The organism is Acidovorax sp. GW823-FHT05D11 (genome assembly GCF_058795695.1).
The window spans coordinates 3,770,344-3,883,142 of sequence record NZ_CM179502.1 but is presented as its reverse complement, the minus strand read 5'-3'; the positions used below and the strand labels follow the sequence as shown (position 1 = coordinate 3,883,142).

The window sequence follows — 112,799 nt, the reverse complement described above, 5'->3', positions numbered from 1 at the left end:
TCACGCTGTGGGAGCGCAAGCTCCTGGGCTTCATGCAGGTGCGCCATGGCCCCAACCGGGTCGGCCCGCTCGGGTTGCTGCAACCCATCGCGGACGCCTTGAAGCTGCTGACCAAGGAAATCATCCAGCCTACTGCCGCCAGCAAAGGGCTCTTCGTGCTGGGGCCGGTCATGGCGATCATGCCCGCGCTGGCTGCCTGGGTGGCGATTCCGTTCGGCCCGGACGTGGCATTGGCCAATGTCAACGCCGGCCTGCTGCTGGTGATGGCCATCACCTCCATCGAGGTGTACGGCGTGATCATTGCCGGCTGGGCATCGAACTCCAAGTACGCCTTCCTGGGCGCACTGCGGGCGTCCGCGCAGATGGTGAGCTACGAAATCGCCATGGGTTTTTGCTTCCTGGTGGTGATCATGGTTTCGGGCAGCATGAACCTGACCGAGATCGTGATGTCCCAGTCCCGCGGCATGGCCTCCAACATGGGCCTGGGCTTCCTGTCCTGGAACTGGTTGCCATTGCTGCCCATCTTCCTGGTCTACCTGATCTCGGGTGTGGCTGAGACGAACCGCCATCCGTTCGACGTGGTGGAAGGCGAAGCCGAAATCGTGGCGGGCCACATGGTGGAGTACTCCGGCATGGGTTTCGCGATCTTCTTTCTGGCGGAATACGCGAGCATGTGGCTGGTGTCCATCCTGGCCGCCCTCATGTTCCTGGGCGGCTGGCTGCCTCCGGTGGATTTCCTCTCGTTCATTCCTGGCTGGATCTGGCTCGGGATCAAGACATTCCTCGTGGTGTCCATGTTCATCTGGATCCGGGCGACATTCCCCCGTTTCCGTTATGACCAGATCATGCGTCTGGGTTGGAAGATCTTCATTCCGGTCACCCTGGTGTGGCTGCTGATCGTCGGCGGGTGGTTGCTCTCGCCTTGGAATATCTGGAAATAAGCGGGGACACAAATGACTGCTGTTGCTGCTGCTGCACCTTTCTCGTTCAAGGATTTCTTCAAGAGCTTCATGCTCGTGGAACTGCTCAAGGGCATGGCCCTCACGGGGCGCTACGCCTTTCGCCGCAAGGTGACCGTGCAGTTCCCAGAAGAGAAGACCCCCTTGTCGCCACGTTTTCGTGGCCTGCACGCCTTGCGCCGTTATGAGAATGGCGAAGAGCGCTGCATCGCCTGCAAGCTGTGCGAGGCCGTGTGCCCCGCCATGGCCATCACCATTGAGTCGGACGTGCGCGACGATGGCTCCCGCCGCACCACGCGCTACGACATCGACCTGACCAAGTGCATCTTCTGCGGCTTCTGCGAAGAAAGCTGCCCGGTGGACTCGATCGTCGAGACGCACATTTTTGAGTACCACGGCGAAAAGCGTGGCGATCTGTATTTCACGAAGGACATGCTCCTGGCCGTGGGCGACCGGTACGAAGGTGAAATCGCGGCAGCCAAGGCTGCGGACGCCAAGTACCGCTGAGCGGTGCTGGGTTCAGCCTCTTTGCCAGACTTTCTATAAAGACCCGATTCATGGACGCCAAGACAGGTTTCTTCTACCTCTTCTCGGTCGTGCTGCTGTTCGCAGCCTTCCGGGTGATCACCGCGCGCAATCCCGTGCATGCGGTGCTCTACCTCATCCTCGCGTTCTCGCAGGCCGCCGCCGTCTGGCTGCTGCTCAAGGCCGAGTTCCTGGCCATTGCACTCGTGCTGGTGTACCTGGGCGCGGTGATGGTGCTTTTCCTCTTCGTCGTGATGATGCTGGACATCCACATCGACACGGTGCGCAAGGGGTTCTGGAAGCACTTTCCCCTGGCCGCCACGGTGGGCGCACTGATCGCGCTCGAAATGGCCGCGGTGCTGATGGGGGGCTTCCGGGGCATGGATGAGCCCAAGGCTGTCGCCACGGCGGTGAATGCGGCGGGCCAGGTCGTCCAGTATTCCAACACCAAGGCGCTGGGCAAGCTGCTCTACACCGAGTATCTCTATCCCGTGGAAATCGCGGCCGTGATCCTGCTGGTGGCGATGATTGCCGCCATTGCCCTGACGCTGCGCCAGCGCAAGGACAGCAAGGCGATCAATCCGTCCATACAGATCCGCGTGCGCGCCAGCGACCGCCTCGAAGTGGTCAAGGTTGCCGCCACCCAGAAGGCTGAGGCGCCAGCGCCTGCAGAGGCTGTCGCCGAGGAGAAAAAAGCATGACGCTGACATTGGGCCATTTTCTCTCGCTGGGCGCGATGCTGTTCGCGCTGGCCGTGATCGGCATCTTCCTCAATCGCAAGAACCTGATTGTGCTGCTGATGGCGATCGAGTTGATGCTGCTGGCGGTCAACATGAACTTCGTGGCGTTCTCCCACTACCTGGGCGACATGCATGGACAGGTGTTTGTGTTCTTCATCCTGACCGTGGCAGCGGCCGAATCGGCGATCGGCCTGGCCATCCTGGTGCTGCTGTTCCGCAACAAGTCCAGCATCAACGCGGAAGACCTCAACACCCTCAAGGGTTGATGAGCCACCTGTATTCCCAAGGTTCTCAAGAATGAGTCAAACCCTCTCTGCTTCAACGCTCCTGGCCGTGCCGCTGGCTCCGCTGGCGGGCGCCTTGCTGGCCGGCATCTTCGGTACGACCTTTGGTGGTAACTGGATTGGCCGCCGCCTGAGCCACACCCTGACCATCCTGGGCGTGCTCGTGGCCTTCGTCCTGTCGGCCATGACGCTCAAGAGTGTTGCGCTGGATGGCGCCCGTTTCAACGAAACGCTGTACACCTGGATGGTGGTCGGCGGCCTCAAGATGGAAGTCGGCTTCCTGATCGACAGCCTCACGGCCATGATGATGGTGGTGGTGACCTTCGTGTCGCTGATGGTGCACATCTACACGATCGGCTACATGGAAGAGGACGACGGCTACAACCGCTTCTTCGCGTACATCTCCCTGTTCACGTTCTCCATGCTCATGCTGGTCATGAGCAACAACCTGCTGCAGCTGTTCTTCGGCTGGGAAGCCGTGGGCCTGGTGTCCTACCTGCTGATCGGTTTCTGGTTCAACAAGCCCAGCGCGATCTTCGCCAACATGAAGGCCTTCCTGGTCAACCGCGTGGGGGACTTCGGCTTCATCCTGGGCATCGGCCTCATCGCGGCCTACGCAGGCACGCTGAACTACGGCGAAGTGTTTGCCAAGTCGGGTGAGCTCGGCGGCCTGGCTTTCCCCGGCACCGACTGGATGCTGATCACCGTGATCTGCATCTGCCTGTTCATCGGTGCGATGGGCAAGTCCGCCCAGTTCCCGCTGCACGTCTGGCTGCCCGACTCGATGGAAGGCCCGACCCCCATCTCGGCACTGATCCACGCGGCCACCATGGTGACGGCCGGCATCTTCATGGTGGCGCGCATGTCGCCCCTGTTCGAGCTGTCGGATACCGCCCTGAACTTCATCCTGGTGATCGGGGCCATCACGGCGCTGTTCATGGGTTTCCTGGGCATCATCCAGAACGACATCAAGCGCGTGGTGGCCTACTCCACGCTGTCGCAGCTCGGGTACATGACCGTGGCGCTGGGTGCGTCGGCCTATTCGGTCGCCGTGTTCCACCTGATGACCCACGCGTTCTTCAAGGCGCTGCTGTTCCTCGGTGCCGGCTCGGTCATCATGGGCATGCACCACAACCAGGACATCCGCTGGATGGGCGGCGTGCGCAAGTACATGCCCATCACCTGGATCACCTCGCTGCTGGGTTCGCTCGCGCTGATCGGCACCCCGCTGTTCGCGGGCTTCTATTCCAAGGACAGCATCATCGAGGCGGTCCATTTCAGCCATCTGCCTGCGGCCGGTTTTGCGCACTTCGCCGTGCTGGCGGGTGTATTCATCACGGCGTTCTATTCGTTCCGCATGTACTTCCTGGTTTTCCATGGCAAGGAGCGTTACGACCAGAATCCTGATGCGCACCATGATGACCACCATGGCCATGACGATCACCATCACGAGCCCCACGAATCGCCCTGGGTGGTGACCGTGCCTCTGGTGCTGCTGGCCATTCCGTCGGTGGTGGTGGGTTTCATGTTCATCCAGCCCATGCTGTTCGGCGACTTCTTTAAGAACGTGATCTTTGTCGATGCGGTCAAGCATCCGGCCATGGCGAAACTGGCTGAAATTTTCCACGGTCCGGTGGCCATGGCGGTGCACGGACTGCAGACCGCGCCGTTCTGGCTGGCGCTCGCTGGCGTGGTTGCTTCGTACTACATGTACATGGTCAACCCCGCGCTGCCGGCCGGCATCAAGGCCCGCGTGCAGCCCCTGTACATGCTGCTGGAAAACAAGTACTACCTCGACTGGATCAACGAGAACATCCTGGCCCGCGGCGCGCGTGCCCTGGGCGTCGGCCTGTGGAAGGGTGGCGATCAGGCCATCATCGACGGGGCCCTCGTGAATGGCTCCTGGAAGCTGGTGCGCGGGGTTTCCGGCATCGTCCGCTGGATGCAGTCGGGCTTCATCTTCCACTATGCGCTGGTGATGATTCTGGGTGTCTTCGCATTGATGACCTGGTTTGTCTGGGGCGATGCTTTCTTGCAGCTCATCAAATAAGGAAAACAACAAATGGGTCTGTTGAGTCTTGCAATCTGGACACCGATTGCCTTCGGTGTGCTGCTGCTGGCCATTGGGCGGGATGAGCATGCCCGCGCGGTGCGGTGGCTGGCGCTGGTCGGGGCCGTGATCGGCTTCCTGGTGACTTTGCCCCTGTACGATGGCTTCAAGCTGGGCACGGCGGCGATGCAGTTTGTCGAGAAGGCCGCCTGGATCGAGCGCTTCAATGTCCACTACCACCTGGGCGTGGATGGCATTTCGTTCTGGTTCGTGCCGCTGACGGCTTTCATCACCGTCATCGTGGTGGTGGCTTCCTGGGAATCCATCACCGAGCGCGTGAACCAGTACATGGGCGCGTTCCTGATCCTGTCAGGCCTCATGGTCGGAGTGTTCACGGCGCTGGACGGCATGCTGTTCTACGTGTTCTTCGAAGCCACGCTGATCCCCATGTACCTGATCATCGGGATCTGGGGCGGCCCCAACAAGATCTACGCGGCGTTCAAGTTCTTCCTGTACACGCTGCTTGGCTCGCTGCTGATGCTGATCGCGCTGATCTTCCTGTACAACCAGTCGGGTGGCAGCTTCGACATCGCGACGTGGCACCAGCTGCCATTGAGCGGCCGCGCGCAGACGCTGCTGTTCTTCGCCTTCTTCGCGGCCTTCGCCGTGAAGGTGCCCATGTGGCCAGTGCATACCTGGCTGCCCGATGTGCACGTGGAAGCCCCCACCGGCGGCTCGGCCGTGCTGGCCGCCATCATGCTCAAGCTCGGTGCCTACGGTTTCCTGCGGTTTTCGATGCCCATCGCTCCCGACGCTTCGCGCGAATGGGCGTGGCTGATGATCGCGCTGTCGCTGATCGCGGTGATCTATGTGGGCCTGGTGGCCATGGTCCAGAAGGACATGAAGAAGCTGGTGGCCTACTCGTCGGTGGCGCACATGGGCTTCGTGACCCTGGGTTTTTTCATCTTCAACGACCTGGGCGTCTCCGGCGGCCTGGTGCAGATGATTGCCCACGGCTTCGTCTCGGGTGCCATGTTCCTGTCCATCGGCGTGCTGTACGACCGCGTGCACTCGCGTGAAATCGCGGCCTACGGCGGCGTGGTCAACACCATGCCCAACTTCACGGCCTTCGCGCTGCTGTTCGCCATGGCTAACTGCGGCCTTCCGGGCACCGCCGGTTTCGTCGGCGAATGGATGGTGATCCTGGGGGCCGTCAAGGCCAACTTCTGGATCGGCATGGCAGCCGCCACGGCGTTGATTTTTGGCGCCGCCTACACGCTGTGGATGTTCAAGCGGGTGTACCTGGGACCTGTCGGCAACGACAACGTCAAGGGCCTCACCGATATCGACAGCCGCGAGTTCCTGGTGCTTGCACTGCTGGGCATCGCCGTGCTGGCCATGGGCTTGTACCCGCGCCCCTTCACCGATGTGATGGACACCTCGGTGGCCGAACTGCTCAAGCATGTCGCGCTGTCCAAGCTGAACTGACCAGACTGAACTGAGAGATTCGAGATGATTGACAACATCAGCTGGCTCGCGATTTACCCCGAAATCGTGCTATTGACCATGGCCTGCGTGATCGCGCTGGTCGATCTGGGCGTGCACAGCGCACGCCGCACGGGCACCTATGTGCTGACCCTGCTCACGCTGGCCGTGGTGGCGGCATTGCAGGCCATGTACGCCAGCAGCGGCAACACCTTCTACGGCTTTGGCAACATGGTGGTCAGCGACGCCATGGGCAACTGGCTCAAGTGCTTCGCCACCGTGGCGATGATGATCACGCTGGTCTACGGCCGTCCCTATGCGGCGGACCGCGGCATGATGCGCGGCGGCGAGATGTTCACGCTGTCGATGTTTGCGCTGCTGGGCATGTTCATCATGATCTCGGGCAACAACTTCCTGGTGATCTACCTGGGCCTGGAACTCCTGACCCTGTCGAGCTACGCCCTGGTGGCCTTGCGCCGCGACAACGCCACGGCGACGGAAGCGGCGATGAAGTACTTCGTGCTCGGCGCCATGGCCAGCGGTTTCCTGCTGTACGGCCTGTCCATGATCTACGGTGCCACGGGTTCGCTCGACATCGGCCAGGTGTTCAAGGCGGTCAATTCGGGCCAGATCCGCCATCAGGTGCTGGTCTTCGGCCTGGTGTTCGTGGTGGCTGGCCTGGCCTTCAAGCTGGGCGTGGTGCCGTTTCACATGTGGATTCCCGACGTGTACCAGGGTGCCCCCACGGCCGTCACGCTCATGATCGGTGGTGCGCCCAAGCTGGCAGCCTTCGCGATCACGATCCGCCTGCTGGTGGACGGCCTGCTGCCCCTGGCCATCGACTGGCAGCAGATGCTCGCGGTGCTGGCCATCGGCTCGCTGCTCGTGGGCAACCTGGCCGCCATCGCGCAGACCAACCTCAAGCGCATGCTGGCCTACTCCACGATCTCGCAGATGGGCTTCGTGCTGCTGGGCCTGATGTCGGGTGTGGTGAATGGCAATGTGGATGCCACGGCCGTCGAGAACGCCTACAGCGCCTCCATGTTCTATGTGGTGACCTATGTGCTCACCACGCTGGCCGCGTTCGGCGTGATCCTGCTGCTGGCGCGCGAGGGCTTCGAGAGCGAAGAAATCTCGGACTTTGCGGGCCTGAACCAGCGCAGCCCCCTGTATGCGGGCGTGATGGCGGTCTGCCTGTTCTCCATGGCCGGCATTCCCCCGCTGGTGGGTTTCTACGCCAAGCTGGCGGTGCTGCAGGCGCTGGTGGCCTCCGGCCAGGGCCTGTACATCGCGATGGCGGTGTTCGCCGTGATGATGTCGCTGATTGGCGCCTTCTACTACCTGCGGGTGGTGAAGGTCATGTACTTCGACGCTCCGCTGACGGCTTCGAACGTATCGGCGCCCGTGGACGTGCGCGTGGTACTGACGCTCAACGGTGCACTTCTTCTGGTGCTGGGCCTTCTGCCCGGCGGTCTGATGGCGCTGTGCGCGGACGCTGTCGTGCGCGCGCTGGCGACCTAAGCGCCTCGCCGCTCTCGTTCGTTCCTGTGTCTCTTACCGGGTCCGTCTGGCTGGTCATCGTGGCGGCCTTCATCGCCGCCAACCTGCCGTTTGTGAACCACCGCTGGCTGGTGGTGGGGCCCGTTGCCGGGCAGCGCAAGCCGCTCGTAGGCCGGCTGGCAGAACTCATCCTGCTGTATCTCCTGGTCGGCGGCCTCGCGCTCTTGCTGGAGCGCCGCGCAGGGCAGATCGCGCCGCAAGGCTGGGAGTTCTATGCCATCACCGGGACGCTGTTTCTCACGCTGGCCTTTCCAGGTTTTGTCTACCGGTACCTGCTGCGCCGCCACGGGTGACGGCCGGCGCGTTCAGGTGTTGCCATGAAGGTGCTTGATCTCCAATGCCGGCTTGGCCATGTCTTTGAAGGCTGGTTCGGATCGGAGGATGATTTCCAGGGCCAGAAGCAGCGCGGGCTGGTGCAATGCCCCCTGTGCGCGGACGCCCACATTGAAAAGCGCCTGAGCGCTCCGCGCTTGAATCTGGGCGCGCGAGATCCAGCCGTCGCCACACCCACCGTGACAACGCCGTCTCCCGTGCCCGGAGCCGGAGGGGCGCCGGCCGATGCCGGCGTGCTTGCGCCCGCGCTGCAGGCCGCCTGGCTGGAACTGGCCCGCAAGATCGTCGCCAGCACCGAGGATGTGGGAGGGCGTTTTGCCCAGGAAGCCCGCCGCATGCACCATGGCGAGGTGCAGGAGCGTGCGATTCGCGGTCAGGCCACCCCCGACGAGGCCCTGGAGTTGCTGGAGGAGGGCATTGCCGTCCTGCCCCTGGCATTGCCCGCGGCGTCCAAGGAAACCCTTCAATAGCCTTCCCGGCGCTGCCTGGCCGCCAATATGTTGTGGCCATTTTGGTCGCAAACGCTTGATGCGCAAGCGCAATAAGCTATTGTATTTATAGCGATTTCCCGAAGCCTGTGAAGCTCCGCCCGTGCCCCCGGGGCGCCCGGTGCTACACCGTGAACTGCAATGCCGCCAGGCGGGCATAGACGCCGCCTTGCGCCAGCAGGGCCGTGTGGGTGCCCTGCTCGACGATGCGCCCATGGTCCAATACCACGATGCGGTCCGCGTTCTGCACGGTGGCCAGCCGGTGGGCAATGACCAGCGTGGTGCGGCGGCCTGTGTGGCGCTGCATGGCGGTGTCCAGGGCCGCCTGGACCATGCGCTCGCTCTCGGCGTCCAGCGCGCTGGTGGCCTCGTCCAGCAGCAGCAGTGGCGGGTTCTTGAGCATGGCCCTGGCGATGGCAATGCGCTGGCGCTGGCCGCCTGACAGGCGCACGCCCCGCTCTCCCAGGAAGGTGGCATACCCTTGCGGCAGCGCGGTGATGAAGTCGTGCGCGAACGCGGCGCGCGTGGCGGCCACCACCTCCTCGTCCGTCGCGTCGGGGCGCCCATAGCGGATGTTGTCCATCGCGGAGGCCGAGAAAATCACCGCGTCCTGTGGCACGGTGCCCGTGTGCGAGCGCAGGGCCTTGAGCCGCAGCGTGCGGATGTCCACGCCATTGAGACGGATGCGCCCCTGCGGGACGCCGTCGGCATCGGAGTCCACGTCGTAAAAGCGCTGCAGCAGCTGGAACACGGTGGTCTTGCCCGCGCCGCTGGCGCCCACCAGCGCCACCGTTTCGCCGGGCGCCAGGCGCAGGGAAAAGTCGTGCAGGGCGGGTTGATCGGGGCGCGAGGGGTAGTGGAACTGCACCTGCTCGAACTCCACCTCCAGGCCGCGTTCGGAGAGCGGAAGTTCCTGGGGCTCGTCCGGGTCCGCCACGGGGGAGCGGCTCCCCAGCAGCTCCATCAGCCGCTCCGTGGCGCCCGCGGCGCGCAGCAGGTCGCCGTAGACCTCGCCCAGCACTGCCACGGCGCCGGCCAGCAGGATCACGTACACCACGGTCTGCCCCAGATGGCCGGCGGTCATCTTGCCCGCCAGCACGGCCTCCGTGCCGCGGTACAGCCCCCACAGCAGCAGCGCGGCGTTGGCAATGATGATGAAGGCCACCAGAAGGGCCCGGGCACGGGTGCGGTTGATGGCAACCTGGAACGCATTTTCGGTGGCCTGCATGAAGCGGGCGGACTCGCGGGGCTCGGCCGCGTAGCTCTGCACCACCGGCACGGCGTTGAGCACTTCCGCCGCGATGGCGCTCGAGTCCGCCACCCGGTCCTGGCTGTCGCGCGACAGGCGCCGCACCCTGCGCCCGATCCACATGGTGGGCAGCACCACCAGCACCACGGCCAGCAGCACGACCGACATGACATAGAGATTGGTCCACACCAGCATGGCCAGCGCGCCCACGCCCATGACGGCATTGCGCAGGCCCATGGACAAGGACGAACCGACCACGGTCTGGACGAGCGTCGTGTCGGTGGTCAGGCGCGACAGCACTTCCCCGGTCTGCGTGGTTTCAAAAAACTGGGGGCTTTGGCGCAGCACATGGCTGTACACGGCGTCGCGCAGGTCCGCGGTCACGCGCTCGCCCAGCCAGCTCACCATATAGAAGCGCGCGGCGGAGAACACCCCCAGCGCCACGGCCACGGCGAACAGGGCCTCGAAATGGTTGCGCAGCGCCATGGTCTGGGCCCCCTTGTCCGCGCTGACAAGGCCGCCGTCCACCAGGTTGCGCAAGGCCAGTGGAAACGCCAGGGTGGCGAGGGCCGCGAGCACCAGGAACACCACCGCCAACGCGATGCGGGCCCGGTACGGCCGCAAAAATGGAAGCAGGCCTGTCAGAGAGCGGGGCGCCCCGCGGGCGGGTTGGGAAGGGGTGGAAGCCATGGATGCAGTGTAGGTTCCCATCCCCGGTCCCCGCACGCGGCGGGGCAATCTCCCAGGCCACGGGAATGTTTGCCAGAAGCGCGCCGGGCGGCGGCGGGCTGCCCATCCGCAGCCCTGCGGGGCCCCCGACGCTGCAGGTTGTAAGTAAAAAGTCAGTGTCTTGCCGGACCGCGCCTGCCGGACAGAACCCTCGCCATGGGGCCTGCCGAGACGGCCAGGGCGGCAAAAAGCGCGATGGCGGAAGGGCGGGTGCCTCGCCCTGGACGGAGGCGGCGCGCATGCGCTTGCCTGGTGCGCCAGAAGGCATAGGCGTTTATACATAGGCATTAGTCCCAGTATCTACCGCAGGGTAGGGGGGCATACGATGCACTGCGACAAAAACGCACGCATGAAGTCCTTGCCGCAAGGCTTCTTCCCCCAGCACCCAACGGAGCGACCCAGGCGCAATGAGCGACGTCATTCTTGAAACCCACAGCCTGACCAAAGAGTTCAAGGGCTTCACCGCCGTCAGCGATGTGAACCTGGCCGTGCGCCGGGGTTCCATCCATGCGCTGATCGGTCCCAATGGCGCAGGCAAGACCACATGCTTCAACCTGCTGACAAAATTCCTCACGCCCACGTCGGGCACCATCCGCTTCAACGGGCACGACATCACCCGTGAGCAGCCCGCGCAGATCGCCCGGCGCGGCGTCATCCGCTCGTTCCAGATCTCGGCCGTGTTCCCGCACCTCACGCTGATGGAGAACGTGCGCCTGGGCCTGCAGCGCAAGCTGGGCACCTCATTTCACTTCTGGCGCAGCGAGCGCACCCTGCACCAGCTGGACGACCGGGCCATGCAGCTGCTGACCGAGGTGGGCCTGGAGGACCTGGCCGACGAGGTCACCGTGAACCTGCCGTACGGCCGCAAGCGCGCGCTGGAGATCGCCACCACGCTGGCCATGGAGCCCGAACTCATGCTGCTGGACGAACCCACGCAGGGCATGGGCCACGAGGACGTGGACCGCGTCACCCAGCTCATCAAGAAAGTCTCGGCCGGCCGCACCATCCTGATGGTGGAACACAACATGAAGGTGGTCTCCACCATCGCCGACCGCATCACGGTGCTGCAGCGCGGCGCCGTGCTGGCCGAAGGCCCGTATGCCGAGGTGTCCAACAACCCGCAAGTGATGGAAGCCTACATGGGCACCACCGATGGCCAACTGCAGGGAGCACATTGAGATGGCGACCACCGCATCCAAGACCCCTGCCCTTGAAATCAGCAACCTCGAGGCCTGGTACGGCGAGTCGCACGTGCTGCATGGCGTGGACATCGTCGTGCAACCCGGCGAGGTGGTCACGCTGCTGGGGCGCAACGGCGCGGGCCGCACCACCACCATGCGCGCGATCATGGGGCTGACCGGCGCGCGCAAGGGCTCGGTCAAGATCAACGGCGTCGAGACGATCCACATGCCCACGCACCGCATCGCCCACCTGGGCGTGGGCTACTGCCCGGAAGAGCGCGGCATCTTCTCCAGCCTGTCGTGCGAGGAAAACCTGCTGCTGCCGCCGGCGCTGAAGACCGGCACCCCCGGCATGTCGGTGCAGGAGATCTACGCCATGTTTCCCAACCTGGCCGAACGCAGGAACAGCCAGGGCACGCGCCTGTCGGGCGGCGAGCAGCAGATGCTGGCCGTGGCCCGCATCCTGCGCACGGGGGCCAACCTGCTGCTGCTGGACGAGATTTCCGAAGGCCTGGCGCCTGTCATCGTGCAGGCGCTGGCCCGCATGATCACCATGCTGCGCGAAAAGGGCTACACGGTGGTCATGGTGGAGCAGAACTTCCGCTTCGCCGCGCCGCTGGCCGACCGCTTCTACGTCATGGAGCACGGCCGCATCGTCGAGAAGTTCGGTGCGTCCGAGCTTGAGGCAAAGATGCCCGTGCTCACCGAACTGCTGGGCGTCTGAGCTGTCCAGGTGACCTCTTTCCCGTTTTCTTCCACCACACCCACAGGAGACAATCCATGAAGAACAAACTCAAAGTGCTGGCATTGATGCTGGGCGCAGCGGGCCTGGCCACCTCGGCCGCGCACGCGCAGGACAAGGTCAAGATCGGCTTCATCACCGACATGTCCAGCCTGTACGCCGACGTGGAGGGCAAGAACGGGGCTGTGGCCATCCAGATGGCCATCGACGACTTCGGCGGCAAGGTGCTGGGCATGCCCATCGAGCTGCTCACCGCGGATCACCAGAACAAGGCCGACATCGCGGCGTCCAAGGCGCGCGAGTGGATCGACACCCAGGGCCTGACCATGCTGTTTGGCGGCACCAATTCCGGCACGGCCCTCGCGTCCGCCAAGGTGGCTGCCGAGAAGAAGCGCGTGTACATCAACAACGGCGCTGCATCCTCGGCACTGACCAACGAGCAATGCAGTCCCTACACGGTGCACTACGCCTACGACACCGTGGCGCTGGCCAAGGGCACGGGTTCGGCCATCGTGGACACCGGGGGCAAGTCGTGGTACTTCCTCACCGCCGACTATGCATTCGGCCATGCGCTGGAGGCCGACACCAGCACGGTGGTCAAGGCCAAGGGCGGCACCGTGGTGGGCACCGTGCGCCATCCGCTCAACGCGTCGGACTTCTCGTCGTTCCTGCTGCAGGCGCAGAACTCCAAGGCGCAGATCCTGGGCCTGGCCAATGCCGGTGGCGACACCATCAACGCCATCAAGGCCGCCAAGGAATTCGGCATCGGCAAGAGCATGAAGCTCGCGGGCCTGCTGATCTTCATCAGCGACGTGCACAGCCTGGGGCTGCGCAACACCGAAGGCCTGCAGTTCACCACCAGCTGGTACTGGGACCTGAACGACGACACGCGCAAGTTCGCCGCACGCTTCTTTGAAAAGACCAAGCGCATGCCCGGCGAGATCCAGGCCGCCGACTACTCAGCCACCATGAACTACCTCAAGGCCGTGGAAGCAGCCAAGAGCATCGATGCCGACAAGGTCATGACGACCTGGCGCGGCATGAAGATGAACGACTTCTTCGCGTCTGGCCAGCTGCGTCCCGATGGCCGCTACGTGCACGACATGTACCTCATGGAAGTGAAGAAGCCCGCCGAATCCACCAAGCCATGGGACTACTACAAGCTCATCAAGAAGCTGCCGGGCGACACAGTGTTCACCACCAAGGCAGAGAGCAAGTGCGCGCTCTGGAAGTAAACCGCTGAGAAAGAAAGAAGGCCCTGGGTGCGCGTGCGCGCGCCCAGGGCCGGTCCGGTGGCCCGCAGGGGCCTGCCCGACACCCCCTTTCCTCCCGACCTGAACCGTTCACCCCCACCTGCAGCTGCCTCCCATGGAAATCTTTGGTGTCTCATTGCCGGGCCTGTTGAGCCAGCTCCTCCTGGGGCTGGTCAACGGCTCGTTCTATGCCATTCTCAGCCTGGGGCTGGCCGTGATCTTCGGCCTGCTCAACGTCATCAACTTCGCCCACGGGGCGCTGTTCATGACGGGAGCCCTGATGACCTGGATGGCGATGAATTACTTCGGCATCAACTACTGGTGGATGCTGGTGCTGGCACCGCTGGCGGTGGGGTTGTTCGGGGTGCTGATCGAGCGCCTGCTGCTGCGCTGGATCTACAAGCTCGATCACCTGTACGGCCTGCTGCTCACGCTGGGCCTCACGCTGCTGATCGAGGGGGTGTTCCGCTCGATCTATGGCGTCTCCGGACTGGGGTATGACACGCCCGAACTGCTGGAGGGCGCGACCAACCTGGGTTTCATGATCATGCCCAACTACCGCGCCTGGGTGGTGGTGGCCTCGGTGGTCGTGTGTCTGGCCACCTGGTACGTGATCGAGAAGACCAAGCTCGGCGCGTACCTGCGCGCCGGCACCGAGAACCCGCGCCTGGTGGAGGCCTTCGGCATCAACGTGCCGGTGATGGTGACGCTGACCTATGCCTTCGGTGCCGCGCTGGCCGCGTTTGCCGGCGTGCTGGCGGCGCCGGTCTATCAGGTCACGCCGTTGATGGGGCAGAACCTCATCATCGTGGTCTTCGCCGTGGTGGTGATTGGCGGCATGGGCTCCATCATGGGCTCCATCCTCACCGGGCTGGGCCTGGGTGTCATCGAGGGCTTCACCAAGGTGTTCTACCCCGAAGCGTCCTCCACCGTGGTGTTCGTCATCATGGTCATCGTTCTCCTCATCCGCCCCGCCGGCCTGTTCGGCAAAGAAAAATAAGGGGCCGTCCGCATGAATACCAAGAACCTTGCCTCCATCGGCTACGGCCTGCTGCTGCTGGCCCTGATCGCCGCGCCCTTCCTTGGCGCCTATCCCGTCTTCGTGATGAAGCTGATGTGCTTCGCGCTGTTCGCTTCCGCGTTCAACCTGCTGCTGGGCTACACCGGCCTGCTGTCATTCGGGCACGCCGCGTTTCTGGGCGGAGCAGCCTATGTGGCCGGCCACGCCATCAAGGTCTGGGGCCTCACGCCCGAGATCGGCCTGCTGCTGGGCACGGCCGGTGGCGCGCTGCTGGGCCTGCTGTTCGGCTGGCTGGCCATCCGCCGCCAGGGCATCTACTTCTCGATGATCACGCTGGCACTGGCGCAGATGCTGTTCTTCGCCTGCCTGCAGGCGCCCTTCACCGGGGGCGAGGACGGCCTGCAGGGCGTGCCGCGCGGCAAGCTGTTTGGCATCATCAGCCTGCAGAGCGACCTGGTCATGTACTACGTGGCGCTGGTGATCGTGGTGCTGGCGTTCCTCGTCATCGTGCGCACCATCCATTCGCCGTTCGGCCAGGTGCTCAAGGGCATCAAGGAGAACGAGCCTCGCGCCATCTCGCTGGGCTACGACACGCACCGCTTCAAGCTGCTGGCCTTCGTGCTGTCGGCGGCGCTGGCAGGCCTGGCCGGTTCGCTCAAGACGCTGGTGCTGGGTTTCGCCACGCTGTCCGACGTGCACTGGACGGCTTCGGGCCAGGTCATCCTGATGACGCTCGTGGGGGGGCTGGGCACCCTGTCGGGCCCGCTGATCGGCTCGGCCGTGGTGGTGTTGCTGGAGAACAAGATCGGCGAATTCGGCAACCTGCTCGCTGCGCTGACCAGCGTGGAGTGGTTCAAGACCCTGGGCGAATCCGTCACCATGGTCACAGGGCTGATCTTCGTCGTCTGCGTGCTCGCCTTCCGCCGCGGCATCATGGGCGAGATCATCGCGTGGCTGGCGCAGCGCCGCTCGGGCAACTCCGCCAAGCACTGAGGCGATACGGCCGCCTCTGGCGGCCCTCCCATCCCCAGCCGCTGCCGCCTTCACAGGCGCAGCGGTTTTGCATATCCGGTCATCTCCAGGTAGCCCCGGCCCACGGGCAGGCCTGCGTGGTCCACCAGCTCGGACAAGCCTTCCCAGTAGATCGCGCCCGTCGATCCGCTGCTGTCCAGCTCCTGGTTGTCCAGCACGGTGCGCACTTCAAACGCGCCAGCGGGTGTTTGCACCCGCCATTGCACCGGATAGCGCGCGCCGCTGCGCGGGCTGCTCCACCACCGCTGCGGCGTGAACACCACGGACCGCGCGTCGAATGCCTGCACGGGCTGCCCTGGCGCGCGCAGCGATCCCCCCGCCCACAGCGCCGAGCCATCGGCACGCCGCAGGCGGAACGCGGTGAGCGCGCTGCCATCGTGCAGGTTCATCCCGATCCAGTCCCAGCCCTGGGCTTTGGGGTGCAGCAGGGCCTCGCTCCATTCGTGGTCCATCCAGGCGCGGCCGGTGCCGGGTGTGACATCCAGGCGGCGGCCCCCCACCGTCAGGTGGCCGCTGACCGCCAGCTGCGGCTGGCTGTAGTAGTAGCTGGCCTGCGCCGCGTCAGGCCCCTTGCGCGACAGGCCTTGCTGGCCCTGCAGCAGCACGGGCTGGGTGCTGTCGAACTGCAGCTCCATGCCGAATTCGCTGCCTGCGATCCGGGCCGTGTAGCGGCTGAGCGCCAGGTGGGGCTTGCCGTGCGCCATGTCGCTGCGCTCCAGCGTCCAGTCCTGCAGCCGGATGCGGGTATCGGCCTCGCTGGCCTGCGCCACGCCAAAACCCGTGCGTGCGATGCGCTGGTCGTGCACCAGACGCTGGCCCTGCACGTCCGTGACGGCGGCATGCGCGAACAGCAGCTGCTTGGCGGCAAACGCGGACTGCAGTGGCTGCGTGGCGTCCACGCGTGACCGAAAGAACGTGAGCTGAAATCCCCAGGGCTGGCCCCGCGCCTGCACATGCCCCGTGATGTACCACCACTCGGTGCGCAGCTCCGGGTGGCTGCCATGGTCACGCGGAAAGGCCAGCGTGCGGGCCGGCAGGGCGGATGCCGGACCGGGCAGCCAGCCCGCCGCCCCTCCCGCCAGCGCCATGCCCAGCGGCAGCTGCCTGGCCAGCCACTGGCGGCGCGTGGCAGCGGGGCCGGTGGATGGCCCGGCAGGGCCCGGGGACAGGGCGGTGGAGGGCATGGTGCAGTGCGTGGCTGGCATCAGCCGATCAGGCCATCTACCTTCTGCTGCGCTGCCGAGCAATCGCCGAACGTGCGGTCCACCCATTCGGTGTCGAAATACGTGGGTAAATACCGCTCGCCCGCATCACACAGCAGCGACAGGATGGAGCCGCGCTCGCCCCGCTCGCGCATCTCGCTGGCCAGCGTGAGCATGGCCACAAAGTTGGTGCCGGTGGAGGGCCCCACGCGCCGCCCCAGTAGCTGAGACAGTGCGCGCATGGCGGCAATGGATTCGCAGTCCGTCACATCGACCATGCGGTCCACCAGCGTGCGGATGAAGCTCGGCTCCACCCGTGGGCGCCCAATGCCTTCAATGCGGGATCCTGGCGCCGTCAGCTGCGCATCGCCCGTGCGGTGGTAGGCACTGAACACCGAACCCGCCGGGTCGGCCACGCACACCTGCGTGGCATGGCGCTGGTAGCGCACATAGCGGCCAATGGTGGCGCTGGTGCCGCCCGTGCCCGCACCCACCACAATCCAGCGCGGTACCGAGTGCGGCTCGCGCGCCATCTGCGTGAACATGCTCTCGGCAATGTTGTTGTTGCCGCGCCAGTCTGTCGCGCGCTCGGCATAGGTGAACTGGTCCATGTAGTGGCCGCCCGTCTCCTCGGCAATCGCATGGGCCGCCTCATACACCGCTCCCGCGCTGTCCACAAAATGGCAACGCCCGCCATGGAACTCGATCTGCGCGACCTTCTCGGGCGAGGTGCTGCGCGGCATCACCGCCACAAACGGCAGCCCCAGCAGCCGCGCAAAGTAGGCTTCGCTCACCGCAGTGGAGCCGCTGGACGACTCGACGATGGTCGAGCCTTCATGCACCCAGCCGTTGCACAGTGCATACAAGAAAAGCGACCGCGCCAGCCGGTGCTTCAGGCTGCCCGTGGGGTGGGTGGATTCGTCCTTGAGGTACAGGTCAATGCCATGCGCGGCAAACGCGGGCAGCCGCAGCGGGATCAGGTGCGTGTCGGCGCTGCGCTGGTAGTCGGCTTCGATGCGGGCGATGGCTTCGTGGAGCCAGCGGGAAGGAGGGGAGAGAGTCTGCATGCGAGCATTGTCGCAGCGCCTCCAGCCTGGGCCGCAGAGATGGTCACAGACCGTAGAAAACCTGATTTGCTTCGATGCGTTGGGCTTGGTCCGCCGGGTATCGGCGCTCGGCCAGCAGCCGCTGCAGCGCAGCACGACCCAGGTCTCGGTGGGGGGTGTAGAAGGCGCTGACGGCCAGCTCATCCAGTGCACGCCATGTGTACACCTGTGTATCCACAAAAAGAATGTCCGCAGGTTGCGGAATCTGTGATGCCTGCAGGGCAAACACGGTGGCCAGTGCATGTTCGGCCCGTTCGCGGTGATAGCGGGCCAGTTCGCAAAGGGGCTCAGCCCTCTGCGGGCGGGCCGCGTAGGCAGCCAGATAAGCATCGCGCACGGTGGCGGGTGGGGCCTGGTTGCGCTCATGCAGCACGGCGATCTGGAACAGGGCATACCAGCGCTCTTCGTCCCATCCCCCCATGTCGACCCGGCGCTGGTACCACAGCAGGCTGGGCTCGATCTTCCCGGCATCGCGGCAGCTCTGGGCCAGATAGAACACATTGCGCGTGTTCGTGGGGTCGTCCCGCACGGCCTGTTCCAGCAGCGCCATGTCACGCAGATAGGTCTCGGGGTCGCGCGCGCGGGCGCCATCGTGAGACACATGGATGACCGGTCCCCGCAGCGTCTGCCAGGGGCCGTGCTGCGCGGCGGTCAGGTACTCGTGCAGCACACCCTCCCAGCGCCAGCCGATGCGGGTGGCCACCAGGCTGTTGCGCTGATATTCCCAGCCGTCCATGTGGCAGGTCAGGGTGTATCCATCGGCCGTGAGTTCGGGCCAGGTGAACTGCGGCGGTACACGCAGCTGCTCATCGGCATCGATGAACAGCAGATAGGCCCCATGGGGGCGCGCCAGCTCGAGCGCCTCGTTGCGGTTGTGCGCGAAGTTCTTCCAGGGCCGTTCGTGCAGCGTGCCAGGCACGTCCTGCATGAACGCGCGGATGAGGTCCTGCGTGCCGTCGGTGGAGCCCGTGTCCACAATGACCCAGTGGTCCACCCAGGGCTTGACCGAGCCGAGGCACCGGGCGATGACCGGGGCCTCGTTCTTCACGATCATGTTCAGGCAGATGCGGGGGCTGCTCACCAAGAAGCTGTGCCTTTTGCACTCGCTGGGTTCAAGGGACTCGGCGCGTCCTACTGGCAGATAGCCGATGCTTCCGCGGAGAGGTCATTGAAAACCGAGTACTGGCAGGTCCATTGATTGGGTGCGGAAGGGTATCCCCCTTCGAAATAGCTGCCACCGCGCCCCGCGGTGATGCGGCAGCCGCCGCTGACCACGGTCTTGCCCGCCGCGCAAGTGGCGGTCAACTGGACGTCCGCTGGATCGTCGGGGGGAGTGTGATTCACCAGCAGCCAGCTCCCGAGGGCGGTCGTGGTGGTGAGCGTCACTGTTCCAGCACCCGACGCTCCCGTCGCGCCCGTGGCTCCGGTTGCACCCGTTGCGCCGATCGCCCCGGTGGGACCCGCCACGCCTTGAACCCCCTGGATGCCTTGCGGCCCCTGAGGTCCGGCAACGACGCTGTCAGCGCCCGTGGCACCCGTGGCTCCGGTGGCGCCTGTCGGTCCCGTGGTGCCGGTGGCACCTGTGGCGCCTGTCGGGCCGGTGGCCCCCGTCACGCCGGTGGATCCCGTGGGTCCTGCTGCTCCCGTCACACCGGTCGCACCGGCAGCACCCGTGACCCCCGTGGGCCCTGTCACTCCGATCGCTCCGGTGGGTCCCGTGGGGCCGGTGGCGCCAGTCGCCCCGGTACCGATGCCCCCTGCACAGGGCCCCAGGCGGCCGGTGGGCCCGTCAAAGCAGGTGAGATTGTTGTTGGGTGTTGCGCCGAGCAGGCCAGGGGCCCGCACTTCGCCGCTGTCCTGCACGCGGAAGCGTTCCTGGGTGCCCGTGGAGTTCTTGATCACGAACCCGCCGCCGCTGGGGACGGTGGCGGAGATGTCGGCGGCCAGGGCCGTGGGGCTGTGCACGGCGTAGACGGCGCCCAGGGCAACGATCAGAGGCAGGGAGTGGAAGCGGTATTTCATTGTGTGGTGTTCCTGGCCTCAGTCAATCAAATGTACTGCGCTGTGCGGCTGCGGCGGTGCCGCCAGAAGGCCGCCATGCCCATCAGCAGTGCCAGCAGCATCAGGCCGTACTCGCTCAGCGTGGGGATGCTGGTGGCAACCGCTGCGCCGCCGATCTGCACGTTGCCTGCCACGGAGGCGAAGCTCTGGTTCACCGTGGCGCCGGGGGCCAGGTTGATGACTGCCGTGCCGCCGCCCGAGGAGACCAGCTGGATGTTCTGCCCTGGTGCGCCCTGCAGCGTCAGGGTGCCGAGCACGGTGATGTTGGTGCCTGCGGGGATGACAAAGGTGCGGCCTGTGGCGCTGGACAGGGTCAGGTTCTGGAAGACCATGGTGCCTGACAGCTGGCTGGTGTTGCCGGTGCAGCCGTCCGTGAGGGCCACCGTGCCATTTCCGGCGTTGAAGGTGCCGGTGCTGCTCAGGTCACCGCCTACCGCGAGCACGCCGGAGCCTCCGTTGAAGGTGCCGGTGCCTGCCACATTGAGGTTGCTGGTGGTCGAGAACTGGCCCGCGATGATGTTCAGCGAGCCCTCCACCTCCACGGAGAGGCACCCCATGTCCATGGAGCCACCCGGCACGTCGAACGAACCTCCGGAGGGAATGACGAGTTGTGCCCAGGCGGGTGCGGCCAGGCCACAGCAAAGCATGGCCACGGCGGCCAGTTGGCGGACTATCGATTTCACGGATCTCCCTCTGCGTCTGCACCCTTGAACCAAGAGCTCGGCGCATCTGATGTTGGCGGGACTGGCTGCGATCCGGCACTGGACCGGGGCTGGCGAATCCCGAGGCGCTTGTTTGATGGTGGATGATCATCAATATTTGCAATGATTGCAAACAATATTTAACAGTCGTCTATGGCCGCTGACGGCGGCTACCAGTCTTCCTTTACCGCCAGAACGGCATCCCTTCCCGCCGCGGCGCGTCCAGCGAGCCACGCCGTGAGGGTGCCGGATGCGGCCACGGCCATGCACAGGGCGCCCAGCCGTCCCACCGGAACCGCCAGGTCCATGGTCCAGTGAAAGCTCTGCGGGTTGACCACGTGCACCAGGACCACCGACACGGCCAGGCCCAGCAGCAGGCCCGCCGTCGCGCCCACACCCGTCCAGGCGGCGCCTTCGCCGGCCACCACGGCCAGGATCTGGCGGCGCGTGAGGCCCAGGTGCGCGAGCAGGCCGAACTCCTTGCGGCGCGCCAGGATCTGGGCGCTGAAGCTGGCGGCCACGCCAAAGAGCCCGATGCCGATCGCCACCGCCTGCAGCCAGTAGGTGACCGCGAAGCTGCGGTCGAAGATGCGCAGCGAGCGCGCGCGGATCGTGCCGGAGGAGACGAACTCCACCAGCGCCGCCGGCTGCAAGTCAGCCAGGGGCGCGGCGTCCGCCGCACCCGCCCTCCGGGGTTCGCCGGCATGCGCCGCGGCCATGGCCTGGATGGACTCCTGCAGGGCCTGCAGATCGGCCCCTTCACGGGGCCACAGTGCCAGATCGCTGGTGCGGGCATCACCGGTCAGGCGCAGCCAGACCGCACGGTCCATCACCACCGCGCCCGATTGCCGGGCATAGTCGCGCCAGACGCCTGCTATATAAAAGATAGCTTCCTGCGTTTTATCACCAAGGATGGGAGGGCTGAAAGCCCTGGAGAGGGCTGGCCATTCCATGCCCGGGCGCATGCCATACAGGTCCACCACCGCCTCGCTCACGTACACCCCGGTATACCCCGCGGGCACGGGCAGCGCATCGCCCACCAGGGGCAGCTGGCGCGCGGGATCATTGCCCAGCGGGCGGCTGATGACCATGAGCGCGGGACGGGCGGCATCGAGCTGCAGCGGACTGGCCCGCAGGGGTTGAACGCGCTCCAGCCCGGGCAGCTGGGCGACCGCCTCCGCAAAGCCGGCGGGCAGCAGCGCGGCGTCGCTGCCCGGGGCGTTGATGGCCGGGCGCACATACAGGGGCGAGGGCAGCACCGCGTCCAGCCACTGCGTGACCGAGCCGCGAAAGCTCGACACCATCACCGTCAGCGCGACCGCCAGGCTCAGGCTGGCCACCACGCCCCCCACGGCGATGGCCGCCGTGCCGCGCATGCGCCGCGTGCGCTCCACCGCCAGCAGTGGCAGGGCATGGCGTGCGGCCAGCGGCTGCAGGCGGCGCAGCAGCCAGGCCATGCCCCAGGGCAGCAGTGCAATGCCGCCGACGAGCAGCAGGCCGATGGCCGCATAGGCCGCCAGCGGTATGCCAAAAACAGGTGGCGCCATGGCCAGCAGCGCACCCGTTGCGGTCAAGATGAGTCCCATCGCGCTATTGGCGGATTGCCGGGATGCCGTGCCCAGGCCCTTGAGCGTCTGCGCGGGTGGCAGCGCCTGCGCGGCACGCGCGGGCCACCAGCCGCCCACCAGCGCGGCCACCACGCCCAGGGCGCCATAGGCCAGGGCCGCCGGGGCGCTCCATTGCAGCGCGGGCTGCACGCCCGCGAAGTAGCCGCCGCCCAGGTCGCCGCCCAGCAGCCGCAGCGCGGCGGCGGCCAGGGCCGAGCCCAGTGCGATGCCGGCGGCGCTGCCCACCAGCCCCAGCGTGGCCGACTCGGCCAGGACCAGCCACAGGCGCTGGCGCGGCGTTGCGCCCAGCACGGCCAGCAGCGCGAACTGCGGCGCGCGCTGCGCCACGCTGAGCGCCAGCACCGAGAACACCAGGAACGCCCCCGTGAACAGCGCCACCAGCGCCAGCACGGTGAGGTTCACCCGGTAGGCGCGCGAGAGGTTGCCGATGCGCTGGGCCGCGTCGCCTGGCTGGGCGAACACCACATCGGCGGGCCAGCCCGGCAGGGCGCGCACGGCCTGCTCCCAGGCGCTGCGGTCCGTGCCGGGCTGCAGCTGGATGTCGATGCGGCTCAACTGCCCCGTGCGGCCAAACAGGTCCTGCGCGGCGCCGATGTCCATCACCGCCAGGGGGGCGCCGCCGGCCGCCACCGTACCGGCCACGTGCACCGTCCACTGCCGCAGGCCGGCCTGCAGCAACAGCCGCGGCGCAGGGCCGGTGGGGATTGCTGGCAGCCCCAGCGCCTGGAGCGCGGCGGCGTTGAGGAACACCGTGGCGGGGGCGAAGACCGCGAAGCGATCGGCGCCCGGCCACGGCCGGGGCATCAGCGCGGGCGCCATCGTGGGCACCAGCAGCGCATCGGCGCCCAGCACCCGCAGCGGCGTGCCGGGCGGCGGGGGCGCTGGCGGCGCTTCGGCATCCTGCCGCACGGCGGCCCGTGCCACCGCCGCCAGCTCCAGCAGCGGACTGGCCCGCGCCACCTGAGGATGGGTGGCGAGCTGTCCGTACAACGCCTCGGGCAGGCTGCCCTGCATGGCGCGCAGCTCCAGGTCGGGCTGGCCGTTGACCGCCCGCACCGCCTGCGAGAACTCGTCCAGCGCGGACGCATTGATCACATGCACCGCAAAGGCCAGCGCCACGCCCAGCATCACCGCGGTCACGGCCGCGGCGCTGCGCCAGGGATGGTGGCGCAGATCCTGCCAGGAGAAGGTGCGAAGCAGTGCGAGCATGGCGGGATTGTGCGGCCTGGCCTTGCGCGAACGCATTGAAAAGGATCCGGGAACACCGCGCCCTTAAGCTGGCCCACAGCCAGCGCATGCGACCATGCCGCCATGGCACCCGCCCCGTGGTGCCGTTCAGGGAGGCGATGGAATGGCATGCTGTGATGGAACCCTTCTCCCGGCGTCCCGCCTGGCGCGGCACATCCTCGCCTCGGGAGTGTTGTGGATGGCGCTGGCGGGACATGCCGCCCCGCCGCCGACGCCAGCCCCGCCGCCAGGCTTCGACTGGTCGGGACCCGCGGACACCATGGCCGCTGCCGCGCTGGGCCCGTTGCGCGGCGCCGCCGAAGTGGGGGTATGGCACGGTGGCCAGGCCCGTTTCGGCACGGCCCGCAACCGTGTGGCAGAGGCACCTGCCCAGGCGCTGTTCGAGGTGGGCTCGATCAGCAAGGTGTTCACCGGCCTGCTGCTGGCGCAGGCGGTGGAGCGCGGCGACATGGCGCTGGACGACACGCTGGGCGGGCTGCTCAATGGCACGCCCGCCGTGGCGCCCACCTTGCCCGCCCCGGTGGCCGCCATCACCCTGCGCCAGCTGGTCACGCACACCTCCTGCCTGCCACGCCTGCCGGCGGACTTCCGCCGCGATTCGGACGCCGCCAACCCCTATCTGCGCTACGACCGCCCCCGCCTGTGGCAGGCCTTGGCCGATGCACGCCTGGCGCAGTCGCCGCCGTGCGCGGGCGTGTACAGCAACCTTGGCTTTGCGGTGCTGGGCGAGGTGCTGGCGCAGCGCTATGGCCAGCCCTGGGCCACGCTCGTGCACGAGCGCATCACCGGCCCGCTGGGCATGCAGGACACGGTGCAGTCGCTGGGCGGCAAGGCGCCGCGCCTGGCTGCGCCACATGAAGGCGAGACGCCGGTGTCGGTGTGGGAGTTCGATGCCTTTGCCGGTGCGGGGGCCCTGCGCTCCACGGCGGCCGACATGCTGGTGTTCAGCCGCGCGCTGCTGGCCGGCGCGCGGGGGCCTCTGGGCCCGGCGGCCGAGCGCCTGTTCACGCCGCTGGCGGACCACGACGGCGGCCAGATCGGCTACGCCATCATGCTGCGCGAGCGCGACGGGCTGCGCACCTGGCTGCATGGCGGCGGCACGGGGGGCTTTCGCAGCGTATGGCTGCTGGCACCCGACCGGGGCGAGGCGGTGATCGCCCTAGTGGCCAACGCACGGGCCGCGCAGCAGGATGTGATGACGCCGCTGCTGGCGCTGCGCTACCCCGTGCCGCCCGGCCAGCCCGCCACCGACGCGGCCGCGTTGGCGCCGTACGAAGGGGTCTACCGCGCGTCGCCTGCGGTGGCCCTGAGCCTGGCCCTTGTGGATGGCCAGTTGCAGCTGCGGCCCACTGGCGGTGTGTTCGAGCCGCTGCAGGTGCTGGGGCCCGACGCCTTCACGCAGCCCGCATCGGGCCGGCAGCTGCGCTTCGAGCGCGACAAGGAAGGGCGGCCCGCGGTGCTGCGCTACACGCGTTTTGGCGCGCGCTTGACGGCCCTGCGTGCGGAGGAACCGCTGGTTGGCCTTGCGCCGCCACAGTCGGACGAGGTGCTGGCCCCGTACCTGGGCCGCTACCGCCTGCGCGGCGGCAATGTGCTGGATGTGCAGGCCACGGGTGGCCGCCTGCAGGTGCGCCTGGGCTCCCAACCGCGCTACACGGTGTACCCGCTTCCCGGCCAGCAGGACCGGTTTGCGTACGACGCGGTGCGGGCGGAACTGGAGTTCGAGCGTTATTCCAGCGGCGAGGTGCGTGCCGTGGTGCTGCACCAGAACGGGCGCTTCCGCGCGCCCCGCCTCGAACCGTGATGCGGGTGTTACGGGTCAGCCGCTCGCGCTGATGCCGTCGCTGCGCAGCCGCAGCACCCGGTCGGCGCGGGCGGCAGCGGCATCCGAATGCGTGACCAGTACCAGCGACGCGCCGTGCCCGCGCGTCTGCGCGAGCAGCAGGTCCATCACGCGGGCGGCGGTGGTGGGGTCGAGGTTGCCGGTGGGTTCGTCGGCCAGCAGCAGGGCGGGGCGATGGACCAGCGCGCGGGCGATGGCCACGCGCTGCAGCTGCCCGCCGCTCAGTTGTTGCGGCAGGCGCGCGCCCAGTGCGCCCATGTCGACGGCGTCCAGCATCTGCTGAACACGCGCCGGGTCGTTGCGGCCCAGCAGCATCAGCGGCAGGGCCACGTTCTGCGCCACGTCCAGGTGCGGCAGCACGTGGAAGGCCTGGAAGACAAAGCCCACGTGGGCGCGGCGCCACAGGGCGCGCCCCGTGTCGTCGAGCTCGCCCAGGTCGGTGGTGCCGTGGGTGATGCGGCCGGTGTCCCAGCTGTCCAGCCCGGCCAGGCAGTTGAGCAGGGTGGACTTGCCCACGCCCGAGTCGCCCACGATGGCCACGAATTCGCCGGGCGCCACGGTGAACTGCACTTGGGCGAAGACCGGCGTGTCGCCGTAGCGCTTGCCCAGCTGTTCGGCGCGCAGCAGCGTCATGGCGTGGCCTGCTCGCGCTGCGCGAGCCGCCGCAGCACGGCCTGCACGAGCCGGGCCGTGGCGTCGGGCTGGTCGCACGCAATGGTGTGGCGCCCCGGCATGCCGCGCAGCCAGGTGATCTGGCGCTTGGCGAGCTGGCGCGTGGCGGCAATGCCGCGCTCGCGCAGGTGGGCCAGGTTCAGGGGCGTGCCGGGTGCGCGGGTGGCCTGGAAGTCCAGCTCTTCCCACGCCTGGCGGTAGCCCACGCAGCGCATGGATGGCAGGTCCGGATGCAGGTCGCCGCGCGCGCGCAGGGCCCGCACTTCATCGAGGAAACCTCCAGCGAGCATGGCGTCAAAGCGCTGGGCAATCCGGGCGTGGAGCCAGGCGCGGTCCTCCGGTTCCAAAGAAAAGAGGGCTGTAGCGCTTGCTGGATCTGCGCCTGCAGCTCTCTTTTTTGTAGTGTGAAAGCTCGACAGGGGCTGGCCGGAGACATGCCACACCTCCAGCGCGCGCTGGATGCGCTGGCTGTCGGCAGGCGCCAGGCGGGCGGCGGTCACGGGGTCGACCGCCGCCAGTTCCGCATGCAGCGCGGGCCAGCCCAGTTCGGTGGCCCGCGCTTCGATCCGCGCGCGCACGGCGGGGTCGGCGGCGGGCATGTCGTCGATGCCGTCGAACAGCGCCTTGAAGTACAGCATGGTGCCGCCCACCAGCAGGGGCAGCGCGCCGCGCGCGCGGATCTCGCCGATGAGCCGCGCCGCGTCCTGCACGAACTCGGCCGCGCTGTAGGCCTGCAGCGGGTCGCGGATGTCGACGAGGTGGTGCGGCGCGGCGGCGCGTTCCTCGGGGGCGGGCTTGGCGGTGCCGATGTCCATGCCCCGGTAGACCAGGGCGGAGTCGACGCTGATGATCTCCACCGGCACGCCCTGGCTGCCCAGCACGGCGGCCAGCGCGAGCGCGCCCGCCGTTTTGCCGGAAGCCGTGGGACCTGCCAGGGCGATGGCGGGCAGCAGGGGCTCGGGCAGGGTCACGCACGGGCTCCGAACTTCTGCACCAGCGTCCACGAGATGAGCGCCAGCGCGGCCGACCAGAACCAGATGCCGTTGACCAGGGGCCACACGGTGCCGTCCAGGCGCGCGCCCAGCCAGCCGCCGATGGCAAAGGCGGCCAGCATCATCATGAAACCATTGAGCGCCGACGCCACGCCCGCCGCCTGCGGAAACGGGCCGACAGCGCCGCTTTGCCCGCAGGGCTGGTGGATGCCGTGGCCCAGCATGAAGAGATAGAAGGGCAAGGTCAGCGCCCAGGGCTGGTGCCAGCCCACGTGCGCCACCAGCGCCATCAGCGTGCCGCCGCTGATGCTCAGTGCCCCCGCGATGGCCACCGTGCGCTGCAGGCCGAAGCGGGCCAGCAGGCTGCGGCACAGGAAGGTGCCGCCAAAGTAGGCCAGGCAGGCAGACGCCATGGTCCAGCCGTACTGCGTGCGGGTGAGGCCCAGCACGTCGATGTAGACGAACGAAGAGGCTGCCAGGAAGGTGAACAGGCCGCCGTAGGTGGCCGTGGTCTGCAGCGAGAACGCCCAGAAGGTGGGGTGGCGCAGCACCTGCATCCAGGTGCCCAGCAGCACGCGCGGCTGCAGTGCCTGCGGGTTGCGCCGCGCCAGGGTCTCGGGCATGCGCAGCGCCACCAGGGCCAGCGTGACGACGGCATACACCGTGAGCGCCAGCAGCGCCGCGCGCCAGCCCAGCCATTCGCTGAGCAGCCCGCCCATGGGCGCGCAGATGCAGGCCACGATGCCCAGCCCCGTGAGCGCCTTGGACATGGCGCGCGCGCCGTCGAGCGGCGTGTACAGGTCGCGCACGATGGCCCGCGCGCACATCACCACCGCGCCCATCGCGGCGCCCTGGGCGATGCGCCACACAATGAGCAGCGCCATGGTGGGTGCAAATGCGCTGCCCAGCGATGCCAGGGTGTAGATGCCGAGCCCCGCCAGCAGGATGGGCCTGCGTCCGAAGCGGTCCGACAGCGGCCCCCATACCATCTGCGAGCAGCCAAACGCCAGCAGCAGGCCGCTGAGCGTGAGCTGCGCGGCCGCCATGGGTGCGCCCAGGCTGCGCGTGAGGGCGGGCAGGGCGGGCAGGTACAGGTCGGTGGTGACGGGCTGGATGGAGAGCAGCAGCGCGAGCACCAGGATGGCCAGGCCGGGCTGGATGGAGGCGGAAGCAGCCGTGGGCACGGCGGTGGCGGAGGGGGCAGACATATCTGTCTGAGGGTACCAGATGGGGCACGGGCGCCTTGCCGGGCGGGGCTTGTGAGAGATGGTGAGAGTTGGTGTGTGACGCGCGTCGCGCGGGTGACAGGGCGCGGGGCCGGTGGCGCAGCACCATGGTGGTGCGGCTGGCCGGATCCAGGCCGCCGCACAACAACACACAACACAACAAGCCAGGAGACATCCCATGCACAAGATCACAACCCGCCGAGGGTCCCAGGGCTGGCGCCCCGCCATGACTACCCGGCTGCGCAGTGCGCTGGCGCTGGCCGCCCTGGGCACCGCCCTGGCCGCCCAGGCACAGGCCCCGGCCCTGCCCGCGCCAGAGAGCGTGACGCTGGACAAGCTGGGCTACATGACCACCTTCCCGCCCGAGGGCGCGCAGCGTGTGGACCTGAGCAATTCCTTCAAGTACCCCCAAATGCGCTGGGCGCTGCAGCACCTGCGCGAGCTGCAGCCCACGCACAACATCCGCCGGGGTGGGGCGGCTGCATCGGCCCTGCCTGCAGACCCCAAGCCCCTGGGCGGCGTGGTGTTTGATGACGACAAGGGGCAGCCCATCACGGTGGACCAGTGGCTCACCCGCACCTACACCGATGCGCTGGTGGTGGTGCACAAGGGCCGCGTGGTGTACGAGCGCTACGACAACCAGATGAAGCCGTACACGCCGCACCTGCTGTTCTCGGTCACCAAGTCGTTCACCGGCCTCATGGCCGCGCAACTGGCGCACGAGGGCAAGATCGACCCCAGCGCGCTGGTCACCAAATATGTGCCGGAGCTGGCCGACTCGGCCTGGGGCGACATGAAGGTGCGCGAGGTGATGGACATGACGGGTGCCGTGCGTTTCCGCGAGGTCTACACCGACCCCACGACCGAAATTTTTGGCTACAGCTGGTCCAGCGGCATGCTGCCACGCCCGCCGGGCTACCAGGGGCCGACCACTGTGTATGACTTCCTGAAGACGCTCAAGAAGGAAGGCGAACACGGCGCGGGTTTTGTGTACCGCACCGTGCATTCCGAGGTGCTGGGCTGGATTGTTTCGCGCGCCACCGGCAAGCACTGGGCCGAACTGATGAGCGAGAACATCTGGCAGAAACTGGGCATGGAAGAAGACGCCCACGTGATGGTGGACAGCGTGGGCACGCCGCTGCAGGGCGCAGGGCTCAATGCCACGGCGCGCGACCTGGCGCGGTTTGGCGAAATGCTGCGCCTGGGCGGCAGCTACAACGGCCAGAAGATTTTTGACAAGGCCGTGATCGACGATACCGCCAAAGGCGGCGACCGCGAGAAGTTCAAGATGGGCGGCATGGCGTTTCGCCCCGGCTACAGCTACCGCAACCAGTGGTGGGTGCTGCACAACGCCGATGGCGCCTGGGAGGCCGCGGGCATCCACGGCCAGTTCATCCATGTGAACCCGGCTGCCGAGATGGTGGTGGTCAAGCTCTCGTCGCACCCGGTGGCGGGCGCGGGCTTCACCCACCCGCTCACCCTCAAGGCCTGGGCGGCACTGGCGCAGGCGGTGCGGCGCTGAGGGCGTGCCCTCCAGGCCAAATTACTTCAGCTTGAAGAGAGCCACCATGGCCTCGCGGTAGAGGCCCTGGCCCACGGCGTTGGTGGTGTGGTGCGATCCACCCTCCACCAGCACAAACCGCTTGGGCTCGGCCGCCGCCTCGTACAGCTTGCGGCCCAGGCTGGGCAGGATGAGGCTGTCTTCGCTGCCATGCACCACGAGCAGGGGCGAGCCGATTTCGGAGACCTTGCGCACGGATTCGAAACGCTGGGTGATGAGGGCCGACACCGGCAACCACCCCCATTTGAAGGTGCTGACCACCTCGGGGATGCTCGTGAACGTGCCTTCGACGATGGTGCCCTGCTCGTCGGGGACCTGGCGGGCCAGGTCGATGGCGATGGCCCCGCCCAGCGAGTGCCCGAAGATGTAGCGCGGCGTGCCCGGCGCCTGGCGGGCGAGCCAGTCCCAGGCGGCGCGGGCGTCCTCGCCGGCCGTGACCTCGGAAGGCAGCGCGGCGCTGCTCTGGCCGAACCCCCGGTAGTCAATGGCGAGCACCGAGAACCCCAATTCCTGCATGCGGCGCATGCGGCCGGACGAGCCCGCCACGTTCCAGCGCGCCCCGTGCAGGTACAGCATCACGGGGGCGTCCGCGCGCGCATGGGCCAGCCACAGGCCGTGCAGCCGGCCAGGCTGGCCGGTGGCCTCGGACTGGAAATCGATCCACACGTCCTGCATGTCCTCGGTGGACTGGGGGCCGCCCCAGCTGCGGTCGCTGGGCTGGAAGATCCACTCGCGCTGCTTGGCGTCGAGGGTGGCGCAGCCCGCCGAGACGGCGATGGCCAGCGCCAGGGAGATCAGAAGGGGGGTGCGTTTCATGGAAAGGAGAGAGTCGCCATCGTGCCGGAAAGTTCTCGCACGGAAAGCAGGGTTTGTGCCCATCTTCCCGCAGAGCCCGCCAACTGCCCGGCAACTGCCCTTCTTTTCACCGCTTCTGAAACGTTTCCCGAAGAAAGGTCAGACCACGCCCTGCGCCAGCATGGCGTCGGCCACCTTGACGAAGCCCGCGATATTGGCGCCGTCCACGTAGCTCACGCTGCCGTCGCTGCGCTTGCCATAGTGCAGGCACGCGGCATGGATGCCCTGCATGATCTGCAGCAGCCGCGCATCGACCTCTTCGCGGGGCCACGACAGGCGGGCGGCGTTCTGGCTCATTTCCAGGCCCGAGGTCGCCACGCCGCCGGCGTTGCTGGCCTTGCCGGGGGCGTAGAGCACGCCTGCCGCCTCGAAGGCCTTGGCGGCATCGATGGTGGAAGGCATGTTGGCGCCTTCCGCCACGCAGACCACGCCGTTCCTGATCAGGGTGGCGGCGTCCTGGGCGTCCAGCTCGTTCTGCGTGGCGCAGGGCAGAGCCACGTCTACGGGCACGTGCCAGGGGCGCACACCGGCCTCGAAGCGGGAGCCCGTGCGAGCTGCGTAGTCGCTCACGCGGCCATACAGATGGTTCTTCACCTCCATCAGCTCGGCCAGCTTCTGCGGGGTGAAACCGTCCTCGTCCACGATGGTGCCGCTCGAATCCGACACGGTGACCACCTTGGCGCCCAGCTGCAGGGCCTTTTCGACCGCGTACTGCGCCACGTTGCCCGATCCCGAGACCGAGACGCGCATGCCGTCGAGCGAGCGGCCCCGGGATTTGAGCATCTCCTGCGCGAAATACACGGTGCCATAGCCCGTGGCCTCGGGGCGGATCAGCGATCCGCCGAACGACAGGCCCTTGCCGGTGAACACGCAGTCCGCCCGGTTGCTGAGCTTCTTCATCATGCCCGCCATGAAGCCCACCTCGCGGCCGCCCACGCCGATGTCGCCTGCCGGCACGTCGGTGTCGGCACCCACGTGGCGGAACAGCTCGGAGACGAAGGCTTGGCAAAAACGCATGACTTCACCGGGGCTCTTGCCCTTGGGGTCGAAGTCGGAGCCGCCCTTGCCGCCGCCCATGGGCAGCGTGGTCAGCGCGTTCTTGAAGGTCTGCTCGAACGCCAGGAACTTGAGCACCGACAGGTTCACCGAGGGGTGAAAGCGCAGGCCGCCCTTGTAGGGGCCGATCGCCATGCTGTGCTGGATGCGGTAGCCGCGGTTGACCTGCACGGTGCCATGGTCGTCCACCCACGACACGCGGAACATCACGATGCGCTCGGGCTCGACGAGCCGCTCCAGCAGGCCATGCTCGGCATAGCGGGGGTGCTGGGCGATGAACGGCCACAGGCTTTCCATGACTTCAGTGACGGCCTGCAGGAATTCGGGCTGACCCGGATTGCGGTGGGCCACGTGGGAAAGGAAGCTGCCTGCGGACTCGTATTTCATGTTCAAAAAGCTTTCTGCGTCAAAAAGCAGGCAATGGCGCGCTGCAACATCGAATTATGTTCAAAAGTTATACGTTTATGCGCATGCCTATGCACAATGGTGGGGAATGTGGCGGGTGAGTTGCCATATGTTGGTGCGGCGGGGGGCTGGCGTGGGCTGTCACCGGCGCGCAAAACGGGAGTCATCGCCTTGTCACAGGCGGCGGCCACAGTTCGGCGGTTCTAAACACAACGAGGAGAAGAGCATGCACATTCCTGGTGCGAAGTTGGGTGCGCTGGCCTTGCTGGCCACGCTGGCGGCCTGCGGCGGCAACGATGACAACCCCTATCCCACGCTGAATGGCGACAAGCCGCTCGTGATCGGCCACCGGGGGGCCGCCGGTTACCTGCCCGACCACACGCTCGAGGGCTACAAGCGGGCCATCGACATGGGCGCCGACTTCATCGAACCCGACCTGGTGGCCACCAAGGACGGCGTGCTCGTGGCGCGCCACGAACCCAACATCACCGGCACCACCGATGTGTCCACCCGCGCCGAGTTCGCGGGCCGCAAGACCAAGAAGATGGTGGACGGCGTGGAGGAAGAGGGCTGGTTCGTGTCGGATTTCACCCTGGCCGAGATCAAGACCCTGCGCGCCGTCCAGCCCCTGTCGGACCGCGACCAGTCGCACAACGGCAAGTACCAGATCCCCACCCTGGAAGAAGTGCTGGACCTCGCCAAGAACGAAGGCGCCAAGGCCGGCCGCACCGTGGGCGTGTACCCCGAGACCAAGCACCCCACCTTCCATGCCAAGCTGGGCCTGCCGCTGGAAGACCGCCTGCTCGCCACGCTGGCCAAGTACGGCTACACCGCCAAGAGCTCGCCGGTCATCGTGCAGTCGTTCGAGGTGTCCAACCTCAAGTACCTGCGCACCAAGACGCAGATCCGCCTGGTGCAGCTGGTGGACGCGAACGACGTGAACCCCGACGGCAGCATGGACCTGACCGCCCCCTACGACAAGCCCTACGACTTTGCGGTGGCCGGCGACGCGCGCACCTTCGCCAGCCTGCTCACCCCCGCGGGCCTCAAGGAGGTCAAGACCTATGCCGACGGCATCGGCCCCTGGAAGCCGTACCTCATCCCCTCCAAGCAGGTGGACGCCAACAAGGACGGCAAGGCCGATGACCTCAATGGCGACGGCAAGATCGACGAACGCGACCGCGTGATGATGGCGCCCACCGATGTGGTGAAGAATGCCCACGCCGCGGGCCTGATGGTGCACCCCTACACCTTCCGCAGCGAGGCCAAGCGCCTGGCCTCGGACTTCAAGGGCGACCCCAAGGCCGAGTACAAGCTGTTCTACAACCTGGGTGTGGACGGCGTGTTCAGCGACTTCCCGGACACCGCCAAGGCAGCGCGCGACAACTGATGGGTTGTGACCGTGCTGGCTGACGGTGGTCCTCACAAAAAAGCGCCGTAAGGCGCTTTTTCAATTCTGCATGGTTGCGAATTAATTGATATGGGGTACTGTCTTCTCGAAAATGAAAATGACCTCTTCCTTGTTCTTGATGATCAGTCGAATTTCGAATGCAAGATTATAAATATTTTTGATTTTTGAGAACATCTCCATCATGCCATCCATTGTCCAGGCATGAAAGTGAATGCTGTAGTTGGAGGTGTTCAGTTCTCTGGAAATCTCGCTTTCGAATTGAGCCAGCGAATCTCCTGATCGGCGTGGGAAAAGTCCTTTGTCCATGCCGTTGGCTGCAAAGATCTTCGCGAATTCTGCATAGGCGAGTTCTCTCGACCAGCTTGGCCCTTCTTCATAGTCTCTATGAATGTGCTCAAAGGGCGTCTGGTTTCTTATGCTGTCAAAGCTGTGGCGCATCTCCGGCAAGCTTAGATACAGAATTCCACTGTGTTTCAAGATTCTCAGCATGTTCTTGAAGCCCTTGACTGGATCTTCAAAATGCTCAAGAACGTGATTTGCAATAACAAAATCTTGCGAATAATCTCCCAATTTCGAAAGACACTCGCCATCATCCACGATGTCGGGCCGAACTACGGCGTTTAAATCAACGCCGAAATCGCTCATTGAAAGGCCAGCCACTTTGTGGTTGGCATCGAGATCGTCGATGTTGTATTTGTCGACGTAAGTGACCTGGGCTGTTGGCGGGACGGGAAGTGGCGAGGCAAAAGCACCTATTTCAATTCCATGGCCGGAAATAAAATTGTCAGCTACCGTCTTTCGCACCTCCGTCATGGAACCACAGAGCGAACTTTTCGCTGTTGTAGTCGGAATTTTGCTTTTCTCACGAAGATCGAATTCGATTTGCATGAGCTTGTTTTGAATGCTCTGTGTTCCGAGCAGTCTGCGGATGAAAGTAATGACTGAGTGCAGCAAGATTTAAGGTCCGTATTCGAATGCCCAGAAAATGCGTTGCCCGACTGTCAACGCCGGGGCGTGCTATTGCAGATTCAATTTTTTGAAAATATGGAAGATGTTGATCGGAGGTGAGGGAAGATTGGGTTTGCTTGCGGTAATTCTGTGCTATTTACGTTTTTTTTGAAGAAGCTCCGTGTACATCCGCATTATTCGTGTCGCGCTGGGTGGATCGCTGGTGCATGTGGTTTTGACTCGGTAGTGCGTAGCTCATAAGGCTGAATCCTGAGCTTTCCGTGATTGGGTTCCCGTAGCTGTAGTGTTGCCGAAACACGCGCTGCTGGGCTGATGCTTTGTATCCGGCATCTCCCAAACCCTTCTGTCGGCTAAAGTACCGCCTTTATAAATCAACAGCTTGCGGCCCTGAACCGAGAAAAAATCTTGCCTATGAATGCACCGCCTACCACCCTGCCACTGCGCTCCATCCGGCCTGGCGACTGGATTGCAGTGCTGATCCTGCTCGCCTTGAGTGTCCTTCAACTTTACTACTGTGACTTGACCTTTCACGGACCGGACCAGATTCGAGACATGGACACGGTGCGCCAGTGGTTGCACCAGGGCCAATGGCCCCAAAGCAGTACCCCGTTCAACGGGCGCCTGTACTTTCCGCCGGGGTTCTACTATCTGCTGGGATTGCCCCTGCTGGTCATTGATAGCGAAATCAGCATCTTCGTCGCTTTTGGCCTGTTTTATGTGGCTTGTATCGGGTACGCATGGTACACACTGAGCCGGAGCCTGGGAGAACGCATCGCGCTGGCCTATTTGGTGTTGTGCATGCCGATTTTCGGGAGCGTCTACACCCACAGTGCCTGGAATCCCGCGCTGGTGATGGGTCTCTCCAGCTTGGTGCTGACACTGTGGGTGCAGGCACTGCAACAGCCTCGTCAGGGATGGTTTGCGTTGGTGCTGGCAATGTTTGTGCTATTGCAGATACATCCCTCGGCCGCACCGCTGGGTGTTGCACTGGGTCTGTATGCGCTGGTCCACCCGGCGGTGCTCAGGCACCGCGCCACCTGGGCCTCCATTGCCATCGTGGCGGCACTCAGCGCCCTGTGGGCGGCCTGGGCTCAGCCCTGGAACATCCCACGCGTCGTTGCCGCTCCGCCCCCACCCACCCCGGGTGGCTGGTCCGCGTTGCCCGGCAGAATTCTCGATGCAGGCAAGTGGTGGGACGCACTGGCCATGCCCTACCACATGGTCGCGGGCATCAGCCCCGCTATTCCGGCGGTCACGGCCGCTGCGGCCGCGCTGCTGGGGGTCATGCTCGTCGGCGTGGCACTGGGGCTGGTGCACGCCATGCGCGCGCGCGCCATGCGCTGGGTGGCATTCGCGCTGGTGCTGTGGTGGGTCATGGCGATCGCGCTCTTGTCCCATGGAGCCTTCTGGCATCTGGATGTGATCCAGCCCTGGCTGGCCCTGGTTGCAGCCTATGGCTGGGCACGCACCAGCGAGCAATGGAACTGTTCTCCTTCGCCATGGCGGTGGTGTGCCGCTGGGGTCGGTGCCCTGGCCCTGGGTGGGCAGGTGGGGCTGTACCGGCAGTTCGAGGCACAGGGCCGGATTGACGTGTCAGCCAACGCATCGTTCTTTCCACGCATACAGGGCGTGGAACGCCTGATTCCCTCTTTCAGCTACCGGTATCTGCATGCTATGCAAACCTATTTGCAGACCGAAGGCATCTGCCAAAACCAATTGCGCGGCCTGTACTGGATGCTGGCGCGCGATATGACCAATCGCCAGTTCGATGCGCGTTGCCGCGACTCCGCCGGATACGCATCCGCCCTGCAATACCTGATCGAACCCACCCACCCCATCATCCCCTGGGCGCTAACGGAGGGACTGACTCCTGTGGCCAAGCTGCCCGGTGCCTCGGTGTATGCCTTGGCGCCATTGCCACTGCACATCAATGGCCGCGAGGGAGGAAATGTCTTTTCTGACGAAAAGGCAGACTACATGACATTTTTACCTGCCCGCCACGATCAGGGCATCAAGGTGCAGATCAGTGCGCAAGGCCCTACGGTGCTCCGTGTTTCGCTGCGTTGTACCGACGAAACAACTTTGCGCCTGCCGGACAGCTGGACGCTGGCACACGCCACATCGATGGCGCCGCCGCGCGCAAATCAAGTCAAGTACTTGGGCAGCAATTACTACACGTTTGAGTGGACTCTGCAGCCAGCCCAGGCCCACACTCCGATGACGCTGGCCACCCCACCGATCGTGACCCACTGCGATGTGTCGGCCGCGGCGCGTGCTTTGCCATAGCGCGCCGCCGTGCACATGGTGAGGAATTGAGGTATTGGAGAAACCTTTGTCGCGGCCCATGATGGGGCTGCAGCGCCAAGGCTGCTGCTCGATGTGCTTACCTAGCGCCCGCGCAGAAACAGCGCGTCCAGTTCCTTCATGCTCAGCTGCCGCCAGGTGGGCCGCCCGTGGTTGCACTGGTCCGACCGGTCCGTGGTTTCCATCTGCCGCAGCAGGGCGTTCATCTCGTCGATGGTGAGCCTGCGGTTGGCGCGCACGGCGCCGTGGCAGGCCATGGTGCCCAGGATCTCGTTGCGTGCGCGCTGCACCACGGTGGTGGCGTCGTGCGCGGCCAGTTCGGCCAGCACGCTGCGGGCCAGTTCCACCGGGTCGCCCTGGGCCAGGGTGGTGGGCACGGCGCGCACGGCCAGCGTCTTGGGCGAGAAGGGCACCACTTCCATGCCCAGCATGGCCAGCACCTCGGCGGATGCCTCGGCCGTGGCCACTTCCTCGGGCGTGGCGGCGAAGGTGGCCGGGATCAGCAGCGGCTGGCTGGCGATGCGGGCGTCGCCATCCACCTGGGCCTTGAGGCGCTCGTAGACGATGCGCTCGTGGGCGGCGTGCATGTCCACGATGACCATGCCCTGGGCGTTCTCGGCCAGGATGTACACGCCATGCAGCTGGGCCACCGCGCGGCCCAGGGGCCAGGTGGTCTCGCTGCCGGCGGGGCCGCGGGCGGCCGCTGGCGGCACGGAAGGGGCGCCGGGCACCGCGCCGCCGGCGGGGGCGGCCGCGGGGCCGTTGCCGTGCGAGGCATCGGCCGTGCCCGGCAGGGGCTGCGATGGCGTCGCAATGGGCAACACAGCGGCTGGCGCGTCATGGCCCATGGGCCCGGTCTCCCTCCTGGGGGCCCACAGCGCCTGCAGGTCGGCCACGTGGTGGCCACGCTCTTCAAATTTGATAGCTGACTGCGCTTGCCAGTGAAGGGCTGGAGGCTGATTGGGCCTGAAGTCCTCGGTGGGGCCCTGCGCCGTGGCGCCCGCGTCTGGCGCGGCTGCCCCCGCAGCAGCCGCAGCGACGGCCGCGAGCGCGGCGGCGCGCGGTGCGGCCAGCGCGTTTTCCACGGCATGGCGCACGGCCTGGTGCACCTCGCGGCTGTCCCGAAAGCGCACCTCGATCTTGGTGGGGTGCACGTTCACGTCCACGCGGGCCGGGTCGATCTCGACATACAGCGCATAGATGGGCTGCTTGTGGCCGTGCAGCACGTCTTCGTACGCGCTGCGGGCGGCATGGGTGAGTACCTTGTCGCGCACGAAGCGGCCGTTCACGTAGCAGTACTGGTGGTCGGGGCGCGAGCGGGCGGCGTCGGGCAGGCCCGCGCGGCCGGTGACGGTGACGGGGCCCACGCGGTGCTGCACGGCCACGGATTGCGTGACGAAGTCCTCGCCCAGCACGTCGGACAGGCGGCGGGCCAGCGCGTCCTGGGCATCCCCCTGTCCGGGCACGAAGGTGGCGCGCCACTGCTCCACCAGCTTGCCTTCGTGCCAGATGGCAAAGCCCACATCCGGCCGCGCGAGCGCGTGGCGCCGCACCGATTCGATGCAGTGCGCGAGTTCGGTGGCGTCGGTCTTCAGGAACTTGCGGCGCGCGGGGGTGGAGAAGAACAGCTCCTTCACCTCCACCGTGGTGCCGGTGCTGCGCGCGGCCGGGCGCAGCTCGCCGCTGCGCGCGTCCAGCAGGAAGGCATTGGGTTGCGCCGCCGGGCGCGAGAGCAGGGCCATCTCCGACACGGAGGCAATGGCGGCCAGCGCCTCGCCCCGAAAGCCCATGGTGGCCACGGTCTCCAGGTCGTTCAGGCTGGTGATCTTGCTGGTGGCATGGCGGCGCAGCGCCACGGGCAATTCTGCGTGTGGAATGCCCCCGCCGTCGTCTTCCACGGTGATCAGGCGCACGCCGCCAGCCGACAGGCGCACGGTGATCTGCGTGGCGCCCGCGTCCAGCGCGTTGTCCACCAGTTCGCGCACCACGGAAGCGGGGCGCTCGACCACCTCGCCGGCGGCGATCTGGCTGATGAGCTCATCGGGCAGGTCGCGGATGGGGCGCCGGGCCGTGGCGATGGGGGTGGTGGCGGGCTGCGCCGCCGCGAGGAGGGGAGTGGTGTCGTTCACCCGTGGGATTTTAGGGCGGGGGCCGCGCAGGGGTATCGGGCCGGGGCGGGGCCTGATGGGGATAATGCGCCCACCTTTTTGCTGCCCGGTGTCCGGACCCGCCCTTCCATGGAACTTGTCACTTTTCTCATCGACTTCATCCTGCACGTGGACAAGTACCTGGAGGCCTTCGTACAGGCCTACGGCATGTGGGTGTACGCCCTGCTGTTCGCCATCGTGTTCGTCGAGACAGGGCTGGTGGTGATGCCGTTCCTGCCGGGCGATTCGCTGCTGTTCATCGTGGGCGCGCTGTGCGGCGCGGGGATGATGAGCTTTCCGCTGGCCTGCGCGGTGCTGCTGGCGGCGGCCATCCTGGGCGACCAGTGCAACTACTCGCTGGGCCGCTACTTCGGGCCCAAGGTGTTCCAGTGGGAAAACTCGCGCTGGTTCAACCGCCGTGCGTTCAACCAGGCTCATGACTTTTACGAGCGCTATGGCGGCATCACCATCGTGATCGCGCGCTTCATGCCCTTCATCCGCACCTTCGCGCCGTTCGTGGCGGGTGTGGCGGAGATGGGCCGCGCCAAGTTCACCGCGTTCAACGTGGGGGGCGCGCTCCTGTGGGTCCTGGGCATCTGCTCGGCGGGGTATTTCTTTGGCAACTTTGCCTGGGTCAAGGAGAACCTGGACAAGATCATCTGGGCCATGATCTTCATCCCCGGCCTGATCGCCATCTTTGGTGCCTGGCGCGCCGGGCGGCAGGCCAGGACCGCACCTTGACCTTGAATCAACGGGTGCTATGAAAAAAAAAGCTGCCAGCGCTTGTGTGACAAGCGCTGGCAGCTTTTTTTATGCAGAACTCACCGGCAGCCCGGTTCGGCCGCAGGGGAGGTTGCCCGGCGGCCGGGGGGATCAGCGGCGATAAGGCCGGCGCTGATCGCGGTCCTCGCCGATCTCATGGCCGATCAGGGCGCCGGCGGCGGCACCGCCAATCGTGCCTGCGGGGCCCCCGAAGACGGCATTGCCGGCGACACCACCGACCACGGCGCCCACGCCGGTGCCCACCTGTGCGCTGGTGGGGTTCGAAGCGCAACCACCCAGTGCCAGGGCTGCGGTACAGGTGGTCGCAAGAAGGATGTGACGGATTTTCATGGCAAGAGTCCTTTGTGAATGGAATCAGGCCTGGGAGTCCGGCTGCGGCTGCAGACGGGCTGGACCTGTGGCTTCACTATCCGTCGCCCGGCGGGCCCCCCGCGTAGGCAGCCGTGGGATGCCGCTGTAGGACATGCGACCTCATGGGAAACGCCCGCCGCGTTGCCAAGTGCCGGCGGTTCCCGTGGTGCGCGGGCATCACGTTCCCCCTGGGGCGGGTTTACGTGGCATCGTCGGTGGTTGCCAACCGGCGGGCGGCAGCAGATCATTTCTAATGCAATCCATTCGTATAAGGACAGACACCATGGACCCTCAAACATCCCGCACGGGCCCGCAGCTGACGGTGGCGCAACAGATCGGCCTGATCGTGGGGGTGGCCGTCCTGGCGCTCGTGCTCATCCTGGCGTTGAGCCTGGTGCGCGTGCAGCACCTGGGCAGGACGGTGGACGGCCTGGCCAATGAGCAGGTCGAACGCCTGCAGCTGGCCCTGCGCTGGCGCAGCAACATCGCGGTCAACTCCACGCGGGTGTTCTCGGTGGTGCAGTCCGAAGGCGACGACCTGCAGAACTTCTTCAAGGACCTGATCGCCGCCACCACGGCCGACACGTCCAAGGTTCAAAAGCGCTACAGCGAGCTGGAAACCAGCCCCGAAGGCCTGCGCATCCAGGAGGAGCTGGCGGCGGTGCGCACGCCGTACCTCGCCACGCGCGACAAGGCCCTGGCGCTCAAGAAGGCAGGCGACATGGCACAGGCCAAGTCGTTTGCCATGTCCACCTTCGTGCCGGTGGTCAACCAGTACAACGCGGTCGCGGACAAGATGGTGGAATACCAGATCCAGCGGTCGGCCGACCAGGCCGCCGAGGCCGCGGGCCTGATCGGCTCCTACCGCGCCGCCGTGCTGGCGGCGGGCATCGCGGGGCTGGCGCTGCTGGTGCTGCTGTCCTGGGTGGTGGTGCGGCGCATCCGCCGCTCGCTGGGCGAGGTGGCCGCGGTGGCCCGGCGCATCGGCGAGGGCGACCTGTCACGGCCCATCCACGCGCAGGGGCGCGGCGAGGTGGCGCAGATGATGCAGGCCATGGAAACCATGCAGGCATCGCTGGTGCGCATCGTGGGCGACGTGCGCCACAGCAGCGACTCCATCGCCACCGGCTCCAGCGAGATCGCCTCGGGCAATGCCGACCTGAGCCAGCGCACCGAGGAGCAGGCCAGCAACCTCGAGCAGACAGCCGCGTCCATGGAGCAGATCACCAGCACCGTGAAGAACAACTCCGACACCGCGCAGCGCGCCGCCGTGCTGGCGGGCGCGGCATCGGCCGCGGCGGTGAAGGGGGGCGAGGTGGTGGGCCAGGTGGTGGCTACCATGCAGGACATCTCGGCCGCGTCGCGCAAGATCACCGACATCATCGCGGTGATCGACGGCATCGCGTTCCAGACCAACATCCTGGCGCTCAACGCGGCGGTGGAGGCGGCGCGCGCGGGCGAGCAGGGGCGTGGCTTCGCCGTGGTGGCCAGCGAGGTGCGCAGCCTGGCGCAGCGCTCGGCCTCCGCGGCCAAGGAGATCAAGGCGCTCATCAGCGACAGCGTGCAGAAGGTGGAAAACGGCACCCAGCTGGTGGGGGATGCCGGCCACAGCATGGAAGACATCGTCGCGCAGGTCCAGCGGGTGAGCGACCTGATTGGCGAGATCTCCAGCGCCACGGGCGAGCAGACCATCGGCATCAGCCAGGTCGGCGAGGCGGTGACGCAGCTCGACCAGGTCACGCAGCAGAACGCCGCGCTGGTGGAGCAGAGCGCCGCCGCCGCCGACAGCCTCAAGCACCAGGCGGCGCGGCTTGCGGAGGTCGTGAGCGTGTTCCGCCTGGAGCGGTGAGGCGAACCCCCTCTGAGTCGATTCGTGCCTCGGCCCTCAGCCCTCAGCCCCTCTCTCGCCTCGCCGTGCGAGCCGGGAGGGGGATGCTGCCAGCGCATGCAGGCGAAGCGCCGCATGCGCGGCCTGGCGGCCCTTGCGCGGGGCGCACTCGCGCTGGCTGCGCCAGCTGCATTCGTCGCCGGTGGCGCACGGCCCGATGAATAGTGGCTACGCCAAAACAGGGAGCTGAAAAAAACTCAGCGCGCACCCGCCAGCAGGCACAGGGTGACCAGCAGGGACGCGTGCTCCACCGCCTTGAGCGAATGCAGCGCGCGCGGCGCCAAGTGCACGAAGTCGCCGGGATGCAGCTGCTGGATGCCGTCCTCGCTGACGAACTCGACCACGCCCTCGATGCACTGCACCGTGGCCTCGCCGGGGGTCTGGTGTTCCTTCATGGATTTGCCCACGGGGAGCACGACGCGCATGACTTCGAGCTGGCCGGCCTTCAGGATGGCGGTGGTGATGGCCTCGGGCAGGCGGTCGCCCAGGGGGCGCACGCTGACGATCTGGCCGGATTGGGCGTGGGGCAGTGCCATGGCGTTTCTCCTTCCGTCCTCCCCGGTGCGTGCCGGTGTGCAGGAAGCACATGCCTGCACGCCGGGGCGTGGGTGATGAAGGCTACTTTGCCTGCACTTGGCGGTCCGCGCAAGGCTAGACGGAACGGCTGCGCGCCAGTGGCGGATTCTTGGCGAAGTAGCGCGTGATGCCGCGCATCAGCGCGTCGGCCAGCTGCTCCTGGTAGGCGCTGCTGCGCAGGCGCTTTTCCTCGTCGGGGTTGCTGATGAAGGCGGTTTCCACCAGCACGCTGGGGATGTCGGGGGCCTTGAGCACCGCGAAGCCCGCCTGCTCCACGCGCGGCTTGTGCAGCTTGGCCATGCCGCCGATCTCGCCCAGCAGCACGGAGCCGAGCTTGAGGCTGTCGTTGATCTGCGCGGTGGTGCTCATGTCGAGCAGCGCGCGCTGCACGTGCTGGTCCTTGGACTGCACGTTGATGCCCCCCACCAGGTCGGCCTGGTTCTCCTTGTTGGCCAGCCAGCGCGCGGCGGTGCTGGAGGCGCCGCCCTGGCTCAGCGCGAACACGCTGGCGCCGCGCGCGGCCGGCGTGGTGAAGGCATCGGCGTGGATGCTCACGAACAGGTCGGCCTGCACGCGCCGGGCCTTCTGCACGCGCGTGCCCAGGGGCACGAAGTAGTCGCCGTCGCGCGTGAGGAAGGCGCGCATGGGATTGCCACCCACGGTGGTGGCGTTGATGCGGTCGCGCAGCAGGTGGGCCACGCGCAGCACCACGTCCTTCTCGCGCGTGCCCGAGGGGCCGATGGCGCCCGGGTCCTCGCCGCCGTGGCCGGGGTCGAGCGCGACGATGATGATGCGGTCGGTGTGCGTGGACGTGGCCCGGTTGCCCGGCAGGCGCGTGGTTTCGGCCGGGGTGGCCGCCACCGGGGGCGCCGCCACGGGCGGGTGCTCTGCCGGGACGGGGCGGGTGGTGCGCTGCGCGATGAGGTCGCCGAGCGGGTCGTGCTCGGCGGGCGGCGTGGGCGCTTTGGGGGTGGCGGCGGCCGTGGTCACGGGGGCATCGCGCAGGCGCTCCGCGATGAGGGCCTCCAGCGGGTCCACCGGCGCGGCGGGGTAAAGGTCGAACACCAGGCGGTGCCGGTACGCCGCCACGGGGGGCAGCGTGAACACCTGCGGCATGGCGGGCTGCTTGAGGTCCACCACCAGGCGCACCACCCCGGGCGCGTTCTGCCCCACGCGGATGCCCGCGATGTTGGGGTCGTCCGGCTTGACCTTGGCGACCAGTTCGCGCAGCTCGGGGCTGAGGTCGATGCCCTCGATGTCCACCGCCAGGCGCGGCGGCGTGGTCACGAAGAACTGCTTGGCCACCAGCGCGCCGTCGGACTCGATGGTCACGCGCGAGTATTCGGGCGCGGGCCAGACGCGCACGGCCAGGATGGTGGCACCGCGCGCGATCTGCTGCGTGCCCAGCAGCAGCACGAGGCTGCCCGCCTGCAGCACGGCCCGGCGCGAAGCCACGCCCCGGGCTGCGGCCGGGGGCGTGCCGCTGGCGCTGCCGGGGCTCATCGCGGGCCTCCCGTGCGGGGCGCGCGGGGGCAGGCCGGGGTCGGTGCGGCCGATGGGCGGCTCATGGGTTCAGCAGCCCTTGCAGCATGTGGCGGCCGTTGGCGGTTTGGGCGTGCACCGTGATCTTCCTTTCGGTGTCGTCAATTGCTTCAATGTGTATAGCAAGGTCCGCAGGCGGCGTAAGCGCTGCAGCCTTTTCCGGCCATTCTGCCACCTTGAGCCCCGGGTTGGCAAAAATGTCCCTGAAGCCCGCGTCCTCCCATTCGCGCGGATCGTCGAAGCGATAGAAATCAAAGTGCCAGATCGCCAGGCCCGGGGCCTCGTGTGGCTCCACCACGGCGTAGGTGGGGCTCTTGATCCGGCTCTGCACGCCCAGGGCGCGCAGCAGGTGGCGCACCAGCGTGGTCTTGCCCGCGCCCAGGTCGCCGTGCAGCGTGACGAAGGCGTTGGACAGCCCCGGCTGCGCGGCCAGGCGCTGCGCGAAGGCGGCGGTGTCATCCTCGCTGTGCCAGGTGAAGGGGTGGGCGGGTTCGGCCGGGGCGGCCGTGCCGCTTCCTACAATCTGGCCGGTATGTGGTGCAACAGTCAACTCGTTCCTCAAATGCAGGAGTGGGCCCGCGAACTGGGATTTTCCCAAATCGGCGTGGCGGGGGTGGACTTGTCCGCCGCAGAGCCCGGCCTTTCGGCCTGGCTGGCGCAGGGCTTCCATGGTGACATGCATTACATGGCATCGCACGGCATGAGGCGCGCGCGCCCGGCCGAACTGGTGCCCGGCACCGTGAGCGTGATCACGGCACGCATGGATTATTTGCCGCGCGATACGGGCACGGGTGCGTCCGGCGGCTGGCAGGCTTTCGAACTGGGGCGCCTGGCCCGCCCGCAGGAAGGGATCGTCTCGGTCTATGCCCGGGGGCGCGACTACCACAAGGTGCTGCGCGCCCGCCTGCAAAAACTCAGCGACCGCATCGCCGAGGCCATCGGCCCCTTCGGCCACCGCGTATTCACCGATTCCGCGCCGGTGCTGGAGGCCGAGCTGGCCTCGCGCAGCGGCCAGGGCTGGCGCGGCAAGCACACCCTGGTGCTCAACCGCGAGGCCGGCTCGATGTTCTTCCTGGGCGAGATCTACGTGGACATGGCGTTGCCTGAAAGCGCCCCGGTCACCGCGCACTGCGGCAGCTGCAGCGCCTGCATCGACATCTGCCCCACGCAGGCCATCATCGCGCCGCACCGGCTCGATGCGCGGCGCTGCATCTCGTACCTGACCATCGAGCACGCGGGGCCCATCCCGCTGGAACTGCGGCCGCTCATGGGCAACCGCATCTACGGCTGCGACGACTGCCAGCTCATCTGCCCCTGGAACAAGTTCGCGCAGGCCAGCCGGCTGCCCGACTTCGACGAGCGCAAGGGCCTCGCGGGCCAGCAGCTGGCGCACCTGTTCGCATGGGACGAGGCCACCTTCCTGCGCATGACCGAGGGCGGCCCCATCCGCCGCATTGGCCACGAGCGCTGGCTGCGCAACGTGGCCGTGGCGCTGGGCAATGCGCTGCGGGCCACGGGCGATGGCGCGGTGCGTGCGGCGCTGCAGTCCCGTGCCCAGGAGCCCAGTGAACTCGTGCGCGAACATGTGGCCTGGGCGCTGGATTTTGAATGAAAGTGGGCTCTAGCGCTTGATGGGTAATCGCTGGCAGCTATCAAAAAATGAGTATTCAGGCCGAGGCTCTGTGTGGCTTTACCGCGCCAGCAGCCCGGCGTCCCTGAGCGTTTCCACCAGCCCTTGCGCAAACCGCTCGTAGCCGGCCGCATTGGCGTGGATCTGGTCGGACCGCAGGCGGGCGTCGGACAGCACGCCGGACCAGCCTTTGCTGTGCAGTGGAATCTTCAGCTCGGTCGCCACTTCTTCGTACAGCGCGTGATCGCCCAGCCGGCCGGTGGAGGCCGCCAAGAGAGACAGCTCGGGCACGGCCACCAGCAGCACCTGGGCGCCAGTGGACTGCGCGTCGGCGCAGATCTGGCGGATGTTGGCGCGGGTGGCGCTGGCGCTCTGGCGGCGCAGAAAGTCGTTGCCGCCGATGCCCACGATCACCAGCGCGGGCTGGTGCGATTGCAGCAGCGCCGGCAGGCGTTCGAGCCCCTGGGCCGAGGTGTCGCCCGACACGCCGGCGTTGACCACTTTCCAGCCCGTCAGGCGCGCCAGCACGGCAGGGTAGGCGGTGTCGGCCGATGCGCCCACGCCGGAGGTCAGCGAATCACCCAGCGCCAGCACCGTGGCGCCGGTGGGCACCGCCTGCGCGCGCGGGGCCTTGCGCCCGCAGCCCGCCAGCGGCACAAGCGCCACGGCCGCCACGCCCGCCATCAACGCGCGGCGGCGTGCTTGGACCAGGGCGGCGGAACGCAGGGCAGGGTGTGGATCGGTCATCGCAGAAATCCCAGGGCAAACGGCAGGCTGACCATGCCCAGCAGGGTCGATAGCGTGACCAGCCCCGCCACGTACGGTCCGTTGTAGCCCATGCGCGCCGCCAGCACATAGCAGGTGGAGGCGGTGGGCAGCGCGGAGAAGGCGAGCAGCATGGTGGTCTGCACCGGGTTCAGCCCAAAGAGGCGCGCCATGCCGAACGCGAGCAGCGGCTGCAGCAGGTGCCGGATGGACAGCACCGCCACGCTCAGCGCCTTGCCGCGCGTGAGCAGGCCAAACTGCAGGCCCGCGCCCGCGGCCATCAGCCCCAGCGCCAGCGATGCCGCGCTGATGCGGCCCACCGTGGGCGCGGCCCAGTCGGGAATCCTGAAGCCCAGCAGGTTGGCCACCAGCCCCGATACCGTGGCGACGATCAGCGGGTTGCGCACCAGCTCCCGCGCGAAGCTGTGCTGGCCGTGCCGCGCCATCGGCCACACGGCCGCCACGTTGAACAGCGGCACGCACACGCCGATCAGCACGGCGATCATGAGCAGGCCCTCGGAGCCCGCCAGGCGCTCGGCAATGGCCAGGCCAATGAACGAGTTGAAGCGGAACGCGACCTGGGCACTGGCGGCATGGTCGCGCGCGTCGATGCGCCGGCCCAGCCAGGGCCAGTGCGGCAGGCTGTAGGCCAGCGCGATCCCGATCAGGCCGGAGATCAGCCCGGCGGCGATCAGCCCCGATGCGGCGCCGATGTCCACGGGGCTCTTGACGATGGACTGGAACAGCAGCACGGGGAACAGCAGGTAGTACACCAGGCTCTCCACCGGCTGCCATACCGAGCGGTTCAGGGCGGTGTAGCGGCAGATGAGGTAGCCGCACAGGATGAGGGAGAAGTCGGGAAGCAGGAGCTGGGCGTAATTCACGCACGGAGAATACTTGATCCGTGTCGTGTTCTGCGGGTTAGCCCTTATGTGGAATCCGCAGGCTGCCAGGACACCGGTTGCGCATACCATCCAGGCTGTCTGTCACCCATGAAGGAGAACTCAATGCATCGTCGTCAATGGCTCGCGCTGACCGTACTGGCTGCCGCCGCAGGGTCCGCTGCCGCCCAGGGCTACCCCAACAAGGTCATCAAGCTGCAGGTGCCCTTCGCGCCCGGCGGTACCACCGACATCATTGCGCGCGTGATCGCCGACCCGCTGGGCAAGGCCCTGGGCCAATCCGTGATCGTGGAAAACAAGGCCGGTGGCGGCGGCATCGTGGGCGCGGCCGAAACCGCCCGTTCGGCGCCGGATGGCTACACGCTGGGCGTGGCCACCGTGTCCACCACGGCGGCCAATCCCGCCATCAATCCCAAGACGCCGTACAACCCGCTGACGGACTTCACGCCCATCATCAACATCGCGGCCACGCCCAACATCATTGCGGTGCACCCCAGCTTCCCCGCCAAGGACTACAAGGCGTTCGTGGCCGAGATCAAGAAGTCGCCCGGCAAGTATTCGTACTCCTCGTCCGGCACGGGCGGCATCGGCCACCTGCAGATGGAGCTGTACAAGAACCTCTCGGGCACCTTCGTGACGCACATCCCCTACCGTGGCGCGGGCCCCGCCCTGAATGACACCGTGGCCGGCCAGGTGCCCATGATTTTCGACAACCTGCCCTCGGCGCTGCCCTTCATCAAGGAAAACCGCCTGGTGCCCATCGTGGTCGCCGCGCCGCAGCGCGTTGCCGCCCTGCCCAACGTGCCCACGTTCAAGGAAATGGGCCTGGAGCCCGTGAACCGCATGGCGTACTACGGCATCGTGGGCCCCAAGGGCCTGTCCAAGGAGGTGGTGGACAAGGTCAACGCCGCCGTGCGCAAGGCGCTGGAAGATCCGGCCGTGAAGAAGCGCATCGAAGACACCGGCTCCATCGTGCTGGGCAACACGCCCGAGCAGTTCGCCGAGCAGATCAAGGCGGAATTCGCCGTGTACAAGGACGTGGTGGTCAAGCAGAAACTGGCGCTCGAATAATTCCGTGCGCACTCCAGAAGCCGCCCGCGCCCGGGCGGCTTTTTTACGTGCTATCGTTTTTGGATGCTTGCCCCCAGCCTGAACGCGATCGATGCCTTTGTGGATGCCCTGTGGCTGGAGGACGGCCTTTCGCGCAACACGCTGGCGGCCTACCGCCGCGACCTGACGCTATACGCGCAGTGGCTGGCCGCGCAGCAACCCGCCCTGGCGCTGGACGGCACGGCCGAACACCACCTGCAGGGCTACTTCGCGGCGCGCCACGCCGAGACCCGCGCCACGTCGGCCAACCGGCGCCTCACCGTGCTCAGGCGCTACTTTCACTGGGCGCTGCGCGAGCGGCGGATCGCCGCCGACCCCACGGTGCGGCTCACCGCCGCGCGCCAGCCCCTGCGCGTGCCCAAGACCTTGTCGCAGGCGCAGGTGGAGGCCCTGCTCGCGGCGCCGGACCTGGGCAACCCCCTGGGACTGCGCGACCGCACCATGCTGGAGCTGATGTACGCCAGCGGCCTGCGCGTGACCGAACTGGTCACGCTCAAGACCTTCCAGCTGGGCCTGAACGAAGGCGTGCTGCGGGTGATGGGCAAGGGCAGCAAGGAGCGGCTGGTGCCGTTTGGCGAAGAGGCGCGGCAGTGGCTGGAACGCTACCTGCGGGAATCGCGGGGCGAGATCCTTGCGGGCCAGCAGACCGACGACCTGTTCGTGACCCAGCGCGGCAGCGGCATGACCCGCGTGATGTTCTGGGTCATCGTCAAGAAGTGGGCGGCCGTCGCCGGCATCACCGCGCCGCTCTCGCCGCACACGCTGCGGCACGCGTTCGCCACGCACCTGCTCAACCATGGCGCCGACCTGCGCGTGGTGCAGCTGCTGCTGGGGCATGCGGACATTTCCACGACCACCATCTACACCCACGTGGCGCGGGAGCGGCTCAAGTCGTTGCACGCGCAGCACCATCCACGCGGCTAGCGCAGCAGGCAGACAGGCCGCGTGACCGACCACCTCGATACCAACCAGGAGACATGCATGAAAAAAATGATTGCCGGCGCGCTGCTGCTGGGCGCCGCCACCCTGTCCATGGCGCAGGCCTGGCCCGCGGCCAAGCCCATCCGGCTCATCGTGGGCTACCCGCCAGGGGGCGGCATCGACTTTGCCGCGCGCACCGTGCAGGTGCCGCTGCAGGAAGCGCTCAAGCAGCAGATCGTGGTGGACTACAAGCCGGGCGCGGGCGGCATGCTGGCCGCCACGGAGCTCACGCGCGCGGCGCCGGACGGCTACACCATCCTGCTGGCCAATACCGGCCCTTTCGCCATCGCGCCCTACCTGCAGCGCAAGATGCCCTATGACCCGCTCAAGCAGTTCAGCTACATCGGCCAGATCAGCCAGGGCAGCTACATCGCGGTGACCCGGCTGGACCACCCGGCCAAGGACCTCAAGGAATGGGTGGCCTGGGCCAAGGCCAACGCCGGCAAGGTGAACTTCGCCTCGGGCGGCGCGGGCACGTCCACCCACCTCAATGGCGAGCTCATGAACCAGGCCACCGGGCTGGACGTGACGCACGTGCCATACAAGGGCAGTGCGCCTGCGGTGCAGGATCTGATCGGCGGCCAGACGCAACTGCTCATCGACGCGGGTACGGTGCTGCTGCCCCAGATCAAGGGCGGCAAGCTCAAGGCGCTGGCCGTGACCGGCCCCCGGCGCGATCCACAGCTGCTCGATGTGCCCACGGTCGGTGAGCTGGGCTTCGCGGCGATGGAGTCCGTGGGCTTCCAGGGCCTGGTGGGGCCGGCCGGCATGCCCAGGGACACCGTGGACAGGCTGGCCGCCGAACTGGCGAAGGTGCTGGCGCAGGCCGACGTGAAAGCCAAGTTCGCGTCCACGGGGTCCGAAGTGCATTCGCTGGGCCCTGTGGAGTTCTTCAGCTTCGTGAAGGGCGAGAACGAGAAATGGGCCAAGCTCATCCGCGAGCGCAAGCTCGAACTCGATTGATGGATTCTCCTGCCGCCCGAGGGCGCGGTCTTTTCAGCACCTGAAGGCAAGGCGGGCAGGCTCCAGCCGCTGGCGGTGGGGGCGCCTGCACGGCCCGATCTGCCGTCGCCGGTTGGCATCCAGTCCCCGCGCAGGCGCCTTCCGCCATCCTGGTCCTGGGGGACATCCGCCGCAAGCTGGATGCCGCCGGCAACGCGCGCACCCTCCGCATGGCGGGCATCCGGGGACACAATTGACCGGCATGACAACGCAGCGGGCCCTGGATGACCAGGGCCCGGGTGTGCGAATGCCGGGCCAAGGGGCCCCGCGACGGCGTGCCTCAGTCTTCGTTGAGGCTCTCGGCCCAGGTCAGGGCCTGCAGGTGGGCCCAGTTGACCTGGCGGTTGGACAGGTGCAGCGCGTCGGCCGCCTTGGCAAAGGCCACCTCATCGCCGCTCTCGCAGGCCTTGGTCAGCTCCAGGAAGGGCGCGAACACGCCGCTGCCGCGCAGCAGCGCGTCCATCACCGGTTCGGGCAGGGCCACGGATTCCAGCGCCTTATCGAGCGGCACGCCCAGCATGGTGTCGAGCAGGGAGAACACGCCCACCACGAAGGCGTTGTCGCATTCCTCGGGCGGCAGCAGTTCGGCGGCCAGCAGCTCCATCAGGCGGCCGCGCACCACGGCGGTCTGGCCCACCGCCGGCGGCACGCCGCCCGCGCGTGAGGTGGTCATCAGGAGGGCCGCCCAGCGGAACAGCTTCTTGAGGCCGAGGATCATCACCGCGTGGCGGAACGAGGTGATCTCGCACGAGAGCCCGAAGCCCGAGGAGTTGATGAAGCGCAGCAGGTTGAAGGACAGCGTGGGGTCCTTCTTGAGCAGGTCCTCGATCTCGGCGGTGGTGGCCTGCTTGCGCACCAGGTTGAGGAGCTGGATGATGGTGGCCTGCGAAGGGCGGATCGTCGTGGCCTTCACGAGCGACGGCTGGGCGAACCAGAAGCCCTGGAACAGCTTGACGCCCAGGCCCCGCATCAGTTCGTACTGTTCGGCGGTCTCCACTTTTTCGGCCACCAGCGTGGCCTTGCTGTGGGTGGTGGAAAACTTGACCAGCGGCCCCGCCAGTTCGGGCTTGAAGGCCATCATGTCCAGCTTGATGAAAGCGGCCAGCGGCAGCCAGCTGGTGTAGGCGCGGCGCAGCGCCTGCTGGTCGAAGGCCAGCCGAAAGCCGCGGGTGCGCAGGGCCTCCAGGGTGGGCACCCGGCCTTCGATTTCCTCGGGGGTGGCCGTGTCGTGCAGCGGCGGTACTTCCAGCACCACCTTTTCGGGGTGGATCAGTTCCAGGTGGCCGCCGGAAAGGCTGTCGTGGGTGCAGTTGATGAACACCGTCTTCTTGCCGACCAGGGCTTCGGTGCCGGCGTACGACAGGGCGTTGAAGAGCAGCGCGGCATCGCTGGCCGCCGTGTGGGAGTCCGAGGCCGTGGACCGGTCGAACAGCTCGTAGCCATAGACGGCGCGGGATTCGTCCACGATGGCCTGTCGCGCAATGATGGCAATGTTCTCATCCACGGGTTCAACCGCGGGGGAATCAGCTTGCGGGGCGTCTTGTTCAGGTGTGCTCGACATGGGGTCCGCTGTGGTGAAGGGCTGGGGTCTGCACTGATTCTAGACCGGCATGCCACTTCGCGAACTGGCCGCGCGGATTTAGATGGCGGCCAAGGCGGCTGCGGCCAGCGTGCCCCGTGCGGCCCCGCAGGCCGCGCGGCGGGGGCGTGGGACGCGCAACCGGGGCTCAGTCCGCAAGCTGGTCCGCCCAGGCCAGGGCCTGCAGGTGCGCGAAGTTGATCTGCTGGCTGGTGAGGTGCAGCAAGCCGGCCGTGCGGTCGAATACCACGTCGTCGCTGGATTCGCAGGCTTCGGCCAGCGTGAGCAGGTCTCCGAGGAAGCCTTCGCGCCGCAGCAGCGCCGCCGCCACGGGCTCGGGCACGTTGAGCAGCCCCAGCGCGGATTCCATGGGCATGGACAGCATCACGTCGAGCAGCGAGAAGATGCCCACCACGAAGGCCTGGTCGGCTTCCTCGGGGGGCAGGGTTTCCAGGGCCAGCAGCTCCATCAGGCGGCCGCGCACCACGGCGGTCTGGCCGACGGAGGAGGGGGTGCCACTGGTGCGCGACGCGGTGAGCAGCAGCGCCGCCCAGCGGAACAGTTTCTTGAGGCCCATGAGCATCACGGCCTGGCGGAAGGAGGTGATCTCGCGCGACAGGCCGAATCCCGCGGAGTTGATCAGGCGCATCAGGTTGAAGGCCAGGCCCGCGTCCTTCTTGAGCACTTCCTCGATGTCGTCCGTGCTGGCCTGCTTGCGCACCTGGTTGATGAGCTCGATGATGCTCGCCTGCGAGGGCGTGAGCAGCTTGGCCTCGACCAGGGCTGGGCGCGCGAACCAGTAGCCCTGGAACATCTGCACGCCCTGGCTGGACACCATGTCGTACTGCTGGGCGGTTTCCACCTTCTCGGCGATCAGCTCGGCCTGGCAGTGGCGGCCTGCGTAGCTGATGAGCACGGCCAGCTGGTCGGGCGCCAGCACCGACAGGTCGAGCTTGATGTAGTCGGCCAGCGGCAGCCAGGGGGCATAGGCCGACTGCAGCACCGTGTGGTTGAACGCCAGGTGGAAGCCGCGCTCGCGCAGTTCGGCCAGAATGGGCATGCGCGTGGCGACCTCTTCGGCGGCGGTGTGGCCCAGGGGCGGAATCTCCAGCACCACCTTGTCGGGGTCCACCAGTTCGAGGTGGCCGCCGGAGAGGCTCTCGTGCGTGCAGTTGACGAAGATGAGCTTCTTGCCCACCAGCTCTTCGGTGCCCGCGTGCGAGAGTGCGGTGAAGACCAGGATGACGTCGGTGGCGGCCGTGTGCGCCGCGCCGCTGCGCGAGCGGTTGAACAGCTCGTAGCCGACCACCACCTGCTGCGCGTTGACGATGGCCTGCCGCGCGATCATCGCGACCGAGGACTGGGTGCCGGGGGGCGGGGCGAGGGAGGCCCCAGGGGCGGAGAGTGAAGTCATGGTCAGAGGTTCGGGTGAGTGTGTTGCCGCTTCAGCGGCCGCAGGCGCCGCGGATTGTAGGAGCCATCGCATGTCGGCGCATGGTGGTGGATCAGACCTGTTGCAGCCACCGCAGCTCGGCGTCGGTAAATCCGGCGCTGCGGCGCGCTTTTTCATTGAACGGGGGCTTCAGGCGGGGGGCCTCGTATTGCCTGACCAGGGCGCCATAGTGGGTTTCAGGGTCCACGCCCCGGCGCTCGCACAGCCAGCGGTACCAGTGGTTGCCGATGGCCACGTGGCCGACCTCCTCGCGCAGGATGGTGTCGAGAATCTCCACAGCGGCCAGCGCATCGGGCGTGCCCACCTGGCGCAGCTTGGCCTGGATCTGCGGCGTGGCGTCCAGGCCGCGCGCCTCCAGCGTGCGTGGCACCAGCGCCATGCGCGCCAGGATGTCGTGCCGCGTCTTCTCGCACATCGTCCACAGGCCTTGGTGGGCCGGGAAGTCGCCGTAGTCGTGCCCCTGGCCGCGAAGGTGGTCGCGCAGCAGGCGGAAATGCTGTGCCTCCTCGCCCGCCACGCGCATCCAGTCGGTGTAGTAGGCGCGGGGCATGCCGTCGAAACGCCAGACCGCGTCCAGCGCCAGGTTGATGGCATTGAATTCGATGTGCGCGATGGCATGGATGAGGACTGCGCGCCCCTCGGCCGTCGCGGGCGAGCGGCGGGCCACCTGCGTGTGGCGCAGCAGCAGGGGCCGCTCCGGCCGGCCGGGCAGGGCCGCGGGATCCAGCGGGGCCTCAGGGGCTTTGTCTGCTATGGAAAGAATAGCTGCTTGCGATTGCAGATCAAGCGCTGCGGCCGCTTTTTGTTCAGGGTCTGCAAGGCACAAAACCTGCAATGCACGGTGGCGAAGCTCCATCCTTACAATTCTAGGCCCTGCCACCCGGAACACTGCACACGCTTTGTAACCATTGGCAGGCCCGGTTCCGGCCTTCATTTTTCTGGAGTGTTTGCATGGCGATTTACGAACTCGACGGCGTGGCGCCGCAGCTGGCGGCTTCGGCCTGGGTGGCGGAAGGCGCCCAGGTCATGGGAAACGTCGTTCTTGGCGAGGATGCCAGTGTCTGGTTTGGGACGGTGGTGCGTGGCGACACCGAAAGCATCACCATCGGCGCGGGCTCGAATATCCAGGACGCGAGCGTGCTGCATGCCGACATCGGCATGCCGCTGGTCATCGGCGAGCGCGTGACGGTGGGCCACCAGGTCATGCTGCACGGCTGCACCATCGGCGACGAGTCGCTGATCGGCATCGGGGCCATCGTGCTCAACGGCGCCAAGATTGGCAGGCACTGCCTGGTGGGCGCGGGCGCCCTGGTGACCGAGGGCAAGGAGTTTCCCGATGGTTCCATGATCATCGGCAGCCCGGCCAAGGCCGTGCGCGAACTCACGCCCGAGCAGATCGAGGGCCTGTGCCAGAGCGCCCAGCACTACATCGACAACGCGCGCCGCTTTCAGCGCGGCCTGCACAAAATCGGCTGAACGCCGACCCTTTCTGGAACCCCTGCGTGTCTGAACTCCACAAGTTTCTCTTCGATGGCCTGCCAGTGCGCGGCATGATCGTGCGCCTGACCGATGCCTGGACCGAGATCCTGCGCCGCCGCGCGGGCAATACCGGCACCGGCGCCTACCCCGCCCCGGTGAGCGAGCTGCTGGGCGAGATGGCCGCCGCCGGCGTGCTGATGCAGTCCAACATCAAGTTCAACGGCGCGCTGGTGCTGCAGGTGTTTGGCGACGGCCCCGTGAAGCTGGCCGTGGCCGAGGTGCAGTCGGACCTGAGCCTGCGCGCCACCGCCACGGTCAACAGCGAGGTGCCCGAGGGCGCGCCGCTGAGCCAGATGGTGAACGTGGGCGGCGGTGGCCGCTGCGCCATCACGCTCGACCCCAAGGACCGCCACCCCGGCCAGCAGCCCTACCAGGGCGTGGTGCCGCTGTATGGCGACCGGCACGAGAAGCTGGAACGCCTGTCGGATGTGCTGCAGCACTACATGCTGCAGTCCGAGCAGTTGGACACCATCCTGGTCCTGGGCGCCAACGAACAGGTGGCCGCGGGCCTGCTGATCCAGCGCATGCCGATCAAGGGCGAGGGCAACCTGGCCGAGGGCCTCACCCACCGCGAGAACGAAGACCAGATCGGCCACAACGAGGACTACAACCGCATCGCGCACCTGGCTGCCAGCCTGACGCGCGAGGAGCTGCTGACCCTGGACGTGGACACCATCCTGCGCCGCCTGTTCTGGGAGGAAAAGCTGCTGCGCTTCGAACCCCAGCAGGGTGCCAGCGGCCCGCGTTTTGCCTGCACCTGCAGCCGTGAGCGCGTGAGCAACATGCTGCGCAACCTGGGCAGCGAAGAGGCCGAGAGCATCCTGTCCGAGCGCGACGACATCGAGGTCGGCTGCGAATTCTGCGGCCAGCAGTACCGTTTCGACGCCGTGGACGCCGCGCAGATCTTCGTGCCGCCGTCCTCCAGCCAGCCGCCCGGGCCGAGCGGGATCCTGCAGTAGCCCGCCGCGCCGGCTGACCATCGTTGACAATCGCCCGCCGCCATCGCGCCTAAGATCGGCGCTCTCCACACGGCCCCGGGCGTTGCCGCCCGCGATGTCCGCCGGTCGCCGCGCACTTGGGGTGCGCGTGCGCCGCCTGTCCGTGTGGCGCAGCAAGAGGGGCTATGGATTTTTTTCGTCGTGTATTTGGCGCCCGCGGGCGGGAGGCCGGGCCGTCGCTGGAGCTGTGCGACAGCGGCAGCGCAGGGGCACAGGATTCGCAACGCGCGGACACCGTGCTCGCAGCCCTCGACATCGACGCAGCCATCAATGCCCACGAACGCTGGAAGGCGCACCTCATGGACTACCTCGAAGGGCGCACCACCCAGGGCCTGGACCCTTCGGAGGTGCGACGCGGCGACCGTGGCGCGCTGGGGCGGTGGCTCCATGGCGTGGGCGGTGAACTGCTGGGCGACCAGCCCGCCTATGCCGTGCTGATGGCGCGCCACCAGTATTTTCACGAACAGGCCGCAATGCTGGTGGCACTGGCCCAGCAGGGCGAATGGGACAAGGCCGTGCAGGTGCTCAACGGCGGATACCGCTACGGCTCCAGCCAGGTCGTGCTGCTCCTCAAGGAACTCAAGCGTGGCCTGGTGCAGCAGCCACTGCCCTGACGGAATGGCCGGATGGCGGGTCAGGCGCCGCGGGCGTTCCGGCCGGTCAGGGCGGTGAACAGGCGGTGCTCGCACTCCGGATCGCTGCACTTCTCGCAGTTCCAGGCGCGCAGGCGTGCCGTGCGCGCGGGCCGAGCAGCCGGTGTGGGGGCAGAAGTGCTACCGGTGGTCCACAGACTGGCGTCCGGAGCCATGTTTTTGATGGCGTTCAGCGCATTGGCGAGCCGCTGATCGCCATGGCCATACACCACCTGATAGCCCATCTCCCGCTGGGCGAGGTCCGTGCGCAGGCGCGCATCGGCGGCTTCCTGTTCGGGCCGGTCGCGCGCGGGGCAGGGCAGATCGAGCCCCATCAGCAGCACGTGGCGGGTGGCATCGGCCTGGCCCGGGGAGTGCAGGCCGCCCAGGTCGTGGCTCCACAGAATGCGCACCGCCCCGGGGGGCAGGTGTTCCTGCAGCGCGGCGGCCAGCGCCTGCGCGCCGGTGCCGGGCGCGCCGAGCAGGACAACGAGGGTGGGCTGGGACGGCACGATGACAGGAGGGCGAGAGGTGGAGATGTGGAGAGGAGGGGGCACCCCCCTGTCCAAGGCCGGGGTCGGGGCCGGGATAGCGCCGCGGTGGCCGCGGCTCAGCGCGGCGTGAACTGCACGTAGACCTCGTTGGGCTTGACCATGCCCAGCTCGCTGCGTGCCTTTTCTTCCACCATGTCGAGCCCTTCCTTGAGGTCATGCACCTCGGAGGACAAGCGTTCGTTGGCCTGCCGGGCCTGGTCGTTGGCCGCCTTCTGCACGTCGATCTGCCGCTGCATCTCGTTGACGCGCGGCACGCTGCCCCGCCCGAGCCAGAGCTGGGCGTGCAGTGCTGCGAGCAAGGCCAGCAGGATGACGGGAACAATGCGGGAGACCATCGCTTACCCCTTGGCGTGGGGTTTTGCCACCGGGCCGCCCCAAGGCAACACGCGGCCCCCTGGGGAGGCAGGGAGCCACAGGCAGTGGGCGACCGTGGGGGCCATTACTTCAGGTTATAGAACGCAGCGCGGCCGGGGTAGTGCGCGATCTCGCCCAGGTCTTCCTCGATGCGCAGCAGCTGGTTGTACTTGGCGATCCGGTCCGAACGCGACAGCGAGCCGGTCTTGATCTGGCCCGCATTCGTGCCCACGGCGATGTCGGCGATGGTGCTGTCTTCGGTTTCGCCCGAGCGGTGCGAGATCACGGCGGTGTAGCCGGCGCGCTTGGCCATCTCGATGGCGGCGAAGGTTTCGGTCAGCGTGCCGATCTGGTTGATCTTGATCAGGATCGAGTTGGCGATGCGCTTGTCGATGCCTTCCTTCAGGATCTTGGTGTTGGTCACGAACAGGTCGTCGCCCACCAGCTGCACCTTGTCGCCCAGGCGTTCGGTCAGGTGCTTCCAGCCATCCCAGTCGCCTTCGTGCATGCCGTCTTCGATGCTGATGATGGGGTACTTGTCCACCCAGGCCGCCAGCATGTCGGTCCATTGCTGGGCGGTGAGCTTCAGGCCGCCTTCGCCTTCGAGCACATACATGCCGTCCTTGTAGAACTCGCTCGCGGCGCAGTCCAGGCCCAGGGCGATCTGCTCGCCCGCCGTGTAGCCAGCGGCTTCGATGGCTTGCAGGATGAGGCGGATGGCCGCTTCGTGGTTCTCGACGCTGGGGGCAAAGCCGCCTTCGTCGCCCACGGCGGTGCTCATGCCCTTGTCGTGGATGATCTTCTTGAGAGCGTGGAACACCTCGGCGCCCCAGCGCACGGCTTCGCGGAAGGTCGGTGCGCCCACGGGGATGATCATGAACTCCTGCAGGTCCAGGCTGTTGTTGGCGTGCGCGCCGCCGTTGATCACGTTCATCATGGGCACGGGCAACTGCACGCTGCCCATGCCGCCCAGGTAGCGGTACAGCGGCAGGCCGGACTCTTCGGCGGCGGCGCGGGCCACGGCCATGGAGACCGCCAGCATGGCATTGGCGCCCAGGCGGCTCTTGTTCTCGGTGCCGTCGAGGTCGATCAGGGTCTTGTCCAGGAAGGCCTGTTCGGAGGCATCCAGGCCCAACACGGCTTCGCTGATCTCGGTGTTGATGTGCTCCACGGCCTTGAGCACGCCCTTGCCCAGGTAGCGGCTCTTGTCGCCATCGCGCATTTCAATGGCTTCGCGGCTGCCGGTGGACGCACCGGAAGGCACGGCGGCACGGCCCATCACGCCCGATTCCAGCAGCACGTCGCATTCGACGGTGGGGTTGCCGCGGCTGTCCAGCACTTCGCGGCCTACGATGTCAACAATGGCACTCATGATTTTCCTTGAGGTTTTTGAAATTCATTCAGACGGGCGGGACGGGCTTTGCTTGTTCAGGCCAAATGGCAAAATGGCCGCTTGGGCGCGTCTGTAGTCATTTTATGCTACTGATTTGATAGTGAATCAGCCTGCAGGTACGAACCGGGTACAACCCGACCGGCGTGAGCTGGCCGCCGCGTATCAGACGCCCTCGACGCACACCATGCGCATGATGGCGGCGCCTTCGCGGGCGGCCTTGGCTTTCTGGTATTCGGGTGTGTCGTAGAAGGCGCGCGCGGCCTCGAAGCTGGGGAACTTGAGCAGCACGGTGCGGCCGGGGTTCCAGTCGCCCTCCAGCACTTCCACCTTGCCGCCGCGAATGCACACCTCGGCGCCATGCGCTTGCATGGCCACGGTGCTCCACTTTTTGTACTCTTCGTACTGCTCAGGGTTGGTGACGGTGACGGATGCGATGACGTAACCACTGCTCATGTCTCAGGCTCCAAAGTTGTTTTCGAGGAATCCATTTTTCTTGGTGATGTCGTCCAGCGCCACCAAGGTCTCCAGCAGCGCCTTCATGTGCTTCAAAGGCACAGCATTGGGGCCGTCCGACCAGGCCTCGGCGGGCCGGGGGTGGGTTTCCATGAAAAGGCCCGCCACGCCCACGGCCACGCCCGCGCGGGCCAGCACCGGCACCATGTCGCGCGCACCACCGCTCACGGCGCCCAGGCCGCCGGGCTTCTGTACCGAGTGGGTCACGTCGAACACCACCGGCGCGCCGGAGTTGCGCATCTCGGCCAGGCTGGTCATGTCGGCCACGAGGTTGTTGTAGCCAAAGCTCACGCCGCGCTCGCAGGCCAGGAAGCGGTCTTCCGAGAGGCCGGCTTCCTGCGCGGCCGCGCGGGCCTTGTCGATGACGTTCTTCATGTCCCAGGGCGCGAGGAACTGGCCCTTCTTGATGTTCACCGGCTTGCCGGACTGCGCCACCGCGCGGATGAAGTCGGTCTGGCGGCAGAGAAAGGCCGGGGTTTGCAGCACGTCCACCACGCTGGCCACCTCGGCCACGTGCGAGGTGTCGTGCACATCGGTCAGGATGGGCAGCTGCAACTGGCGGCGCACTTCATCGAGGATCTTCAGGCCCGCCTCCAGCCCCACGCCGCGCTTGCTGGTGCCGGAGGAGCGGTTGGCCTTGTCGAACGAGCCCTTGTAGATCAAGGGGATGCCCAGCGCCGTGCAGATCTCCTTGAGCTGGCCCGCGACGTCCAGCGACATCTGCTGGCCTTCGATGGAGCAGGTGCCCGCGATCAGGAAAAAGCGCTGGTCCAGGCCAACATTGAATCCGCACAGCTGCATAGGTCTCCAATCAGGCTTTAGTAGCCGCTTGCTGGTGTTCGACGGCCGCCTTGATGAAGGCGTTGAACAGCGGGTGGCCGTTCCACGGCGTCGACTTGAACTCGGGGTGGAACTGCACGCCGATGAACCAGGGGTGCACGTTGTTCGGCAGCTCCACGATCTCGGTGAGCTGCTCGCGCTGGGTCAGCGCGGAGATCACGAGGCCCGCCTTGCGCAGCTGGTCCAGGTAGTTCACGTTGGCTTCGTAGCGGTGGCGGTGGCGCTCGGTCACCACGTCGCCATAGATGCTGTGGGCCAGTGTGTTGGCCGACACGTCGGAGCTTTGTGCGCCCAGGCGCATGGTGCCGCCCAGGTCGGAGTTCTCGTCGCGCTTCTTGATGGTGCCGTCGGCGTCCTTCCACTCGGTGATCAGGGCGATCACGGGGTGGGGGGTGGTGGCGTCGAACTCGGTGCTGTTGGCGTTGACCAGGCCCGCCACGTGCCGGGCGTACTCGATGGTCGCGACCTGCATGCCCAGGCAGATGCCCAGATAGGGCACCTTGTGCTCGCGGGCGAACTGGGCGGTGGCGATCTTGCCTTCCACGCCCCGCACGCCGAACCCGCCGGGCACCAGGATGGCGTCGTACTTGGCGAGCTTGGCGGCGGCATCGGCGCCATCGATGGTCTCCGAGTCGACGTGGTCGATCTTCACGCGCACATGGTTGCGCATGCCGGCGTGGCGCAGGGCCTCGTTGACGGACTTGTAGCTGTCCGACAGGTCGACGTACTTGCCCACCATCGCGATGGTGACTTCGCCCTGCGGGTGCTCGGTTTCATGCACCAGGTCGTCCCAGCGCTTGAGGCTGGTGGGCGGCGTGTTCAGGCGCAGCTTGTCGCAGATCAGGCCGTCGAGGCCCTGCTCGTGCAGCATGCGCGGCACCTTGTAGATGGTGTCCACGTCCCACATGCTGATCACGCCCCACTCGGGCACGTTGGTGAACAGCGAGATCTTGGCGCGCTCTTCCTCGGGAATGCGGCGGTCGGCGCGGCACAGCAGGGCGTCGGCCTGGATGCCGATCTCGCGCAGCTTCTGCACGGTGTGCTGGGTGGGCTTGGTCTTGAGCTCGCCGGCTGCTGCGATCCAGGGCAGGTAGGTCAGGTGCACGAACGCCGCATTGTTGGGGCCCATGCGCAGGCTCATCTGGCGCACGGCTTCCAGGAACGGCAGCGACTCGATGTCGCCCACCGTGCCGCCGATCTCGACGATGGCCACGTCCACGGCATCGGGCGTGCCGATGCCGGCGCCGCGCTTGATGAATTCCTGGATCTCGTTGGTGACGTGCGGGATGACCTGCACGGTCTTGCCCAGGTAGTCGCCGCGGCGTTCCTTCTCCAGCACGGACTGGTAAATCTTGCCCGTGGTGAAGTTGTTGGTTTTCTTCATGCGCGTTTCGATGAAACGCTCATAGTGGCCCAGATCCAGGTCGGTTTCTGCGCCGTCGTCGGTCACGAAAACCTCGCCGTGCTGGAACGGCGACATGGTGCCCGGATCTACGTTGATGTAGGGGTCAAGCTTGATGAGGGTGACTTTGAGTCCCCGCGATTCGAGGATCGCGGCAAGGGAGGCTGAGGCGATTCCCTTACCGAGGGAAGACACCACACCGCCGGTGACGAAGACAAATTTGGTCATGTCTTTTTTGGTGGTGGGAAATTGGGATTATAGATGGCGCCCCGGCGACATCCCTGCCGGCAGGGACACCCCCGTCTGCTAAATTCGCCGCATGAATGAGCTTGCTGGCAAACACATTGTTCTGGGTCTGAGCGGGGGCGTGGCTTGCTACAAGGCAGCCGATCTGTGCCGCCAGCTCATCAAGGAGGGCGCCACCGTGCAGGTGGTGATGACCGAGGCGGCCGCGCAATTCATCACGCCGGTGACCATGCAGGCCCTGTCGGGGCGGCCCGTCTACGGCTCGCAGTGGGATGCGCGCGAGCCCAACAACATGCCGCACATCAACCTCAGCCGCGAGGCCGATGCGATCCTGATCGCGCCCTGCAGCGCCGATTTCATCGCGCGGCTGGTGCAGGGCCGTGCCGACGAGTTGCTGAGCCTGCTGTGCCTGGCACGCCCCATCGACCGCGTGCCGCTGCTGCTGGCCCCAGCCATGAACCGCGAGATGTGGGCCCACCCCGCCACAGCGCGAAACCTGGCCCAGGTGGCCAGGGACGGCGCCCGCGTGCTGGGCGTGGGCAATGGCGACCAGGCCTGCGGAGAAACTGGCGATGGCCGCATGCTGGAGCCTTCAGAGCTGCTCGAGGAGCTGGTTGCCTTCTTCGCGCCCAAGGTGCTGGCGGGGCGCAAGGTGCTGGTCACCGCCGGACCGACCTTCGAAGCCATCGATCCGGTGCGCGGCATCACCAACCTCTCCAGCGGCAAGATGGGCTTTGCCATCGCCCGCGCGGCGCGCGAAGCGGGGGGCGATGTCACGCTCGTGGCCGGTCCCGTGCATCTGCCCACGCCGCGCGGGGTGCAGCGCCTGAATGTCCAGTCTGCACAGGAAATGCTGGCAGCGGTTGAAGGGCAAGCGCACGATGCTTCTATTTTCATAGCAACGGCGGCGGTGGCAGACTGGCGGCCTGCTGCGCCGTCCACACAGAAGATCAAGAAAGACGGCTCCGGCCAGACCCCCACGCTGGGCTTTGTGGAGAACCCCGACATCCTGGCGGGCGTGGCGCGGTCGCCGCGTGCGCAGGCGGGCCAGCTGTACTGCGTGGGATTTGCCGCCGAGAGCCACGATCTCCTGGCCCATGCCACGGCCAAGCGTGCGCGCAAGGGGGTGCCGCTGCTGGTGGGCAATATCGGGCCCGCCACCTTCGGACAGGACGACAATGCCCTGCTGCTCGTGGATGCCGATGGGCACCGCGAGCTGCCCCGCGCGTCCAAGCGGGTGCTGGCGCGGCAGCTCATCGAGGACATCGCGGCGCGGTTGCCGCCATCGGATTCGTGACGTTCGTTTCCCCGGAGGTTGTATGAAAACTGGCTCCACCAAGCCTGAATGGGACACGCCGCCCGACGGCGACTTTGCGCGCTATGTGGAGCGGCTGACGGCGCCGGCCCCGTCCAGGACGGCGCAGGTCCTCTCTCCGGGGGCCACCGGCCCTGCGCCACCGGTGTCCGCGGGCGGCTCCCGGTCGACCCCCCGCGCCGGTCCGCCCGATCTCGCGCAGGCGCTCGGGCCCCTGATGGGCGTGCTGCGAACCGTGCGCGTGGTGCTGTTGCTGCTCATCGCCGCGCAGGGGATCGTGCTGTTCCTGTTCAGCCAGGGGTCCTTGGCCGGCCTGGTCGCCATGGCGGCCATCTGGTGGGCGCTGGGCTGGCTGATGGATGCGGCGCCCAGGGCCATTTCATCCCCAGGCGCCGCGCCAGGCGTGCAACCATTGCAAGAGCGACTGCGGCAAGTGGCCCAGCAGCGCAAGACAGGAAAGAAGAAGTAGTGAAGATCGATGTCAAGATTCTGGACCCGCGCATGGCGGATCAACTCCCCTCCTATGCCACGCCCGGCAGCGCGGGCCTGGACCTGCGGGCCTGCCTGGACGCGCCGCTGACCCTGCAGCCGAACGCATGGCAGCTGGTACCCACGGGCATCTCCGTGTACATCAAGGACCCGGGATATGCCGCGCTCATCCTGCCGCGCTCGGGCCTCGGCCACAAGCACGGCATCGTGCTGGGCAACCTTGTCGGATTGATCGACAGCGACTACCAGGGCCAGCTCATGGTGAGCGCCTGGAACCGCAGCGGCACGGCATTCACGCTGGAGCCGATGGAGCGGCTGGCGCAACTGGTGATCGTGCCGGTGGTGCAGGCGCAGTTCAACGTGGTGGCCGAGTTCGCGGCGACCCAGCGGGGAGAGGGCGGCTACGGGTCCACCGGCAAGGCCTGAAGGGGCGGGTTCCTCTGGCCTGGGAGCTTGCGCCTGTCAGACACGGCTTACTTTTCGAAGGGTCTGTTACGGACAGGGCCTCAGCCCCTTGTCCACGCGACAAGACCCTTGCGCGTTGTTCCAATCAAGGCATGCGTACCCGGACCGGATTGTCGGACCATGCGCCAGCCCCTGACTTTAGGAGATTGAAAAATGCTGCAATTTAAGCGTTCGTTTGCCATTGTGGGCGCCGTTGTCCTCGCGGGATCCCTGGCGGCCTGCGGCCACAACCGGTCGGCCCCCCAGCCCCAGTATTCGGGAGGCTATTCGGGCGGATACCAGTCTGCGCCCGCCTACCCGAACAACCCGGCGGGCACCGAGTATGGCCGTGTGTCGAACATCGAAGTGCTGCAGGGCCGCTCGCAAGGGCAGACCTCGGGCGCGGGCGCCGTGCTGGGCGCGGTCGTGGGCGGGGTCCTGGGCAACCAGATCGGCAAGGGTTCCGGCCGCGCGGCGGCCACTGGCGTGGGCATCCTGGGCGGTGCCGTGGCAGGCAATGCCATCGAAGGCCGCAACAACAGCCAGGAATATGCCCAGGGCTATCGGCTCTCTGTCCAGCTGGACCAGGGCGGCTACCGTGCCTACGACGTGAGCAGCCCGGGCGATCTGCGCATCGGCGACCGAGTGCGCCTCTACAACGGCCAGATTTCGCGCCTGTAAACCGAACCCCGCAGCCGCCACCGCGGGAATCCTGAGCTGTTCAGGATTCCCGGGCCTGGCTCACCCGCTCAATCAATGCAGCAGGGAGCCGCCAGGCGCCTGCGGCTGTACCCGAAAGAAGCCGGTGCCCGCGGTGCCCCGGCCAATCTCATCTTCCGTGGCTTCGCGCACGGCCTGCACCGTCAGCTGCAGCCGCAGGGCGATGCCCGCGAGCGGGTGGTTGCCGTCCAGAACCACGTGCTCTGGATAGATCTCCGTCACGGTGTACAGCCCGCTGCGCGGTGCATCGGGGTTGCAGCCCTCCGGCAGGGCCATTCCATCAAACGTCATGCCTTCTTCCAGCTCCGCCGGAAACAGGGACCGGGGTTCCAGAAAAAGCAGTTGATCGTTGAAGTCGCCAAAAGCGTCCTCGGGTTCCAGGTGCAGAGCCAGCGTGGCCCCCGGGCCGTGGCCTTGCAGGGCTTCCTCGATGCGCGGCAGCAGGTCGTCACCCCCTACCAGGAACTCCACGGGGTCATCGAGAACATCCAGTTCTTCGCCAAGGGTGTCTTTGAGCGTCCAGGTCAGTGCGACCACGCATTGTTGGGTAATTTCCATAGGAGAATTGTCGCAGTTTGACCAATGCCTCCGCAAAGGGGCGCCACTCTCCCATGGATATCCAGCAACCCCTTTCCCTACTCGGCGGCATGACCCCCGCGCAATTCATGCGCCGCCACTGGCAGAAGAAGCCCTTGCTGGTGCGGCAGGCCATCGCGCAGTTTTCGCCGCCTGTACTGCGTGCCGAGCTTTTTGCGCTGGCTTCCCAGGAGGGGGTGGAGTCCCGCCTGGTGCAGTTGGCCAAGGGCGCCTGGAAGCTGCGCCACGGACCGTTCAACCGCCGCGCCCTGCCGGCGCTGCAGCAGCCCGACTGGACCCTGCTCGTGCAAGGGGTGGACCTGCACAACGACGCGGTGCACGCGCTGATGCAGCAGTTCCGTTTTGTGCCCGAGGCGCGCCTGGACGATCTCATGATCAGCTATGCCGCCGACGGCGGGGGCGTGGGTCCACATTTCGACAGTTATGACGTCTTTCTGCTGCAGGCCCACGGAAAGCGGCGCTGGCGCATTGGCCGCCAGAAGGACTTGTCGCTGCGCGATGACATTCCGCTGAAGGTGCTGGCCCACTTCGAGCCGGAAGAGGAGTTCGTTCTCGAGCCTGGCGACATGCTCTACCTGCCGCCCCGCTATGCGCACGACGGCATCGCCGAAGGCGAATGCATGACTTATTCGATAGGCTTTCGGGCGCCGGCCCGTGCCGAGCTCGCGCAGGAGCTGCTGGTGCGTCTGGCGGAGGATGCAGGCGATGAAGAGGGCAGTCCCTTGCTGTACCGCGATGCGCAGCAGGCGGCGGTTGCCCAGCCCGCCGCCATTCCGGCGGGGCTGCATGATTTCGCGCGGACCGCTCTGGCCCGCGCCTTGGCGCAACCCCTGGTGCTGGAGCGTGCGCTCGGGGAATATCTGACCGAGCCCAAGCCCAGCGTGTGGTTCGAGCCCGGGGACGCGGGCGTGATGCTGGAAGGCGTGCGCCTGGATCGCCGCAGCCGCATGATGTATGACACCCACCACGTGTTCATCAACGGCGAAAGCTACCGTGCCGCGGGCCGCGACGCGACGCTGATGCGCCGCCTGGCGGACGAACGCCAACTGACTGCCCGCGAACTCGCGCGCGCGAGCGACGATGCGCTCGAGCTGCTGTCGTCCTGGTGCGATGCCGGCTGGGCGCATGCATGGGCTGAAGGCTGAAAAGACTGGTGCATCCCAAGGAGACGCTCCCATGACCGAGGCTTCCTCCATCCCCGCGGATCCGCTGCGTGAACTGCCGTCCGGGCGGTTCAGCGGCCGTGAGGCGTTTCAGCAACTGGTGCGCGACGCGATGGCCACGGCCGCACGCGACGGGTGGCCGGAAATCGTGATCAGCGACGCGAACTTCCACGACTGGCCGCTGGGTGAGCGCAGCGTGGCAGAAGCCCTTCAGCACTGGGCGCACGGGAGCCGGCGCTTGACGATGCTGGCGTGCAGCTATGACGATGTGGTTCGCCGCCACGCCCGTTTTGTGCGCTGGCGCGGTACCTGGGACCACATCATCACGTGCCGCCGCAGCCCCGCGGCGGACCCGCTCGATATCCCCAGCGCGTTGTGGTCCCCGCAGTGGGTGCTGCAGCGCCTGGACCCCGAGCGGTGCGTGGGCGTCACGGGCAGCGAACCCGATCGGCGGGTGCTGCTGCGCGAGAATCTCAACGAGTGGGTGCGTGGCAAGAGTTCACCCGGTTTTCCCGCCTCGACCCTGGGTCTGTAGATGAAATACCTGCTTTGCGCCGTGTCAATGGGGTGTAAAGCTTTCGTCAGTGTTAGTCAGTATTGACTAAATACCAATATAATTAGCGGCTGCGCCGAAAAGGTGCAAGCCAAAGCGCATTGTGCCGACGCGTTCCGAGGCTTCCAGGAGCCCGACGCCGCGGCTTTTCAAGATTCTGTCTGTCCAACTAGGAAAATCGAAATGAAGAACTCTCTCGTTCTGGCCGCCCTGATCGCTGCTGCAGCACTCGCCGCTTGTGGCAAGAAGGAAGAACCCGCTCCAGCACCAGCACCTGCTGCCGTGGAAGCACCTGCTCCTGCTCCCGCACCTGCTCCTGCCGCCTCCGACGCAGCTCCTGCTGCTTCCGACGCCGCTTCGGCTGCCGCTGCACCTGCTGCTGACGCTGCCAAGGCTGCTGCCGACGCTGCTGCCACCGCTGCCGCTGGCGCTTCCGCAGCCAAGTAATTTGCTGCAGGCCCTGGCTGGTTGCAAGACCAGCCTCTGCCCGAAGGCCCCGCACCGCAAGGTCGGGGCTTTTTCTTTTCCGGGCGCGGAACGTGTTTTTGTGGTGCGCCGTCCGTGGGGGGGGCGGGCGGGGTGGCCGGTGGGTGCGCTCGTGTCAGATCGGCGCCTGCGCCACCGGCAGCCATGCCGTGCCTGCCGTCGGGCAGGCCACGGCGATGGCCTCCACGGGCCAGTCCATGGCGGGGGCCAGCGCCTCACGTGCGATGGAGGGCGCATTGTTCTTGGCGCTCAGGTGGGCCGCCACCACCGTCCGCAGGCCCGGATGGCGGACGGCGCGAAGGATGTCCGCCGTGACCCGGTTGGCCAGGTGGCCGAAGGGGCCGCCTACGCGGCGCTTCAGAAAGAGAGGGTAGCGGGATGCCGCCAGCAGCGCGGGGTCGTGGTTGGCTTCGATCATCAGCGCGTGGCAGCCCTCGAGCTGCCGCAGTACATGCTCGCTGGCATGGCCCAGGTCGGTCAGCACCCCCAGGTGGGCGGCGCCGTCGGAGCAGCGCAGCTGCAGCGGCTCGCGGGCGTCATGCGGCACGGTGAAGGGCCGGGCCTCGAACGTGCCCAGGTCGATCGGTGCCATGTCGTGCGCGACGCGCAGCATGTCGCCAAAGTCCGGCTGGCCCAGAGCGGCGTAGGTGCCCTGGCTCATCCAGACGGGAATGCCGTAGCGCAGGGCCACGGCCTGCGCGCAGCCGATGTGGTCGGAATGTTCGTGGGTGATGAAAACCGCGTCCAGGTCCTCGATCTGCAGCTGCGCCTGCGCCAGCCGGCCCTGCAGTTGCCGGATGCCGAAGCCGCAGTCGATCAGGAGGCGGCGCACCTGCGTGTCGCAGCGGCCTTCCACCACGGTGGCATTGCCGGTGCTGCCGCTCCCCAGGTTTTTGAAACGCAGCATGGAGGGCGAGGATATTGCGCCGTGCCGCGGGGCGGACCGGGGCCGGTCCTCGCGGACTCCGCGCAGCACGCAGGCAGACGCGTGCCGCGCGGCGATGCGGCGGGTTACTTGAGGTCGTCCGCGATCACGCGCACGATGCGCTCGGCGTTGGTCGAGGACTCGGGGGCGCCTGCTTCGTTGAGTACCGACACGGTGGTGGATTCGCCCTGGCTGCGCACGACGATGCGGTACTTGAGCGGGGGCGTGGCCGACGAAGAGCCGCTGAACAGCTTGCCGAAGAACCCTGGTTCCTTCTTGTCGGCGTTGGGCGCCACATAGCGGACGAAGTAGGTGCCTTCATTGCGGTTGCGGTCTTCGACCGTGAAGCCGGTGCGGTCCAGCGCCAGGCCCACGCGGCGCCATGCGCGGTCAAAGCCTTCGTCCAGCTGGACCACGGGCTTGTTGTCCACGGTGGCCATGCGGGCGGATTGCGTGCGCAGGGCGGGGGCTGCCACCACGGCCTTGGACTGTTCCTGGCTCACGCCCAGCTTGACCATCAGGCGGCGCAGGAATTCGGTTTCAAGCTCCGGGTCCGACGGGCGGGGCTGCCAGACGGTGTTGTCCTTGGTCTGCGTGCCATACACCTCGATCATGCCCCGGTGGGTGATGTAGATCTCGGTGCCGCCATTGGCATTGCGCTCCAGGCGGGTGCGGAATTTGTCGCGCTCGCCGGTGGAATACAGCGAATCCAGGAGCTTGCCGATGGTGGAGCGGATGAAGTCCTGTGGCAGCTTGGCGCGGTTCTCGGCCCAGTCGGTTTCCATGATGCCGACGTTGGGCTCGGCCTGGGCCAGGTTGAAGCCGCTTTCCTGCCAGAAGTCGCGCACGGGCTCCCAGAGCTTGTCCGCCGGGCGGTTGACCACCAGCCAGCGCTGGTTGCCATCGCGCTCGATGCGCACGTCGCCCAGTTGCATGGCGGCGGCGTTGGCGGTGCCCGAGGGCTGCGCGGCCTGGCCGGCCTGCATGGCGGCCGCCGAGACGGGGCCGCCGGGTACGGCATAGCGCGAATCGCGCGACAGCTGCGTCAGGTCGGGCGGAACCTCCAGGGTCGAGCCCTTGGCGGCGCTCTTGTAGTCGATCTTGTCGCCCTCCAGGGCGGCGCAGGCGGACAGGGCCATGGCAAGGGCCAGCAGGCTCAGGCGGGTGGTAGCAGCTTTCACGCGGAAATCCTTGGAGAGTGTCTCGGGGAGCGGGCGCAGCCCGGATTAGATCAGGCCGCTGGTGCGCAGCGCGGATTCGACCACAGCCTCGTTGCTGCTGGCCAGCGGTGTCATGGGCAGGCGCATGGTGCCACCACACAGGCCCATGCGGGCCACGGCCCACTTGACCGGGATGGGGTTGGCTTCGACAAACAGGTTCTTGTGCACGGGCATCAGCTGGAACTGGATCTGCATCGCGCGCTGCACATTGCCTGCCAGCGCTGCCACGCACAGCTCGTGCATGAGGCGCGGCGCCACGTTGGCCGTCACGCTGATGTTGCCGTGGCCGCCGCACAGCATGAGCGCCACGGCGGTCGGGTCGTCGCCCGAATACACGGCGAAGCCCTTGGGCACATCGCGGATGAGCCACTGCGCACGCTCGATGTTGCCGGTGGCTTCCTTGATGCCGATGATGCCGGGCACCTGGGCCAGGCGCAGCACGGTGTCGTGCTGCATATCGGCCACCGAGCGGCCGGGCACGTTGTACAGCACGATGGGCAGGTCGCCCGTGGCTTCGGCGATCGCCTTGAAATGCTGGAACTGGCCCTCTTGCGTGGGCTTGTTGTAGTAGGGCACGACCTGCAGCTGGCTGTCGGCCCCGACGCCGCGCGCGAACTTGGCCAGTTCGATGGCTTCGGCGGTGGAGTTGGCGCCGCAGCCCGCCATGATGGGCACGCGCTTGGCGGATTGCTCGACGGCCACGCGGATGATTTCGCAGTGTTCTTCGACATTGACGGTGGGCGATTCGCCCGTGGTGCCCACCACACCGATGCAGTCGGTGCCTTCGGCGATGTGCCAGTCGATCAGTTTGCGCAGGGCCGGGTAGTCCACGCTACCGTCCTCGTGCATGGGGGTGACGAGGGCGACGATGCTGCCGGTAAGGGGGACGGAGGAAGAGGTCATGTCCGCAGTGGTAAACGGTAAAAGGGCATTCTAACTAGGCGGCATGGCCAAAAGATTCCGCGAGGGGCCGCCAGCGTGCGGGAGTTCCCGCACGGCCGTGATGCGTTGCACGAAACGGTCGGGGTTTTGCAGGAAGCCGTCCTCGTAGGCCACGGTGCGCAGCCCGGCGCAGGCGCTCAGCAATTCCCCGGGCGCCAGCAGGAATTCCGGCCGCGCAGGGCGGCCCACGGTGCCGTTGCCGTGCGCAAAGGTTTCGTAGATCAGCACGCCACCCGGTGCGACGCTCTCCACCAGGGTGGGCAGCAGGGGCCGCCACAGGTAGTTGGTGGCGACCACGGCGCCAAACCGGCGGCCCGCCAGCGGCCATGGGCCGTTCTCGATGTCGGCCAGGACGAGTTCCCCCAGCCCCTCGCAGGCGGCCAGGGCCTCGGCAGAGCGGTCCACCCCCACCACGGGGTGGCCCAGGCCATGCAGCCAGCGCAGGTGGCGCCCGGCGCCGCAGGCCACGTCGAGCACCGTGCTGCCCGGCGCGATCAGGTGGGACCAGCGGCGGACCCAGTCGGAAGCGGCTTCGTTACCGTGCATTTGCTATTGAAGATATAGCTATCAGCGCTTATTCATCAAGCGCTGGCGGCCAAAAAGACTTGAAAGTGGATGGCGCGGGCTCAGAAACACGCCCACATCTGGTCGGCCAGCATCACCATGAAGTCCGGCACCGTGTACATGCCAAACACCGCCAGGCACAGCACCACGGCAACTGTCCAGGCCAGCCAGCGCCAGGGCCGTGGCATGCCGTGGCCGGGCGAGGTCGAGGGGGCGCTGCTGGCGGTGGACATGGGGATGTTCGGATGCAAGGGCCGTGTTCAGGCGGGCTGGGCGGCGCCGCGCGGGATGGGGCTTTCCCGGACCGGCAGGTTCACCAGCCCGGCAAACACCCCCAGCGCGATGGCGATGTACCAGACGATATCGTAGCTGCCCGTGGCGTCATACAGATAGCCGCCCAGCCACACGCCCAGGAAGCTGCCGATCTGGTGGCTGAAGAACACGAAGCCGCCCAGCATCGACAGGTGCTGCACGCCAAAGATCTGCGCGATGGTGGCGTTGGTGGGCGGGATGGTGGACAGCCACAGCGTGCCCATCACGGCCGAGAACACATACACCGACAGCGGCGACAGCGGCACGAGCAGGAACACGGTGATCACCGCCGCGCGGGCAAAGTAGATGAAGGCCAGGATGAACCGCTTGGGCATGCGCTGGCCGAGGGTGCCGGCCACGTAGGTGCCCAGCACGTTGAACAGGCCGATCAGCGCCAGCGCGTAGCTGGCCACCTGGGGCGACAGGCCGTGGTCCTTCAGGTAGCTGGGCATGTGCACCCCGATGAACACCACCTGGAAGCCGCACACGAAATAACCGGCCATCAGCAGGTTGAAGCTCGGGTAGCGGAACGCCTCGCCCAGCGCCTGCACGATGGTCTGCTCGCGCTTGGGCGGCGCGGCGCCCTTGAAGCCCGGCTCCCGCAGGCCAAAGGCCAGCGGCACGATGAGCAGCACGGCCATCGACAAGGCCAGCAGCGCCTGCTGCCAACCCAGTCCGGCGATCAGCCAGCCCTCCACGGGCACCATGAGGAACTGGCCGAACGAACCTGCGGCCGCCGCCACGCCCATGGCCCAGGATCTGCGCTCCGGCGCGATCTGGCGGCCCAGCACACCGTAGATCACGGCGTAGGTGGTGCCCGCCTGCGCGGCGCCGATCAGTACGCCGGCCGTCAACGCAAACAGGGTGGTCGTGGGCGACAGCGCCATGCCCGCCAAACCCAGGCCATAGAGCACCGCGCCGCCGATGAGCACGCGGAACGCTCCGAACCGGTCTGCCGCCATGCCCGCAAAGATGCCGATCAGGCCCCAGGACAGGTTCTGGATGGCGATGGCCAGCGCGAACGACTGGCGGGTCCAGCCCATCTCCTGCGTGATGGGCAGGAGCCAGAGCCCGAACCCATGGCGGATGCCCATGGACAGGGTCACGATGGCCGCGCCGCACGCGAGCACCTGGAACATGGACAGTTTGGGAGGATTCATATGCATGCGCAGGAATGTAGCGAGATTGGGCGAAACGCGCTGATACACCGGGGACCAATACAGTTGGCAGCGGGGTTGCCGCCGGGCCTGCTGCGCGGGACCGTCCTTTGTGTTGCAACCCGCCCCCAGCCACTCTGTCTGCGGCCGCCGCCCCCGGGCCTGGGGGGCCCGGAGCACGCTGCCAGTGTTGTCATGACTGTTTTTTCATCCAGCTATTGCGCTGCTGCCGCACTACAATCCGCCGCTATGTCTGCCAAACCGTCTTCCGTGTCCACCAGTAGTGACTATTCCGAAGGGTCGATCCGCGTGCTCAAGGGCCTGGAGCCCGTCAAGCAGCGCCCGGGCATGTACACCCGCACCGACAACCCCCTGCACATCATCCAGGAGGTGCTGGACAACGCCGCCGACGAGGCGCTGGCCGGCCATGGCAAGAAGATCAAGGTCACGCTGCACGCCGACGGCTCGGTGAGCATCGAGGACGACGGGCGCGGCATCCCCTTCGGCATGCACCCCGAGGAAAACGCGCCGGTGATCGAGCTGGTCTTCACCCGCCTGCACGCGGGCGGCAAGTTCGACAAGGGCAAGGGCGGTGCCTACAGCTTCTCGGGCGGCCTGCACGGCGTGGGCGTGAGCGTGACCAACGCGCTGGCCACCCGTCTGGAAGTGAGCAGCCACCGCGAAGGCAAGGTCGCCCGGCTGGTGTTTTCGGCCGGCGACGTGGTCGAGCCCCTGGTGACCCGCGCGCTGGAAGCCGGCGAGCGCAAGCAGGGCACGACCGTGCGCGCCTGGCCTGATGCCAAGTATTTCGAGTCGAGCGCGCTGCCCATGGGCGAGCTCACCCACCTGTTGCGCAGCAAGGCGGTGCTGATGCCCGGCGTGTCGGTGACCCTGGTCAACGAGAAGACGCGCGACACCCAGACCTGGCAGTACAAGGGCGGCCTGCGCGACTACCTGATGCAGACGCTCAGTGGCGACCCGGTGATCCCGCTCTTCGAGGGCGAGGGCTTTGCCGACCGCAACAACGAGAGTTTTGCCGAGGGCGAGGGCGCCTCCTGGTGCGTGGCCTTCACCGAAGACGGCCAGCCCATGCGCGAGAGCTACGTCAACCTGATTCCCACCAGCGCCGGCGGCACGCACGAAAGCGGCCTGCGCGACGGCCTGTTCAACGCCGTCAAGAGCTTCATCGAGCTGCACAGCCTGCTGCCCAAGGGCGTCAAGCTGCTGCCCGAAGACGTGTTCGCCCGTGCCAGCTACGTGCTCTCGGCCAAGGTGCTCGATCCTCAGTTCCAGGGCCAGATCAAGGAGCGGCTGAACTCGCGCGACGCGGTGCGCCTGGTCAGCGGCTTCGTGCGCCCGGCGCTGGAGCTCTGGCTCAACCAGCACGTGGACTACGGCAAGAAGCTGGCAGAACTCGCCATCAAGGCCGCGCAGACGCGCCAGAAGGCCGGCCAGAAGGTCGAAAAGCGCAAGGGCTCGGGCGTGGCCGTGCTGCCCGGCAAGCTCACCGACTGCGAAAGCCGCGACATCGCACACAACGAAGTCTTCCTGGTCGAGGGCGACTCCGCCGGCGGCAGCGCCAAGATGGGCCGCGACAAGGAAAGCCAGGCCATCCTGCCGCTGCGCGGCAAGGTGCTCAACACCTGGGAGGTGGAGCGCGACCGCCTGTTCGCCAACAACGAGATCCACGACATCTCGGTGGCCATCGGCGTGGACCCGCACGGCCCGAACGACACGCCCGACCTCACGGGCCTGCGCTATGGCAAGGTCTGCATCCTGTCGGACGCCGATGTGGACGGCTCGCACATCCAGGTGCTGCTGCTCACGCTGTTCTTCCGCCACTTCCCCAAGCTCATCGAGACCGGCCACATCTACGTGGCGCGCCCCCCGCTGTTCCGCGTGGACGTGCCCGCCCGCGGCAAGAAGCCCGCCGCCAAGATGTATGCGCTGGACGACGGCGAGCTCACCGCCATCCTCGACAAGTGCGCCAAGGACGGCGTGGCCCGCGAGAAGTGCCAGATCAGCCGCTTCAAGGGCCTGGGCGAGATGAACGCCGAGCAGCTGTGGGAAACCACGCTCAACCCCGACACCCGCCGCCTGCTGCCGGTGCAGCTGGGCGACATGGACTTCGCCGCCACCGAAGGCCTGATCACCAAGCTCATGGGCAAGGGCGAGGCGGCCTCGCGGCGCGAGCTGATGGAACTGCACGGCGATGCGGTCGAGATCGACATCTGACCGGACCCGCCACCCACGGTGTCTGTGATGAAGAATCCACACAAAAACAGGCTCTTGCGCTTGTATTTATTGGGCTTGCTGCTATGTTTTATGCAGCAATCGGCCCAGGCGGACCTGTGGGCGCACGTGGACGAGCGGGGCGTGACGCATTTCGCCGCCGAGCAGGTGGACACGCGCTACCAGCTGTTTTTTCGTGGCAATGATTTCGACTCGACCCGCGACGCCCCGGCCAACGCACCGCCCATGCCCTACGCGCTGCCTGCGGCCGGTGCGCGCTTGCTGGCCTTTTTTGACATCGCGCCCGACTACAAGCGCGTCAAGCACCACCTGCGCGCCGCCGCCAGCAAGCACGGCGTGGACTACGAATTGCTGCAGGCCGTGATCGCCACGGAATCCGGCTTCGACGCCACGGCCGTGTCGCCCAGGGGCGCCGTCGGGCTCATGCAGGTGATGCCCGCCACGGCCAGCCGTTTTGGCGTGAGCGCGGATGCCAGGCGCTCGGTGGAGCAGAAGCTGGCCGACCCGGCCGTGAACGTGCCCACCGGCACGCGCTACCTGCGCCACCTGCTGGACCTGTTCCCCGGCCGCATGGACCTGGCCGTGGCCGCCTACAACGCCGGTGAAGGCGCGGTGCAAAAGGCGGGCAACCAGATTCCGGCCTTCAAGGAAACGCAGAACTATGTGCGCACCGTGCTGGGCCTGTACGCCCAGCTCAAGCCGCCAGCGCCGGTGCTGGCGCAGCGCGCCGTGCCCGGCCGCGTGCGCATGGAGCTTTCGGGGGGCGCGCAGAACCGGGGCAACCTGCCGCCCACCCGCGTGGCGCAGACGCAAAGCGCCCCCCAGAACGTGAACCCAGAAACTGTACCCAACGAATGAGCGACCAACCCACTCTCGATTTCACCACCGCCGGCGATGACGGAGGCGACTCCCTGGGCCTGGCGGGCTATGCCCAGCGCGCCTATCTGGAATACGCGCTGTCGGTCGTCAAGGGCCGTGCGCTGCCCGACGTGTGCGACGGCCTCAAGCCCGTGCAGCGGCGCATTCTGTATTCGATGGACCGCATGGGCCTGGGCTACAGCGGCCCCACGCGCAACACGGCGGCCAAGCCGGTCAAGAGCGCCCGCGTGGTGGGCGACGTGCTGGGCCGCTTCCATCCGCACGGCGACCAGTCGGCCTACGACGCCCTGGTGCGCATGGCGCAGGACTTCGCCCAGCGCTATCCGCTGATCGACGGCCAGGGCAACTTCGGCAGCCGCGACGGCGATGGCGCCGCGGCCATGCGCTACACCGAGGCGCGCCTGTCGCGCATCACCAGCCTGCTGCTCGACGAGATCGACGAGGGCACGGTCGATTTCATGCCCAACTACGACGGCAGCACGGAGGAGCCGCGCCAGCTGCCCGCGCGGTTGCCGTTCGCGCTGCTCAACGGCGCCAGCGGCATCGCCGTGGGCCTGGCCACCGAGATCCCGAGCCACAACCTGCGCGAGATCGCCGATGCCTGCATTGCGCTCATCAAGACACCTTCGCTCAGCGCCGAAGACCTGCTGGCCCTGGTGCCCGGGCCCGACTACCCGGGCGGGGGGCAGATCATCAGCGCTGCGTCCGACATCGCCGACGCCTACCGCACCGGGCGCGGCAGCCTCAAGGTGCGCGCGCGCTGGAAGATCGAGGAACTCGCGCGCGGCCAGTGGCAGCTCGTCGTCAACGAGCTGCCCCCGGGCGTGAGCTCGCAGAAGGTGCTCGAGGAGATCGAGGAAATCACCAACCCCAAGGTCAAGGCCGGCAAGAAGGCGCTGAGCCAGGACCAGACCCAGCTCAAGGCCAGCATGCTGGCCGTGCTGGACGTGGTGCGCGACGAGTCGAGCAAGGACGCGCCGGTGCGCCTGGTGTTCGAGCCCAAGACCGGCAAGACGCCGCAGCAGGAGCTGGTCACCGCGCTCCTGGCCCACACCAGCCTGGAGACCTCGGCGCCGATCAACCTGACCATGGTGGGCCTGGACGGCCGGCCGGTGCAGAAGTCGCTGCGCCTGATGCTGGAGGAGTGGATCTCCTTCCGCCAGGGCACCATCACCCGCCGCTCGCAGCACCGCCTGGGCAAGGTGCTGGACCGCATCCACATCCTCGAGGGGCGGCAGACCGTGCTGCTCAACATCGACGAGGTGATCGCCATCATCCGTGCGGCCGAGGATCCCAAGGCCGCGCTGATCGCGCGCTTCAGCCTCAGCGATCGCCAGGCCGAGGACATCCTTGAAATCCGCCTGCGCCAGCTCGCGCGGCTCGAAGCCATCAAGATCGAGCAGGAGCTCAAGGAACTGCGCGAGAGCCAGGGCAAGCTCGAGGACATCCTGAACAACCCGGGTTCGCTGCGCCGCCTGATGGTCCGGGAGATCGAAGCCGACGCCAAGACCTTCGCCGACCCGCGCCGCACGCTGATCCAGGCCGAGAAGAAGGCCGTGGCCGAGGTCAAGGTGGTGGACGAGCCCGTGACCGTGGTGGTCTCGCAAAAAGGCTGGGTGCGTGCGCGCACCGGCCATGGCCACGAGGCGGCGAGCTTTGCCTTCAAGGCCGGCGACGGCCTGTACCGCACCTTCGAGTGCCGCACGGTGGATACCCTGCTGGCCTTCGGCAGCAATGGCCGGGTGTACTCGGTGCCGGTGTCGGTGCTGCCCGGCGCGCGCGGCGACGGCCAGCCCGTGACCACGCTGATCGAGCTCGAGTCGGGCACGCAGCTCCTGCACTACTTCGCCGGGCCGGCCAGTGCCAGCCTGCTGCTGTCCAACTCGGGCGGCTATGGCTTCCTGGCCTCGGTGGAGAACATGGTCTCGCGCCAGAAGGGCGGCAAGGCCTTCCTCACGCTGGGCGAGGGCGAGACCGTGTGCCCCCCTTCGCATGCGGCGGGCAGCACCGGCGGCCAGCCGCTCGCGCCGGCCACGCACGTGGCCTGCGCCTCGGCGGGCGGGCGCATCCTGACCTTCGAGATCACCGAGCTCAAGACCATGGCCAATGGCGGCCGTGGCCTGATGCTGATCGACCTGGAGGCCAAGGACACGCTGGCCGGTGCCGCGGCCTACACGCGCAGCATCCGCATCGAGGGCATCGGCCGGGGTGGCAAGGAGCGCGAGGAGACCCTGGAGATCCGCTCGCTCAACAACGCCCGGGCCGCGCGCGGGCGCAAGGGCAAGGCGGCCGACCTGGGCTTCAAGCCTGCGGCCGTGGCGCGCGTGGAGTAACAGCGTGTTCAATGCCTTCTGGGAGGTTGCATTGGAGTGCAATCGCCCGATTTCACTCCAACCCTTGGGTCAAGGTACTTGTGCGACTCCAAAAAGACGTTGAACACGCTCCAAGCGATGGCGCGCTCACCCACGCTGGATGAGCTGCGCCGCTACGCGATTGCACGCAGCCTGTTCAAGCCACTGACGCTGCCCGGCGCGATCCGCAAGCTTGGTTTTGTGCAGGCCGACCCGATGCGGGCGCCCGCGCGGGCGCAGGACCTGATCCTGCGCATGCGGGTGCGCGGCTACCGCGCCGGTGACCTGGAGCGCCACTACGAACGGCTGGGCATCGAGGAAGACGCCTTCGTCAACTACGGCTTCGTGTCGCGCGACATGCTGGCGCTGCTGCACCCGCGCACGCCGCGCCGGCCCTGGGATGCGGCCACCACCGGGCGCGCGCGCGAGGTGCTGGCCTTCGTGCAGGAGCGGGGCGTGGTGCACCCGCGCGGGGTCAGCGAGGCGTTTGCGCACCATGGCCGCGTGGCGGGCTATTGGGGCGGAGAGCTCAACGCGAGCACCCGCCTGCTGGATGCCATGCACCACCACGGCTGGCTGCGGGTATGCCGCCGCGAATCGGGCACCCGGGTGTATGCGCCGGTGGAGCACCCCGGGCAGGATGCCAGCCCCGCCGCCCGCATGGCGCGTGCCGAAGCCCTGGTTGACCGCATCGTGGCCCTGTATGCGCCGCTGCCCGCGCCCAGCCTGGGCTACCTCGTCACTTTGCTGCGGTACGGCGCCCCACAACTGGCGGCCGAAGCGCGCGCGGTGGCCAAGGCCGCGCAGTCGCGCTACGGCCATGCGGTGGTCGACGGCACGGCGTGGTTCTGGCCCGCGCAGGAGAACCCGGCATCGCGCCGCCACCAGCCGGACGCGGGCGTGCGGCTGCTGGCACCGTTTGATCCCGTGGTCTGGGACCGCCGCCGCTTCGAGATGCTGTGGGGCTGGGCGTACCGGTTCGAGGCGTATGTGCCCGCCTCCAGGCGCACCATGGGCCACTATGCGTTGCCCGTGCTGTGGGGCGAACAGATGGTGGGCTGGGCCAACCTGCGCATGGAGCGCGGGCAACTGCGGCACGCGCTGGGTTTTGTGGCGGGCCGCCCGCCCCGCGGCGCGGTTTTTCGGCGCGCGCTGGACGAAGAGCTGGCGCGTTTCGAAACCTTCCTGGGCGCCGGGGCCTGACGGCCTGCGGCAGTGCCTGGATCAGCGCTTCAGCATTTGCCCGCGGCTTTGCTGAGCGCGTTGCAGGAGGCCGGGGCGGCTGCAGGTGCCGCCGCCTTGCCCGCCATCGGCGTGCAGATGGCATCCGAATTCGGCGTCTGTCCGAACGACATGGCTTTCTGGAACCCCGTGGCGGAGTACATGTAGCACTGGTAGGTGGCGCCGTCGGTGGTCTTGGCGGTGTAGTTGATGCGTCCGCCGGTTTCTTCGCTCTTGTGGGTGACGGTGAAGGCGCCCACCTGGCGGCCTATGGCCGCCGAGGTGCGCTGTTCCAGGCCCTCCTGACTGATGGTGGCGGCGCATCCGGACAGGCCCAGTGCGATCAGGAAGGGGGCGCCGAGGTGCGCGCAGCGGAACGTGCGGGAGGTTGTCATGTGATGGTGGCCTTGGGAGATGGATTCGGGCCAGTTTGACGGCTGCGCCGCCGCGCGTGAACCCGACCACGGTAGGGTTGCCATGCCGGTCCGTGAAAGACCGGTGTTGATCCTGCCGCCGGCTTGGCGGCAAAGCGGCCCGTGCGTGCAGCCCCAGTGCGTGGGCCTCGCCCATTGCCAGCTATCTCGCAGATAGCCCGATTCGCCGCCCTGGAAGGGCCTGATGGCTGGGCCAGGTGGCACCCGGGCGCCCCTGCTGCCCTGAGCCCTTGCACAGCGTGGTTCGGGGCTGCAATGCGGGGTCTTGCCGTGCAGCGCGGGCCCTGGGGATGACCCTCATGCATCAGGCCCGGGTTTGTGCAATGGTGTAACAGCGTGCAAATATCTGCGCGCCAACACAAGGCTGCAGGAGAACACCATGCCCAAGCGATTCCGGATGGCCCATAAACTCTGGATGGCGGTCTTGCTGATCGTGGTGCTGCTGGCGGCGGTGGTGGGGTTTTCCGGCTATCGCTCGGCCAAGGTGCAGGCCGAGGCGGACATGATGACCAAGGACCTGGAGGCGCGTGTGCAGGCGGCGCTGCGCTGGTCCGGCCTCACCGAGACCAATGCGGCGCGCACGCAGGCGCTGATCGTGAGCAGCGACACCGCCGTCGAGGCCGAGTTCAAGGACCTGATCGCGGCGACTTCCGCGCAGATCAGCGAGGTGCAGAAATCGCTCGAATCCATGGCGCTGTCCGAAGCCGACAAGGCGCAGATGGCCAAGATCGCCGCCGCCCGCAAGACGATGACGGACCTGCGCGGCCAGGCCCGCAAGCTCAAGGGCGATGGCCAGCAGGACCAGGCGGTGGTGCTGGTCAAGCAGTCGTACAACCCGGCCGTGGCCGCCTACCTGCAGACACTGCGGGACTTCGTGCAGCAGCAGCAACAGACCGCCGAGGTCCGGCAGCGGGAGATGGCCGCGTCGCGCATGCTCACCGTGAAGATCGCCGCCGTGGCCGTGGGCCTGCTGCTGCTGGCCATCGTGGTGGGCGCCTACTACCTGATCGGCAGCATCCAGCGGCCGCTGGAGCAGGCCAGCGGGCTGGCCGAGCGCATCGCGGGTGGCGATCTGAGCATGCAGGAATCCGTGACCCGGGGCGATGAGTTCGGTGACCTGCTGCGCTCGCTTTACACCATGAGCAGCGCCCTGGGCCGGATGGTGCACCAGGTGCGCCAGAGCACCGACAGCATCGCCATCGCCAGCGCCGAGATCGCCACCGGCAACCATGACCTGTCGTCCCGCACGGAGCAGACCTCCAGCAACCTGCAGCAAACAGCCGCGGCCATGGAGCAGTTCACGAGCACCATCCAGCAAAGCGCGGGCAGCGCGCAGCAGGCCAGTAGCCTCGCGGCGGGCGCCACGGGCGTGGCGCGCCGTGGCGGCGAGGTCGTGACCCAGGTGGTGGTCACCATGCAGGACATCAACCACAGCAGCAAGAAGATCGCCGACATCATCGGCGTGATCGACGGCATCGCGTTCCAGACCAACATCCTGGCGCTGAACGCGGCGGTGGAGGCGGCGCGCGCGGGCGAGCAGGGGCGTGGCTTCGCCGTGGTGGCCAGCGAGGTGCGCAGCCTGGCGCAGCGCAGTGCCGAGGCCGCCAAGGAAATCAAGCAGCTCATCAGCGCATCGGTGGAAAAAGTGGAGGCGGGCTCGCGGCTGGTGACCGATGCCGGCACCACCATGACCGACATCGTGCAGTCGGTGCAGCGCGTGACGGACATGATTGGCGAGATCACCGCCGCCTCCTCGGAGCAGAGCGCCGGGGTCTCGCAGGTCAACCAGGCGATTGGCAACCTGGACCAGATGACCCAGCAGAACGCGGCGCTGGTGGAGGAGAGCGCCGCCGCCGCGCAGAGCCTGCGGGAGCAGGCGGACCAGCTGGCGCAGGTGGTGTCGATGTTCAAGGTGAATGCCGCCAGCCATGGACCGGCGCAGGCGGCCATTGGCGCCGCCCGTGCCGCGGCCGCCCAGCGGGCGCCCCTGCCCGCGGCTTCCGCCACGGCACCGCGGCCTCCCTCCGCAGCCCCGGCGGCCAAAGCGGCCCACCGGCCGGCGGCGGCCAAGGCGCAGGCGGCGCCTGCCGTGTCCGGGCCTTCCAGCCGCAAGCCGGCGGTGGCCCAAGGGTCTGAAGAGGAGTGGGAGTCCTTCTGACCCCTGCTGCCTGTGTGCGGTGATTGGGCCGCCGCGGGGCATGCCGCGCGGCCGGGCCACTCGATCTGGCCGTCCAGCATTGCGGGCACCGGCAGCGCGGCGTTCCCCCCCCGCCTATTGCCTATTGATTCCAGACCCCGCGGATCATCGACGTCAGCGCCACCGTGAGCGGATCGCTGGCCCCTTCCGCCGAGGTGACGAGATAGAGTTTTGCATCAAGCTGCGCAGGCCCCCAGATCATCCAGTCCTGGCGCTCGCTGCCCCGGACTGCGACCTCTTCGCGCAGCAGCGCGCACCCGCTGCCAGCGCGCACATAGGCGTCCAGCCCGCTGGTTTCCTCTGCCTGCATGACAATGCGCGGCGCCAGGCCCTGGCGCTCGAACAGTGCCCGCATCAACTGGTGGATGTGGGAGTCGGCCAGGCCGTCGACCCAGGGCAGTTCGGCCAGCGTGCGCCACCCGCCCCGCTGCACGGACTCGCTCATCCGCACAGGCACCGCCACCCGGTAGGTCACCGAACGCAAGGCGACCCATTGCAGGTCGCGCGGCGGATTGGCGTCGATGAAGTAGCCCGCGGAAAGTGTGCCGGCGCGGATGAGGTCCAGCAATTGCAGCGATGAGTAGCTGCGCGTGCGCAGCTCCACCAGGGGCAGTGCCTGGTGCACGCTGGCGGCCATCTCGCCCAGCCGCAGGAAGTCGGCAGGCTCGCTGGGCAGGCCGAAGTCAATGCGTCCCGTCAGCTCGCCGCGCAGCTGCCGGGCCACCGAACTCAGTTCGCTGCCCGCGGCCAGCAACGCCTCTGCCTTGGGCAGCAGCAGTTCACCGGTGCGCGTGAGCGTGAGCCGGCCGGCGCTGCGGTCGAACAGGGTCACGCCCAGGCTCTGCTCCAGGCTCTTGAGTTGTCCGGTGACCGCCGGCTGGGTGACGTGCAGTGCTTCGGCCGCCTTGGTGACGTTGCCGATGCGCGCGACGGTGACAAAGGCCCGGACTTGATAGAGTTCCATCGCTCACACGCTGCGCACGGCTCATCTGCTGTACAGGCGGACCAGGGAGGGATCGATGCCGACCGACACCGCACCGCCGGCCGGAAATTTCGACAGGCCTGCGTGGTGTGGCTGGTCGATGACCACGGCATGCGGGCCGACCTGCACCTGGTAGCGCGCAAATGCACCGTGGAACTCGACCGTCTCGACCATGCCTGGCAGCCACACGAAGCGCGCGTCGAGCCGCGCGTCCGCCACGTCGAGCCGGATGGTCTGCGGCCGGATGGCCACGATGACGCGGCGGCCATCCTCGGGCACCGCATCGGAGCTGATCACGATCTCGCCCCAGCCCGGGACGTCAAGGGAAACGGCGTTTCCGCGGCTGCAGCGGACGGTTCCCTCCAGCATGTTCATGGTGCCGACAAAGCCGGCGACGAACGGGGTGGCGGGGTAGTCGTAGAGCGCGATCGGGGTGCCGATCTGCTGCACACGCCCGTTGTTCAGGACGGCAATCCGGTCGGCGCTGGTCATTGCTTCTTCCTGGTCGTGTGTCACAAAAATCGTGGTGATGCCCAGCCGCCGCTGCAGCTTGAGCAGTTCCTGGCGCATCTGCACGCGCAGTGAACGGTCGAGGTTGGACAGGGGCTCGTCGAGCAGCAGCACCTGGGGCTGGGTTACCAGCGTGCGCGCCAGCGCGACCCGCTGCTGCTGGCCGCCCGACAGCTGGCTCGGGTTGCGGTGGGCGAAGGCACCCAGTTCCACCTGGTCGAGCACCTCCGACACGCGCTGCTCGATCACCTTGCCGGGAAGCCTTCGCTCCACCAGCCCGAAGGCGACGTTCTCCCGCACGTTCAAGTGGGGCCACAAGGCGTAGTTCTGGAACACCACGCCCACGCGCCGCTCCCATGCGGGCTCGGTGGTGAGTTCCCGCCCGTCGATGACAAGCCGCCCGGCCTGGTGCTGGAGAAAGCCCGCGATGACGCGCAGCAGGGTGGACTTGCCGGAGCCGGAGGGCCCCAGCAGCGCGAAGAACTCGCCCGGCTCGATCTCCAGCGTCACGCCGTCCAGCACCACGACGCTGCCGTAGGAGAGCTGCAGTTGCTCACATCTGACACTGACCCTGTTCATGCGCGCTGCTGTTCCTGATGTCTGGCGGTTGCACAAGCCATTGCCACGAGTGTCGTTGCGATGGCCGCTTCTACGCATCGGGACTAATGCCCGGTAGGGAAAAGTCCCGGGGGTTGAGCCGGGGGCTCGATTCAGGCGGGCAGCAGCCGTGTCTGCGCCGGCTCCAGGCCAATGCCCACGGGGCTGCCGGCCACGAACTTGGATGCGCCCAGGTGGTGCGGCTGGTCCACGGCCACGGACTGCGTCCCCACCCGGACCTGGTAGCGCGTGGCCTCGCCCAGGAACTCGCTGGATTCGACGATGCCGTTCATCCAGACGTAGCGCATGTCACTGCGCGCCGCCGCGGCATCGATCTGCAGCGCATGCGGCCGGAAGCTGAGTACCGCCCGTCCGCTGGCCGGGGCATGGCCGTGCGCGGGCACCTGCAGCCGTCCCACACCCTCGATGTCGAGGGTGACGTCATGCCCGTCGCGGGCTTGCACCGTGCCCTGCAGCAGGTTCATGGTGCCGACGAAGCCGGCCACGAACTCGTTGGCAGGCAGGTCGTACAGGTCCTGGGGCGTGCCCACCTGCTGCACCACGCCCTTGTCGAGCACCGCCATGCGGTCGGCCGTGGTCATGGCCTCTTCCTGGTCGTGCGTGACGAAGATGGTGGTGATGCCCAGGCGGCGCTGCAGCTGCAGCAGTTCCTGGCGCATCTGTACGCGCAGCGACTTGTCCAGGTTGGACAGGGGCTCGTCCAGCAGCAGCACCTGCGGCTCGATCACGATGGTGCGCGCCAGCGCCACGCGCTGCTGCTGCCCGCCGGACAGCTGGCCCGGCCGGCGCCGGGCAAAGCGCTCCAGGCCCACGGTGGCCAGCGCGGCCTCGACCTTGCGGACCTGCTCGGCCTTGGAGACCCGGCGCTCCACCAGGCCGAAGGCCACGTTGTCCCAGACGCTCAGGTGCGGCCACAGCGCATAGCTCTGGAACACCATGCCCACGTTGCGTTGCCAGGGCGCCATCCCGGTGACGTCGCGCCCGTCGATCAGCAGCTCTCCGTGCTGGTGCTGGTTGAAGCCGGCGATCAGGCGCAGCAGGGTGGACTTGCCGGAACCGGACGGCCCCAGCAGCGCAAAGAACTCGCCCGGCCTGATCTCCATGTGGATGTCCTTCAGGACTTCGTTGCTGCCATAGGCCAGGCGGATGCCGCGGCATTGGACACTGATTTTTTTCATGGTGCTTGTCTCCAATCGGGGGGAAGGGCAGGGCTCAGGTGCGTACCGGAGCAACTTCTGCGGGGAGGATGGGCAGGGGAGGCAGGTCTTCATCGACCGGCCGCTGCTTCAGGCGGCTGCCGGTGCGCTCCACGATCACGTGGGAGGCATAGGTGCCGATCGCGACGACCGCGATCGCCAGAACGCCCAGTGCCGCGCCAGGGCCACGGCCGGCGATGCTCTGCATGTACAGGTAGATGCCATAGCTCATGGGCGCCTGCGACTGCGAGGAGGTCAGCAGGATGGTGGCCGACAGCTCGACCGCCGCCGTGATGAAACTGGTGACGAAGCCAGCCAGGATCCCGCCCGCCATCAGCGGCACGACGACGCGCCGGATGGTGCGCATCTTGGTCGCGCCGAGGCTTTCGGCGGCCTCCTCCAGCGAAATGTGCACCTGCTGCAGCGCGGCGACGCACGAGCGCAGGGCATAGGGCAGCCGGCGCACGGCATAGGCAATCATGATCACCACCCAGGTGCTGGTGAGCAGCACGTCGGTGCCTGGCACCAGGACACCCTTGAAGAAACGCAGGTAGCCGATCGCCAGCACCAGCCCCGGCACGGCCAGCGCCGCCGTGGCGATCCAGTCCAGCCACTGGCGGGCCGGCAACCGGGTGCGCATGATCAGATAGGCGATGGTCGTGCCCAGCAGCACGTCGATGCCGGCCGCCATGCCGCAGTACAGCAGGGTGTTGGAGATCATGCCGCCAGCGTCCTGGAACACGGTGGCGTAGTGGGCCGCCGTGAAGCCGTCGGGCAGCGGGGCGAAGCTCCACACGGAGGCGAACGACAGCAGCAGCACGCCGATGTGGGGGGACAGCGTCAGCAGCAGGATGAAGCCGATCCACGCGTAAGCCAGCACCGTGCCCAGCGGGGAAAGCCTGCGGCGCTGGATGGCGCCGCCACCCTTTTGCGTGGTCGCATAGTCCTTGCCCTTGAGCACGCGGGCCGACAGCGCCATGGCCGCGATCGAGAAGGCAATCATCAGCACGCTGATGACGTAGCCCAGCGGGTCGTCGATGCCCACCTGGGTGATGCGCAGGTAGGCCTGCGGCGCCAGCATGTTGGTGGTGCCCAGCACCAGCGGCGTGCCCAGGTCGTCGAACACCTTGACGAACACCAGCGACGCCCCCGCCACGAAGCCGGGCATCGCCAGCGGGAAGATGACCCGGCGGAACAGGCGCCAGCCGCGGCAGCCCAGGTTCAACGCCGCCTCCTCCATGGCGCCATCGATGTTCCGCAGCGCCAGCGTCAGGTTCATGAGGATGAAGGGGAAGTAATGCAGCGCTTCGACGAAGATCACGCCGTTGAGGCCGTCCATGATCGGAACCGTGAAACCCAGGTGCTGCTCGAGCAGCAGGTTCACCGTGCCCGAGCGGCCGAAGATCAGCTGCATCGCCACCGCGCCGACGAAGGGCGGCATGATCAGCGGCAGCACCCCCAGGGTCTGGATCAGCAGCGCGCCGCGGAACTCGAAGCGCACCGTGAAATAGGCCAGCGGCACGGCGATCAGCGCCGCCGCGATCGTGGCCATGGTGGCGACGTAGAGGCTGTTCCAGAAAGCCTCGGTCATCAGCGGCTGGTGGAAGAAGGCCGCGAAATGGCCCAGGGTCAGGCTGCCGTCGGCGTTGACGAAGGCCGAGAAGAACACCCAGGCGACGGGCAGCACCAGGAACAGCAGCAGGAAGGCCAGCACCAGGCCGGCCGCCAGCCAGGCGCCCGGCCGGGCCAGATGGAAGATGCGCGACATGAGTGGTCCTTTACTTGGCAAGGGCCCGGGCTTCTTCGGCGAGCTGGCGCGCCATCCGGTAGTTGTCGAGCGCCTTGCTGTTCCAGCCGCCTTCGGTGGCCGTCACCTCCCTGTTGGTGTCCGCGTTCTTCTTGTTGGACGTGAACAGGTTCAGGAACGCCGGGTCCTTGGCCATGGCCTCGGTCACGGGGGGCGTGAAGGCCAGTTCGCGCGCCCGCCTGACGCGGTTGGCGGCCTCGGTGTTGGGTTTTCCGGCCAGGGCTGCCTCGGCCTGGTGGATGGCCAGCGTGGCCGCCTGCAGTTCCTTGTGGCGGAAGGTGATCACCTGGTCGAACAGGGCGGTCACCACGTAGTAGCGCGCGGCGGACAGCTCGGGATCGAACTTCACCTTGGCGCGCTTGGCGACTTCGAAGGCGTTGGGGTAGCCGGCGGGCATTTTCATCTTGTCCGGCGGCAGCACCGGCAGGCGCGCCAGCTGCGGGAGCGTGAGCAGTTCCTGTCCTTCCCTGGACAGGGCGAAGCTGATGAAGCGCCGCGCCTCGGCCGGGTTCTTGCCCCCGCTGATGAGCGCAATGTTGGCTGGCACCACCGCGGTGACCGACGGGTAGGCGAACTCCACCGGAAAGCCCGAATACTTGCCGCTCAGGCCGAAGAAGTCGATCACCAGGCCGATGCCGAACTGTCCGTTGTTGACGCCGTCGGGCACGCCGAAGCTGCGTTCGGTGATCGCGGCCGAGTTGCCGGCAATCTGCAGCACCTGGTTCCAGCCCTTGTCCCAGCCCTCGCCCTGCAGGATGGCCTCGATCGTCAAGTGCGTCGTGCCCGAGCGGGAGGGCGAGCTCAGGGCCACGTGGCTGTGGTAGACCGGCTTGGTCAGGTCCGCCCACTCGGCGGGCGTGGGAAGCTTCTTGGCCGCGAGGTAGCGGGTGTTCCACATCAGCCCATAGCCCCCCAGGGCCTGGCCCAGGTAGAAGCCGTCCGGATCGTTGATGGGATAGCCGGCGATGTCCTTGGGCACCGCGGGATTGGCGAGGTCCGGAATGCGCTCGAGCAGCTTGCCCTTGCCCAGCACCTCGAACGCATCGGGCGCCGACGCCCAGAACACTTCGGGGCGCTGCCCCGCGCTGAGTTCGCGCACATAGGCCACGCCGGCCGTGGTGCTCTTGTTGAGGATTTCCAGCTTGATGTCGGGATGGGCCTTTTCGAAGGCGGTCTTGTAGGCCTGGGTCAGTTCCTTGGGAAAGGAGGTCACCACCGAGACGGTGCCGGCCTGGGCCCAGGCAGCGAGCAGGAATGCCGCCAACGCGGCAGTTTTGAGAATGGGGCGGATTGTCACGGATGTCTCCTTCAACGTTATGCGCGGCGGGTGCCGACAGGTCTTCTTGGGTCGGGTGAATGCTCCGCCAAAACCGGCAAGTGCGTCCAATCAGACTTTGTGATGCGCATCATCAAGCCGTGCATGCGCCTGGTGGTGCCGGGCGGCGGGCCCGCCGGGGGATATCCGGGAAAGTCCCAGGCCGGCGCGCCCTGCCACGAGGGCGCCACAGGCGCGTTGCCTCCCGCGAGGCCACGCTGATCCTGGGCATCAGAAATGGTGATTGGATTCCCGCCCGCGCATTCCGTAGGCTTCGCCCGGCTCGATATGGCACGGGCCCCACGGCCTGCCACCGCATCGGCGTATCCATACCTACCACTGGAGACCTCCATGAAGATGAACAAGCTATTGCTCAGCGTCTGCTTTTCGCTGCTGGCACTGACTGGCAACGCTGCCCTGGCCAAGGGCGAGGCGCCTGCTGTCTACCTCGATGCCGCGCAACTCGATTCCACCCGCTTCATGGCGCCGCCCCCACCCGCGGAGGTGGCGGGCAAGGAGATCGAGCTGATGCTCGAACTGCAGCGATTGCGGACACCCGAACAGGCGGCGAGGTCGGTGGCCGATCTGGAGCAGAGCGTGTTCCGGTTTGCCGATGTCATGGGCCCCAAGTTCACGGAGCAGGGCCTGCCCCTGGTCGCTGCCTTCTTCAAGCGGCTGTACAAGACCGAGAGCGGCTTCAACAAGCAAGGCAAGGAGCTCTGGAAGCGCGAACGTCCGCCCGTGGTGGACAAGCGCCTGCAACCGGTGGCCAAGTACTCGCACAGCGGCTCGTATCCGAGCGGCCATGCCGCCTTCGGTTTCCTGACCGGCATGGCGCTGGCGGACATGGTGCCCGAGTGGCGTCCGCAGATCCTGGCGCGCGCCAGGGAGTTTGGCGACAACCGGGTGCTGGGCGGGGTGCACTACCCCAGCGACGTGGAGGCCGGCAGGCAACTGGCCGTGCTGATCGCCGCATTGGCGCCGCAAAACCCCAGCTACCGCGCCGACTTCGAGGCCGCGAAGGCTGAACTGCGCCGGGTGCTCGAACTGCCCTGAGCGCCGGCCGCCCACATCGCCGCCGCTGCGATCCCCGCAGCGTCCCCCCCGCCACACCGCGCCACCACCGCCATCGATCTGCATGCACACCGCATGCAGTGGCGCAGCGCGCCCGGCGTGGCTTCACAAGACCCCAAGGATTTCCACCATGCACAGCAACATTCACAAGTCGCTCCTCCTCGCCGCCGCGCTCGGTGCCACCGCCGTGCCCGCGCAGGCCCAGTCCTCCAACCTCACGCTGTCCGGCAAGCTGGACCTCGGGATCGGCAAGAACATCGGCGCCACGTCCAGTGAAATGCTGGACGGGGCGGGCAGCCGCCTGGCCTTTCGCGGCCAAGAGGACCTGGGCGGGGGCTGGCACGCCGCCTTCGGGCTGGAGCACCGTTTCTCGCCGGACACGGGCCAACCCGCCAATCCGAACATCTTCTGGCAGGGCTACTCGACCCTGGGCATCGGGCACGCCGCCTGGGGCACGGTCAACCTGGGCCGCCAGTACACCGCCGCCTACTCCACGGTGCAGAACGTGATCGATCCCTGGGGCGGCGACACCGTGGCCCAGCTGCGCACCGCATGGCGTGGCGGCATCTCGAAGACCCGTGTCTCCGACTCCGTGCGCTATGACTTGCGGCGCAAGGACCTGCACATCGCGGTCTCGTCCGCCGAGGCCCAGCAGGAGGCTTCCAACGCGGGGCCCCGCCGTCCGTTCTCGGTCGGGGCCAACACCCACGTCGGCCCGGTGCTGCTGGCCATCGGCTGGGAAGACCCCGCCCATGCGGACGACCACCTGCTGAGCCTGGGCGCGGCCTACAAGGTCGGCCAGGCCCGGCTGGCCCTCGGCCTGGCCCGGGGCGTGACCACCCGCAATGACGACTTCAAGTCCATGCTGCTGGGCGTGACCTACGGGGTGGGGGTGGGCGAAATCAAGGCCGGCTTCGTCACTGCCAAGACGCGCAAGCCGGATGGTTCGCTGCGTTCGGAAGCCCGCAAGTTCGGCATCGGCTACTTCCACCACCTGTCCAGGCGGACCTTCCTTTACACCAACGTGGCCCGCGACAGCAAGGCGGCCACGGAAAAGCTCGGCTACGACGTCGGTCTCCAGCACAACTTCTGAGCGTCAAGGGCCGGCACTGCCCGCAAGGGCGCTGCCGGCCAGCCGCCGCATTCCGCAACCCTTCCAGGAAGCTTCACCCATGACCACGCTTGCCGTCTCCCCCTTGAGCGGGGCCGCCGCCTCGCGCCGCGACCGCCGCGCCAAGATCGTCGCCACCCTGGGCCCCTCCAGTTCCGACGCCGCCACGATCCGGGCCCTGTTCGACGCCGGGGCCGATGTGTTCCGCCTGAACTTCAGCCACGGAAGCCATGCCCAGCACCGCGCCAGCCTGGAGATGATCCGGCGGATCGAACAGGAGCGTGGCCGGCCGATCGCCATCCTGCAGGATCTGCAGGGCCCCAAGCTGCGCGTCGGCACGTTCGCCGATGGTCCGGTCGAGCTGCGGGCCGGTGCGCGCTTCAGGCTCGACCTGGAAGACCGCCCCGGGGACGCCAGCCGGGCGCCACTGCCGCACCCCGAGATCTTCGCGGCCCTGGTCGCCGGTACGGACCTGCTGCTCGACGACGGCAAGCTGCGGCTGCGCGTGACGGCCTGCGGCCCCGGGTTCGCGGACACCGTGGTCATGGCGGGCGGGACCCTGTCCGAGCGCAAGGGGGTCAACGTGCCCTCGGTGCTGCTGCCGATCTCGGCGCTCACGCCCAAGGACCGGGCCGACCTGGCGTTTGGCCTGTCGCTGGGGGTGGATTGGGTGGCGCTGTCCTTCGTCCAGCGCCCCGAGGACCTGGACGAAGTCCATGCCATCGTGCAAGGGCGCGCCGGTGTGCTGGCCAAGCTGGAGAAACCGGCGGGGATCGACGCCCTGGACGCGATCATCGCGCGGGCCGACGCGATCATGGTCGCGCGCGGCGACATGGGGGTGGAGCTGCCGGCAGAGCAGGTGCCGCGCATCCAGAAGCGCATCGTCGGCGCCTGCCGTGCCGCCGGCAAGCCGGTCATCGTCGCCACGCAGATGCTGGATTCCATGGTCCATGCGCCGGTGCCGACACGCGCCGAGGCCTCCGATGTGGCGACGGCCGTCTACGAGGGCAGCGATGCCGTCATGCTGTCGGCCGAGTCGGCCTCTGGCCGCTACCCGCGCGAGGCGGTCGCGATGATGGGCCGCATCATCCGCGAGGTGGAGTCCGATCCGCACTACCGCGAGATCGTGGAAGCCTCGTCGCGCGCGCTGGGCGACAGCGTGGCCGATGTCATTTGCCAATGCCTGCGCACGGCGGCGGCACTGCTGCCCATGGCCGCCATCGTGACCTACTCGCGCTCAGGGGCGACGGCGCTGCGTGCGGCGCGGGAGCGGCCGGCCGCTGCCGTGCTGAGCATCACCCCGGACATGCACATCGCCCGCCGCCTGGCGCTGGCCTGGGGCATCCACTCGGTCCATGCCGATGCGCCGGTCAGCGGCGTGCCCGAGCTCGTCGAGCAGGCCCGCCGCGTGGCGCGCCAGGAGGGCATTGCCCGGGACGGTGACCAGCTGTGCATCGCCGCCGGTACGCCCTTCGGCGTCGTGGGCAGCACCAACTTCATCCACATCGCAAAGGCTTGAGCACCATGACAGCCATCAAGGACATTCACGGCATCGAGATCCTGGACTCCCGGGGCCACCCCACGGTGGCGGCCACGGTCGTGCTCCAGGACGGCAGCAGCGGCTTTGCGGCCGTGCCTTCCGGGGCCTCCACCGGGTCGCGCGAGGCGGTTGAGCTGCGCGACAGGGACATGCGGCGCTATGGCGGAAGGGGTGTCGCCCTGGCGGTGTCGCATGTCAATGGCGAACTGCGCCAGGCGTTGCGTGGCATGGACGCCAGCGACCAGGGGGCGCTGGACCGGCACATGATCGCGCTGGATGGCAGTGCGGACAAATCACGCCTGGGTGCCAATGCGATCCTGGCGGTTTCGCTGGCGGCCGCCAAGGCCCGGGCCGCGCAGCGCAAGCAGCCGCTGTACCGCGCGCTCGCCACTGGCGGCGTGGCGCCCCAGCTGCCGGTGCCGATGATGAACATCATCAATGGCGGGGCGCATGCCGACAACAACGTGGACATCCAGGAGTTCATGATCCTGCCCGTGCAGGCGCCCAGCTTCAAGGAGGCCTTGCGCCAGGGCGCCGAGGTGTTCCATGCGCTCAGGAGCCTGCTCAAGGCACAGGGCAGGACCACCGCGGTGGGCGACGAGGGCGGCTTCGCGCCCGACCTGCCCTCCAACGCCGCCGCGCTGGACATGATCCTGGCGGCCATCGAAACGACCGGGCTGCGCGCGGGCAAGGACATCTGGCTCGGCCTGGACGTCGCCAGTTCCGAGCTTTTGCACGAGGGCCGCTACGAGCTGGCTGGGGAGCACAAGGCCTACACGCCGGCCGAGTTCGTCGACTACCTGGCGCAACTGGTCGCGCTCTACCCCATCCTGTCCATCGAGGATGGCCTGGCCGAGAGCGACTGGGAGGGCTGGGCGCTGCTCACGCGCAGGCTCGGCCAGCATGTTCAGCTGGTGGGCGACGACCTGTTCGTCACCAACACCGCGATCCTGGAGCGCGGCATTTCCGACGGCGCGGCCAACGCCATCCTCATCAAGCCCAACCAGATCGGCACCCTCAGCGAGACGCTGGCCGCCATCGACATGGCGGCGCGCGCCGGGTTCTCGGCCGTCGTGTCGCACCGCTCGGGAGAAACCGAAGACGTCACGATCGCAGACCTGGCCGTTGCCACCCGCGCGCGCCAGATCAAGACCGGCTCGCTGTGCCGTTCCGACCGCGTCGCCAAGTACAACCGCCTGCTGGCGATCGAGGAAGAGCTGGGCAGCGCGGGTGTCTATGCGGGCGCCGGGGCTTTCCCCGTGCCGGTTCGGCCTTGACCGCGAAGCGCCTGCACGCAGGGGCGCTTCGCCCACTGTCCGCCGGGGCTCAGCCCTGTCCCAGTTCGGCGATCAACTCGATTTCCACGCAGGCACCCATGGGGATCTGCGCCACGCCGAAGGCGCTGCGTGCATGGACGCCGTTTTCGCCAAAGACCTGGCCCAGCAGCTCGCTGGCGCCGTTGGTCACCAGATGCTGTTCGGTGTAGTCGCCCGTGGAGTTCACCAGGCTCATCAGCTTGACGATGCGCCGCACGCGGGTGAGGTCGCCGCCGCAGGCCGCCTGCAGGGTGCCCAGCAGGTCGATGGCCACCGCGCGGGCAGCCTGCTTGCCTTCGTCGGTGCCGATGTCGCGGCCGAACTGCGCCACCCAGGGCTTGCCGTCCTTGCGCGCGATGTGGCCGCTCAGGAACACGAGATTGCCCGTCTGCACGTAGGGCACGTAGGCGGCCGCGGGCACCGACACGGGGGGCAGGGTGATGTTGAGTTCCTTCAGCTTGTCGTAAACGCTCATGGTCTTCCTCGGTATGAAGTCAGTGAAAGGGATGGTGGGACGGCCGGTGCGGCGCTGCCGGCCATGCTGGCGGCACCGGGGGTGGCCGCGAGTGTTACACAGCCCGGTGCGCGGAATCCAGCGGCAGCGGCCCTGGCGCCGCATTAGCATCAGCCCATGCCCGCCATAAGCACCACTAATGCGATTGCGCCAGTCCCTGCGGGCACGGTCGGCGCGGGCGCCGCGGCCCCCGTGCCCTGGCTGGTGCCCGCATTGTTGCTGGGAGCGGTATCGGGTGCCGCGCTGCAGTTGCAGCAGCCCGCGCTGTGGCCCGCGGCCGCCTATGCGGCGCTGCTGGTGGTGGCATGCGCGCTGGGGTGGTGCGCGCGCGCGGTCCACGGGCGCCCTCGTGCGGCGGCGGGGCGCGGGGCCCGCGCGGCGGCCACCGTGCTCGCGCTGTGCGCCGGTGCGCTGGCGATGTTCGCGGGGGCCGGGCTGCGGGCCGTGGACTACATGGAAGAAGGCCTGGCGCCCGCGCTGGAAGGGCAGGACATCCGTGTCACCGGCGTGGTGGCCGCCATGCCGCAGGCCAACGAGGCCGGAACCCGGCTGCGCATGGACGTGCAGGCCGCGCGCCTGAACGGCTCCCCCGTGGCCCTGCCCACGCGCATCGAGGTGGCCTGGTACGGGGGACCGTTCCTTGATCCCGGCGGAGCGGTGGACCTGCAGCGCCAGCCGCCCGCCTTGAAGGCGGGTGACCGCTGGGTGCTGACGGTGCGGCTGAAGGCTCCGCACGGGCTGCGCAACCCGCACGGGTTTGACTACGAACTGTGGATGTGGGAGCAGGGGGTGCAGGCCACGGGATATGTGCGCGCGGGCCCCAGGGATGAGCCTCCGGTGCATCTGCAATCGACCTGGCGGCATCCCGTGGAGCGGCTGCGGCAATCCGTGCGCGACGCGATCCTGGACCGCCTGGCCCGCGACGTGCACGGCGACGACCCCGCCCGCGCACGCATCGCGGGCGTGGTGGCGGCTTTGGTGACGGGTGACCAGCGTGCCATCGACCGTGCCGACTGGGACGTGTTCCGCGCCACGGGCGTCGCGCACCTCATGAGCATTTCGGGCCTTCACATCACGCTGTTCGCATGGCTGGCCGCGCTGGCGGTGGGGGCGTTGTGGCGAAGGTCCACGCGGCTGTGCCTGGCGGTGCCCGCGCCGTCCGCCGCGCTGGCCGCCGGGGTGGCGCTGGCCGCGGCGTACGCCATTTTCAGCGGCTGGGGCGTGCCTGCGCAACGCACGGTGACCATGCTGGGCGCCATCGCCCTGCTGCAGCTGTGCGGCCGCCGCTGGCCGTGGCCGCAGGTGTGGCTGCTGGCGTGCGCGGCCGTGGTGGTGGCGGACCCCTGGGCGCTCGCGCAGGCAGGCTTCTGGCTCAGCTTTGTCGCCGTGGGTATCTTGTTTGCTACTAATTCAGTAGCTGATGGCGCTTATCCATCAAGCGCCAGGCAGCGTTTTCATGCCTTGGTGCGCGAGCAGTGGGTGGTGACGCTGGCCCTCACGCCCCTGACCCTGCTGCTGTTCGGCCAGGTGTCCGTGGTGGGCTTTGCCGCCAATCTGGTGGCGATTCCCTGGGTCACCCTGGTGGTCACTCCGCTGGCACTGGGCGGGGTGCTGTGGCCGCCGCTCTGGAGCCTGGCCGCCTTCGGCCTGCAGCCGCTGGCGGTACTGCTGCAATGGCTGGCGCAGTGGCCCTGGGCCGTGCTCCACATGCCCGCGGCGCCGCTGTGGGCCGGCGTGCTGGCCGTGGCCGGGGGGGCGCTTCTGGCCGCGAGGTTGCCCTGGCGTCTGCGGTGGCTGGCCCTTCCGCTGCTGTGGCCCGCGCTGTGCTGGCAGCCCGCGCGGCCGGCGGCGGGACAGTTCGAATTGCTGGCGGCGGACATCGGCCAGGGCAATGCGGTGCTGGTGCGCACCGCGACCCACACCCTGCTGTACGACGCAGGGCCGCGTTTCAGCCGCGAAAGCGACGCGGGCCACCGCGTGCTGGTGCCGCTGCTGCGGGCGCTGGGCGAGCGCGTGGACGTGCTCATGCTCAGCCACCGCGATGCCGACCACACAGGCGGCGCGGCGGCGGTGCTGGCCCAGCAGCCGGGGGCCGAACTCACTGGTTCGATCGAGGCTGAGCACATGCTGCAGGCACTGCGCCCCGTCAGGCCCTGCGTGGCGGGCCAGCGGTGGACATGGGATGGCGTGTCTTTCGAGGTGCTGCACCCGGGGGCGCAAGACGCCGCCGCGCCCACCGCCCGGCCCAACGCGCTCAGTTGCGTGCTGCGCATCGCGGCCGCCGCAGAAAAAGGGGAAAGGGGCTCCGTCGCGCTGCTGGCCGGTGACATCGAGGCCGCCCAGGAGCAGGCCCTGCTGGCGCGGGGCGCCGCGGTGCAGGCCGACGTGCTGCTCGTGCCCCACCACGGGAGCAAGACCTCGTCCTCGCCGGCGTTTCTGGAGGCCGTGGCACCGCGCACTGCTTTGGTGCAGGCGGGCTACCGCAACCGCTTTGGCCACCCTGCGGCCGAGGTGCTGCAGCGCTACCGGGAGCGGGGGATCCGCGTGGTGGAGTCGTCCCGCTGCGGGGCTGCCGCGTGGTCGTCGGCGCAACCCGCGCGGGTGGCGTGTGAACGCGACGTCGGCGCGCGGTACTGGCAGCATCGCATGGCACCGTGGCCGGAGTGATCTGCGGGCGCGGCGGGTCCGCCGGTCTGCCGATGCACGGGGCCCCGGAAAGATTTTGAGCTGGTTCGGGGAGTGCGGGCGTACAACTTGCTATCCTGACAGCAGGAGGCCAGTTCATGCAGAAATTTGACGAGATGTACGCCATGCTGCCTTTCGATGGCAGCGATGTGCGGGAGCACTACAAGCGCTATGCGCAGTGGTTGAACAAACAGCCCCCTGACGTGATGCAGGCCCGCCGGGCCGAGGCCGAGATGATCTTCCGGCGCGTGGGCATCACCTTTGCCGTCTACGGCGCCAAGGATGAGGGCGGGGCGGGCAACGAGCGGCTGATCCCGTTCGACCTGATTCCCCGCATCATCCCGGCCCACGAGTGGAGCAGCATGCAGCAGGGGCTGGTGCAGCGGGTCACGGCCCTCAACCGCTTCATCCACGACGTGTACCACGGCCAGGACATCATCCGCGCCGGCATCGTGCCCGCCGATCTCATCCTCAACAATGCCCAGTACCGGCCGGAGATGGCCGGCGTGCAGGTGCCCAAGAACATCTACGCGCACATCGCCGGCATCGATATCGTGCGCGCCCCCAATGCACAGGGCGAGGGCGAGTACTACGTGCTGGAGGACAACCTGCGCGTGCCCAGCGGCGTGAGCTACATGCTCGAGAACCGCAAGATGATGATGCGGCTCTTCCCCGAGCTGTTCAGCCTGCACAAGGTGGCGCCGGTGGCGCATTACCCCGACATGCTGCTGGAGACCCTGCGCGCCAGCGCGCCCGCCACGGCCGACGAGCCCACGGTGGTGGTCCTGACACCCGGCATGCACAACAGCGCGTACTTCGAGCATGCCTTCCTGGCCCAGCAGATGGGCGTGGAGCTGGTCGAAGGGCAGGACCTCGTGGTCAAGGACAAGTTCGTCTACATGCGCACCACGCGCGGCCTGCAGCGGGTGGACGTGATCTACCGCCGCGTGGACGACGACTTCCTCGACCCGCAGGTGTTTCGCCGCAACTCCACGCTGGGCTGCCACGGCCTCATGGAGGCGTACCGCGCCGGCAATGTCGGCATCTGCAATGCGGTGGGCACGGGCGTGGCCGACGACAAGTCGGTCTACCCCTACGTGCCCGAGATGATCCGCTTCTACCTGGGCCAGGAGCCCATCCTGAAGAATGTGCCCACCTGGATGTGCCGCAAGCAGGACGACCTGCAGCACGTGCTGGCGAACCTGAAGGACCTGGTGGTCAAGGAAGTGCACGGCGCGGGCGGCTACGGCATGCTCATCGGCCCGGCGGCCACGCAGGCCGAGATCGAGGACTTCCGCCGCGCGCTGCTGGCCAACCCGGCAGGCTACATCGCGCAGCCCACGCTCAGCCTGTCCAGCTGCCCCACCTACGTGGAGAGCGGCATCGCGCCGCGCCACATCGACCTGCGCCCCTTCGTGCTCAGCGGCCGCGAGGTGCAGATGGTGGCGGGGGGGCTCACGCGCGTCGCGCTGCAGGAGGGTTCGCTGGTGGTGAATTCCTCGCAGGGCGGCGGGACAAAGGACACCTGGGTGCTGGGGGAGCACACCGCCGCGCCGGCGCTGCAGTCGCAATCCATGGGCGGCATGACGCAATCACAGGGAGGATTCTGAAATGCTGAGCCGCACCGCCGACCATCTGTTCTGGATGTCCAGGTACACCGAAAGGGCGGAAAACACCGCCCGCATGCTCAACGTGAGCTACGAAACCTCGCTGCTGCCCCAGTCCGCCGACGTGGCGCAGGAAGGCTGGGAAGGGCTGCTGTCCATCAGCGAGCTGATCCCGGCCTATGCCGCCAAGCATGGCAAGGTCACGCCGCAGCGCGTGCTCGAGTTCATGGTGCGCGACGGCGACAACCCCTCGTCCATCCTCTCGTGCCTGCGTGCCGCCCGCGAAAATGCGCGGGCCGTGCGTGGCGCCCTCACCACCGAGGTGTGGGAGACGCAGAACCAGACCTGGCTGGAACTGCACCGCCAGCTCGAAGGCAGCGCCTTCGAACGGGATCCGGGGCAGTTCTTCGAATGGGTGAAGTACCGCTCGCACCTGTCGCGCGGCGTGGTGCTAGGCACCATGCTGCAGGACGAGGCTTTTCATTTCCTGCGCATGGGCACCTTCCTGGAGCGGGCGGACAACACCGCGCGCCTGCTGGACGTGAAGTTCCATGCGGTGAAGAACGACTTCTTCGGCCGGGCCAGCGAGCGCAACCAGGAGAACGACTTCTACCATTGGAGCGCCATCCTGCGCAGCGTCTCGGCCTTCGAGGTCTACCGCAAGGTCTACCGCGACGTGATCACCCCCGGCCGCGTGGCCGACCTGCTGATCCTGCGCCGCGACATGCCCCGCTCGCTGCACGCCTGCCTGCGCGAAGTGGTGGACAACCTGGGCGTCGTGGCCAATCAGCAGTCGGCTGAAACGCAGCGCCGCGCGGGCCGCCTGCTGGCCGACCTGCAATATGGCCGCATCGACGAAATCCTGTCGACAGGGCTGCACGCGTTCCTCACGCAGTTCCTTGACCGGGTCAACGACCTGGGAGGGGGCATCAGCCGCGACTTCCTGGTGACCACGGGCGACTGAGCCGGCGCGGTACCGAAAGAAACCCCGCACGGCAGGCGGGCGCAGGCCGGGGGCTCAGGCCCCCGTGGCAGCAGATCCCTGGGGCCACTGCTGCGCCACGATGGTGCGGACATGCGCCACCGCCGAATCGCGGAGCGCATCGGTGCGCCAGCCGAGCTCGATGGCATAGCGCGGCATGGCGATCGGGCAGGGCAGAACCTGCAGGCCGGTCATCCGCGCGATTGCCTGGGCCGCATGCGCGGGCAGCGTGGCGACCGCGCGGGTTCCCGCCAGCAGGTAGGGCAGGGCGGCGAAATGCGTGGTGGATGCAATCACACGGCGCTTGTGGCCCGTGGCGGCCAGCACCTCGTCCACCACGCCGATGAAGCCGCCCGACGAGATGAGCACATGCTCGCGGTGCACGTAGTCCTCCACGCTCAGGCCGGGCGGGGCTGCGCCGCCGCGCCGCTTGCCCGTCCTGGCGACGGGGCCCGGCGCCACTGCGTCGATGAGGCAGGCGTACCCCCCTTCGCCCAGCGCCTGGTGGCTGAGCCAGCGTGTGGCGAATCCGCCGGCCGTGATCGCCAGGTCGATCTCGCGCGCCATGAGCATCTCGGCCACGATCTGGCTGTGCGTCTGCCGAAAGGCCAGGCGCAGGCCGGGCGCGTGCTGCGCCACGGCCCTCACCAGCGCCTGGCCCATCGCGATCTCGAAATCATCCGACATGCCGATCACCACGGACCGCCCCTGATAGCGCGCCTGGGGCGTGGATCCCAGGGCGAGGCTCTCCCTGCATTTGTTCAGCGCTTCGCTGATCACGGGCTTGAGCTCCTGCGCGCGCAGCGTGGGCGCCAGGCCACGGCCAGTGCGGGTGAACAGCGGGTCGCCATATACATGGCGCAGCCGTGCCAGCGCCGCGCTCACGGCCGACTGGGTCACGCCCAGCCGCAGCGCCGCGCGCGTGGCCCCACCTTCCTCGTGCAAGGCCTCGAAGACGCGCAGGACGTTGAGATCAAATCCGATATCAATATTATTCATATCACTAAGCAACGGTAGCGGATTGATTCATCTTAGGGCTTTGGCAACACTGGGGGACCTCTTTCTCCCAAGGACTTCCACCATGCCCCTCACGACCGTTGCCGCCCTGCAGATCGGCTCTTCCCCCGCGGGTACCGCGCAGACGCTGGCCGATGTGCTCGCCCATGAGGCCGATATCCAGGCATCGGTCGCGCGGCTGGTGGTCATGCCCGAGGCCCTGCTGGGCGGCTACCCCAAGGGCGAGATCTTTGGCACACGCCTGGGCTATCGCCTGCCGGAAGGGCGTGAGGCCTTCGCCCGGTACCACGCCAGCGCCATCGAGGTGCCAGGGCCCGAGACGCAGGCACTGGCTGGCCTGTCGGCACGCACCGGCGCCACGCTCGTGCTCGGCGTGATCGAGCGCGCGGGCAGCACGCTGTACTGCACTGCCCTGTACTTCGACCCGGTGGAGGGGCTGGTGGCCAGGCACCGCAAGCTGATGCCCACCGGCACCGAGCGGCTGATATGGGGCATGGGAGATGGCTCCACCCTGCCGGTCGTCGAATCGGCCGCGGGCCGCGTGGGCGGCGTGATCTGCTGGGAGAACCACATGCCGCTGCTGCGCACCGCCATGTACGCGCAGGGTGTGCAGATCTGGTGCGCGCCCACGGTGGACGAACGCGACATCTGGCAGTGCTCCATGCGCCACATCGCGCACGAGGGGCGCTGCTTCGTGATCAGCGCCTGCCAGGTGCAGCCGTCGCCGCGCGAGCTGGGGGTGGAGGCGCCGGGGTGGGAGCCGGACCGGCCGCTCATCCGCGGCAACAGCGTGATCGTCGGGCCCCTGGGCGACGTGCTGGCGGGTCCGCTGCAGGGCCGGACAGGTTTGCTCACCGCGCAGATCGATGTGGAGGAGCTGGTGCGCGCGCGCTATGACTTCGATGTGGTCGGCCACTATGCACGGCCGGATATCTTCAATCTGCAGGTCGACCGCCGCGCCAGGCACACCGTGGCGTTCACCGACTGAGCGCGCGGCCAAGGCCCGCAGTGAGAGTGCCAGGAAAGCCGCATACGCCATGACCACACAGATTCCCCCCGCCCCCGATCCATCACACGCCTGGGGTTTCCGCACCCTTGCGGTCCATGCGGGCCAGGCACCCGATCCCGGCACGGGGGCCATCGCCACGCCCATCGTCGCAACCTCGGCCTTTGCCTATGACGATTTTGATGCGGGCGTGAGCCGCTTCAATGGCGACGCGCCTGGCTACGTCTACAGTCGCTTCGCCAACCCGACCGTCGCCGCCTTCGAGCGCAAGATGGCCCTGCTGGAAGGCGCCCCCGCCGCCGTCGGGTTCGCCAGCGGCATGGCGGCCATCAGCGCGAGCCTGATCGGCCTGCTCTCGGCGGGCGATACCGTCGCCTGCGTCGGCACGCTCTATGGCGGCACCGATGGCGTGATGCGCACGCTGCTGCCGCGCCTGGGCATCGGCGTGCGGCATTTCGCCACCGTGGAGGGTTTGCGGGAGGGCCTCCCCACGGGCACGCGCATCGTCTACGTGGAGACGCCCAGCAACCCGACGCTGGAAGTGACCGACCTGGAGCAGGTGGCGCAGGTGGCCCGGCGGGCGGGCGCGATCAGCATCGCCGACAACACCTTCGCCACGCCTTACCTCACCCGGCCCCGGGCGCTGGGCATCGATGTGGTGGTGCATTCGGCGACCAAGTTCATCAGTGGCCACGGCGACGCCACCGGCGGAGCGGCCGTCGGCTCCGTGGAGCTGATGAATGCGATTCGTTCGGCGGGCATGGGCCAGCTGGGCGGGTGCCTCAGCCCGCACGAGGCGGCGATGCTGCTGCGCGGGCTCAAGACGCTGCCGCTGCGCCTGCAGGCCGCCTGCGCATCGGCGCATGCGCTGGCCCACGGCCTTAACCGCCATCCCGCGGTGGAGCGCGTGTATTACCCCGGCCTGGGCGACCATCCCGGGCACGCGGTGGCGGCGCGCCAGATGCGCCACTTCGGCAGCATTCTGGCGTTCGACCTGCGGGGCGGGCGCGAGGCCGCGCGGCACTTCCTCGACCGCTTGTGCATCGTGACCCAGGCCGTGTCCGTGGGCGATGCCGATTCGCTGGCCTGCCACCCCGCATCCACCACCCACCGCGGCATGCCCGAGGCCGTGCGGCGCGCCAACGGGGTGTCGGATGCGCTGGTGCGCATGAGCATCGGCATCGAGGATGTGCAGGACCTCCAGGCCGACGTGGTGCAGGCGCTGGGCTGACGCCGGCGGCTGCTACTCCTGGGCGTTGCGCCTTTGGTCGCGCAGCATGAAGAGGTACAGGCTTTCGACCTTCTCGCGCGCCCACGGCGTCTTGCGCAGGAACTTCAGGCTGGAGCCCACGCTGGGGTCGCTCTGGAAACAGCGGATGGGGATTTGCCGGCCGAGTTCATCCCAGCCAAAGTAGTCGGCCAGCCCGACCACCATGGCTTCCAGGGTCACGCCGTGCAGGGGGTTGCGCGGCTGCCTGGCGGGGGCTTGGGGTGTGGACGCCGGCGCGCCGGCGGGTGCTGCTGTGGGCGCGGGGGCTTCCTGGGTCGCGGGGTCTGGGCGGGGCTCGGTGGCGTTCATGGACCCAAGCATAAGGCCGCGGGCGGCGGGGTCAAGCAACCCGCTGGAGTCCGGTTTCACGCTGGCACAGCTCTGCCGCCCAGTCCACGAAGGCCCGCACCTTCGCGCTCAGGTGCCGGTTGGGGGGGTACACCACATACACGGGCAGCAGCGACTGGGTCCACTCCGGCAGCAGCCGCACCAGCGTACCGTCTTGCAGATGCCGCTCGGCCTGGTAGCTCGTGATCTGGCCGATCCCGAGGCCCGCCACGATGGAGGTCACGTAGGCATTGCTCTCGTTGACGCTCAGCTGGTAGGGGCCCGTGATGTCGATGGACTCGTCGCCCTTGCGGAACTCCAGCGGGTAGTGCCGGCCGGTCTGGGGGGAAAAGTAGATCACGCTGGCGTGCTTTTCCTCGATCTCCAGCGGGTGGGCGGGCGAGCCCTTGCGCGACACGTAGTCGGGCGAGGCCACCGTGATGAATTCCAGGTTGCCGATGCGCCGGGCCACCAGCGACTGGTCGCTGAGCTCGCCCCCGCGGATCACGCAGTCCACGTTGTCGCCGATCAGGTCCACGATGCGGTCGCTCACCCCCAGGTCCAGCTGGATGTCGGGGTAGCGGGCATGGAACTCCGCCAGGTGCGGGATGATGAGCAATTGCGCCATGGACGTTCCGACGTCGATGCGCAGGCGCCCGCGTGGATTCGCGCGCGCGTTGGTCATGCTGGCCTCGATGTCGTCCAGATCGGTCAGCAGGCGCACCGTGCGGTCGTAGTAGGCGGCGCCGTCCGGCGTCACCGTCACACGCCGGGTGGTGCGGTTGAGCAGCTTCACGCGCAGGCGCTCCTCCAGCGCCTGCACATGCTTGGTCACGGTGGCTTTGGGCAGCGAGAGCGAATCCGCCGCCCGGGTAAACGTGCCGGCCTCCACCACCCGCACGAATATGCGCATGGCCTGTATCTGGTCCATGGCTTCTCCTTGAATCTGGAACTACAGCACCCACCAGTGGGTGCTGAGGAATTCTCACACGCGCGGCACCCCGTGATTGTTGAGCTTTTGGAAACAGTGCGGTGGTGTTTGGCCTGTTTATCCTGAAGGCACAAGCTACTACATTTGACCCATCGTTCACCTACCTTCACCCACTGGGTACATGCCATGCAGCCCGACCAACCGTCTTCGCCATCCTCCACACCGCAGCCTGCCGCAGCGCCCGCCAAGGCAGCCCTCGCGCCTGGGGCCGCTTCCAAGGCGGCGGCGTCCGTGTGCTCCGACGCCACCATCGAGGTGACCAAGGGGCAGGACGTGGCGGTGCGCATGTACGGCCGCAAGAAGGCCGGACAGGCCTCGCCCGTGGTGGTGCATTTTCATGGCGGGGCCTTCGTGTCGGGGGATCTCGACAACGGCTGCACCGTGGCGTCCCTGCTGGAGGGCGTGGGGGCCGTGGTGGTTTCCGTGGCCTACCCGCTCACTCCGTTTCCGCAGCCCGTGGACACGGGCTATGACGTGCTCAAGTGGGTGCACCGCAACCGGGTCAAGCTCGGCGGGCAGGGCGCCCTGGTCTATCTGGCCGGGGAAGAGGCGGGCGGCAACCTGGCTGCCGCCGTGGGCCTGATGGCGCGGGACCAGTCGCACCCGCCGCTGGCCGGGCAGATTCTCCTGTCCCCCATGCTCGACCCTTGTGTGGGCACGGCCTCGTTGCGCGAAGCCACGGGCAACGCCACGGGCTGCAAGTGGACGGAAGGCTGGCGCAATTTCCTGCGCTGCCCCCGCGATGCCGAGCACCCCTATGCCGTGCCGGCGTCCGCGCACCGGCTCTCGGGCCTGCCGCCCACGCTCGTGCTGGTGGGGGACACCGACCCCATGCACGACGAGGCACTGGCCTACGCCGCGCGGCTGGAGGCTGCGGGCCTGCAGGTCACGCGCCACGTGTTCTCCAAGACCGCCCAGTGGCCCGATGCGCTGCTGCAGACCGGCCAGCATGAATGTCCGTGCGCCGCGGGCGCCCAGGACCAGTTCCGGATGTTCTTTGAGGCCACCCGATGTCCGGTGCCCTCCTGAAGACCCTGGCCGCAGAAAGTCATTGACCTCAACTTAAGTTGAGGTTCGATACTTCGGCCTCTCAACAATCCATTTGCATTCTTTGCACTGATTTTCCGGCCTGGCGTGCCGGAGGGAGAGGCTTTGCCCGCGCATGCCTCCCCCCTGTGCCCGACGCCACTGATTTGAACGACACGGAGGAAAGAAAACACCATGAGCACACCCATCCTTTTGCCCGCCGGCTGCGGCGGCTGTCACACCACCCAGCGCCAAAGCGTCTGTTGACGTGCAAGCGCCCATGGGCCCGCGCGCTGCGTTCCGGGCTTGACCTTCTCACCGTGTCATTGCCCAGATTCGCACCTGCGCCGCCGCACTGACACCTGCCTGCACCAGTGCACTGACACCTGCTGCGGCAGAAAACCTTCCATGGCGTGCCCGCGAAGGCCGCCCTTATGACCGAAAGTGACCATGAACTCCAATCCTCTCTCCCACAAGAGCCGCCCGCTGGGCCTGGCCACCCTGGCCACCGCCGTGACGGCCGCCGTAGCCGCCGCCATCCTTGTTTTCCAGGCGCCCGTGGCGCAGGCCGATGGCACCCCTGCGGCGCCACCGGCCATGCCCGTGTCGGTGGCTGCCGTGCTGCAAAAGGACATCGCCCTGTGGGACGAGTTCTCCGGCCGGCTCGAAGCCGTGCAGCGTGTGGACGTGCGGCCGCGCGTCTCGGGTGCCGTGCAGGCCGTGCACTTCCGTGAAGGCTCGCTGGTGAAGCAGGGTGATCTGCTCGTGACCGTGGACCCGGCACCCTACGCCGCCGAGGTGGACCGCGCCGAGGCGCAGGTGGTGGCCGCGCAGGCCCGCGTGTCGTACACCCGCAGCGAAATGGAGCGGGCCACGCGCCTGCTCGAAGAGCGCGCCATTGCCCAGCGCGAGCACGACGAACGCCTGAACGCGCAGCGCGAGGCCGATGCCAACCTGCGCGCCGCCCAGGCCGCGCTGCAGACCGCCAGGCTGAACCTCGGCTACACCCAGGTGCGCGCCCCGGTGGCGGGCCGTGTGGGCCGCATCGAAGTCACCGTGGGCAACCTGGTGGCCGCCGGTGCGGGCGCCCCCGTGCTGACCACGCTGGTGTCCGTGAGCCCCATCTACGCGAGCTTCGATACCGACGAGCAGATCGTGGTGAAGGCCCTGGCGGACCTGCAAAGCGGCCAGCGCGGCCACAGCGCGCGCCAGCTCATCGAGCGCATTCCCGTGCAGATGGGCACCGGCACCACGGGCGGCACGCCGCATGCCGGCCGCCTGCAGCTCATCGACAACCAGGTCGATGCCAAGAGCGGCACGGTGCGTGTGCGCGCGGTGTTCGACAACGAAGACGGCGCCTTGATGCCCGGCCAGTTCGCGCGCATCCGCATGGGCCAGGCCCGCAACACGCAGGCACTGCTCATCAACGAGCGTGCCGTGGGCACCGACCAGAACAAGAAGTTCGTGATGGTGGTGGGCGAGGGCAACAAGGCCGAGTACCGCGAGGTCACCCTGGGCGCGCCGATTGACGGCCTGCGCGTGGTCACCTCGGGCCTCAAGGCGGGCGAGAACATCGTCGTCAACGGCCTGCAGCGCGTGCGCCCCGGTGCCGTGGTGGCACCCCAGCCCGTGCCCATGACCGCGAAGGCCGAGATTGCGGGTGATCGCAAGGAAGCCAAGAACAACAGCAAGTCGCCCGCCGCCTGAGCGGGAGCGACGCAAGGAATTTGCATCCATGAATCTATCCCGCTTCTTCATCGACCGCCCCATCTTTGCGGGGGTGCTGTCGGTGCTCATCTTCCTCGGAGGGCTCATCGCATTGCGCGGTCTGCCCATCTCCGAATACCCTGAAGTCGCGCCGCCCTCCGTGGTGGTGCGCGCACAGTACCCCGGCGCCAACCCCAAGGTGATCGCCGAGACCGTGGCCACGCCGCTGGAGGAGTCCATCAACGGCGTGGAAGGCATGCTCTACATGGGCAGCCAGGCCACCACCGACGGCGTGATGACGCTCACGGTGACGTTCCAGCTGGGCACCGACCCCGACAAGGCACAGCAGCTGGTGCAAAACCGCGTCTCGCAGGCCGAGCCGCGCCTGCCCGAGGAAGTGCGCCGCCTGGGCGTCACCACCGTGAAGAGCGCGCCGGACCTGACCATGGTGGTCCACCTGGTCTCGCCCAACAACCGCTATGACATCGACTACCTGCGCAACTACGCGGTGCTCAATGTGAAGGACCGGCTCGCCCGCATTGGCGGCGTGGGCCAGGTGCAGATCTTCGGCGGCGGCGACTACTCCATGCGTGTGTGGCTCGACCCGCAGAAGGTCGCGCAGCGCGGCCTCTCGGCCAGCGACGTGGTGACCGCCATCCGCGGCCAGAACGTGCAGGCCGCCGCCGGCGTGGTGGGCGCATCGCCCGGCCTGCCGGGCGTGGACCTGCAACTGTCCATCAACGCGCAGGGCCGCCTGCAGACCGAGGAAGAGTTCGGCGACATCATCGTCAAGACCGGTGCCGACGGCGCGGTGACGCGCCTGCGCGACATTGCCCGCCTGGAGCTGGGTGCGGCCGACTACTCGCTGCGCTCGCTGCTCAACAACGACCCGGCCGTGGGCATGGGCGTGTTCCAGGCGCCGGGCTCCAACGCGCTCGACATCTCGGCCAACGTGCGCAAGACCATGGACGAGATCCAGAAGAACATGCCCGAAGGCGTGGAGTACCGCATTGCCTACGACCCCACGCAGTTCGTGCGTGCCTCGATCAAGTCCGTGATCCACACGCTGCTCGAAGCCATCGCCCTCGTGGTGCTGGTGGTGATCCTATTCCTGCAGACCTGGCGCGCCTCCATCATCCCGCTGCTGGCCGTGCCGGTGTCGGTGGTGGGCACGTTCGCGGTGCTGCACCTGCTGGGATTTTCGATCAATGCGCTGTCGCTCTTCGGCCTGGTGCTGGCCATCGGCATCGTGGTGGATGACGCCATCGTGGTGGTGGAGAACGTGGAGCGCAACATCGAGGCGGGCCTGACCCCGCGCGAGGCCACCTACCGCGCCATGCGTGAAGTGTCTGGCCCCATCATCGCCATCGCATTGGTGCTGGTGGCGGTGTTCGTGCCGCTGGCCTTCATCAGCGGGCTCACGGGCCAGTTCTACCGCCAGTTCGCGGTCACGATCGCGATCTCCACGGTGATCTCGGCGATCAACTCGCTGACCCTGTCGCCCGCACTCAGTGCATTGCTGCTCAAGGGCCACAACGAGCCCAAGGATGCGCTCACGCGCGGCATGGACAAGGTGTTCGGTGGCCTGTTCCGGGGCTTCAACCGCCTGTTCCATCGCGGCTCCGAGGCCTACAGCGGCGGCGTCAAGCGCGTCATTGGCCGCAAGGCACTGATGTTTGTGATCTACCTGGCCCTGGTGGGTGCCACGGTGGGGCTGTTCAAGATCGTGCCCGGCGGCTTCGTGCCCGCGCAGGACAAGCAGTACCTGATCGGCTTTGCCCAGCTGCCCGACGGCGCCACGCTGGACCGCACCGAGAACGTGATCCGCCGCATGGGCGAGATCATGAAGGAGAACCCGAACGTCGAAGACGCGATCGCCTTCCCGGGTCTGTCGATCAACGGCTTCACCAACAGCTCGAACTCGGGCATCGTGTTCGCCACGCTCAAGCCCTTTGCCGAGCGCACCCGCGCCGACCAGAGCGGCGGCGCCGTGGCAGGGCAGCTGAACCAGGCGTTCGGCGGCATCCAGGATGCGTTCATCGCCATGTTCCCGCCGCCCCCGGTGGCGGGGCTGGGCACCACGGGTGGCTTCAAGCTGCAGATCGAAGACCGCGCCTCGCTGGGCTACGAAGCCATGGATGGCGCCGTGAAGGCCTTCATGGCCAAGGCCTACCAGACGCCCGAACTGGCCGGCCTGTTCACGAGCTGGCAGGTCAACGTGCCGCAGCTGTACGCCAACATCGACCGCACCAAGGCGCGCCAGCTGGGCGTGCCCGTGACGGATGTGTTCGACACGCTGCAGATCTACCTGGGCAGCCTGTACGCCAACGACTTCAACCAGTTCGGACGCACCTACAGCGTGCGCGTGCAGGCCGATGCGGCCTACCGCGCGCGGGCCGAGGACGTGGGCCTTCTCAAGGTGCGCTCCACCACCGGCGAGATGGTGCCGCTGTCGGCGCTGATGAAGATGGAGCCCAGCTTCGGCCCCGAGCGTGCCATGCGCTACAACGGTTATCTGGCGGCGGACATCAATGGCGGCCCCGCGCCCGGCTTCTCGTCGGGCCAGGCCCAGGCGGCCGTCGAGCGCATCGCCGCCGAGACGCTGCCCCAGGGCATCACGTTCGAGTGGACCGAGCTGACCTACCAGGAAATCCTGGCCGGCAACTCCGCCGTGCTGGTGTTCCCGCTGGCCATCCTGCTGGTGTTCCTGGTGCTGGCCGCGCAGTACGAAAGCCTGACGCTGCCCATTGCCATCATCCTGATCGTGCCCATGGGCCTGCTGGCGGCGATGACGGGTGTGTGGCTGAGCAAGGGCGACAACAACGTGTTCACGCAGATCGGACTCATCGTGCTGGTGGGGCTGTCGGCCAAGAACGCGATCCTGATCGTGGAGTTTGCGCGCGAGCTGGAGTTTGCGGGCCGCACACCGGTGCAGGCCGCCATCGAGGCCAGCCGCCTGCGGCTGCGCCCCATCCTGATGACCTCGCTGGCCTTCGTGATGGGGGTGCTGCCCCTGGTGCTGTCCACCGGTGCGGGCGCCGAGATGCGCAGCGCCATGGGCGTGGCGGTGTTCGCCGGGATGATTGGTGTGACGGCCTTCGGCCTGTTCCTCACGCCCGTGTTCTACGTGCTGCTGCGCAAGCTGGCAGGCAACCGCCCGCTGGTGGAGCATGGCGCGCATGTGGCGCCCATCTCGCACACCCCGGGCAGCGGCGGCATCTCCCACCCCGTGCTGGCCGCGCCCCGCAAGGAGCACGAATGATGCACACGACCACAACGACCTTTGTGGCCCTGGACGCTCGCGCCACGCTGCAGGATGCAGCGGGTGTATTCGATGGGGCCGGAGACCAAGCATGACCGATTCGTTATTGAAGAACTCCCCTGACGTCGCCCCGGCGGTGCGCAAGCGCAGCCTGCTGGCGCCCCTGGCCGCCGCCCTGGTGCTGGCCGGCTGCATGACGCAGCCCGTGGCCCCCGCGCCGCATGCGGGCGTGCCCGTGCCCACCCGCTTCACCGCCGGCGGCGACACGCTGCCCACGGCACCCTGGACGGTCGCCGCCCCCGCCGAGGCGCAGCCGCGCGGCGAATGGTGGCTGGGCTTTCAAGACCCGGTGCTGGCCGACCTGGTGCAGCGTGCGGGCACGGCCAATACCAGCATCCAGCAGGCCGCCGCGCGGCTGGCCGAGGCGCGCTCGCTGCTGCGCTCTGCCGACGCCGCCCGCTCGGTGCAGGTGGGCGCCTCGGCCGGCGTGGCGCGCCAGGCAGGCGCTGCCACCACCGGCAGCGCGGCACCCGCCACGCTGGGCACGGCGGGGCTCAACGCCTCCTACGAGCTGGACCTGTTCGGCCGCCTCTCGCAAACCAGCGACGCCGCGCGCCTGGACGCCGACACGCGCGAAGCCCTGCTGCAAAGCACGCGCCTCATGGTGCAGGCCGATGTGGCGCAAACCTATCTGCAATTGCGCGCCGTGCAGGCCGAGCAGGTGCTGGTGCAGGAGAGCCTGGCCGCCTACGAAGGCACGCTGCGCCTCACGCAGCGCCGCCTGCAGGCGGGCGACGTGGCTGAACTGGACGTGGCCCGCGTGCAGACCGAAGTGGCCGCCACGGAGTCCGACGCCCTGGCCCTGCAGCGCCAGCAGGCCCTGCTGACCAACGCCCTGGCCGTGCTGGCGGGCGAGGTGGCCAGCGGCTTTGTGCTGGCCCCCGCCACGGGCGACGCGGCGCTGCCGGTGATCCCGCCCGGCGTGCCCGGCACCGTGCTGGCCCGCCGCCCCGATGTGTCGGCCGCCCAGACCGCCGTGCTGGCCGCGCAGGCCCGCGTGGGCGTGGCGCAGAAGGCGTGGTTCCCGGCCGTCACGCTCACGGGCAACGCGGGGCATGCATCGCCGGAGCTGGGTGATTTGTTCAAGTGGTCCGCCCGCGCCTGGGGTGTGGGTGCGCTGCTGTCGCTGCCGATCTTTGACGGCGGCCAGCGCGATGCGCAGATCGAGGGTGCGAAGGCCCGGCTCGAAGCCGCGCTGGCCGACCACCGGGGCCAGGTGCTCAATGCCTTCCGCGACGTGGAGGACCAGTTGACCTCACTGCGCCTGTTGTCCGGCCAGGCCGAGGCCCAGGCGCGAGCGGTGACCGCCGCGCGCCGTGCGACGCAACTGTCGGACGCGCGGTACCGCAACGGCCTGGTGAGCCAGCTCGAACTGCTGGACGCCCGCCGCAGCGAGTTGCGCAACCGCCGCCAGGCATTGCAGGTGCGCACGGCGCAATACGTGGCCACGGTGGGCCTCATCCGGGCGCTGGGGGGTGGCTGGGGTGGGGAGGCAACCGCCCAGGTGGCCGCCGCGTCCGCGCAGTAGGTGCAAGCGGGGGGCGGTGGCGCGCCCTGCGCGTGGCCACCGCACGGGTGGCCCACGGCCGCCAATAGCCAGCTCCGCGGGGCGGGGTTGCACGGCCTTGTCTGCGGGGCGGCGCGCGGGCGCCTATAGTGTCCGGTTTTCCGTCTGGTCCGGCCCGCGCCGGGCCCGAGGTTGTCCGTACCACCGTTTTGTCATCAGGAGCCTTTGCATGAGCTACCCCAGCACCCAACTTTTCATTGCCGGTCAATGGCAGGATGCCGCCGATGGCAAGACCATCGCGGTGTTCAATCCGGCCACCGGCCAGGAAATCGGCCGCGTGGCCCATGCCGGCAAGGCCGACCTGGACCTGGCGCTCGCCGCCGCGCAAAAGGGATTCGAGGCCTGGCGCGACATGCCCGCCGCCGAACGCGCCAAGACCATGCGCCGCGCCGCCGCGCTGATGCGCGAGCGCGCCGAGGCGATTGCGGCCGTCATGGTGCAGGAGCAGGGCAAGCCCCTGGCCGAAGCCAAGGTCGAGACCATGGCCTCGGCCGACATCATCGAATGGTTCGCCGACGAATCCCTGCGCGTGTACGGCCGCATCGTGCCCTCGCGCAACCTCAAGGCCACGCAGATGGTGCTCAAGGACCCGGTGGGCCCCGTGGCGGCTTTCACGCCCTGGAACTTCCCCATCAACCAGGTCGTGCGCAAGCTCGCCGCCGCGCTGGCCGCGGGCTGCTCCATCCTGGTGAAGGCCCCCGAGGAAACCCCCGCCAGCCCGGCCGAGCTGATCCGCGCGTTTGCCGATGCCGGCGTGCCCGCGGGCACCGTGGGCCTGGTGTATGGCGACCCGGCTGAAATCTCCAGCTATCTCATTCCGCACCCGGTCATCCGCAAGGTCACGTTCACGGGCTCCACGCCCGTGGGCAAGCAGCTGGCGGCGCTGGCCGGCAAGCACATGAAGCGCGTGACCATGGAGCTGGGCGGCCATGCCCCCGTGATCGTGGCCGAAGACGCCGACCTGGAGCTGGCCATCAAGATCGGGAGCGGCGCCAAGTTCCGCAACGCGGGCCAGGTCTGCATCTCGCCCACCCGC

General features: G+C 67.6%; 99 protein-coding genes (2 of these 99 only partly in view). 53 read left to right on the top strand and 46 right to left on the bottom strand.

Annotated elements, in window-relative coordinates; translation table 11 throughout:
• The 9 genes in view from nuoH to AC3RCE_RS17835 are tightly spaced (at most 50 nt apart) and all read left to right on the top strand, a layout consistent with a single transcriptional unit that may run on beyond the window.
• Positions 1-941, top strand: partial view of an NADH-quinone oxidoreductase subunit NuoH gene (gene nuoH, locus AC3RCE_RS17875; protein WP_218295511.1) — the 3' portion only. It extends 136 nt beyond the left edge of the window; the window shows 941 of its 1,077 coding nt (coding positions 137-1,077); its start codon lies off the left edge, out of view; it ends in the stop codon at positions 939-941.
• A 12-nt stretch (positions 942-953) separates the two neighbouring features.
• Positions 954-1,466, top strand: a complete 513-nt coding sequence (nuoI, locus tag AC3RCE_RS17870; protein ID WP_218295510.1) for an NADH-quinone oxidoreductase subunit NuoI — start codon at positions 954-956, stop codon at positions 1,464-1,466.
• 50 nt (positions 1,467-1,516) lie between these two features.
• The gene (locus AC3RCE_RS17865) at positions 1,517-2,185 is read left to right on the top strand and encodes an NADH-quinone oxidoreductase subunit J (RefSeq protein ID WP_492253608.1); all 669 of its coding nucleotides are present in this window, start codon (positions 1,517-1,519) and stop codon (positions 2,183-2,185) included.
• Complete coding sequence (gene nuoK / locus AC3RCE_RS17860) at positions 2,182-2,490, top strand: NADH-quinone oxidoreductase subunit NuoK (RefSeq protein WP_005793248.1); 309 nt, start codon at positions 2,182-2,184, stop codon at positions 2,488-2,490. Before AC3RCE_RS17865 ends, nuoK begins: the two co-directional genes overlap by 4 nt.
• Before the next feature lie 31 nt (positions 2,491-2,521).
• Positions 2,522-4,558 carry an NADH-quinone oxidoreductase subunit L gene (nuoL, locus tag AC3RCE_RS17855; protein ID WP_492253607.1) on the top strand — a complete coding sequence of 679 codons (2,037 nt, stop codon included), beginning with the start codon at positions 2,522-2,524 and terminating at the stop codon, positions 4,556-4,558.
• A 12-nt stretch (positions 4,559-4,570) separates the two neighbouring features.
• Positions 4,571-6,046: an NADH-quinone oxidoreductase subunit M gene (locus AC3RCE_RS17850; protein ID WP_492253606.1), complete on the top strand. Its 1,476-nt coding sequence runs from the start codon at positions 4,571-4,573 to the stop codon at positions 6,044-6,046.
• Positions 6,047-6,070: 24 nt separating this feature from the next.
• A complete protein-coding gene (gene nuoN, locus AC3RCE_RS17845) occupies positions 6,071-7,564 on the top strand; it encodes an NADH-quinone oxidoreductase subunit NuoN (RefSeq protein WP_218295506.1) in 1,494 nt (497 codons plus the stop codon).
• 26 nt (positions 7,565-7,590) lie between these two features.
• Positions 7,591-7,896 (top strand): DUF2818 family protein, encoded by a 306-nt coding sequence (locus tag AC3RCE_RS17840; protein WP_492253605.1) that lies wholly within the window; start codon positions 7,591-7,593, stop codon positions 7,894-7,896.
• 24 nt (positions 7,897-7,920) lie between these two features.
• Positions 7,921-8,406, top strand: coding sequence for a DUF1178 family protein (locus AC3RCE_RS17835; protein ID WP_218340164.1), 486 nt, complete (start codon positions 7,921-7,923; stop codon positions 8,404-8,406).
• A 142-nt stretch (positions 8,407-8,548) separates the two neighbouring features.
• Here the strand turns inward: AC3RCE_RS17835 and AC3RCE_RS17830 are convergent, their stop codons facing one another.
• A complete protein-coding gene (locus tag AC3RCE_RS17830; RefSeq protein WP_492253604.1) occupies positions 8,549-10,363 on the bottom strand; it encodes an ABC transporter transmembrane domain-containing protein in 1,815 nt (604 codons plus the stop codon).
• 446 nt (positions 10,364-10,809) lie between these two features.
• Between AC3RCE_RS17830 and AC3RCE_RS17825 the strand changes: the two genes are divergently transcribed.
• From AC3RCE_RS17825 to AC3RCE_RS17805, 5 genes are all read left to right on the top strand, one after another.
• A complete protein-coding gene (locus tag AC3RCE_RS17825; protein ID WP_218295502.1) occupies positions 10,810-11,580 on the top strand; it encodes an ABC transporter ATP-binding protein in 771 nt (256 codons plus the stop codon).
• Between the two features lies 1 nt (position 11,581).
• On the top strand, positions 11,582-12,307 hold the full coding sequence (locus AC3RCE_RS17820; protein WP_218340166.1) for an ABC transporter ATP-binding protein: 726 nt from the start codon (positions 11,582-11,584) through the stop codon (positions 12,305-12,307).
• A gap of 56 nt (positions 12,308-12,363) precedes the next feature.
• Positions 12,364-13,560, top strand: coding sequence for an ABC transporter substrate-binding protein (locus tag AC3RCE_RS17815; protein ID WP_218340167.1), 1,197 nt, complete (start codon positions 12,364-12,366; stop codon positions 13,558-13,560).
• 133 nt (positions 13,561-13,693) lie between these two features.
• Positions 13,694-14,578 carry a branched-chain amino acid ABC transporter permease gene (locus tag AC3RCE_RS17810; RefSeq protein ID WP_218295499.1) on the top strand — a complete coding sequence of 295 codons (885 nt, stop codon included), beginning with the start codon at positions 13,694-13,696 and terminating at the stop codon, positions 14,576-14,578.
• Between the two features lie 12 nt (positions 14,579-14,590).
• Entirely contained in the window at positions 14,591-15,592 is a 1,002-nt protein-coding gene (locus tag AC3RCE_RS17805; protein ID WP_218295498.1) for a branched-chain amino acid ABC transporter permease, read from the top strand.
• 50 nt (positions 15,593-15,642) lie between these two features.
• On the opposite strand, the gene AC3RCE_RS17800 is transcribed toward AC3RCE_RS17805, so the two are convergent.
• From AC3RCE_RS17800 to AC3RCE_RS17775, 6 genes are all read right to left on the bottom strand, one after another.
• Positions 15,643-16,815 carry a lipocalin-like domain-containing protein gene (locus tag AC3RCE_RS17800; protein WP_492253603.1) on the bottom strand — a complete coding sequence of 391 codons (1,173 nt, stop codon included), beginning with the start codon at positions 16,813-16,815 and terminating at the stop codon, positions 15,643-15,645.
• A gap of 20 nt (positions 16,816-16,835) precedes the next feature.
• A complete protein-coding gene (locus AC3RCE_RS17795) occupies positions 16,836-17,900 on the bottom strand; it encodes a PLP-dependent cysteine synthase family protein (RefSeq protein WP_218340169.1) in 1,065 nt (354 codons plus the stop codon).
• 43 nt (positions 17,901-17,943) lie between these two features.
• Positions 17,944-18,993, bottom strand: a complete 1,050-nt coding sequence (locus AC3RCE_RS17790; RefSeq protein WP_492255405.1) for a tetratricopeptide repeat-containing glycosyltransferase — start codon at positions 18,991-18,993, stop codon at positions 17,944-17,946.
• A 77-nt stretch (positions 18,994-19,070) separates the two neighbouring features.
• A complete protein-coding gene (locus tag AC3RCE_RS17785) occupies positions 19,071-19,961 on the bottom strand; it encodes a collagen-like protein (RefSeq protein ID WP_218295495.1) in 891 nt (296 codons plus the stop codon).
• 26 nt (positions 19,962-19,987) lie between these two features.
• Positions 19,988-20,683, bottom strand: coding sequence for an IPTL-CTERM sorting domain-containing protein (locus AC3RCE_RS17780; protein ID WP_370627799.1), 696 nt, complete (start codon positions 20,681-20,683; stop codon positions 19,988-19,990).
• 188 nt (positions 20,684-20,871) lie between these two features.
• Positions 20,872-23,538, bottom strand: a complete 2,667-nt coding sequence (locus AC3RCE_RS17775) for an ABC transporter permease (protein ID WP_492253602.1) — start codon at positions 23,536-23,538, stop codon at positions 20,872-20,874.
• Positions 23,539-23,836: 298 nt separating this feature from the next.
• On the opposite strand from AC3RCE_RS17775, the gene AC3RCE_RS17770 reads away from it, so the two are divergent.
• Positions 23,837-25,381: a serine hydrolase gene (locus AC3RCE_RS17770; protein ID WP_492253601.1), complete on the top strand. Its 1,545-nt coding sequence runs from the start codon at positions 23,837-23,839 to the stop codon at positions 25,379-25,381.
• Between the two features lie 15 nt (positions 25,382-25,396).
• Here AC3RCE_RS17770 and AC3RCE_RS17765 read toward each other — a convergent pair whose 3' ends face one another.
• Genes AC3RCE_RS17765 through AC3RCE_RS17755 form a run of 3 tightly spaced genes read right to left on the bottom strand, consistent with a single transcriptional unit; the run spans position 25,397 to position 28,292 of the window.
• A complete protein-coding gene (locus tag AC3RCE_RS17765) occupies positions 25,397-26,053 on the bottom strand; it encodes an ABC transporter ATP-binding protein (protein WP_218295492.1) in 657 nt (218 codons plus the stop codon).
• Positions 26,050-27,057: a tRNA (adenosine(37)-N6)-dimethylallyltransferase MiaA gene (gene miaA, locus AC3RCE_RS17760; protein ID WP_492255404.1), complete on the bottom strand. Its 1,008-nt coding sequence runs from the start codon at positions 27,055-27,057 to the stop codon at positions 26,050-26,052. Before miaA ends, AC3RCE_RS17765 begins: the two co-directional genes overlap by 4 nt.
• Positions 27,058-27,059: 2 nt before the next feature.
• On the bottom strand, positions 27,060-28,292 hold the full coding sequence (locus AC3RCE_RS17755) for a multidrug effflux MFS transporter (RefSeq protein ID WP_492253600.1): 1,233 nt from the start codon (positions 28,290-28,292) through the stop codon (positions 27,060-27,062).
• A 244-nt stretch (positions 28,293-28,536) separates the two neighbouring features.
• On the opposite strand from AC3RCE_RS17755, the gene AC3RCE_RS17750 reads away from it, so the two are divergent.
• Entirely contained in the window at positions 28,537-29,832 is a 1,296-nt protein-coding gene (locus tag AC3RCE_RS17750; protein WP_218340292.1) for a serine hydrolase domain-containing protein, read from the top strand.
• 21 nt (positions 29,833-29,853) lie between these two features.
• On the opposite strand, the gene AC3RCE_RS17745 is transcribed toward AC3RCE_RS17750, so the two are convergent.
• Positions 29,854-30,687: an alpha/beta hydrolase gene (locus tag AC3RCE_RS17745; protein ID WP_369642940.1), complete on the bottom strand. Its 834-nt coding sequence runs from the start codon at positions 30,685-30,687 to the stop codon at positions 29,854-29,856.
• A gap of 138 nt (positions 30,688-30,825) precedes the next feature.
• Entirely contained in the window at positions 30,826-32,169 is a 1,344-nt protein-coding gene (gene gdhA / locus AC3RCE_RS17740; protein WP_492244087.1) for an NADP-specific glutamate dehydrogenase, read from the bottom strand.
• A gap of 244 nt (positions 32,170-32,413) precedes the next feature.
• Between gdhA and AC3RCE_RS17735 the strand changes: the two genes are divergently transcribed.
• Complete coding sequence (locus tag AC3RCE_RS17735; protein ID WP_218295488.1) at positions 32,414-33,577, top strand: glycerophosphodiester phosphodiesterase; 1,164 nt, start codon at positions 32,414-32,416, stop codon at positions 33,575-33,577.
• An 81-nt stretch (positions 33,578-33,658) separates the two neighbouring features.
• On the opposite strand, the gene AC3RCE_RS17730 is transcribed toward AC3RCE_RS17735, so the two are convergent.
• Positions 33,659-34,486: a methyltransferase domain-containing protein gene (locus AC3RCE_RS17730; protein WP_218295487.1), complete on the bottom strand. Its 828-nt coding sequence runs from the start codon at positions 34,484-34,486 to the stop codon at positions 33,659-33,661.
• 492 nt (positions 34,487-34,978) lie between these two features.
• Here AC3RCE_RS17730 and AC3RCE_RS17725 point away from each other — a divergent pair, with 492 nt between their 5' ends.
• Positions 34,979-36,853, top strand: coding sequence for a glycosyltransferase family protein (locus AC3RCE_RS17725; RefSeq protein ID WP_492253599.1), 1,875 nt, complete (start codon positions 34,979-34,981; stop codon positions 36,851-36,853).
• 101 nt (positions 36,854-36,954) lie between these two features.
• Here AC3RCE_RS17725 and mutL read toward each other — a convergent pair whose 3' ends face one another.
• Complete coding sequence (gene mutL, locus AC3RCE_RS17720; protein WP_492253598.1) at positions 36,955-39,000, bottom strand: DNA mismatch repair endonuclease MutL; 2,046 nt, start codon at positions 38,998-39,000, stop codon at positions 36,955-36,957.
• Between the two features lie 108 nt (positions 39,001-39,108).
• On the opposite strand from mutL, the gene AC3RCE_RS17715 reads away from it, so the two are divergent.
• Complete coding sequence (locus AC3RCE_RS17715; protein WP_218295484.1) at positions 39,109-39,759, top strand: DedA family protein; 651 nt, start codon at positions 39,109-39,111, stop codon at positions 39,757-39,759.
• Positions 39,760-39,891: 132 nt separating this feature from the next.
• Here the strand turns inward: AC3RCE_RS17715 and AC3RCE_RS17710 are convergent, their stop codons facing one another.
• Positions 39,892-40,131: a YMGG-like glycine zipper-containing protein gene (locus AC3RCE_RS17710; RefSeq protein ID WP_218295483.1), complete on the bottom strand. Its 240-nt coding sequence runs from the start codon at positions 40,129-40,131 to the stop codon at positions 39,892-39,894.
• Between the two features lie 304 nt (positions 40,132-40,435).
• Between AC3RCE_RS17710 and AC3RCE_RS17705 the strand changes: the two genes are divergently transcribed.
• Positions 40,436-42,001: a methyl-accepting chemotaxis protein gene (locus AC3RCE_RS17705; RefSeq protein ID WP_218295482.1), complete on the top strand. Its 1,566-nt coding sequence runs from the start codon at positions 40,436-40,438 to the stop codon at positions 41,999-42,001.
• Between the two features lie 236 nt (positions 42,002-42,237).
• Here the strand turns inward: AC3RCE_RS17705 and AC3RCE_RS17700 are convergent, their stop codons facing one another.
• The 3 genes from AC3RCE_RS17700 to tsaE form a co-directional block, all read right to left on the bottom strand.
• Positions 42,238-42,576, bottom strand: a complete 339-nt coding sequence (locus tag AC3RCE_RS17700; RefSeq protein WP_369642934.1) for a cupin domain-containing protein — start codon at positions 42,574-42,576, stop codon at positions 42,238-42,240.
• Between the two features lie 115 nt (positions 42,577-42,691).
• Positions 42,692-44,119, bottom strand: coding sequence for an N-acetylmuramoyl-L-alanine amidase (locus AC3RCE_RS17695; RefSeq protein ID WP_492253597.1), 1,428 nt, complete (start codon positions 44,117-44,119; stop codon positions 42,692-42,694).
• Positions 44,120-44,180: 61 nt separating this feature from the next.
• Positions 44,181-44,708 (bottom strand): tRNA (adenosine(37)-N6)-threonylcarbamoyltransferase complex ATPase subunit type 1 TsaE, encoded by a 528-nt coding sequence (gene tsaE / locus AC3RCE_RS17690; RefSeq protein ID WP_492253596.1) that lies wholly within the window; start codon positions 44,706-44,708, stop codon positions 44,181-44,183.
• A 12-nt stretch (positions 44,709-44,720) separates the two neighbouring features.
• Here tsaE and queG point away from each other — a divergent pair, with 12 nt between their 5' ends.
• A complete protein-coding gene (queG, locus tag AC3RCE_RS17685; RefSeq protein ID WP_492244081.1) occupies positions 44,721-45,770 on the top strand; it encodes a tRNA epoxyqueuosine(34) reductase QueG in 1,050 nt (349 codons plus the stop codon).
• 78 nt (positions 45,771-45,848) lie between these two features.
• Here queG and AC3RCE_RS17680 read toward each other — a convergent pair whose 3' ends face one another.
• Positions 45,849-46,535: a GDSL-type esterase/lipase family protein gene (locus AC3RCE_RS17680; RefSeq protein ID WP_492253595.1), complete on the bottom strand. Its 687-nt coding sequence runs from the start codon at positions 46,533-46,535 to the stop codon at positions 45,849-45,851.
• The gene (locus AC3RCE_RS17675) at positions 46,532-47,437 is read right to left on the bottom strand and encodes an AEC family transporter (RefSeq protein WP_218295476.1); all 906 of its coding nucleotides are present in this window, start codon (positions 47,435-47,437) and stop codon (positions 46,532-46,534) included. Before AC3RCE_RS17675 ends, AC3RCE_RS17680 begins: the two co-directional genes overlap by 4 nt.
• A 123-nt stretch (positions 47,438-47,560) precedes the next feature.
• Between AC3RCE_RS17675 and AC3RCE_RS17670 the strand changes: the two genes are divergently transcribed.
• The 3 genes from AC3RCE_RS17670 to AC3RCE_RS17660 all read left to right on the top strand — a co-directional run bounded on the left by AC3RCE_RS17670 (position 47,561) and on the right by AC3RCE_RS17660 (position 50,509).
• A complete protein-coding gene (locus AC3RCE_RS17670) occupies positions 47,561-48,526 on the top strand; it encodes a tripartite tricarboxylate transporter substrate binding protein BugE (RefSeq protein WP_218295475.1) in 966 nt (321 codons plus the stop codon).
• A 63-nt stretch (positions 48,527-48,589) separates the two neighbouring features.
• Positions 48,590-49,489 carry a site-specific tyrosine recombinase XerD gene (gene xerD, locus AC3RCE_RS17665; protein ID WP_492253594.1) on the top strand — a complete coding sequence of 300 codons (900 nt, stop codon included), beginning with the start codon at positions 48,590-48,592 and terminating at the stop codon, positions 49,487-49,489.
• Positions 49,490-49,546: 57 nt separating this feature from the next.
• Positions 49,547-50,509 (top strand): Bug family tripartite tricarboxylate transporter substrate binding protein, encoded by a 963-nt coding sequence (locus AC3RCE_RS17660; RefSeq protein ID WP_369642930.1) that lies wholly within the window; start codon positions 49,547-49,549, stop codon positions 50,507-50,509.
• 319 nt (positions 50,510-50,828) lie between these two features.
• Here AC3RCE_RS17660 and AC3RCE_RS17655 read toward each other — a convergent pair whose 3' ends face one another.
• From AC3RCE_RS17655 to AC3RCE_RS17645, 3 genes are all read right to left on the bottom strand, one after another.
• Positions 50,829-52,109, bottom strand: a complete 1,281-nt coding sequence (locus AC3RCE_RS17655) for an EAL and HDOD domain-containing protein (protein ID WP_218295472.1) — start codon at positions 52,107-52,109, stop codon at positions 50,829-50,831.
• Between the two features lie 166 nt (positions 52,110-52,275).
• Entirely contained in the window at positions 52,276-53,541 is a 1,266-nt protein-coding gene (locus AC3RCE_RS17650) for an EAL and HDOD domain-containing protein (RefSeq protein ID WP_218340185.1), read from the bottom strand.
• Between the two features lie 91 nt (positions 53,542-53,632).
• Positions 53,633-54,436 (bottom strand): ferritin-like domain-containing protein, encoded by an 804-nt coding sequence (locus AC3RCE_RS17645; protein ID WP_218295470.1) that lies wholly within the window; start codon positions 54,434-54,436, stop codon positions 53,633-53,635.
• A gap of 95 nt (positions 54,437-54,531) precedes the next feature.
• Between AC3RCE_RS17645 and AC3RCE_RS17640 the strand changes: the two genes are divergently transcribed.
• The 3 genes from AC3RCE_RS17640 to AC3RCE_RS17630 all read left to right on the top strand — a co-directional run bounded on the left by AC3RCE_RS17640 (position 54,532) and on the right by AC3RCE_RS17630 (position 56,731).
• The gene (locus AC3RCE_RS17640; RefSeq protein WP_492253593.1) at positions 54,532-55,056 is read left to right on the top strand and encodes a gamma carbonic anhydrase family protein; all 525 of its coding nucleotides are present in this window, start codon (positions 54,532-54,534) and stop codon (positions 55,054-55,056) included.
• 26 nt (positions 55,057-55,082) lie between these two features.
• On the top strand, positions 55,083-56,078 hold the full coding sequence (gene hslO / locus AC3RCE_RS17635) for an Hsp33 family molecular chaperone HslO (protein ID WP_218295468.1): 996 nt from the start codon (positions 55,083-55,085) through the stop codon (positions 56,076-56,078).
• Positions 56,079-56,242: 164 nt separating this feature from the next.
• The gene (locus tag AC3RCE_RS17630) at positions 56,243-56,731 is read left to right on the top strand and encodes a CZB domain-containing protein (protein WP_369642929.1); all 489 of its coding nucleotides are present in this window, start codon (positions 56,243-56,245) and stop codon (positions 56,729-56,731) included.
• Positions 56,732-56,751: 20 nt separating this feature from the next.
• Here AC3RCE_RS17630 and AC3RCE_RS17625 read toward each other — a convergent pair whose 3' ends face one another.
• The 6 genes from AC3RCE_RS17625 to pyrG form a co-directional block, all read right to left on the bottom strand.
• The gene (locus AC3RCE_RS17625; protein WP_492253592.1) at positions 56,752-57,306 is read right to left on the bottom strand and encodes a hypothetical protein; all 555 of its coding nucleotides are present in this window, start codon (positions 57,304-57,306) and stop codon (positions 56,752-56,754) included.
• A 53-nt stretch (positions 57,307-57,359) separates the two neighbouring features.
• Positions 57,360-57,638: a septum formation initiator family protein gene (locus AC3RCE_RS17620; protein ID WP_218295465.1), complete on the bottom strand. Its 279-nt coding sequence runs from the start codon at positions 57,636-57,638 to the stop codon at positions 57,360-57,362.
• A 104-nt stretch (positions 57,639-57,742) separates the two neighbouring features.
• A complete protein-coding gene (gene eno, locus AC3RCE_RS17615; RefSeq protein ID WP_218295464.1) occupies positions 57,743-59,029 on the bottom strand; it encodes a phosphopyruvate hydratase in 1,287 nt (428 codons plus the stop codon).
• Between the two features lie 183 nt (positions 59,030-59,212).
• Entirely contained in the window at positions 59,213-59,503 is a 291-nt protein-coding gene (locus tag AC3RCE_RS17610; protein WP_218295463.1) for a DUF1330 domain-containing protein, read from the bottom strand.
• 3 nt (positions 59,504-59,506) lie between these two features.
• Entirely contained in the window at positions 59,507-60,364 is an 858-nt protein-coding gene (gene kdsA, locus AC3RCE_RS17605; RefSeq protein WP_492253591.1) for a 3-deoxy-8-phosphooctulonate synthase, read from the bottom strand.
• Between the two features lie 10 nt (positions 60,365-60,374).
• A complete protein-coding gene (gene pyrG, locus AC3RCE_RS17600) occupies positions 60,375-62,033 on the bottom strand; it encodes a CTP synthase (RefSeq protein WP_492253590.1) in 1,659 nt (552 codons plus the stop codon).
• Positions 62,034-62,124: 91 nt separating this feature from the next.
• On the opposite strand from pyrG, the gene coaBC reads away from it, so the two are divergent.
• From coaBC to AC3RCE_RS17580, 4 genes are all read left to right on the top strand, one after another.
• On the top strand, positions 62,125-63,348 hold the full coding sequence (gene coaBC, locus AC3RCE_RS17595; protein WP_218340192.1) for a bifunctional phosphopantothenoylcysteine decarboxylase/phosphopantothenate--cysteine ligase CoaBC: 1,224 nt from the start codon (positions 62,125-62,127) through the stop codon (positions 63,346-63,348).
• 22 nt (positions 63,349-63,370) lie between these two features.
• Positions 63,371-63,835, top strand: a complete 465-nt coding sequence (locus AC3RCE_RS17590; protein ID WP_492253589.1) for a hypothetical protein — start codon at positions 63,371-63,373, stop codon at positions 63,833-63,835.
• Positions 63,835-64,281, top strand: coding sequence for a dUTP diphosphatase (gene dut / locus AC3RCE_RS17585; RefSeq protein WP_218295459.1), 447 nt, complete (start codon positions 63,835-63,837; stop codon positions 64,279-64,281). The genes AC3RCE_RS17590 and dut overlap by 1 nt, the downstream gene beginning before the upstream one ends.
• A 192-nt stretch (positions 64,282-64,473) precedes the next feature.
• Positions 64,474-64,980, top strand: coding sequence for an outer membrane lipoprotein (locus tag AC3RCE_RS17580; RefSeq protein WP_218295458.1), 507 nt, complete (start codon positions 64,474-64,476; stop codon positions 64,978-64,980).
• 72 nt (positions 64,981-65,052) lie between these two features.
• Here AC3RCE_RS17580 and AC3RCE_RS17575 read toward each other — a convergent pair whose 3' ends face one another.
• Positions 65,053-65,577: an FKBP-type peptidyl-prolyl cis-trans isomerase gene (locus tag AC3RCE_RS17575; protein WP_218295457.1), complete on the bottom strand. Its 525-nt coding sequence runs from the start codon at positions 65,575-65,577 to the stop codon at positions 65,053-65,055.
• A gap of 53 nt (positions 65,578-65,630) precedes the next feature.
• Between AC3RCE_RS17575 and AC3RCE_RS17570 the strand changes: the two genes are divergently transcribed.
• The 3 genes from AC3RCE_RS17570 (at position 65,631) to AC3RCE_RS17560 (ending at position 67,779) form a co-directional block, all read left to right on the top strand.
• Positions 65,631-66,761, top strand: coding sequence for a JmjC domain-containing protein (locus tag AC3RCE_RS17570; RefSeq protein ID WP_218295456.1), 1,131 nt, complete (start codon positions 65,631-65,633; stop codon positions 66,759-66,761).
• A gap of 31 nt (positions 66,762-66,792) precedes the next feature.
• Positions 66,793-67,314 (top strand): hypothetical protein, encoded by a 522-nt coding sequence (locus AC3RCE_RS17565; protein ID WP_218295455.1) that lies wholly within the window; start codon positions 66,793-66,795, stop codon positions 67,312-67,314.
• Positions 67,315-67,515: 201 nt separating this feature from the next.
• Positions 67,516-67,779, top strand: a complete 264-nt coding sequence (locus AC3RCE_RS17560) for a hypothetical protein (protein ID WP_218295454.1) — start codon at positions 67,516-67,518, stop codon at positions 67,777-67,779.
• Positions 67,780-67,933: 154 nt separating this feature from the next.
• Here AC3RCE_RS17560 and AC3RCE_RS17555 read toward each other — a convergent pair whose 3' ends face one another.
• From AC3RCE_RS17555 to AC3RCE_RS17530, 6 genes are all read right to left on the bottom strand, one after another.
• Complete coding sequence (locus AC3RCE_RS17555; RefSeq protein ID WP_492244072.1) at positions 67,934-68,725, bottom strand: MBL fold metallo-hydrolase; 792 nt, start codon at positions 68,723-68,725, stop codon at positions 67,934-67,936.
• Between the two features lie 104 nt (positions 68,726-68,829).
• Entirely contained in the window at positions 68,830-69,924 is a 1,095-nt protein-coding gene (bamC, locus tag AC3RCE_RS17550) for an NlpB/DapX family lipoprotein (RefSeq protein ID WP_492253588.1), read from the bottom strand.
• A 45-nt stretch (positions 69,925-69,969) separates the two neighbouring features.
• Positions 69,970-70,866 carry a 4-hydroxy-tetrahydrodipicolinate synthase gene (dapA, locus tag AC3RCE_RS17545; protein ID WP_218295451.1) on the bottom strand — a complete coding sequence of 299 codons (897 nt, stop codon included), beginning with the start codon at positions 70,864-70,866 and terminating at the stop codon, positions 69,970-69,972.
• A 30-nt stretch (positions 70,867-70,896) separates the two neighbouring features.
• Entirely contained in the window at positions 70,897-71,451 is a 555-nt protein-coding gene (locus tag AC3RCE_RS17540; RefSeq protein WP_492253587.1) for a class I SAM-dependent methyltransferase, read from the bottom strand.
• A gap of 80 nt (positions 71,452-71,531) precedes the next feature.
• Positions 71,532-71,702: a hypothetical protein gene (locus tag AC3RCE_RS17535; protein ID WP_492253586.1), complete on the bottom strand. Its 171-nt coding sequence runs from the start codon at positions 71,700-71,702 to the stop codon at positions 71,532-71,534.
• 27 nt (positions 71,703-71,729) lie between these two features.
• On the bottom strand, positions 71,730-72,947 hold the full coding sequence (locus AC3RCE_RS17530; RefSeq protein WP_218295449.1) for an MFS transporter: 1,218 nt from the start codon (positions 72,945-72,947) through the stop codon (positions 71,730-71,732).
• A gap of 240 nt (positions 72,948-73,187) precedes the next feature.
• On the opposite strand from AC3RCE_RS17530, the gene AC3RCE_RS17525 reads away from it, so the two are divergent.
• The 4 genes from AC3RCE_RS17525 (at position 73,188) to AC3RCE_RS17510 (ending at position 79,624) form a co-directional block, all read left to right on the top strand.
• Complete coding sequence (locus AC3RCE_RS17525; RefSeq protein WP_492253585.1) at positions 73,188-75,173, top strand: DNA topoisomerase IV subunit B; 1,986 nt, start codon at positions 73,188-73,190, stop codon at positions 75,171-75,173.
• Between the two features lie 90 nt (positions 75,174-75,263).
• Complete coding sequence (locus AC3RCE_RS17520; protein ID WP_492253584.1) at positions 75,264-76,049, top strand: lytic transglycosylase domain-containing protein; 786 nt, start codon at positions 75,264-75,266, stop codon at positions 76,047-76,049.
• On the top strand, positions 76,046-78,403 hold the full coding sequence (gene parC / locus AC3RCE_RS17515; RefSeq protein ID WP_492253583.1) for a DNA topoisomerase IV subunit A: 2,358 nt from the start codon (positions 76,046-76,048) through the stop codon (positions 78,401-78,403). Before AC3RCE_RS17520 ends, parC begins: the two co-directional genes overlap by 4 nt.
• Before the next feature lie 117 nt (positions 78,404-78,520).
• Positions 78,521-79,624, top strand: coding sequence for a DNA glycosylase AlkZ-like family protein (locus AC3RCE_RS17510; protein WP_492255403.1), 1,104 nt, complete (start codon positions 78,521-78,523; stop codon positions 79,622-79,624).
• Between the two features lie 29 nt (positions 79,625-79,653).
• On the opposite strand, the gene AC3RCE_RS17505 is transcribed toward AC3RCE_RS17510, so the two are convergent.
• The gene (locus AC3RCE_RS17505) at positions 79,654-80,037 is read right to left on the bottom strand and encodes a hypothetical protein (protein ID WP_492253582.1); all 384 of its coding nucleotides are present in this window, start codon (positions 80,035-80,037) and stop codon (positions 79,654-79,656) included.
• A 418-nt stretch (positions 80,038-80,455) separates the two neighbouring features.
• Between AC3RCE_RS17505 and AC3RCE_RS17500 the strand changes: the two genes are divergently transcribed.
• Positions 80,456-82,234: a methyl-accepting chemotaxis protein gene (locus tag AC3RCE_RS17500; RefSeq protein ID WP_492253581.1), complete on the top strand. Its 1,779-nt coding sequence runs from the start codon at positions 80,456-80,458 to the stop codon at positions 82,232-82,234.
• Between the two features lie 121 nt (positions 82,235-82,355).
• Here AC3RCE_RS17500 and AC3RCE_RS17495 read toward each other — a convergent pair whose 3' ends face one another.
• From AC3RCE_RS17495 to AC3RCE_RS17475, 5 genes are all read right to left on the bottom strand, one after another.
• Entirely contained in the window at positions 82,356-83,237 is an 882-nt protein-coding gene (locus AC3RCE_RS17495; RefSeq protein ID WP_218295443.1) for a LysR family transcriptional regulator, read from the bottom strand.
• A gap of 21 nt (positions 83,238-83,258) precedes the next feature.
• Positions 83,259-84,344, bottom strand: coding sequence for an ABC transporter ATP-binding protein (locus AC3RCE_RS17490; protein WP_218295442.1), 1,086 nt, complete (start codon positions 84,342-84,344; stop codon positions 83,259-83,261).
• Positions 84,345-84,475: 131 nt separating this feature from the next.
• Entirely contained in the window at positions 84,476-85,561 is a 1,086-nt protein-coding gene (locus tag AC3RCE_RS17485; protein WP_218295441.1) for an ABC transporter ATP-binding protein, read from the bottom strand.
• A 34-nt stretch (positions 85,562-85,595) separates the two neighbouring features.
• On the bottom strand, positions 85,596-87,347 hold the full coding sequence (locus tag AC3RCE_RS17480; RefSeq protein WP_218295440.1) for an ABC transporter permease: 1,752 nt from the start codon (positions 87,345-87,347) through the stop codon (positions 85,596-85,598).
• 10 nt (positions 87,348-87,357) lie between these two features.
• Positions 87,358-88,677 (bottom strand): ABC transporter substrate-binding protein, encoded by a 1,320-nt coding sequence (locus AC3RCE_RS17475; RefSeq protein ID WP_492255402.1) that lies wholly within the window; start codon positions 88,675-88,677, stop codon positions 87,358-87,360.
• A gap of 375 nt (positions 88,678-89,052) precedes the next feature.
• Between AC3RCE_RS17475 and AC3RCE_RS17470 the strand changes: the two genes are divergently transcribed.
• The 4 genes from AC3RCE_RS17470 to eno (AC3RCE_RS17455) all read left to right on the top strand — a co-directional run bounded on the left by AC3RCE_RS17470 (position 89,053) and on the right by eno (AC3RCE_RS17455) (position 93,703).
• Positions 89,053-89,757 carry an acid phosphatase gene (locus tag AC3RCE_RS17470; RefSeq protein WP_218340205.1) on the top strand — a complete coding sequence of 235 codons (705 nt, stop codon included), beginning with the start codon at positions 89,053-89,055 and terminating at the stop codon, positions 89,755-89,757.
• Positions 89,758-89,905: 148 nt separating this feature from the next.
• Entirely contained in the window at positions 89,906-90,868 is a 963-nt protein-coding gene (locus AC3RCE_RS17465) for a porin (RefSeq protein WP_369642911.1), read from the top strand.
• 79 nt (positions 90,869-90,947) lie between these two features.
• Positions 90,948-92,405, top strand: coding sequence for a pyruvate kinase (gene pyk, locus AC3RCE_RS17460; RefSeq protein ID WP_492253580.1), 1,458 nt, complete (start codon positions 90,948-90,950; stop codon positions 92,403-92,405).
• Positions 92,406-92,410: 5 nt separating this feature from the next.
• On the top strand, positions 92,411-93,703 hold the full coding sequence (eno, locus tag AC3RCE_RS17455) for a phosphopyruvate hydratase (protein ID WP_492253579.1): 1,293 nt from the start codon (positions 92,411-92,413) through the stop codon (positions 93,701-93,703).
• Positions 93,704-93,752: 49 nt separating this feature from the next.
• Here the strand turns inward: eno (AC3RCE_RS17455) and AC3RCE_RS17450 are convergent, their stop codons facing one another.
• Entirely contained in the window at positions 93,753-94,217 is a 465-nt protein-coding gene (locus AC3RCE_RS17450; RefSeq protein WP_218295435.1) for a RidA family protein, read from the bottom strand.
• 156 nt (positions 94,218-94,373) lie between these two features.
• On the opposite strand from AC3RCE_RS17450, the gene AC3RCE_RS17445 reads away from it, so the two are divergent.
• From AC3RCE_RS17445 to AC3RCE_RS17435, 3 genes are all read left to right on the top strand, one after another.
• Positions 94,374-96,923: a DNA internalization-related competence protein ComEC/Rec2 gene (locus AC3RCE_RS17445; protein WP_492253578.1), complete on the top strand. Its 2,550-nt coding sequence runs from the start codon at positions 94,374-94,376 to the stop codon at positions 96,921-96,923.
• Between the two features lie 116 nt (positions 96,924-97,039).
• Positions 97,040-98,551 carry a circularly permuted type 2 ATP-grasp protein gene (locus tag AC3RCE_RS17440; RefSeq protein WP_218295433.1) on the top strand — a complete coding sequence of 504 codons (1,512 nt, stop codon included), beginning with the start codon at positions 97,040-97,042 and terminating at the stop codon, positions 98,549-98,551.
• A 1-nt stretch (position 98,552) separates the two neighbouring features.
• Positions 98,553-99,512: an alpha-E domain-containing protein gene (locus AC3RCE_RS17435; RefSeq protein ID WP_218295432.1), complete on the top strand. Its 960-nt coding sequence runs from the start codon at positions 98,553-98,555 to the stop codon at positions 99,510-99,512.
• 54 nt (positions 99,513-99,566) lie between these two features.
• On the opposite strand, the gene AC3RCE_RS17430 is transcribed toward AC3RCE_RS17435, so the two are convergent.
• On the bottom strand, positions 99,567-100,529 hold the full coding sequence (locus AC3RCE_RS17430) for a LysR family transcriptional regulator (RefSeq protein ID WP_492253577.1): 963 nt from the start codon (positions 100,527-100,529) through the stop codon (positions 99,567-99,569).
• Between the two features lie 82 nt (positions 100,530-100,611).
• Here AC3RCE_RS17430 and AC3RCE_RS17425 point away from each other — a divergent pair, with 82 nt between their 5' ends.
• On the top strand, positions 100,612-101,535 hold the full coding sequence (locus AC3RCE_RS17425) for a carbon-nitrogen hydrolase family protein (RefSeq protein ID WP_492253576.1): 924 nt from the start codon (positions 100,612-100,614) through the stop codon (positions 101,533-101,535).
• Between the two features lie 49 nt (positions 101,536-101,584).
• A complete protein-coding gene (locus AC3RCE_RS17420; RefSeq protein WP_492253575.1) occupies positions 101,585-102,784 on the top strand; it encodes a trans-sulfuration enzyme family protein in 1,200 nt (399 codons plus the stop codon).
• 12 nt (positions 102,785-102,796) lie between these two features.
• Here AC3RCE_RS17420 and AC3RCE_RS17415 read toward each other — a convergent pair whose 3' ends face one another.
• A complete protein-coding gene (locus AC3RCE_RS17415) occupies positions 102,797-103,132 on the bottom strand; it encodes a VF530 family protein (RefSeq protein ID WP_492253574.1) in 336 nt (111 codons plus the stop codon).
• 31 nt (positions 103,133-103,163) lie between these two features.
• Complete coding sequence (locus AC3RCE_RS17410; protein ID WP_492253573.1) at positions 103,164-104,081, bottom strand: LysR family transcriptional regulator; 918 nt, start codon at positions 104,079-104,081, stop codon at positions 103,164-103,166.
• A gap of 186 nt (positions 104,082-104,267) precedes the next feature.
• Here AC3RCE_RS17410 and AC3RCE_RS17405 point away from each other — a divergent pair, with 186 nt between their 5' ends.
• The 5 genes from AC3RCE_RS17405 to AC3RCE_RS17385 form a co-directional block, all read left to right on the top strand.
• Complete coding sequence (locus tag AC3RCE_RS17405; protein ID WP_492253572.1) at positions 104,268-105,170, top strand: alpha/beta hydrolase; 903 nt, start codon at positions 104,268-104,270, stop codon at positions 105,168-105,170.
• 447 nt (positions 105,171-105,617) lie between these two features.
• Positions 105,618-106,874: an efflux RND transporter periplasmic adaptor subunit gene (locus tag AC3RCE_RS17400; protein WP_218295425.1), complete on the top strand. Its 1,257-nt coding sequence runs from the start codon at positions 105,618-105,620 to the stop codon at positions 106,872-106,874.
• Between the two features lie 28 nt (positions 106,875-106,902).
• Entirely contained in the window at positions 106,903-110,136 is a 3,234-nt protein-coding gene (locus AC3RCE_RS17395) for an efflux RND transporter permease subunit (protein WP_492253571.1), read from the top strand.
• A 91-nt stretch (positions 110,137-110,227) separates the two neighbouring features.
• On the top strand, positions 110,228-111,724 hold the full coding sequence (locus AC3RCE_RS17390) for an efflux transporter outer membrane subunit (protein ID WP_492253570.1): 1,497 nt from the start codon (positions 110,228-110,230) through the stop codon (positions 111,722-111,724).
• A gap of 208 nt (positions 111,725-111,932) precedes the next feature.
• A protein-coding gene (locus AC3RCE_RS17385) for an NAD-dependent succinate-semialdehyde dehydrogenase (protein WP_218295422.1) crosses the window boundary here: on the top strand, positions 111,933-112,799 show its 5' portion. 570 nt of this gene lie beyond the right edge of the window; only the first 867 of its 1,437 coding nucleotides appear in the window; its start codon is at positions 111,933-111,935; its stop codon lies beyond the right edge, outside the window.

What these genes read in the sequence shown, in the direction of transcription:
- eno (WP_218295464.1), bottom strand. Translation starts at nt 59,029, where the DNA reads ATGAGTGCCATTGTTGACATCGTAGGCCGCGAAGTGCTGGACAGCCGC.
- AC3RCE_RS17570 (WP_218295456.1), top strand. Translation starts at nt 65,631, where the DNA reads ATGGATATCCAGCAACCCCTTTCCCTACTCGGCGGCATGACCCCCGCG.
- AC3RCE_RS17715 (WP_218295484.1), top strand. Translation starts at nt 39,109, where the DNA reads ATGGAACTTGTCACTTTTCTCATCGACTTCATCCTGCACGTGGACAAG.
- parC (WP_492253583.1), top strand. Translation starts at nt 76,046, where the DNA reads ATGAGCGACCAACCCACTCTCGATTTCACCACCGCCGGCGATGACGGA.
- AC3RCE_RS17645 (WP_218295470.1), bottom strand. Translation starts at nt 54,436, where the DNA reads ATGGAGCTTCGCCACCGTGCATTGCAGGTTTTGTGCCTTGCAGACCCT.
- AC3RCE_RS17500 (WP_492253581.1), top strand. Translation starts at nt 80,456, where the DNA reads ATGCCCAAGCGATTCCGGATGGCCCATAAACTCTGGATGGCGGTCTTG.
- AC3RCE_RS17710 (WP_218295483.1), bottom strand. Translation starts at nt 40,131, where the DNA reads ATGAAAATCCGTCACATCCTTCTTGCGACCACCTGTACCGCAGCCCTG.
- AC3RCE_RS17535 (WP_492253586.1), bottom strand. Translation starts at nt 71,702, where the DNA reads ATGTCCACCGCCAGCAGCGCCCCCTCGACCTCGCCCGGCCACGGCATG.
- AC3RCE_RS17745 (WP_369642940.1), bottom strand. Translation starts at nt 30,687, where the DNA reads ATGAAACGCACCCCCCTTCTGATCTCCCTGGCGCTGGCCATCGCCGTC.
- AC3RCE_RS17435 (WP_218295432.1), top strand. Translation starts at nt 98,553, where the DNA reads ATGCTGAGCCGCACCGCCGACCATCTGTTCTGGATGTCCAGGTACACC.
- AC3RCE_RS17700 (WP_369642934.1), bottom strand. Translation starts at nt 42,576, where the DNA reads ATGGCACTGCCCCACGCCCAATCCGGCCAGATCGTCAGCGTGCGCCCC.
- AC3RCE_RS17680 (WP_492253595.1), bottom strand. Translation starts at nt 46,535, where the DNA reads ATGACCGATCCACACCCTGCCCTGCGTTCCGCCGCCCTGGTCCAAGCA.
- AC3RCE_RS17540 (WP_492253587.1), bottom strand. Translation starts at nt 71,451, where the DNA reads ATGCACGGTAACGAAGCCGCTTCCGACTGGGTCCGCCGCTGGTCCCAC.
- AC3RCE_RS17695 (WP_492253597.1), bottom strand. Translation starts at nt 44,119, where the DNA reads ATGAGCCCCGGCAGCGCCAGCGGCACGCCCCCGGCCGCAGCCCGGGGC.
- AC3RCE_RS17400 (WP_218295425.1), top strand. Translation starts at nt 105,618, where the DNA reads ATGAACTCCAATCCTCTCTCCCACAAGAGCCGCCCGCTGGGCCTGGCC.
- AC3RCE_RS17505 (WP_492253582.1), bottom strand. Translation starts at nt 80,037, where the DNA reads ATGACAACCTCCCGCACGTTCCGCTGCGCGCACCTCGGCGCCCCCTTC.
- AC3RCE_RS17390 (WP_492253570.1), top strand. Translation starts at nt 110,228, where the DNA reads ATGACCGATTCGTTATTGAAGAACTCCCCTGACGTCGCCCCGGCGGTG.
- AC3RCE_RS17650 (WP_218340185.1), bottom strand. Translation starts at nt 53,541, where the DNA reads ATGACTTCACTCTCCGCCCCTGGGGCCTCCCTCGCCCCGCCCCCCGGC.
- AC3RCE_RS17530 (WP_218295449.1), bottom strand. Translation starts at nt 72,947, where the DNA reads ATGCATATGAATCCTCCCAAACTGTCCATGTTCCAGGTGCTCGCGTGC.
- AC3RCE_RS17670 (WP_218295475.1), top strand. Translation starts at nt 47,561, where the DNA reads ATGCATCGTCGTCAATGGCTCGCGCTGACCGTACTGGCTGCCGCCGCA.
- AC3RCE_RS17560 (WP_218295454.1), top strand. Translation starts at nt 67,516, where the DNA reads ATGAAGAACTCTCTCGTTCTGGCCGCCCTGATCGCTGCTGCAGCACTC.
- AC3RCE_RS17450 (WP_218295435.1), bottom strand. Translation starts at nt 94,217, where the DNA reads ATGAGCGTTTACGACAAGCTGAAGGAACTCAACATCACCCTGCCCCCC.
- AC3RCE_RS17725 (WP_492253599.1), top strand. Translation starts at nt 34,979, where the DNA reads ATGAATGCACCGCCTACCACCCTGCCACTGCGCTCCATCCGGCCTGGC.
- AC3RCE_RS17415 (WP_492253574.1), bottom strand. Translation starts at nt 103,132, where the DNA reads ATGAACGCCACCGAGCCCCGCCCAGACCCCGCGACCCAGGAAGCCCCC.
- nuoL (WP_492253607.1), top strand. Translation starts at nt 2,522, where the DNA reads ATGAGTCAAACCCTCTCTGCTTCAACGCTCCTGGCCGTGCCGCTGGCT.
- AC3RCE_RS17425 (WP_492253576.1), top strand. Translation starts at nt 100,612, where the DNA reads ATGCCCCTCACGACCGTTGCCGCCCTGCAGATCGGCTCTTCCCCCGCG.
- nuoI (WP_218295510.1), top strand. Translation starts at nt 954, where the DNA reads ATGACTGCTGTTGCTGCTGCTGCACCTTTCTCGTTCAAGGATTTCTTC.
- AC3RCE_RS17520 (WP_492253584.1), top strand. Translation starts at nt 75,264, where the DNA reads ATGCAGCAATCGGCCCAGGCGGACCTGTGGGCGCACGTGGACGAGCGG.
- AC3RCE_RS17555 (WP_492244072.1), bottom strand. Translation starts at nt 68,725, where the DNA reads ATGCTGCGTTTCAAAAACCTGGGGAGCGGCAGCACCGGCAATGCCACC.
- AC3RCE_RS17705 (WP_218295482.1), top strand. Translation starts at nt 40,436, where the DNA reads ATGGACCCTCAAACATCCCGCACGGGCCCGCAGCTGACGGTGGCGCAA.
- AC3RCE_RS17830 (WP_492253604.1), bottom strand. Translation starts at nt 10,363, where the DNA reads ATGGCTTCCACCCCTTCCCAACCCGCCCGCGGGGCGCCCCGCTCTCTG.
- AC3RCE_RS17820 (WP_218340166.1), top strand. Translation starts at nt 11,582, where the DNA reads ATGGCGACCACCGCATCCAAGACCCCTGCCCTTGAAATCAGCAACCTC.
- pyk (WP_492253580.1), top strand. Translation starts at nt 90,948, where the DNA reads ATGACCACGCTTGCCGTCTCCCCCTTGAGCGGGGCCGCCGCCTCGCGC.
- AC3RCE_RS17490 (WP_218295442.1), bottom strand. Translation starts at nt 84,344, where the DNA reads ATGAACAGGGTCAGTGTCAGATGTGAGCAACTGCAGCTCTCCTACGGC.
- AC3RCE_RS17765 (WP_218295492.1), bottom strand. Translation starts at nt 26,053, where the DNA reads ATGACGCTGCTGCGCGCCGAACAGCTGGGCAAGCGCTACGGCGACACG.
- AC3RCE_RS17395 (WP_492253571.1), top strand. Translation starts at nt 106,903, where the DNA reads ATGAATCTATCCCGCTTCTTCATCGACCGCCCCATCTTTGCGGGGGTG.
- AC3RCE_RS17770 (WP_492253601.1), top strand. Translation starts at nt 23,837, where the DNA reads ATGGCCGCTGCCGCGCTGGGCCCGTTGCGCGGCGCCGCCGAAGTGGGG.
- AC3RCE_RS17610 (WP_218295463.1), bottom strand. Translation starts at nt 59,503, where the DNA reads ATGAGCAGTGGTTACGTCATCGCATCCGTCACCGTCACCAACCCTGAG.
- pyrG (WP_492253590.1), bottom strand. Translation starts at nt 62,033, where the DNA reads ATGACCAAATTTGTCTTCGTCACCGGCGGTGTGGTGTCTTCCCTCGGT.
- gdhA (WP_492244087.1), bottom strand. Translation starts at nt 32,169, where the DNA reads ATGAAATACGAGTCCGCAGGCAGCTTCCTTTCCCACGTGGCCCACCGC.
- AC3RCE_RS17865 (WP_492253608.1), top strand. Translation starts at nt 1,517, where the DNA reads ATGGACGCCAAGACAGGTTTCTTCTACCTCTTCTCGGTCGTGCTGCTG.
- AC3RCE_RS17485 (WP_218295441.1), bottom strand. Translation starts at nt 85,561, where the DNA reads ATGAAAAAAATCAGTGTCCAATGCCGCGGCATCCGCCTGGCCTATGGC.
- AC3RCE_RS17815 (WP_218340167.1), top strand. Translation starts at nt 12,364, where the DNA reads ATGAAGAACAAACTCAAAGTGCTGGCATTGATGCTGGGCGCAGCGGGC.
- coaBC (WP_218340192.1), top strand. Translation starts at nt 62,125, where the DNA reads ATGAATGAGCTTGCTGGCAAACACATTGTTCTGGGTCTGAGCGGGGGC.
- AC3RCE_RS17445 (WP_492253578.1), top strand. Translation starts at nt 94,374, where the DNA reads ATGCCCGCCATAAGCACCACTAATGCGATTGCGCCAGTCCCTGCGGGC.
- AC3RCE_RS17470 (WP_218340205.1), top strand. Translation starts at nt 89,053, where the DNA reads ATGAAGATGAACAAGCTATTGCTCAGCGTCTGCTTTTCGCTGCTGGCA.
- AC3RCE_RS17420 (WP_492253575.1), top strand. Translation starts at nt 101,585, where the DNA reads ATGACCACACAGATTCCCCCCGCCCCCGATCCATCACACGCCTGGGGT.
- eno (WP_492253579.1), top strand. Translation starts at nt 92,411, where the DNA reads ATGACAGCCATCAAGGACATTCACGGCATCGAGATCCTGGACTCCCGG.
- xerD (WP_492253594.1), top strand. Translation starts at nt 48,590, where the DNA reads ATGCTTGCCCCCAGCCTGAACGCGATCGATGCCTTTGTGGATGCCCTG.
- AC3RCE_RS17790 (WP_492255405.1), bottom strand. Translation starts at nt 18,993, where the DNA reads ATGATCGTGAAGAACGAGGCCCCGGTCATCGCCCGGTGCCTCGGCTCG.
- AC3RCE_RS17525 (WP_492253585.1), top strand. Translation starts at nt 73,188, where the DNA reads ATGTCTGCCAAACCGTCTTCCGTGTCCACCAGTAGTGACTATTCCGAA.
- AC3RCE_RS17805 (WP_218295498.1), top strand. Translation starts at nt 14,591, where the DNA reads ATGAATACCAAGAACCTTGCCTCCATCGGCTACGGCCTGCTGCTGCTG.
- AC3RCE_RS17630 (WP_369642929.1), top strand. Translation starts at nt 56,243, where the DNA reads ATGGATTTTTTTCGTCGTGTATTTGGCGCCCGCGGGCGGGAGGCCGGG.
- AC3RCE_RS17495 (WP_218295443.1), bottom strand. Translation starts at nt 83,237, where the DNA reads ATGGAACTCTATCAAGTCCGGGCCTTTGTCACCGTCGCGCGCATCGGC.
- AC3RCE_RS17755 (WP_492253600.1), bottom strand. Translation starts at nt 28,292, where the DNA reads ATGTCTGCCCCCTCCGCCACCGCCGTGCCCACGGCTGCTTCCGCCTCC.
- AC3RCE_RS17480 (WP_218295440.1), bottom strand. Translation starts at nt 87,347, where the DNA reads ATGTCGCGCATCTTCCATCTGGCCCGGCCGGGCGCCTGGCTGGCGGCC.
- AC3RCE_RS17835 (WP_218340164.1), top strand. Translation starts at nt 7,921, where the DNA reads ATGAAGGTGCTTGATCTCCAATGCCGGCTTGGCCATGTCTTTGAAGGC.
- AC3RCE_RS17565 (WP_218295455.1), top strand. Translation starts at nt 66,793, where the DNA reads ATGACCGAGGCTTCCTCCATCCCCGCGGATCCGCTGCGTGAACTGCCG.
- AC3RCE_RS17750 (WP_218340292.1), top strand. Translation starts at nt 28,537, where the DNA reads ATGACTACCCGGCTGCGCAGTGCGCTGGCGCTGGCCGCCCTGGGCACC.
- AC3RCE_RS17825 (WP_218295502.1), top strand. Translation starts at nt 10,810, where the DNA reads ATGAGCGACGTCATTCTTGAAACCCACAGCCTGACCAAAGAGTTCAAG.
- AC3RCE_RS17405 (WP_492253572.1), top strand. Translation starts at nt 104,268, where the DNA reads ATGCAGCCCGACCAACCGTCTTCGCCATCCTCCACACCGCAGCCTGCC.
- nuoN (WP_218295506.1), top strand. Translation starts at nt 6,071, where the DNA reads ATGATTGACAACATCAGCTGGCTCGCGATTTACCCCGAAATCGTGCTA.
- AC3RCE_RS17440 (WP_218295433.1), top strand. Translation starts at nt 97,040, where the DNA reads ATGCAGAAATTTGACGAGATGTACGCCATGCTGCCTTTCGATGGCAGC.
- AC3RCE_RS17590 (WP_492253589.1), top strand. Translation starts at nt 63,371, where the DNA reads ATGAAAACTGGCTCCACCAAGCCTGAATGGGACACGCCGCCCGACGGC.
- AC3RCE_RS17795 (WP_218340169.1), bottom strand. Translation starts at nt 17,900, where the DNA reads ATGCAGACTCTCTCCCCTCCTTCCCGCTGGCTCCACGAAGCCATCGCC.
- AC3RCE_RS17580 (WP_218295458.1), top strand. Translation starts at nt 64,474, where the DNA reads ATGCTGCAATTTAAGCGTTCGTTTGCCATTGTGGGCGCCGTTGTCCTC.
- AC3RCE_RS17640 (WP_492253593.1), top strand. Translation starts at nt 54,532, where the DNA reads ATGGCGATTTACGAACTCGACGGCGTGGCGCCGCAGCTGGCGGCTTCG.
- AC3RCE_RS17410 (WP_492253573.1), bottom strand. Translation starts at nt 104,081, where the DNA reads ATGGACCAGATACAGGCCATGCGCATATTCGTGCGGGTGGTGGAGGCC.
- AC3RCE_RS17785 (WP_218295495.1), bottom strand. Translation starts at nt 19,961, where the DNA reads ATGAAATACCGCTTCCACTCCCTGCCTCTGATCGTTGCCCTGGGCGCC.
- queG (WP_492244081.1), top strand. Translation starts at nt 44,721, where the DNA reads ATGCAGGAGTGGGCCCGCGAACTGGGATTTTCCCAAATCGGCGTGGCG.
- AC3RCE_RS17620 (WP_218295465.1), bottom strand. Translation starts at nt 57,638, where the DNA reads ATGGTCTCCCGCATTGTTCCCGTCATCCTGCTGGCCTTGCTCGCAGCA.
- AC3RCE_RS17465 (WP_369642911.1), top strand. Translation starts at nt 89,906, where the DNA reads ATGCACAGCAACATTCACAAGTCGCTCCTCCTCGCCGCCGCGCTCGGT.
- AC3RCE_RS17800 (WP_492253603.1), bottom strand. Translation starts at nt 16,815, where the DNA reads ATGCCCTCCACCGCCCTGTCCCCGGGCCCTGCCGGGCCATCCACCGGC.
- kdsA (WP_492253591.1), bottom strand. Translation starts at nt 60,364, where the DNA reads ATGCAGCTGTGCGGATTCAATGTTGGCCTGGACCAGCGCTTTTTCCTG.
- AC3RCE_RS17775 (WP_492253602.1), bottom strand. Translation starts at nt 23,538, where the DNA reads ATGCTCGCACTGCTTCGCACCTTCTCCTGGCAGGATCTGCGCCACCAT.
- AC3RCE_RS17575 (WP_218295457.1), bottom strand. Translation starts at nt 65,577, where the DNA reads ATGGAAATTACCCAACAATGCGTGGTCGCACTGACCTGGACGCTCAAA.
- dapA (WP_218295451.1), bottom strand. Translation starts at nt 70,866, where the DNA reads ATGACCTCTTCCTCCGTCCCCCTTACCGGCAGCATCGTCGCCCTCGTC.
- AC3RCE_RS17430 (WP_492253577.1), bottom strand. Translation starts at nt 100,529, where the DNA reads ATGAATAATATTGATATCGGATTTGATCTCAACGTCCTGCGCGTCTTC.
- nuoK (WP_005793248.1), top strand. Translation starts at nt 2,182, where the DNA reads ATGACGCTGACATTGGGCCATTTTCTCTCGCTGGGCGCGATGCTGTTC.
- AC3RCE_RS17730 (WP_218295487.1), bottom strand. Translation starts at nt 34,486, where the DNA reads ATGCAAATCGAATTCGATCTTCGTGAGAAAAGCAAAATTCCGACTACA.
- AC3RCE_RS17655 (WP_218295472.1), bottom strand. Translation starts at nt 52,109, where the DNA reads ATGTCGAGCACACCTGAACAAGACGCCCCGCAAGCTGATTCCCCCGCG.
- AC3RCE_RS17735 (WP_218295488.1), top strand. Translation starts at nt 32,414, where the DNA reads ATGCACATTCCTGGTGCGAAGTTGGGTGCGCTGGCCTTGCTGGCCACG.
- AC3RCE_RS17850 (WP_492253606.1), top strand. Translation starts at nt 4,571, where the DNA reads ATGGGTCTGTTGAGTCTTGCAATCTGGACACCGATTGCCTTCGGTGTG.
- AC3RCE_RS17510 (WP_492255403.1), top strand. Translation starts at nt 78,521, where the DNA reads ATGGCGCGCTCACCCACGCTGGATGAGCTGCGCCGCTACGCGATTGCA.
- AC3RCE_RS17660 (WP_369642930.1), top strand. Translation starts at nt 49,547, where the DNA reads ATGAAAAAAATGATTGCCGGCGCGCTGCTGCTGGGCGCCGCCACCCTG.
- AC3RCE_RS17810 (WP_218295499.1), top strand. Translation starts at nt 13,694, where the DNA reads ATGGAAATCTTTGGTGTCTCATTGCCGGGCCTGTTGAGCCAGCTCCTC.